This is a genomic window from Wenzhouxiangella sp. XN24 (genome assembly GCF_011064545.1).
GTDB lineage: Bacteria > Pseudomonadota > Gammaproteobacteria > Steroidobacterales > XN24 > XN24.
The window spans coordinates 403,001-515,828 of record NZ_JAAMFG010000034.1; the positions used below are offsets into that span (position 1 = coordinate 403,001).

104 protein-coding genes and 4 tRNA genes (2 of these 108 cut by a window edge) are annotated in these 112,828 nt (G+C 67.4%); 34 read left to right on the forward strand and 74 right to left on the reverse strand.

All coding sequences use genetic code 11. The features are described from left to right. The 3 genes in view from G6032_RS09545 to G6032_RS09555 are tightly spaced (at most 26 nt apart) and all read left to right on the forward strand, a layout consistent with a single transcriptional unit that may run on beyond the window. A protein-coding gene (locus tag G6032_RS09545) for a saccharopine dehydrogenase C-terminal domain-containing protein (protein ID WP_165281899.1) crosses the window boundary here: on the forward strand, positions 1-645 show its 3' portion. It extends 519 nt beyond the left edge of the window; 645 of the gene's 1,164 nt are visible here — the last part of the coding sequence; the start codon falls outside the window, past its left edge; it ends in the stop codon at positions 643-645. Position 646: 1 nt separating this feature from the next. After that, positions 647-2,167, forward strand: a complete 1,521-nt coding sequence (locus G6032_RS09550; RefSeq protein WP_165281900.1) for an aldehyde dehydrogenase family protein — start codon at positions 647-649, stop codon at positions 2,165-2,167. A gap of 26 nt (positions 2,168-2,193) precedes the next feature. After that, a complete protein-coding gene (locus G6032_RS09555; protein ID WP_165281901.1) occupies positions 2,194-2,808 on the forward strand; it encodes a hypothetical protein in 615 nt (204 codons plus the stop codon). 55 nt (positions 2,809-2,863) lie between these two features. Here the strand turns inward: G6032_RS09555 and G6032_RS09560 are convergent, their stop codons facing one another. Beyond that, positions 2,864-3,352, reverse strand: coding sequence for an asparaginase domain-containing protein (locus tag G6032_RS09560; protein WP_165281902.1), 489 nt, complete (start codon positions 3,350-3,352; stop codon positions 2,864-2,866). 99 nt (positions 3,353-3,451) lie between these two features. On the opposite strand from G6032_RS09560, the gene G6032_RS09565 reads away from it, so the two are divergent. After that, positions 3,452-4,936, forward strand: coding sequence for an NfeD family protein (locus G6032_RS09565; RefSeq protein WP_165281903.1), 1,485 nt, complete (start codon positions 3,452-3,454; stop codon positions 4,934-4,936). 10 nt (positions 4,937-4,946) lie between these two features. Further along, on the forward strand, positions 4,947-5,738 hold the full coding sequence (locus G6032_RS09570) for a slipin family protein (RefSeq protein ID WP_206211933.1): 792 nt from the start codon (positions 4,947-4,949) through the stop codon (positions 5,736-5,738). Here G6032_RS09570 and G6032_RS09575 read toward each other — a convergent pair. From G6032_RS09575 to G6032_RS09595, 5 genes are read right to left on the reverse strand one after another with little or no spacing between them, the layout of a single operon-like run. Beyond that, a complete protein-coding gene (locus tag G6032_RS09575; RefSeq protein WP_165281904.1) occupies positions 5,735-6,685 on the reverse strand; it encodes a DegV family protein in 951 nt (316 codons plus the stop codon). The genes G6032_RS09570 and G6032_RS09575 overlap by 4 nt on opposite strands. Before the next feature lie 55 nt (positions 6,686-6,740). Then, complete coding sequence (gene hrpA, locus G6032_RS09580; RefSeq protein ID WP_165281905.1) at positions 6,741-10,556, reverse strand: ATP-dependent RNA helicase HrpA; 3,816 nt, start codon at positions 10,554-10,556, stop codon at positions 6,741-6,743. After that, positions 10,465-11,247, reverse strand: a complete 783-nt coding sequence (gene mazG, locus G6032_RS09585; protein ID WP_165281906.1) for a nucleoside triphosphate pyrophosphohydrolase — start codon at positions 11,245-11,247, stop codon at positions 10,465-10,467. The genes hrpA and mazG overlap by 92 nt, the downstream gene beginning before the upstream one ends. Continuing rightward, a complete protein-coding gene (locus G6032_RS09590; protein ID WP_165281907.1) occupies positions 11,244-11,864 on the reverse strand; it encodes a CoA pyrophosphatase in 621 nt (206 codons plus the stop codon). The genes mazG and G6032_RS09590 overlap by 4 nt, the downstream gene beginning before the upstream one ends. Then, positions 11,861-13,249 (reverse strand): class II fumarate hydratase, encoded by a 1,389-nt coding sequence (locus G6032_RS09595; protein WP_165281908.1) that lies wholly within the window; start codon positions 13,247-13,249, stop codon positions 11,861-11,863. The genes G6032_RS09590 and G6032_RS09595 overlap by 4 nt, the downstream gene beginning before the upstream one ends. A gap of 163 nt (positions 13,250-13,412) precedes the next feature. On the opposite strand from G6032_RS09595, the gene purB reads away from it, so the two are divergent. The 6 genes from purB to G6032_RS09625 all read left to right on the forward strand — a co-directional run bounded on the left by purB (position 13,413) and on the right by G6032_RS09625 (position 21,794). Beyond that, complete coding sequence (gene purB / locus G6032_RS09600; RefSeq protein WP_165281909.1) at positions 13,413-14,780, forward strand: adenylosuccinate lyase; 1,368 nt, start codon at positions 13,413-13,415, stop codon at positions 14,778-14,780. A 22-nt stretch (positions 14,781-14,802) separates the two neighbouring features. After that, positions 14,803-15,750, forward strand: coding sequence for a GNAT family N-acetyltransferase (locus G6032_RS09605; RefSeq protein WP_165281910.1), 948 nt, complete (start codon positions 14,803-14,805; stop codon positions 15,748-15,750). Continuing rightward, positions 15,747-16,868: a tRNA 2-thiouridine(34) synthase MnmA gene (mnmA, locus tag G6032_RS09610; RefSeq protein ID WP_206211934.1), complete on the forward strand. Its 1,122-nt coding sequence runs from the start codon at positions 15,747-15,749 to the stop codon at positions 16,866-16,868. Before G6032_RS09605 ends, mnmA begins: the two co-directional genes overlap by 4 nt. A 79-nt stretch (positions 16,869-16,947) precedes the next feature. After that, positions 16,948-19,701, forward strand: a complete 2,754-nt coding sequence (gene acnA, locus G6032_RS09615; RefSeq protein WP_165281912.1) for an aconitate hydratase AcnA — start codon at positions 16,948-16,950, stop codon at positions 19,699-19,701. A gap of 13 nt (positions 19,702-19,714) precedes the next feature. After that, entirely contained in the window at positions 19,715-20,452 is a 738-nt protein-coding gene (locus tag G6032_RS09620; protein WP_346763789.1) for an NAD-dependent deacylase, read from the forward strand. A gap of 52 nt (positions 20,453-20,504) precedes the next feature. Further along, complete coding sequence (locus G6032_RS09625) at positions 20,505-21,794, forward strand: Nramp family divalent metal transporter (protein WP_240902103.1); 1,290 nt, start codon at positions 20,505-20,507, stop codon at positions 21,792-21,794. A gap of 71 nt (positions 21,795-21,865) precedes the next feature. Here G6032_RS09625 and G6032_RS09630 read toward each other — a convergent pair whose 3' ends face one another. The 4 genes from G6032_RS09630 to G6032_RS09645 are packed head-to-tail and all read right to left on the reverse strand — an operon-like array spanning position 21,866 to position 28,418. Continuing rightward, positions 21,866-23,923 carry an alpha/beta hydrolase gene (locus tag G6032_RS09630; RefSeq protein WP_165281913.1) on the reverse strand — a complete coding sequence of 686 codons (2,058 nt, stop codon included), beginning with the start codon at positions 23,921-23,923 and terminating at the stop codon, positions 21,866-21,868. Between the two features lie 37 nt (positions 23,924-23,960). Continuing rightward, the gene (locus tag G6032_RS09635) at positions 23,961-25,598 is read right to left on the reverse strand and encodes a tetratricopeptide repeat protein (RefSeq protein ID WP_165281914.1); all 1,638 of its coding nucleotides are present in this window, start codon (positions 25,596-25,598) and stop codon (positions 23,961-23,963) included. Positions 25,599-25,656: 58 nt separating this feature from the next. Continuing rightward, positions 25,657-26,403, reverse strand: a complete 747-nt coding sequence (locus tag G6032_RS09640) for a SprT family zinc-dependent metalloprotease (protein ID WP_165281915.1) — start codon at positions 26,401-26,403, stop codon at positions 25,657-25,659. Beyond that, positions 26,400-28,418 (reverse strand): NADPH-dependent 2,4-dienoyl-CoA reductase, encoded by a 2,019-nt coding sequence (locus G6032_RS09645; RefSeq protein ID WP_165281916.1) that lies wholly within the window; start codon positions 28,416-28,418, stop codon positions 26,400-26,402. The genes G6032_RS09640 and G6032_RS09645 overlap by 4 nt, the downstream gene beginning before the upstream one ends. A gap of 122 nt (positions 28,419-28,540) precedes the next feature. Here G6032_RS09645 and G6032_RS09650 point away from each other — a divergent pair, with 122 nt between their 5' ends. The 3 genes from G6032_RS09650 to G6032_RS09660 are packed head-to-tail and all read left to right on the forward strand — an operon-like array spanning position 28,541 to position 32,449. Then, positions 28,541-30,199 (forward strand): wax ester/triacylglycerol synthase family O-acyltransferase, encoded by a 1,659-nt coding sequence (locus G6032_RS09650; RefSeq protein ID WP_165281917.1) that lies wholly within the window; start codon positions 28,541-28,543, stop codon positions 30,197-30,199. After that, positions 30,196-30,978: a TatD family hydrolase gene (locus G6032_RS09655; RefSeq protein ID WP_165281918.1), complete on the forward strand. Its 783-nt coding sequence runs from the start codon at positions 30,196-30,198 to the stop codon at positions 30,976-30,978. Before G6032_RS09650 ends, G6032_RS09655 begins: the two co-directional genes overlap by 4 nt. A gap of 43 nt (positions 30,979-31,021) precedes the next feature. After that, positions 31,022-32,449 (forward strand): M20 family metallopeptidase, encoded by a 1,428-nt coding sequence (locus G6032_RS09660; protein WP_165281919.1) that lies wholly within the window; start codon positions 31,022-31,024, stop codon positions 32,447-32,449. Positions 32,450-32,472: 23 nt separating this feature from the next. Here the strand turns inward: G6032_RS09660 and G6032_RS09665 are convergent, their stop codons facing one another. From G6032_RS09665 to G6032_RS09675, 3 genes are read right to left on the reverse strand one after another with little or no spacing between them, the layout of a single operon-like run. Next, positions 32,473-33,021 carry a nuclease-related domain-containing protein gene (locus G6032_RS09665; RefSeq protein ID WP_165281920.1) on the reverse strand — a complete coding sequence of 183 codons (549 nt, stop codon included), beginning with the start codon at positions 33,019-33,021 and terminating at the stop codon, positions 32,473-32,475. Beyond that, the gene (gene rarD, locus G6032_RS09670; RefSeq protein WP_165281921.1) at positions 33,018-33,926 is read right to left on the reverse strand and encodes an EamA family transporter RarD; all 909 of its coding nucleotides are present in this window, start codon (positions 33,924-33,926) and stop codon (positions 33,018-33,020) included. Before rarD ends, G6032_RS09665 begins: the two co-directional genes overlap by 4 nt. Positions 33,927-33,930: 4 nt before the next feature. Then, a complete protein-coding gene (locus G6032_RS09675; RefSeq protein ID WP_165281922.1) occupies positions 33,931-34,863 on the reverse strand; it encodes a homoserine kinase in 933 nt (310 codons plus the stop codon). A 242-nt stretch (positions 34,864-35,105) separates the two neighbouring features. On the opposite strand from G6032_RS09675, the gene ppk1 reads away from it, so the two are divergent. Then, positions 35,106-37,280, forward strand: coding sequence for a polyphosphate kinase 1 (gene ppk1, locus G6032_RS09680; RefSeq protein WP_165281923.1), 2,175 nt, complete (start codon positions 35,106-35,108; stop codon positions 37,278-37,280). A 39-nt stretch (positions 37,281-37,319) separates the two neighbouring features. Here ppk1 and G6032_RS09685 read toward each other — a convergent pair whose 3' ends face one another. The 12 genes from G6032_RS09685 to G6032_RS09740 form a co-directional block, all read right to left on the reverse strand. After that, positions 37,320-37,775 carry a hypothetical protein gene (locus G6032_RS09685; RefSeq protein ID WP_165281924.1) on the reverse strand — a complete coding sequence of 152 codons (456 nt, stop codon included), beginning with the start codon at positions 37,773-37,775 and terminating at the stop codon, positions 37,320-37,322. 16 nt (positions 37,776-37,791) lie between these two features. Next, a complete protein-coding gene (locus G6032_RS09690; RefSeq protein ID WP_165281925.1) occupies positions 37,792-38,202 on the reverse strand; it encodes a CBS domain-containing protein in 411 nt (136 codons plus the stop codon). Between the two features lie 11 nt (positions 38,203-38,213). Beyond that, positions 38,214-38,399, reverse strand: a complete 186-nt coding sequence (gene nqrM, locus G6032_RS09695; protein ID WP_165281926.1) for a (Na+)-NQR maturation NqrM — start codon at positions 38,397-38,399, stop codon at positions 38,214-38,216. 3 nt (positions 38,400-38,402) lie between these two features. Beyond that, a complete protein-coding gene (gene nqrF, locus G6032_RS09700; protein ID WP_165281927.1) occupies positions 38,403-39,623 on the reverse strand; it encodes an NADH:ubiquinone reductase (Na(+)-transporting) subunit F in 1,221 nt (406 codons plus the stop codon). A 9-nt stretch (positions 39,624-39,632) separates the two neighbouring features. Further along, a complete protein-coding gene (nqrE, locus tag G6032_RS09705; RefSeq protein ID WP_165281928.1) occupies positions 39,633-40,241 on the reverse strand; it encodes an NADH:ubiquinone reductase (Na(+)-transporting) subunit E in 609 nt (202 codons plus the stop codon). Next, entirely contained in the window at positions 40,241-40,900 is a 660-nt protein-coding gene (locus tag G6032_RS09710) for an NADH:ubiquinone reductase (Na(+)-transporting) subunit D (RefSeq protein WP_165281929.1), read from the reverse strand. The genes nqrE and G6032_RS09710 overlap by 1 nt, the downstream gene beginning before the upstream one ends. Then, positions 40,897-41,718, reverse strand: coding sequence for a Na(+)-translocating NADH-quinone reductase subunit C (locus G6032_RS09715; protein WP_165281930.1), 822 nt, complete (start codon positions 41,716-41,718; stop codon positions 40,897-40,899). The genes G6032_RS09710 and G6032_RS09715 overlap by 4 nt, the downstream gene beginning before the upstream one ends. Next, positions 41,711-42,925, reverse strand: coding sequence for an NADH:ubiquinone reductase (Na(+)-transporting) subunit B (locus G6032_RS09720; protein WP_165281931.1), 1,215 nt, complete (start codon positions 42,923-42,925; stop codon positions 41,711-41,713). The genes G6032_RS09715 and G6032_RS09720 overlap by 8 nt, the downstream gene beginning before the upstream one ends. Then, positions 42,925-44,280, reverse strand: a complete 1,356-nt coding sequence (locus G6032_RS09725) for a Na(+)-translocating NADH-quinone reductase subunit A (protein WP_165281932.1) — start codon at positions 44,278-44,280, stop codon at positions 42,925-42,927. The genes G6032_RS09720 and G6032_RS09725 overlap by 1 nt, the downstream gene beginning before the upstream one ends. Positions 44,281-44,422: 142 nt before the next feature. After that, positions 44,423-45,544, reverse strand: a complete 1,122-nt coding sequence (locus G6032_RS09730; protein ID WP_165281933.1) for an osmoprotectant NAGGN system M42 family peptidase — start codon at positions 45,542-45,544, stop codon at positions 44,423-44,425. Beyond that, positions 45,522-47,282, reverse strand: coding sequence for an N-acetylglutaminylglutamine synthetase (gene ngg, locus G6032_RS09735; protein WP_165281934.1), 1,761 nt, complete (start codon positions 47,280-47,282; stop codon positions 45,522-45,524). The genes G6032_RS09730 and ngg overlap by 23 nt, the downstream gene beginning before the upstream one ends. Positions 47,283-47,337: 55 nt before the next feature. Continuing rightward, the gene (locus G6032_RS09740; protein ID WP_165281935.1) at positions 47,338-49,107 is read right to left on the reverse strand and encodes an N-acetylglutaminylglutamine amidotransferase; all 1,770 of its coding nucleotides are present in this window, start codon (positions 49,105-49,107) and stop codon (positions 47,338-47,340) included. Between the two features lie 267 nt (positions 49,108-49,374). Here G6032_RS09740 and G6032_RS09745 point away from each other — a divergent pair, with 267 nt between their 5' ends. Further along, the gene (locus G6032_RS09745; protein ID WP_165281936.1) at positions 49,375-50,247 is read left to right on the forward strand and encodes a crotonase/enoyl-CoA hydratase family protein; all 873 of its coding nucleotides are present in this window, start codon (positions 49,375-49,377) and stop codon (positions 50,245-50,247) included. Here G6032_RS09745 and G6032_RS09750 read toward each other — a convergent pair. The 18 genes from G6032_RS09750 to G6032_RS09835 all read right to left on the reverse strand — a co-directional run bounded on the left by G6032_RS09750 (position 50,225) and on the right by G6032_RS09835 (position 63,567). Then, a complete protein-coding gene (locus tag G6032_RS09750) occupies positions 50,225-51,196 on the reverse strand; it encodes an alpha-L-glutamate ligase-like protein (RefSeq protein WP_346763790.1) in 972 nt (323 codons plus the stop codon). The two genes, G6032_RS09745 and G6032_RS09750, sit on opposite strands and share 23 nt — an antisense overlap. Next, complete coding sequence (locus tag G6032_RS09755) at positions 51,193-52,716, reverse strand: inactive transglutaminase family protein (protein WP_165281937.1); 1,524 nt, start codon at positions 52,714-52,716, stop codon at positions 51,193-51,195. The genes G6032_RS09750 and G6032_RS09755 overlap by 4 nt, the downstream gene beginning before the upstream one ends. Next, entirely contained in the window at positions 52,713-53,234 is a 522-nt protein-coding gene (locus G6032_RS09760) for a RimK/LysX family protein (RefSeq protein ID WP_165281938.1), read from the reverse strand. The genes G6032_RS09755 and G6032_RS09760 overlap by 4 nt, the downstream gene beginning before the upstream one ends. Before the next feature lie 73 nt (positions 53,235-53,307). Continuing rightward, positions 53,308-53,383 (reverse strand) — tRNA-Lys (locus G6032_RS09765). Positions 53,384-53,438: 55 nt separating this feature from the next. Next, positions 53,439-54,134: a 7-cyano-7-deazaguanine synthase QueC gene (gene queC, locus G6032_RS09770; RefSeq protein WP_165281939.1), complete on the reverse strand. Its 696-nt coding sequence runs from the start codon at positions 54,132-54,134 to the stop codon at positions 53,439-53,441. Continuing rightward, positions 54,118-54,792, reverse strand: coding sequence for a 7-carboxy-7-deazaguanine synthase QueE (gene queE, locus G6032_RS09775; protein ID WP_165281940.1), 675 nt, complete (start codon positions 54,790-54,792; stop codon positions 54,118-54,120). The genes queC and queE overlap by 17 nt, the downstream gene beginning before the upstream one ends. A gap of 6 nt (positions 54,793-54,798) precedes the next feature. Continuing rightward, complete coding sequence (gene ybgF, locus G6032_RS09780; protein WP_165281941.1) at positions 54,799-55,587, reverse strand: tol-pal system protein YbgF; 789 nt, start codon at positions 55,585-55,587, stop codon at positions 54,799-54,801. Further along, positions 55,584-56,126, reverse strand: a complete 543-nt coding sequence (gene pal, locus G6032_RS09785; RefSeq protein ID WP_165281942.1) for a peptidoglycan-associated lipoprotein Pal — start codon at positions 56,124-56,126, stop codon at positions 55,584-55,586. The genes ybgF and pal overlap by 4 nt, the downstream gene beginning before the upstream one ends. Before the next feature lie 82 nt (positions 56,127-56,208). After that, a complete protein-coding gene (gene tolB, locus G6032_RS09790; protein ID WP_165281943.1) occupies positions 56,209-57,510 on the reverse strand; it encodes a Tol-Pal system beta propeller repeat protein TolB in 1,302 nt (433 codons plus the stop codon). 8 nt (positions 57,511-57,518) lie between these two features. Beyond that, entirely contained in the window at positions 57,519-58,445 is a 927-nt protein-coding gene (gene tolA, locus G6032_RS09795) for a cell envelope integrity protein TolA (RefSeq protein WP_165281944.1), read from the reverse strand. 2 nt (positions 58,446-58,447) lie between these two features. After that, on the reverse strand, positions 58,448-58,897 hold the full coding sequence (locus G6032_RS09800) for an ExbD/TolR family protein (RefSeq protein ID WP_346763791.1): 450 nt from the start codon (positions 58,895-58,897) through the stop codon (positions 58,448-58,450). Positions 58,898-58,900: 3 nt separating this feature from the next. Further along, positions 58,901-59,587, reverse strand: a complete 687-nt coding sequence (gene tolQ / locus G6032_RS09805) for a protein TolQ (RefSeq protein ID WP_165281945.1) — start codon at positions 59,585-59,587, stop codon at positions 58,901-58,903. A gap of 6 nt (positions 59,588-59,593) precedes the next feature. Then, positions 59,594-60,007 carry a tol-pal system-associated acyl-CoA thioesterase gene (gene ybgC / locus G6032_RS09810; RefSeq protein ID WP_165281946.1) on the reverse strand — a complete coding sequence of 138 codons (414 nt, stop codon included), beginning with the start codon at positions 60,005-60,007 and terminating at the stop codon, positions 59,594-59,596. A gap of 1 nt (position 60,008) precedes the next feature. Beyond that, positions 60,009-61,070: a Holliday junction branch migration DNA helicase RuvB gene (ruvB, locus tag G6032_RS09815; RefSeq protein WP_165281947.1), complete on the reverse strand. Its 1,062-nt coding sequence runs from the start codon at positions 61,068-61,070 to the stop codon at positions 60,009-60,011. A 3-nt stretch (positions 61,071-61,073) separates the two neighbouring features. Beyond that, complete coding sequence (gene ruvA / locus G6032_RS09820; RefSeq protein WP_165281948.1) at positions 61,074-61,664, reverse strand: Holliday junction branch migration protein RuvA; 591 nt, start codon at positions 61,662-61,664, stop codon at positions 61,074-61,076. Next, a complete protein-coding gene (gene ruvC / locus G6032_RS09825; protein WP_346763792.1) occupies positions 61,661-62,176 on the reverse strand; it encodes a crossover junction endodeoxyribonuclease RuvC in 516 nt (171 codons plus the stop codon). Before ruvC ends, ruvA begins: the two co-directional genes overlap by 4 nt. Positions 62,177-62,197: 21 nt before the next feature. Further along, positions 62,198-62,941, reverse strand: coding sequence for a YebC/PmpR family DNA-binding transcriptional regulator (locus tag G6032_RS09830; RefSeq protein WP_165281950.1), 744 nt, complete (start codon positions 62,939-62,941; stop codon positions 62,198-62,200). Positions 62,942-63,009: 68 nt separating this feature from the next. Further along, positions 63,010-63,567, reverse strand: a complete 558-nt coding sequence (locus tag G6032_RS09835; protein WP_165281951.1) for a YfaZ family outer membrane protein — start codon at positions 63,565-63,567, stop codon at positions 63,010-63,012. Positions 63,568-63,642: 75 nt separating this feature from the next. On the opposite strand from G6032_RS09835, the gene G6032_RS09840 reads away from it, so the two are divergent. Continuing rightward, positions 63,643-65,769, forward strand: coding sequence for a bifunctional (p)ppGpp synthetase/guanosine-3',5'-bis(diphosphate) 3'-pyrophosphohydrolase (locus G6032_RS09840; protein ID WP_165281952.1), 2,127 nt, complete (start codon positions 63,643-63,645; stop codon positions 65,767-65,769). Here the strand turns inward: G6032_RS09840 and lpdA are convergent, their stop codons facing one another. Genes lpdA through G6032_RS09855 form a run of 3 tightly spaced genes read right to left on the reverse strand, consistent with a single transcriptional unit; the run spans position 65,770 to position 71,324 of the window. Beyond that, positions 65,770-67,197 carry a dihydrolipoyl dehydrogenase gene (gene lpdA / locus G6032_RS09845; RefSeq protein WP_165281953.1) on the reverse strand — a complete coding sequence of 476 codons (1,428 nt, stop codon included), beginning with the start codon at positions 67,195-67,197 and terminating at the stop codon, positions 65,770-65,772. 18 nt (positions 67,198-67,215) lie between these two features. Then, entirely contained in the window at positions 67,216-68,478 is a 1,263-nt protein-coding gene (gene odhB / locus G6032_RS09850; protein WP_165281954.1) for a 2-oxoglutarate dehydrogenase complex dihydrolipoyllysine-residue succinyltransferase, read from the reverse strand. Further along, positions 68,475-71,324, reverse strand: a complete 2,850-nt coding sequence (locus tag G6032_RS09855) for a 2-oxoglutarate dehydrogenase E1 component (RefSeq protein ID WP_165281955.1) — start codon at positions 71,322-71,324, stop codon at positions 68,475-68,477. Before G6032_RS09855 ends, odhB begins: the two co-directional genes overlap by 4 nt. Before the next feature lie 97 nt (positions 71,325-71,421). On the opposite strand from G6032_RS09855, the gene G6032_RS09860 reads away from it, so the two are divergent. Further along, entirely contained in the window at positions 71,422-72,060 is a 639-nt protein-coding gene (locus tag G6032_RS09860; protein ID WP_165281956.1) for a DUF3108 domain-containing protein, read from the forward strand. A 51-nt stretch (positions 72,061-72,111) separates the two neighbouring features. On the opposite strand, the gene G6032_RS09865 is transcribed toward G6032_RS09860, so the two are convergent. From G6032_RS09865 to G6032_RS09875, 3 genes are all read right to left on the reverse strand, one after another. Then, positions 72,112-72,184, reverse strand: a tRNA-Arg gene (locus tag G6032_RS09865). A 35-nt stretch (positions 72,185-72,219) separates the two neighbouring features. Then, complete coding sequence (locus G6032_RS09870) at positions 72,220-73,257, reverse strand: helix-turn-helix domain-containing protein (RefSeq protein WP_165281957.1); 1,038 nt, start codon at positions 73,255-73,257, stop codon at positions 72,220-72,222. A gap of 137 nt (positions 73,258-73,394) precedes the next feature. Continuing rightward, positions 73,395-73,470, reverse strand: a tRNA-Ala gene (locus G6032_RS09875). 25 nt (positions 73,471-73,495) lie between these two features. Between G6032_RS09875 and G6032_RS09880 the strand changes: the two genes are divergently transcribed. Both G6032_RS09880 and G6032_RS09885 read left to right on the forward strand, forming a co-directional pair. After that, complete coding sequence (locus tag G6032_RS09880; RefSeq protein ID WP_165281958.1) at positions 73,496-73,954, forward strand: GNAT family N-acetyltransferase; 459 nt, start codon at positions 73,496-73,498, stop codon at positions 73,952-73,954. 18 nt (positions 73,955-73,972) lie between these two features. Further along, complete coding sequence (locus G6032_RS09885; protein ID WP_165281959.1) at positions 73,973-74,440, forward strand: peroxiredoxin; 468 nt, start codon at positions 73,973-73,975, stop codon at positions 74,438-74,440. A gap of 11 nt (positions 74,441-74,451) precedes the next feature. On the opposite strand, the gene G6032_RS09890 is transcribed toward G6032_RS09885, so the two are convergent. Then, entirely contained in the window at positions 74,452-74,868 is a 417-nt protein-coding gene (locus G6032_RS09890) for a secondary thiamine-phosphate synthase enzyme YjbQ (protein WP_165281960.1), read from the reverse strand. A gap of 136 nt (positions 74,869-75,004) precedes the next feature. Between G6032_RS09890 and hemG the strand changes: the two genes are divergently transcribed. After that, positions 75,005-75,544 (forward strand): menaquinone-dependent protoporphyrinogen IX dehydrogenase, encoded by a 540-nt coding sequence (gene hemG, locus G6032_RS09895; RefSeq protein WP_165281961.1) that lies wholly within the window; start codon positions 75,005-75,007, stop codon positions 75,542-75,544. On the opposite strand, the gene G6032_RS09900 is transcribed toward hemG, so the two are convergent. Both G6032_RS09900 and G6032_RS09905 read right to left on the reverse strand, forming a co-directional pair. Further along, positions 75,541-76,059: a phosphoglycerate mutase family protein gene (locus G6032_RS09900; RefSeq protein WP_165281962.1), complete on the reverse strand. Its 519-nt coding sequence runs from the start codon at positions 76,057-76,059 to the stop codon at positions 75,541-75,543. The two genes, hemG and G6032_RS09900, sit on opposite strands and share 4 nt — an antisense overlap. A gap of 31 nt (positions 76,060-76,090) precedes the next feature. Then, a complete protein-coding gene (locus tag G6032_RS09905; protein WP_165281963.1) occupies positions 76,091-76,450 on the reverse strand; it encodes a hypothetical protein in 360 nt (119 codons plus the stop codon). 117 nt (positions 76,451-76,567) lie between these two features. Between G6032_RS09905 and G6032_RS09910 the strand changes: the two genes are divergently transcribed. Beyond that, positions 76,568-76,657: transfer RNA gene (locus tag G6032_RS09910), tRNA-Ser, on the forward strand. Positions 76,658-76,881: 224 nt separating this feature from the next. Here G6032_RS09910 and G6032_RS09915 read toward each other — a convergent pair. From G6032_RS09915 to G6032_RS09925, 3 genes are all read right to left on the reverse strand, one after another. After that, the gene (locus tag G6032_RS09915) at positions 76,882-77,202 is read right to left on the reverse strand and encodes a PIN domain-containing protein (RefSeq protein WP_206211937.1); all 321 of its coding nucleotides are present in this window, start codon (positions 77,200-77,202) and stop codon (positions 76,882-76,884) included. A 92-nt stretch (positions 77,203-77,294) separates the two neighbouring features. After that, entirely contained in the window at positions 77,295-77,543 is a 249-nt protein-coding gene (locus tag G6032_RS09920; protein ID WP_165281964.1) for a plasmid stabilization protein, read from the reverse strand. A gap of 46 nt (positions 77,544-77,589) precedes the next feature. Further along, positions 77,590-78,168 (reverse strand): hypothetical protein, encoded by a 579-nt coding sequence (locus tag G6032_RS09925; RefSeq protein ID WP_165281965.1) that lies wholly within the window; start codon positions 78,166-78,168, stop codon positions 77,590-77,592. A 101-nt stretch (positions 78,169-78,269) separates the two neighbouring features. Between G6032_RS09925 and G6032_RS09930 the strand changes: the two genes are divergently transcribed. Both G6032_RS09930 and G6032_RS09935 read left to right on the forward strand, forming a co-directional pair. Continuing rightward, positions 78,270-78,953, forward strand: a complete 684-nt coding sequence (locus tag G6032_RS09930; protein ID WP_165281966.1) for a Bax inhibitor-1/YccA family protein — start codon at positions 78,270-78,272, stop codon at positions 78,951-78,953. Positions 78,954-79,035: 82 nt separating this feature from the next. Beyond that, complete coding sequence (locus G6032_RS09935) at positions 79,036-79,665, forward strand: NUDIX hydrolase (RefSeq protein WP_206211907.1); 630 nt, start codon at positions 79,036-79,038, stop codon at positions 79,663-79,665. Positions 79,666-79,713: 48 nt separating this feature from the next. Here G6032_RS09935 and G6032_RS09940 read toward each other — a convergent pair whose 3' ends face one another. The 12 genes from G6032_RS09940 to ald form a co-directional block, all read right to left on the reverse strand. Further along, a complete protein-coding gene (locus tag G6032_RS09940; RefSeq protein WP_346763793.1) occupies positions 79,714-80,187 on the reverse strand; it encodes a type IV pilin protein in 474 nt (157 codons plus the stop codon). A gap of 23 nt (positions 80,188-80,210) precedes the next feature. Next, positions 80,211-83,747 carry a PilC/PilY family type IV pilus protein gene (locus G6032_RS09945; protein ID WP_165281968.1) on the reverse strand — a complete coding sequence of 1,179 codons (3,537 nt, stop codon included), beginning with the start codon at positions 83,745-83,747 and terminating at the stop codon, positions 80,211-80,213. A 59-nt stretch (positions 83,748-83,806) separates the two neighbouring features. Continuing rightward, positions 83,807-84,307, reverse strand: a complete 501-nt coding sequence (locus tag G6032_RS09950) for a PilX N-terminal domain-containing pilus assembly protein (RefSeq protein ID WP_165281969.1) — start codon at positions 84,305-84,307, stop codon at positions 83,807-83,809. A gap of 12 nt (positions 84,308-84,319) precedes the next feature. Further along, entirely contained in the window at positions 84,320-85,279 is a 960-nt protein-coding gene (locus G6032_RS09955) for a PilW family protein (RefSeq protein ID WP_165282182.1), read from the reverse strand. After that, on the reverse strand, positions 85,279-85,779 hold the full coding sequence (gene pilV, locus G6032_RS09960) for a type IV pilus modification protein PilV (RefSeq protein ID WP_240902104.1): 501 nt from the start codon (positions 85,777-85,779) through the stop codon (positions 85,279-85,281). The genes G6032_RS09955 and pilV overlap by 1 nt, the downstream gene beginning before the upstream one ends. Beyond that, positions 85,776-86,279 (reverse strand): GspH/FimT family pseudopilin, encoded by a 504-nt coding sequence (locus tag G6032_RS09965; protein ID WP_165281970.1) that lies wholly within the window; start codon positions 86,277-86,279, stop codon positions 85,776-85,778. The genes pilV and G6032_RS09965 overlap by 4 nt, the downstream gene beginning before the upstream one ends. 110 nt (positions 86,280-86,389) lie before the next feature. Continuing rightward, positions 86,390-87,658, reverse strand: a complete 1,269-nt coding sequence (serS, locus tag G6032_RS09970) for a serine--tRNA ligase (RefSeq protein ID WP_165281971.1) — start codon at positions 87,656-87,658, stop codon at positions 86,390-86,392. 1 nt (position 87,659) lies between these two features. Beyond that, on the reverse strand, positions 87,660-88,964 hold the full coding sequence (locus tag G6032_RS09975) for a replication-associated recombination protein A (RefSeq protein WP_240902199.1): 1,305 nt from the start codon (positions 88,962-88,964) through the stop codon (positions 87,660-87,662). Between the two features lie 35 nt (positions 88,965-88,999). Continuing rightward, a complete protein-coding gene (locus G6032_RS15705; protein WP_240902105.1) occupies positions 89,000-89,389 on the reverse strand; it encodes a VanZ family protein in 390 nt (129 codons plus the stop codon). 4 nt (positions 89,390-89,393) lie between these two features. After that, complete coding sequence (gene lolA, locus G6032_RS09980; RefSeq protein ID WP_165281973.1) at positions 89,394-90,059, reverse strand: outer membrane lipoprotein chaperone LolA; 666 nt, start codon at positions 90,057-90,059, stop codon at positions 89,394-89,396. Between the two features lie 47 nt (positions 90,060-90,106). Then, positions 90,107-92,407: a DNA translocase FtsK gene (locus G6032_RS09985; RefSeq protein ID WP_165281974.1), complete on the reverse strand. Its 2,301-nt coding sequence runs from the start codon at positions 92,405-92,407 to the stop codon at positions 90,107-90,109. A 53-nt stretch (positions 92,408-92,460) separates the two neighbouring features. Then, complete coding sequence (gene ald / locus G6032_RS09990; RefSeq protein ID WP_165281975.1) at positions 92,461-93,519, reverse strand: alanine dehydrogenase; 1,059 nt, start codon at positions 93,517-93,519, stop codon at positions 92,461-92,463. Positions 93,520-93,622: 103 nt separating this feature from the next. On the opposite strand from ald, the gene trxB reads away from it, so the two are divergent. The 4 genes from trxB (at position 93,623) to infA (ending at position 96,821) form a co-directional block, all read left to right on the forward strand. Beyond that, on the forward strand, positions 93,623-94,615 hold the full coding sequence (gene trxB, locus G6032_RS09995) for a thioredoxin-disulfide reductase (protein ID WP_165281976.1): 993 nt from the start codon (positions 93,623-93,625) through the stop codon (positions 94,613-94,615). An 11-nt stretch (positions 94,616-94,626) separates the two neighbouring features. Next, positions 94,627-95,772 (forward strand): GNAT family N-acetyltransferase, encoded by a 1,146-nt coding sequence (locus tag G6032_RS10000; RefSeq protein ID WP_165281977.1) that lies wholly within the window; start codon positions 94,627-94,629, stop codon positions 95,770-95,772. Beyond that, positions 95,769-96,509, forward strand: a complete 741-nt coding sequence (gene aat / locus G6032_RS10005; RefSeq protein WP_165281978.1) for a leucyl/phenylalanyl-tRNA--protein transferase — start codon at positions 95,769-95,771, stop codon at positions 96,507-96,509. Before G6032_RS10000 ends, aat begins: the two co-directional genes overlap by 4 nt. Positions 96,510-96,602: 93 nt before the next feature. Next, positions 96,603-96,821, forward strand: coding sequence for a translation initiation factor IF-1 (gene infA / locus G6032_RS10010; RefSeq protein WP_165281979.1), 219 nt, complete (start codon positions 96,603-96,605; stop codon positions 96,819-96,821). A gap of 18 nt (positions 96,822-96,839) precedes the next feature. On the opposite strand, the gene clpA is transcribed toward infA, so the two are convergent. Together clpA and clpS are read right to left on the reverse strand one after the other, a co-directional pair. Further along, positions 96,840-99,116 (reverse strand): ATP-dependent Clp protease ATP-binding subunit ClpA, encoded by a 2,277-nt coding sequence (clpA, locus tag G6032_RS10015; protein WP_165281980.1) that lies wholly within the window; start codon positions 99,114-99,116, stop codon positions 96,840-96,842. 3 nt (positions 99,117-99,119) lie between these two features. After that, entirely contained in the window at positions 99,120-99,437 is a 318-nt protein-coding gene (gene clpS, locus G6032_RS10020) for an ATP-dependent Clp protease adapter ClpS (protein WP_165281981.1), read from the reverse strand. A gap of 244 nt (positions 99,438-99,681) precedes the next feature. On the opposite strand from clpS, the gene gspC reads away from it, so the two are divergent. The 5 genes from gspC to G6032_RS10045 all read left to right on the forward strand — a co-directional run bounded on the left by gspC (position 99,682) and on the right by G6032_RS10045 (position 105,866). After that, entirely contained in the window at positions 99,682-100,629 is a 948-nt protein-coding gene (gene gspC / locus G6032_RS10025; protein WP_165281982.1) for a type II secretion system protein GspC, read from the forward strand. Between the two features lie 17 nt (positions 100,630-100,646). After that, positions 100,647-102,716, forward strand: a complete 2,070-nt coding sequence (gene gspD, locus G6032_RS10030) for a type II secretion system secretin GspD (RefSeq protein ID WP_165281983.1) — start codon at positions 100,647-100,649, stop codon at positions 102,714-102,716. Continuing rightward, a complete protein-coding gene (gene gspE, locus G6032_RS10035) occupies positions 102,697-104,244 on the forward strand; it encodes a type II secretion system ATPase GspE (protein WP_165281984.1) in 1,548 nt (515 codons plus the stop codon). Before gspD ends, gspE begins: the two co-directional genes overlap by 20 nt. A gap of 22 nt (positions 104,245-104,266) precedes the next feature. After that, positions 104,267-105,481, forward strand: coding sequence for a type II secretion system inner membrane protein GspF (gene gspF / locus G6032_RS10040; protein WP_165281985.1), 1,215 nt, complete (start codon positions 104,267-104,269; stop codon positions 105,479-105,481). A 154-nt stretch (positions 105,482-105,635) separates the two neighbouring features. Further along, positions 105,636-105,866, forward strand: coding sequence for a hypothetical protein (locus tag G6032_RS10045; RefSeq protein ID WP_165281986.1), 231 nt, complete (start codon positions 105,636-105,638; stop codon positions 105,864-105,866). A gap of 23 nt (positions 105,867-105,889) precedes the next feature. Here the strand turns inward: G6032_RS10045 and G6032_RS10050 are convergent, their stop codons facing one another. The 4 genes from G6032_RS10050 to lexA all read right to left on the reverse strand — a co-directional run bounded on the left by G6032_RS10050 (position 105,890) and on the right by lexA (position 111,913). Continuing rightward, complete coding sequence (locus G6032_RS10050; RefSeq protein WP_165281987.1) at positions 105,890-108,967, reverse strand: error-prone DNA polymerase; 3,078 nt, start codon at positions 108,965-108,967, stop codon at positions 105,890-105,892. Then, on the reverse strand, positions 108,964-110,610 hold the full coding sequence (locus tag G6032_RS10055) for a DNA polymerase Y family protein (RefSeq protein ID WP_165281988.1): 1,647 nt from the start codon (positions 110,608-110,610) through the stop codon (positions 108,964-108,966). The genes G6032_RS10050 and G6032_RS10055 overlap by 4 nt, the downstream gene beginning before the upstream one ends. Further along, entirely contained in the window at positions 110,607-111,230 is a 624-nt protein-coding gene (gene imuA / locus G6032_RS10060; RefSeq protein WP_165281989.1) for a translesion DNA synthesis-associated protein ImuA, read from the reverse strand. Before imuA ends, G6032_RS10055 begins: the two co-directional genes overlap by 4 nt. A gap of 68 nt (positions 111,231-111,298) precedes the next feature. Beyond that, the gene (gene lexA, locus G6032_RS10065) at positions 111,299-111,913 is read right to left on the reverse strand and encodes a transcriptional repressor LexA (protein WP_165281990.1); all 615 of its coding nucleotides are present in this window, start codon (positions 111,911-111,913) and stop codon (positions 111,299-111,301) included. Between the two features lie 251 nt (positions 111,914-112,164). Here lexA and G6032_RS10070 point away from each other — a divergent pair, with 251 nt between their 5' ends. After that, a complete protein-coding gene (locus G6032_RS10070) occupies positions 112,165-112,470 on the forward strand; it encodes an alanine-zipper protein (protein ID WP_165281991.1) in 306 nt (101 codons plus the stop codon). 115 nt (positions 112,471-112,585) lie between these two features. Here G6032_RS10070 and G6032_RS10075 read toward each other — a convergent pair whose 3' ends face one another. Further along, positions 112,586-112,828 carry the 3' portion of a L,D-transpeptidase family protein gene (locus G6032_RS10075; protein WP_206211908.1) on the reverse strand. 705 nt of this gene lie beyond the right edge of the window, so the window shows 243 of its 948 coding nt (coding positions 706-948); its start codon lies beyond the right edge, outside the window; the stop codon is at positions 112,586-112,588.

The window sequence follows — 112,828 nt, forward strand, 5'->3', positions numbered from 1 at the left end:
GACGGGTTGATCAACGAGTACGGCAACATGTGCCAGAGCGTGGAGGATGGCAGCATCATCAATGTGCTGCCGCTGGAAGGGCTGGAGGAAATAGAGATCGACGGCAACGTCTACGAGGCCTTCAATACCTCGGGCGGCCTCGGGTCGCTTGCCGACAGCTGGCACGGCCGCGTGACCGAGATGAACTACAAGACCATGCGCTACCCCGGCCACTGCAACCAGATGCGGCTGCTCATGAACGGCCTCAAGCTCAATCATGATCGCGACACCCTCAAGCGCATCCTCGAGAACGCGGTGCCCCGGACACTGCAGGACGTCGTGATCGTCTATGTTTCGGTCGTCGGGCTGCAGGACGGCGAGTTGCGTGAGGAGAACTACGTCAACAAGGTCTACCCGCAGATCATCGCCGGGCGGCTCTGGTCCGCCATCCAGGTGACGACCGCGGCAGGGGTCTGCGCCGTCGCCGATCTCGTCATCTGTGATCCCGAGTCGCATCGCGGTTTCGTCACGCAGGAGAGCTTTCACCTGAAAGACGTGCTCGACAACCGCTTCGGCCGGTTCTATGCCCATGGCGGCACCAATGAAGTATCGGCGCGAATGATCGCGACCGGGGCCGTGGGCCATCAACGCGCAAAGGGAGCATGAAATGCTGGAAATACTGAAAAGCCTCGGCCTCGGCGAGGAGAATTCGGGCGCCTGGGCGGGTTCCCGCGAGCTGCCCGGAAAGGGCCTGGTCATCAACTCGATGAACCCCGCCACGGGTGAGACCATCGCCCGGGTGCGCACGGCCTCTCCCGATGAGTACGAGGATATCGTCGCGGCAGCACGCGAAGCATTCCACCTGTGGCGGGCGATTCCCGCGCCGCAACGGGGCGAGGCGGTACGACTGTGCGCGGAAGCGCTGCGGCGACACAAGGACGCGCTGGGCAGCCTGGTCAGCCTGGAGATGGGCAAGATCAAGGCCGAAGGCGACGGCGAGGTCCAGGAGATGATCGATGTCGCCGATTTCGCCGTCGGCCAGTCGCGGATGCTCTACGGACGTACCATGCATTCCGAGCGTCCCGGTCATCGGATGTACGAGCAATGGCATCCCCTGGGCGTGGTCGGCATCATCAGCGCCTTCAATTTCCCTGTCGCCGTGTGGAGCTGGAACGCGCTGATCGCGGCGGTGTGCGGCGACGTATGCATCTGGAAGCCGTCCCCGAGCACCCCCCTGTGTGCGATCGCCGTGCAGAAGATCTGCAACGAAGCGCTCGCCGGACAGGGCTTCCCGCCGATCTTCAACCTGTTCGTCGAATCGGACGTCGCCATGGCCGAAACCTTCGTCGACGACGAACGCATCGACCTGGTGTCCTTCACCGGTTCCACTGCAGTAGGCCGCAAGGTCGCGCAACGCGTCGCCGCGCGGCTCGGCAGGTCGCTGCTCGAACTCGGCGGCAACAACGCGATCATCGTCGACGAACGCGCCAACCTGGAGCTCGCCGTGCCGGCGATCGTTTTTGGTGCCGTCGGCACCGCCGGCCAGCGTTGCACCACGACGCGCCGGGTGTTCGTGCACGAGAAGCTGTTCGACGAACTGGCCCATCGGCTGATGCACGCCTACGAACAGGTCCGCATCGGCGACCCGCTGGATCCGAGCACCCTGATGGGCCCGCTGATCAGCGCGGCCGCCGTCTCGCGCTACGAGGCGGCCCTCGAGAGAGTCATCGCCCATGGTGGCCGGGTGCTGACCGGCGGTCACGTCATCGACCGGCCCGGACATTTCGTCCAGCCCACGATCGTCAAGGCCAGCAACGAATGGCCGATCGTGCAGGAGGAAACCTTCGGGCCTATCCTGTACCTCATTCCCTATCACCACCTGGACGAAGCGATTGCGCTGAACAACGGGGTCCGGCAAGGCCTGTCGTCGGCCATCTTCACGGACGACCTGCCGACGGCGGAACGTTTCCTCGGCGCAACCGGGAGCGACTGCGGCATCGCCAACGTGAACATCGGCACCTCCGGCGCAGAGATCGGCGGCGCTTTCGGCGGCGAGAAGGATACGGGCGGCGGGCGCGAGGCCGGCTCGGACTCGTGGAAGGCCTACATGAGACGCCAGACCAACACCATCAACTTCAGCCATGAATTGCCGCTGGCACAGGGAATCCGCTTCGACCTGGAAGGCTGAGTCACGACGCGATACGGAGAACGAACATGCTGAAGAGGATATTTGCCGGCGCACTGCTCGCCGCGCTGCCCATGATCACCCACGCCGGCGATCTGCCCGCCGGGTGGAGTGAACCGACGGTCGCCCACGAGGGAACGCGTGTGATCAAGGCCGGCGGCGAGACGATCGAGACGTATTACCGCTACCGCCCGCCGGGCCTGCATCGCGAGGAAATGAGCCACCAGGGCATGTCGATGGCCATGGTCATCCGACAGGACCGGGGCGTCGTTTACACCTTCCTGCCGAACAACATGTACATGGAAACGAGCATCGACAAGCCCGGGATGATGGGCGAAAGCGACCCCCTCCCCGACGCGGAAAACATTGTCGAGTTCACGGAAATCGGCGCCGAGGAAATCGACGGCTGGCCGACGACCCGCTACCACGTCATCACCGTGGACGAGGGCCAGCGCGCGGAGGGTGATTTCTGGGTCACGGAACACTGGATTCCGATCCGCATGGAGTTCACGAGCAGCGAACGGCCGGGCGAGACCATGAGCATGGAAATCCGGGACCTGCGCATCGGTGAGCAGGACCCGGCATTGTTCGAAGTGCCGCCGGGCGCCACCAAGATGCCGGGCATGGGCGGTTTCGGCGGCTGAGCTGAAGCGGCGGCTTCGCAACGGCAGCTCGCCGGCCGCCGCGCCTGCGGCAAGTTCAGGCCCGTAACGCCTCGAAGCGGTTCAGCTCGCGGTTCTTGCGCACGTTGTCGTGCGCGAAGATTTGCCCGTTCATGGCGATCCAGACGCCTGGCGGGCAGGTCTGCACCGCGGCGACGGCCATGCCGATATTGAACACCGCGTCAGAACTCTGGAAACGCGCCGGGGTCAACGCGCCCGTCAGGACGATGGTTTTTCCCGCCACGGCCGCCAGCGCGGCGGCAGTCTCCACCATGGTGTCCGTGCCGTGGGTCACGACCACACGGGTTTCCGTCCGTGCCGCGATGGCCGTGCGCATCGCGACCCGGTCGGTCGCGTCGATCTCCAGGCTGTCCTTGCGCATCAGCGGAACGACATGGGGGGTGAAGCCCACGCCCGCCTCGCGCAAAATGGTGTCGATCACGGTGTCACCGACTTCGAAGCGGCTCATGGCGTCGAAATAGATCTTGTCGATCGTCCCGCCGGTCGTCACAAAAACGATATCCATCGTGTCTTCACTCGATCCTGTTGGTTCACCGGACGCCAGGGGGGCGCCCGGATGCCCGCGCGACTGGCGCGGGCCCGGGCTGGACGATACCATGAGCCAATGAACACGCTGCGCGCTTTTTTCCTGTGCATCGCCTGCTTTGCGGCGCTCGCCGCCGTGGCCCAGGGCGGTTCGGAGCGAGACACACAAGAGGGTTCCCGCGCGTTGTTGCTGGAGCTGAACGGCCCCATCGGACCGGCGCTCAGCAACTATCTCGTGGACGGGATCGACAACGCCGCCGACGAGGGATTCGACCTCGTGGTCATCGAGATGGATACGCCCGGCGGCCTCGACACCGCCATGCGCGACATCATCAAGTCGATCCTCGGCTCGTCCGTCCCCGTGGTCACCTGGGTCTCCCCGAGCGGCTCCAGGGCCGCCAGCGCGGGGACCTACATTCTCTACGCGAGCCACGTCGCCGCCATGGCGCCCGCAACCAATCTCGGCGCCGCGACGCCGGTGCCCGTCGGTGGCGGCGGCAACCGGCCCTCCCCGCCGGACGATGCGTTCGATCCCGGCGGCGACTCCGCCCCCGCCGACGAAGAACCGGCTGCCGAAGGTGAATCCGCTGCCGACGGGGAAACCGCCGCGGACGAAGACGGAACGCAGGAAAAGGCCGATGGCGATGCCGCCGAACCCGCCCCGAACACGGGAGGTCCGGAAGCCAAGGCGATCAACGATGCGGTGGCTTATATCCGCTCGCTGGCGGAGCAGCGAGGTCGCAACGCCGACTGGGCGGAACGCGCGGTGCGCGAATCCGTCAGTCTCACGGCCGAACGCGCCGTGGAAAAGAACGTGGTCGATCTCATCGCGGTCGATCTTGCGGGGCTCCTCACGGCGATCGACGGGCGCACGGTGACCACTGCCACCGGCGACGTGGAAATTCGCAGTGCCGGTGCCACGGTGGAACGCGTCGGGCCGGACTGGCGCACCCGCCTGCTCGCCGTGATCACGAGTCCTACGGTCGCTTACATGCTGCTGCTGGCCGGAATCTACGGACTGATTTTCGAAGGCTACAACCCGGGCGCCGTGATTCCCGGGGTGGTCGGGGCCGTCTGCCTGCTGCTGGCGCTGTACGCACTGCAGGTGCTGCCCGTGAACTATGCCGGACTCGGCCTGATCGTGCTGGGACTGCTCCTGATGATAGGCGAGGTATTCGTCCCCAGCTTCGGTGCGCTCGGGCTCGGAGGCATCGTCGCCTTCGTCGTCGGCTCGATCATCCTCATGGATACCGACGTGCCCGGCTATGGCATCCCGACCGCCTTGATCGGCTCGATCGCCGCCGTGGGCGGCAGCATCGTGATGGCGATCATCTGGATGGCCATGCGCGCACGGGGTCAGCCCATCGTCAGCGGACGCGACGACTTGATCGGCGCGACGGCCGTGGCGGCCGAGGAATTCACCGGTCGCGGACACGTGCGGGTCCACGGCGAATTGTGGACCGCCGAGACTCGCGGCGTGGTCCGCAGCGGCCAGTCCCTGCGCGTCAATGGAATGCACGGGCTCGTCCTCGAAGTCGAGCCCCTCGAAACGAAGGAGAAATGACATGACCGGTATGATGGGATATTTCAGCACCCTGTTGCTGGGCGCCGTCGTCCTCTTGCTGCTCAGCGCGATCAAGATCCTCAAGGAATACGAGCGCGGCGTCATCTTCCAGCTGGGACGGTTCTACAAGGTCAAGGGGCCAGGCCTGATCATCGTCATCCCGATCATCCAGCAGATCGTCAAGACCGATCTGCGGATCGTCGTCATGGATGTGCCGTCGCAGGACGTCATTTCGCAGGACAACGTGTCGGTGAAAGTCAATGCCGTGGTCTATTTCCGCATCATCGACCCGGAGCGCGCCATCATCCAGGTCGAAAACGTCTACGAGGCCACCAGCCAGCTGGCGCAGACGACGCTGCGCTCGGTGCTCGGCAAGCACGAGCTGGACGAAATGCTCTCGGAACGCGACAAGCTCAATACGGATATCCAGTCGATCCTCGACGAGCACACGGACAACTGGGGCATCAAGGTCACCAACGTCGAGATCAAGCACGTCGACATCGACGAGAGCATGATCCGCGCGATTGCACAGCAGGCCGAGGCCGAGCGTTCCCGGCGCGCCAAGGTCATTCATGCGGAAGGCGAAATGCAGGCGTCGGCGCGGCTCGTCGAAGCCGCGCAGCAGCTGTCTACCCAACCGCAGGCCATGCAGCTGCGCTATCTCCAGACGCTGAGCCACATCGCGAACGAGAAGACCAACACGATCGTGTTCCCGTTGCCCCTGGATCTCATCGGGCCGTTGGTCAAGGCGGTTCCCGGTGCGTTCAAGCCGCCGGAACCTCCGGCGAGCGAGGAGCGCTAGGCCTCGCTGTCCGCCTCGGCTGCGGCCAGCCAGGCCACCGAAAAGGCGCCCGGCCCGAGGCGGACCGCCATGGTCGCGCTCATCACGGAGAGATGCAGCTCCGCACCCAGGCCCAGGGCGCGCGCCTCCAGGGACTGGTAGGCAGGCATTTCGCGAATCACCCGGGGATCCCCGCCGAAGCTCAGTGCCACCGCCCGCGCCCCCGATCCGCGGCCGATCCCGTCCTCGGCTTTTTTGAGGGCCGTGGCGCACGCTGCGTTGAAGCCGCGCGGACGCGCCACGGTGCGATAGCGTCCGGCCTTGAGCTCGATCACGGGCTTCAGATCCGAGACCACCGCGCGAATCCGGTCGAGCCGGCTGATCGCGCTGCGTTCGCCATCCAGGCCGCGGTGGCCGAGAAACCAGGGATCCGCCGCGACGGCCAGGCATACGGTCCGCGACGCCGCCTGCCGCACGGCCCTGCGGATGCTCTCGAACCCGAGTTTTCCCGCCCGCAGCAATTGCATCGCGTGGCACACCAGCACCGCCTCCCCCGCGCAGACTGAACAGCTGTCCAGGACACGCAACGCGAACCCCCCGTCGTGCCGGCCCGCTTCCCGGCGCTCGCGGTAATGTTGCAGGATCGCGTACGATGCCTCGGTCGCGCGCTCGAACAGCTCGCTGAACTCCGCACAGGCGCTGATCACCAGGATGCGCTCGTAGTCGGATACCAGCTCATGCAGGAAGATGTCGCTGATCTCCGCGGCGCCGCACGCGGTCGAGTGGGCGGTCGACGCCCGGTCCGCGATGTGTCGCCGGTACAGCGCCATGGTGCGATCCGGGTCCCGCTCATCCAGCCAGGTCCTGCCGTCGATCTGCAGCACGGACGGCAGGACGCGAATGCCGTTCGACTCCAGGTAGGCATCGGGCAGATCGCACGAAGCACCGACGACGACGCCGATTCTCATGCGGCGGGAAGAGGTTCGTTCATCGGCCGATTGTGGTTGGCGCGGTCCGCGTACGTCAATCGGCGAGAACGACCCCGGCCTGCAGGGACCTCACGGCGAGCCACTGCTTGTCCAGGCGCGCATGGGAGACTCGCCCCGCGACGCCCAGCTGCTGGGCGAAGAGCTGCACGCGGTACTCCTCGACCATCCAGCGATAGTCACGGAAGGCGTCGGCCGCCGCTGCGCTGGACCAGTCCGTCGCGAAACCTTCTTCCAGTCTCTGCCTCGGCAGCGCGAGCTCCAGGACCTGGCGGGCCTCGCCCTTGCCCATGGCGAGGCGCTCGATCCGCAACATGATCGCCTGCAGGTAACGCGGCATGGAACGCAGGCGCTCCGGTGGAGTGACGCGGAAACAGCCGGGAAACATGAGCTGCCGGAGCTGTCGCTCGATATCCGCTGCGGCTTCGCGCGCTCCGGGGCCGGTGAGCCCGGCCGCCAGCGCGCGACGGCAGGACGAGTTCAGGGCCAGGATCTCCGCGGCGAGGCCGAGGAAGCGTTCCCCCTCCGGAACGAGTCGCGAACGGCCTTGTTCGAGCTGCCGTCGAAAGGCGGCCTCATCCCGCGGCACCTCGGCGTCCCCCGCGAGAAACACGCCCGAGAACGCGGCCGCTACGAGGTCTTCAGGCAGGTCGGTGCCGGATGCCAGCTCGCGCCCGAGCAACACCAGGCTGCGATCCCGCCGCGCGGCCTGCAACAAGGCGCGGTGCTGCTGGGGCATCGCCAGCATGAAAAGTCGCAGGACGCCAAGGCGGTGCGCATCCGCGGCGGCTCCCGGCGTGCTGAACAACCGGCAGGAAACGCTGGACCCGTCGTCCTGGATCGCGGCGAAGAGTTGCTGCCGGGTGCGGCCGTGGCGCACTTCCAGCTGTTCCGGCGCCGCGCCGAAACGCCAGTCGCGGAACCCATCCCCCGCCCAGGCATCATCCCGGAGTGTCTCGACCGGACCGCTGCCGGGAGAATGGCGCTCCTTGAGGGCCCGCAGGTCGCGCGACGCCGCGATGGGCTCGCCCGCCTCATCCAGCACCCGGACCCGGAAGCGCAACCAGGGCTCGAGCTCCAGTTCCGCCCAGGTTTCCGGTTCGACTTCGACGCCGGCGGTTTGCCGCAGCGTCTCCGCCAGGGCCGCGCGAAGCCGTCCGACGCCGGGCCGGAGCCGGGCCAGGCATTCCCTCGCATGATCGGGCACGGGCACGATGCGGCGGCGTGCGGCCTTGGGCAGGGCGCGCAGCATCGCGATGACCTTCTCCTCGAGCCACCCCGGGACGAGCCACTCGAGGCGATCTTCGTCGAGCAACGGCAGCAGGTGGCGCGGGACGTCCACGGTCACGCCATCCTCCTCCGCCACCGGATCGAAGTGATAATGCAGCGGCAGCCGGTTGCCGCCGAGCTCGAGGCTGTCGGGATAGGCCTCGACCGCCGGCAGGGGCGCCCCCGTCAGCAGGTCCTCGAGTGACATCTCCAGGAGGTCCGGCCGGTTTTTTTCCGCCTTGCGCCGCCAGCGCTCGAAGGCGGCCATCGAAGAGATCTCCGCCGGCACCCGTGCCGCATAGAACGCCGCCAGTGCCTCGTCGCCGGCGAGCAGCTCCCGGCGGCGCAGCTTCGCCTCGAGCAGGTGCACCTCGTCCACGAGCCGCCGGTTGGCGGCCAGGAAGCGTCCCCGGGTGCGCAGCCGGCCCGCCGCCAGCGCCTCGCGGAGAAAAACTTCGCGCGCCCCGGCCGGATCCACGCGGGCGTAATCGACGCGACGATTGGCCGCGAGCACCAGCCCGAAAAGCGTCACTTGTTCGCGTGCCGCAACGAATCCCCGGTCCGCCTGCCAGTGCGGATCCGACCAGCTGCGCCTGAGCAGGTGGGCCCCTGCCGATTCGATCCATGCCGGTTGCACGGCGGCCGCCATGCGCCCCCAGACACGCCCCGTCTCGACCAGGGCCGCCACCACCACCCACGTCGGCGGGCGACCGGCGAGGGTCGAGTCCGGGAACAACCGGAAACGGAGGTTACGCGGCCCGCGAAACTCGCCGTTCTCATCGAGCCGCCCGATATGAGACAGCATCCCAGCCAGCACCGCGCGGTGGACCGCAGCATAATCCGCTGCGATCTCGTTTTCCTTGAGGCGCATCTCGTGGACGATGCCCACCAGCTGGCGGTGCACGTCCTGCCATTCACGCAAGCGGAGAAAAGAGACGAAATTGTCCCGGCACCAGCGACGTTGCGCGCTGCCGGAATCGTGCTTGCGCCGCGCCTGCCAGTTTTCCCAGAGTTTCACGAGGGAAAGAAAATCCGAGCGCGGGTCCCGGAACGCCGCATGGCGCTCGTCCGCACTGGCGGCCGCCTCGACGGGACGCTCGCGCGGGTCGCGGATCGATAACCCGGAGGCGATGACGAGCATTTCCCGCAGGCAGCCCTGCTCGCCCGCAGCCAGCAGCATCCGCGCGAGGCGCGGATCCACCGGCAGCCGCGCGAGGCGGCGCCCGAGCGAGGTGATCTTGCGCCCCTCGTCCACCGCGCCGAGCTCGCGCAACAGGCGGTAACCGTCATTGATGAAACGGGCATCCGGCGGATCGAGAAACGGGAACTCGGCGATGTCGCCCAGGCCGAGCGTTTCCATCTGCAGGATGACGCTCGCCAGGTTGGTGCGGCGGATCTCGGGATCCGTGTATTCGGGCCGTGCGTCATGCTCCGCTTCCTCGTAGAGCCGGATGCAGATGCCCTCGGCCTCCCGGCCGCACCGCCCGCGACGTTGCCAGGCGCTCGCCTGCGAGATCGGCTCGACCTGGAGCCGCTGGATCTTGGAGCGATAGCTGTAACGACTGATCCGTGCGAGGCCGGAATCCACCACGCAGCGGATGCCCGGCACCGTGAGAGACGTTTCCGCCACGTTGGTGGCCAGAACGAAGCGCCGTCGTCCCGCGGGCTTGAAGACACGGTCCTGCTCGCTGCTGGAGAGGCGCCCGTACAGCGGCAATACCTCCACGCCCGGCGGATGGTGCTTGCGCAACGCCTCGGCGGCTTCGCGAATCTCGCGTTCCCCCGGCAGGAAGACGAGGATGTCTCCCGCTGGCGGCTGGCCCGGCGCGGTCAGTTCGTCCACTGCGGCGAGCACCCCGTCGGCGAGGCGGCCTTCTTCGGGATCGGTCGCCGGCCGGTAACGGACCTCGACGGGATAAGCGGTCCCGGCCACCTCGATGACGGGTGCGCCGCCGAAATGCTCCGCGAAACGCGCCGGCTCGATCGTCGCCGAAGTGATGAGAACCTTGAGGTCGGGACGGCGCGGCAGGATCCGCTTCAGGTAACCGAGCAGAAAATCGATGTTGAGGCTGCGCTCGTGCGCCTCGTCGATGATCAGCGTGTCGTAGCGCGAGAGCAGCGGATCGCTGCGGATCTCCGCGAGCAGGATACCGTCGGTCATCAGTTTCACGCGGCAATCCGGGCCCGTCCGGTCCGCGAAACGCACCTTCCAGCCCACGACCGATGTCCCGGCCGGACCGAGCTCGTCGGCAATCCGCGCCGCCACGGCGCGCGCAGCGATCCGTCGCGGCTGCGTGTGTCCGATCATGCCGTGCCGGCCGCGTCCCGAGGCCAGGCAGATCTTCGGCAGCTGGGTCGTTTTCCCGGAACCTGTCGCACCGCAAACGACCACCACCTGGTGGGCTTCCAGCGCGGCAGCGATCTCCTCGCGAGCCGCTGAAATCGGCAGCGCGGATGGAAACTCGAGGCGCAGCGCCTTGTCGGGGCGTGCCTCAACGCTCAGCTTCGGACTCCTTGGCTGCGCTCCAGAGCCGCTCCAGGGCTTCGCTGTCCACCTCGTCGACGCGCCGCCCGGACGCTGCAAGCGCAGCCTCCATGGCGCGGAAGCGGCGCTCGAACTTCAGGTTCGCGCGGCGCAGGGCCCCTTCGGCGTCTATCTCGAGGTGCCGCGCGAAGTTGACGATGCTGAACAGCAGGTCGCCCAGCTCCTCGTCGATGTGCGCCGGGGAAGATCCGGCGGCGGCGATCTCCAGCTCCGCGGCTTCTTCGGCGATCTTGTCGAGCACGGCCCGGGCATCGGGCCAGTCGAAACCGACTCGCGCCGCGCGGCGGCCCAGTTTCTGGGCCCGCGCGAGCGCGGGCAAGGCGGCGGGAACACCGTCCAGCAATCCCTCGTCCCGCGCGGCGCGTTCCCCGGCCTTGTGAGACTCCCAGGCGGCGGTCTGGGCGGTGGCGTCGGCGATCCGCGCGTCGCCGAAGACGTGCGGATGGCGGCGCCGCATCTTTTCTGCGAGCCCGGCCGCGACACCGTTGAAGTCGAAAGCCGCCTGCTCCTCGGCGAGGCGCGCGTGGAACACGACCTGGAACAACAGGTCGCCCAGCTCCTCGCGCAGCGCCTCGAGATCGCCGCGTTCGATCGCGTCGGCCACTTCGAAGGCTTCCTCGATCGTGTAGGGGGCGATGGTCGCAAACGTCTGGGCCTGGTCCCAGGGACAGCCGTCGCGGGGGTCGCGCAGCCGGCGCATCACTTCGAGCAGGTCCTCCATCGCCTTCATGAACACTCCTCGCGCAGCATGTCGCGGAAATTCACCAGCATGGCCGCCGTCGCGCCCCAGATCCGGTGCCTTCCCCAGGGCAGTTCGTAGTACGGCAGTCGCACCCCCATGAAACGCTTGTGGGCCAGCTGCATGTTGCCGGGCTCCAGGAGCACCTCCAGCGGCACTTCGAAAGCTTCGCTGACTTCCTCCGCATCCACCACCGGGTTGAAGGCGGCCCCGACGAAGCCCACCACCGGCGTCACGGAGAACCCCGTGATCGTGAGGTAGTTCGGCAGGTACCCGGCGACCTCGACGAGCGACGCCGGCAGGCCGATCTCCTCTCGTGACTCGCGCAGTGCCGCTTCCAGGGGTCCGGCGTCCAGCGCATCCATGCGCCCGCCCGGAAAGCTGACCTGGCCGGCATGGTGGCGCAGCCCCGCGGCCCGGACCGTGAACAGGACGGTCAACCCCCCCGGACGCTCCACGATGGGGAGCAATACGGCAGCAGGAACCAGCGTGCGCGGCCGCAACCGCTCCAGCGCACGCGGCAGGTCCCCGGCGATCCCCGGCACCCGGTAGATCTCCGGCGGAGCCGGTCGCGTGCCCGCGAAGCGCCGGGCGATGAGCCCCTTCACTTGCGGATGCCGCCCTCCGTCAGGGACGCGGCGTCCAGAAGGCGCGCGAGTTCCTGTTCGGACAATTCGGTCATCTCCAGCGCGACTTCCCGGATCGGCCGCCCCTGGGCATAGGCTTTTTTCGCCGTGGCCGCACCCAGCTCGTAACCGATCACGGGATTGAGCGCGGTCACGAGGATCGGGTTCCTGTCGAGGGCCGCCTTGATGTGGGCCTCGTTGACCGTGAAGCCCGCGATGGCGCGATCCGCCAGCGCCCGCGCGGCGGCCGCAAGCAGCGCGATGCTGTCCAGCAGTCGGTCGGCGATCACCGGCAGCATCACGTTGAGCTGGAAATTCCCGGACTGCCCGCCGATCGTGATCGTCGCGTCGTTGCCGATCACCTGGGCGGCGACCATCGCCGTCGCCTCCGGGATCACCGGGTTCACCTTGCCCGGCATGATGCTCGATCCGGGCTGCAGCGCCGGCAGCGCGATCTCGCCGATCCCGGCGAGCGGCCCGCTGTTCATCCAGCGCAGGTCGTTGGCGATCTTCATCAGGCTGACAGCCACGGTCTTCAACTGTCCCGAGAGTTCCACCGCGGTGTCCTGGCAGCTGAGACTCTCGAAATAATCACCGCTGGCAGCGAACTCCGTGCCGGTGCGCTTCGCGAGCTGGGCGGCGAATCGTTCGCCGAAAGCCTCGTGCGCATTGATCCCGGTGCCGACCGCCGTGCCGCCCTGCGCCAGGCGCCAGAGGCGCGACCGGGTGCCCCGGAGTCGATCCAGGCCGGCGCGCACCTGGCTCGCCCAGCCGCCGAGCTCCTGGCTCATGCGCACCGGCATGGCGTCCATCAGGTGCGTCCGACCGGTCTTGACGACGTCGTGGCATTCCACCGCTTTCGCCTCGATGACCTGCGCCAGGTGTTCCAGCGCCGGCAGCAGTGCGGCCTCGAGTTCCAGCGCAGCGCTCACGTGGATGGCCGTCGGGATCACATCGTTGCTGCTCTGGCCCATGTTCACGTGGTCGTTGGGGTGCACGGGACGGCCGGCGCGGCGCGTCGCGAGGGTCGCGATCACCTCGTTGGCGTTCATGTTGGTGCTGGTGCCCGACCCTGTCTGGAATACATCGACCGGGAACTGCTCATGGTGCTTCCCGTCCGCCACCTCCTCGGCGGCCGCCCGGATCGCGTCCGCGAGCGTATCCTCCAGCAGCCCCAGTTCATGGTTGGCGCCGGCGGCCGCCCATTTCACCAGGCCGACGGCGCGCACGAAGGCCCTGGGCAGAGGCCGGCCGCTGATCGGGAAGTTCTCGACCGCGCGCTGCGTCTGTGCCCCCCATAACGCGTCCGCGGGCACCCGGAGCTCGCCCATGCTGTCTTTTTCGATGCGATAGTCCTGCGCCGACATGCGCTCTCTCCCTCTGGGCAAGAAATGGCTTTAAGTTCCATTTCTATATACATGTTAAAAAAGCATTAAATAAAGATCATACCGCGCGCGCCAGCGGCCGCTTCAAGCTGCTGATCGCGTTGCGGTATGATGCCGCAATCCTAACACTTCCGGCACCTTATCCATGGATACCTCACCGCTCACGGCCATTTCCCCGGTTGATGGCCGTTACGCCGGGCGGGCCTCCCGGCTCCGTCCCGTGTTCAGTGAATTCGGACTGATCCGATACCGTGTCGCCGTGGAGGCCCGCTGGTTGCTCGCGCTTGCTGACGAGCCGGGCATCGTCGAGCTCGACCCGGTGACCGGCAAACCGCTCGAACTGCTCAAGTCGCTGGCCGCCGGCCTGACGCTCGAACAGGCGGTGCGGGTAAAGTCCATCGAAGGGAAGACCAATCACGACGTCAAGGCCGTCGAATACTTCCTCAAGGAGCAGCTTGCGCCCCTGGATGCAGACGGCCGCCTGCGCGAGTTCTTCCACTTCGCCTGCACCTCTGAAGACATCAACAACCTGGCCTATGCCCTGATGCTGCGGGACGCACGCAACGAGGTCCTGCTGCCGGAACAGAACGGCCTCACCACCCGGCTGGCCCACCTGGCGGAGGAGTACGCCGCCCTCCCGATGCTCTCGCGCACGCACGGGCAGGCAGCGTCGCCGACCACGCTGGGCAAGGAGTTCGCCAATTTCGCGTGGCGGCTGCGGCGGCTGGGGGCGAGCTTCGCGCAGGTGGAGATCCTCGGCAAGCTGAACGGCGCCGTGGGGAACTACAACGCGCATCTCGCGGCGTATCCCGACGTGGACTGGCCCGCCGTGTCGCGACTTTTCGTGGAGTCGCTCGGCCTGGCGTCGAATCCCTACACGACGCAGATCGAGCCGCATGACTGGATCGCCGAGTATTGCCATGCACTGGAGCGTTTCAACACCGCCCTCCTGGACCTCTGTCGCGACCTGTGGGGCTACGTCTCGCTGGGCTATTTCAAGCAGAAGCTGGTGGCCGGGGAAGTCGGCTCCTCCACCATGCCGCACAAGGTCAACCCGATCGATTTCGAGAATGCGGAAGGCAACCTCGGCATCGCCAATGCGCTGCTCGGGCATTTTGCCGCCAAGCTGCCGGTATCGCGCTGGCAGCGCGACCTGACCGATTCCACGGTGCTGCGCAATATCGGCGTCGCGCTCGGCCACTCGCTGATCGCGTATTCGTCGGTGATGAAAGGCCTCGAGCGACTCGAGGCGGATCCGGCGCGACTCGAGCAGGACCTGGAGGCGAACTGGGAGGTGCTGGGAGAAGCCATCCAGACCGCGATGCGTCGTCACGGCCTGGAAAACCCCTACGAGCAGCTCAAGGCGCTGACGCGGGGGCGCCGGGTGACGCCGGAGGAGTTGCGCGCCTTCATCGGCGGCCTCGGCCTGCCCGGCGAGGTGCAGCATCGCCTGCTCGAACTCACGCCCGGGACTTACACCGGGCTCGCCGCCCGGCTCGCACGCGATCTCTGATTCGCCGCGGAGCCGCACGCCCATGGACTACAGCGATTTCAGCGTACGCCTCGCCGACTGGGGCACCGATGAAGAGAATCTGCGCCAGCTCCGCACCACGGTGTTCGTCGAGGAGCAGGCCGTCGCCGAGGACGAGGAATGGGACGGCCTCGATCCCGTTTGCGCCCACGCGGTCGCCACCGCGCCGGACGTCGGCGCCATCGGGACAGGCCGCCTCCATCCGTCGGGCAAGATCGGACGCATGGCGGTGCTGCCGGAATGGCGCGGCTACGGTGTCGGCGCGGCGATCCTGCGCCGGCTGCTCGAAGAGGCCGCGCAGCAGGGGCTCGAGGCGGTCTACCTGCACGCCCAGGTCCAGGTGCTCGGTTTTTATGCGCGCTTCGGCTTCGTGGCTGAAGGCCCGGAATTCGACGAGGCGGGCATCATGCATCGCCTGATGCGCCTTTCCCTACCAGGCGGCGGCACGGGCCTGACAGCGCCCGGGGAACTGACCGGCACCCGGCGCATGCTGAGCGGCAAGCTGGAATTCGCCGATGCGGTCGCCGACGTGGCTGCCCTGGCGGCCCGGTCGCTCGCCATCTTCACGCCGGACCTCGAACACGGCGTCTACGATTCGAAGCGTTTCCTGGAGATCGTGAAACGCCTGGTCCTGTCGCGCAGCCACGCCCGCATCCGGGTCCTGATCAGCGATCCGGGCCGCGTGCAACCGAGCGTCAACCGCTTCCTCTACGTTGGCCGGCGCCTCTCCACCTTCATCGAGTTCCGCCATCTGCCGGACGCTTACCAGGATCGCAGCGACGCCTTCCTGGTCGCGGACGGCATGGCACTGGTCTACCGGCCGAAGACCGACCGCTGGGAAGGCATCGCCGACACTCGAGAGCCGCGCATGGCGCGCCGATACCTCGGACAGTTCGACCAGCTGTGGCAGCTCAGCACGGCGGCGCGCGAACTGGACGAACTGGGACTCTGATGGCCGCGCAGCGCGTCATCGTAGGCCTGTCCGGCGGCGTCGATTCCTCGGTCGCGGCGCTGCGCCTGCTGGAGGCGGGCCATGATGTCGAGGGCCTGTTCATGAGCAACTGGTCCGAGGACGAGGAAGGCTACTGCCAGTCCGCCGAGGATTTCCAGGATGCGCGAGCCGTATGCGAACTGCTGGGCATCCCGCTGCACCACGCGGATTTCTCGCGCGAGTACCGGGACCGCGTGTTCGCGGCATTCCTCTCCGGCTACCGCGCCGGCGTCACGCCGAACCCGGACGTCCTCTGTAACCGGGAAATCAAGTTCGGCAGCTTTCTCGACCATGCCCGACGCCTCGGCGCCGCGCGCATCGCGACCGGCCACTATGCAAGGACCGACGCAGCCGGACGGCTGCTGCGCGCCGTAGACGCGGACAAGGACCAGACCTATTTCCTGCACGCGGTGCCGGCCGAAGCCCTGCGCCACACCGTCTTTCCGCTGGGAGAACTGCACAAGACCGAAGTGCGGGCGCTGGCGAAGCGGGCGGGACTGCCCAACCACGATCGCAAGGACAGCACCGGGATCTGTTTTATCGGCGAACGGCCCTTTGCCGAGTTCCTGGCACGTCACCTGGAGGACGAAGCCGGCGAAATAGAGGACCTGGACGGGAGGGCGCTCGGCCGACACCAGGGACTGACCCGCTATACCCTGGGGCAGCGCCAGGGACTGCGACTCGGCGGCGTCAGCGGCGCCGACGACGCACCCTGGTTCGTGGCCGGCAAGGACGCTGCCCGCAATGTGCTGCTCGTGGTCCAGGGACACGATCATCCCGCCCTGTTCAGCCGGCGGCTCACGGCCGTCGAGCCCCACTGGGTCGCAGGCGTCCCGCCGGCTGTTCCGCTGGAATGCATGGCGCGCTGCCGGCATCGCCAGCCCTTGCAGCCCTGCCGCCTCGAGATCACGGGCGATGGCCCGCTGGTCGTGAACTTCGCAACTCCGCAGCGTGCCCTCACCCCAGGACAGTTCGTCGTCTTTTACAGCGGCGAGAATTGCCTGGGCGGCGCCACGATCGCGACCGTGGACGCGCCGACCGCCGCCGGCCGGCTCCAATCCCGTCCCGTCTCCGCCTGACGGTAATCCGTTATAATTGGGGATTCGAAAGGCCATGCGGACCGTCACGGGGGCCGCCTCAATCCATCCTGGAGGAATCATGAAGGACACGGTGGACGCGCGTTCCGCGCTGAAGGTCAACGGTAAGGATTACCACATCTGGTCACTGGACTCGCTGGGCAAGGACCGGATCGCCAGGCTGCCCTACTCGCTGCGGATCCTGCTGGAAAACCTCCTGCGCCACGAAGACGGCGTGAACGTGACCCGCCAGGATATCGAGGCGCTGCTCGCCTGGGACCCCAAGGCGGAACCGGAGACCGAGATCGCCTTCACCCCCGCGCGGGTCATCCTGCAGGACTTCACCGGCGTCCCGGCCGTGGTCGATCTCGCCGCGATGCGTGACGCCGTCGTCAAGCTGGGCGGCAACGCCGACGCCATCAACCCGCTGTCGCCCGCCGAGCTGGTCATCGATCACTCCGTGCAGGTCGATTCCTTCGGCTCGGCCGACTCGCTGCAGAAGAACAACGAGATCGAATTCGGTCGGAACAAGGAACGCTACAGCTTCCTGCGCTGGGGGCAGAACGCCTTCGACAATTTCAAGGTCGTGCCGCCCAACACGGGCATCGTCCACCAGGTCAACCTCGAGTTCCTCGCCCGGGTCGTGTTCGATGCCGAGAAGAACGGCGAGCTCCAGGCCTACCCCGACACCCTGGTCGGCACGGACTCCCATACCACGATGATCAACGGACTCGGGGTGCTCGGCTGGGGCGTCGGCGGCATCGAGGCCGAGGCGGCCATGCTCGGTCAGCCCGTGACGATGCTCATCCCGCAGGTGATCGGTTTCCGCCTCAAGGGCAGCCTCGCCGAGGGCGCCACCGCGACCGACCTGGTGCTCACGGTGACCGAGATGCTGCGCAAGAAGGGTGTCGTGGGCAAGTTCGTCGAGTTCTTCGGCGACGGGCTTTCCAACCTGCCGCTGGCCGACCGCGCCACGCTCGGCAACATGTCGCCGGAATTCGGCAGCACCTGCGCCATCTTCCCGATCGACGCCGAGACGGTGCGCTACCTCCAATTGTCCGGACGCAGCCCCGAGCGCATCGCGCTGGTGGAGTCCTACGCGAAGGCCCAGGGCCTGTGGCGCGAGGACGGCCAGCCGGAAGCCGAGTACACCGATGTCCTCGAGCTGGACCTGGCGGACGTCAAGCCCAGCATCGCGGGTCCGAAGCGGCCACAGGATCGCATCCTGCTCTCTGATGCCAAGATGGCTTTCCTGAAGCAGCTGCAGCCCATCGAAGCCGCGCGCGCCAACAGCAAGGACGTGGCCGAATCGCGTTTCGAGGGTGAAGGCGGCGATGTCTCCGTGGGCAACCCGGCCTCGGCGGCGGCGCCGGGGCTGGCGAAGGTGAGTCGTGGCGGCGAGGACTTCGTGGTACGTGACGGCGCGGTGCTGATCGCCGCCATCACGAGTTGCACCAACACCTCGAACCCGGCCGTGATGCTGGCCGCCGGCCTGCTCGCGCGTAACGCGGCCGCGAAGGGACTGAAGGTCAAGCCGTGGGTGAAGACCAGCCTGGCCCCGGGGTCGCGGGTGGTCACGGAATACCTGAAAAAAGCCGAGCTGCTCGATGACCTCGAGGCACTCGGATTCAACGTCGTCGGCTATGGCTGCACCACCTGCATCGGCAACTCGGGCCCGCTGCCCGAGGAGATCGCCGACGCAGTGTCCAGGCACGACATCGTCGGCACCTCGGTGCTGTCGGGCAACCGCAACTTCGAGGGCCGCATTCATCCGCTGGTGCGGATGAACTACCTGGCTTCCCCGCCGCTGGTGGTGGCCTACGCGCTGGCCGGCAACCTCGACGTGGACCTGTTGAACGAGCCTCTCGGCGAGGGCCCCGACGGCCCCGTGTACCTGAAAGACGTCTGGCCGTCGGCCCACGAGGTGCAGGACACGATCCTCTCGAGCCTGGACTCGACGATGTTCCAGGGCAGCTACGGCGAGGTCTTCGACGGCGATTCGAACTGGCAGGGCCTCTCGGTGCCCGAAGGCGAAATCTACGACTGGCCGGCCGAATCGACCTATGTGCGCAACCCGCCCTACTTCGAAGGCATGGACATGGCGCCCGCCGCACTCGAGCCCATCGAAGGCGCACGCGCGCTCGCCGTGCTGGGCGATTCCGTCACCACGGATCACATTTCCCCCGCCGGCAGCATCGCGTCCAACAGCCCCGCCGCGAAGTACCTGGTGAGTAAGGGCGTGGACCCGAACGACTTCAACTCCTACGGCTCACGCCGCGGCAACCACGAGGTCATGATGCGCGGCACCTTCGCCAACATCCGGCTGCGCAACCAGCTGGCCGGCGGCGTCGAGGGCGGCTGGACCCGTTACCTTCCGACCGGCGAAATCATGGCCATCTACGACGCCGCCATGCGCTACCAGGAAGACGGCACGCCGCTGGTGATTCTCGCCGGCAAGGAATACGGTTCGGGCTCCTCGCGCGACTGGGCCGCCAAGGGCACGAAGCTGCTCGGGGTCCGGGCGGTGATCGCGGAGAGCTACGAGCGCATCCACCGCTCCAATCTCATCGGCATGGGCGTCCTGCCGCTGCAGTTCAAGGACGGCGACAACGCCGCTTCGCTGGGTCTCGAAGGTACCGAGACCTTCACCATCGACGGCCTGGGCGATGGCAGCGCCCGCGAGGTGACGGTCACCGCGACACGTGAGGGTGCAAAAGACATCGTCTTCACGGCCCGTGTCCGCATCGACACGCCCAAGGAACGCGAGTACTACCAGAACGGCGGCATCCTGCACTTCGTGCTGCGCCAGCTCGCTGCGGCCGACCAGGCGGCCTGAGTACAGGACGCCCGTGGCGTCCGCCGATCTGCCGGCCGGCCTGCTGGATGCGCTCCGCCAGGCCGGCCGCGTCGTGTTCCTCACCGGCGCGGGCGTTTCCGCCGAGAGCGGCGTGCCCACCTTCCGCGACGCCCTGACCGGCCTGTGGGCCCGCTTCCGGCCGGAGGAACTTGCGACGCCCGAAGCCTTTCGTCGCAACCCGCAGCTGGTCTGGGACTGGTACCGGGAACGCCGCCGCCAGGTCGCCGCGGTGGCGCCGAACCCGGCGCATTGTGCGATCGCCACGCTCCAGGCGCGACTCCCCCACACCCTGCTCGTGACCCAGAACGTGGACGGCCTGCACCAGCGCGCGGGCAGCGTCGACGCCGTGGAGTTCCACGGCAATCTCTTCACCAACCGGTGTCGGGGCTGCGGCCATACAGCGCCGCAGGGAGACCCGCAACTGGCGGCGCCGCCGCCCTGCCCGGAGTGCGGCGAACTGATGGGGCCGGGCGTGGTGTGGTTCGGCGAGGCCATCCCCGGCGAGGCCCTGGAGCGGGCCTGGCGTGGCGCGAGCGAGGCGGACATCGTTCTTGCCATTGGCACCTCCGGCCTCGTCACGCCCGCCGCCTCACTGCCCGAAGTGGCGCGCCAGGGTGGCGCGCTGGTCGTGGAGGTCAATCTGCAGCCCACGCCGCTCAGCGCGCAGGCGGATTTCGTCGTCACGGGCCCGGCCGCCCAAAGCCTACCCGCAATCGTGGCGGTCTTGTGAGATAAATCACTTTAATTAATAATTCTATTATGCTGTTTTATATCGGATAAATATGGAACGAGATCGCCCGCATCCGGCGGGCTCCACACTGCGCAAGGCGCTCGGGCCGGGCCTGCTCATGGCCGCCGCGGCGGTGGGCGTATCCCACCTGGTGCAGTCGACCCGGGCCGGTGCGGAGTACGGCCTGCTGCTGCTGCCGGTCGTGCTGCTCGCCTGCCTGCTGAAGTACCCTTTTCTCGAGTTCGGCCCGCGTTACGCGGCGGCCACGAGCGAGAACCTCCTGGTCGGATACCGGCGCCTCGGCAGGTGGGCGCTCTGGCTTTTCGGCCTGGTCACCGTCGGCACCATGTTCATCGTGCTGGCCGTCGTGACGCTCGTGACCGCGGGCCTCGCGGGACTGTTGCTCGGTATCGACGCCTCGCCGCTGCAGATCTCGGTCGGTGTGCTCGCTCTCTGCATCGCGCTGCTGGCGCTCGGCAACTACCGCGGACTCGACCTGGCGATGAAGTTGCTCGTGTGCCTGCTGACGGTATCGACACTGCTGGCGCTGCTCCTCGCCCTCGGCAAGACACCCGACTGGAGCGGCCTCAGTGGCCTCGATCGCCTGCCCGACCTGGGCACGGCCGCGGGCATCGCCTTTTTGCTTGCCCTGGTCGGCTGGATGCCGATCCCTGTCGAGGCGGCTGCCTGGAGTTCGTTGTGGACGCGCGAGCGCGCCGCCCAGACGGGGCATGCGCCGAGCCTCGCCGAGGCCTTGCTGGATTTTCGCCTGGGCTATCTCGGCACGGTCGTGCTGGCCGTCGCCTTCGTCATGCTCGGCGCCCTGCTCATGCACGCCAGCGGCCTGCAGTTCGCCGACTCTGCGGTCGGCTTCTCCGGCCAGCTGGTGGAGTTGTACGCGAGCGGCCTCGGCGACTGGAGCCGGCCCCTGATCACCATCGCGGCCCTGAGCACGATGTTCAGCACCACCCTCGCCGTCGCCGACGCCTACCCGCGCGTGCTAGCGGCCATCGTGGACGCGGGCCGAGGCGGCGACAGCCGCACTGCAAGTGCTGCAGGCGGGCGACTGGGGTACCTGTGCTCGCTGGGGCTCGTCAGCGCAGGCGCCCTGCTGGTGCTCATGTTCGCGGGCGAAGGATTCACCCGCCTCATCGACTTCGCCACCACGCTGTCATTCGTGGCCGCGCCGCTGATCGCATGGATCACCCTGCGCGCAGTCACGGCGTCACACGTGCCGCCGGAGGCGCGGCCGGGACCTGCACTGCTCACGCTGGCATGGCTCGGCCTGGGGTCCGGCGCGCTGTTCTCGCTGGCGTGGATCGGATGGCGACTGGCGACGTGACGGAAGGCAGGCAAGCTCCCGGCCTCAGTCGAACAGACGGGGGGACGCCCCGTTGTTCTGAGCGCCTGCCCCTAAAGCGGCGCCAGGTCCCAGGCGAAGGCGAACGCGGCCAGCGACAGTGCGGCAACACCGGTCAGCGTTGCGCCGGCCAGCGTGCCGATACGTAACCCGGGCCCGGCTGAACGCGCCCGCCACACCTGGACGATGGCCAGCAGGCCGAGCAACCCGGCCACCACGCTCAGCCAGGACGCCATGGCCGCGAGCGGGGCGAGCCCCGCGAGCAGCGCAAACTTCGAAATCTCGCTGGCCTGGTAGCCGGCCCAACCCATCAGTGCGGCGAACCCGAGCCCGCTCAGCGCTGCGAACCAGGCGAACCAACGCGCGCCGAAGGCCTGCACGACCCGATCGTGAGCCGGCGTCCGGTCGATCGCGCGGCCGAGCCAACTCAGCGGGTAGGCGAAAAACGCGACCAGGAGCACGAGCAGCGAGGCACCCGCCCAGGCCCCGGGACCGGCCAGCGTCTTCGGCTCGTCAGCCGCCATGATGCCCGCAGTACGAATCGCGCGGGTCTCGAAAAGATCGAGATAGTCCGGTCGTTCCACGCCTTGCTCGAGACAGGAGGCGTCGAGCCCGGCGGGATCAGGGTTATCGAAAAAGGCGGTCAGTACGCCGCCGGCGCACGCGCTCATCGAGCGGGTCGGGCCATGCCCGGCATAGGGGACTTCGATATAGCGGCCGTTGGAAAACCCGGGCGCGATGACGAGCGCCATCGCGGGCGGGGTCACCGGGTCCCAGCCGCCGTTGACGATCAGCGCGGGAAGGCCGGACACGACGAGTGCATAGGCCTCTCGATTGCGCGGACCCAGGCCTTCTTCCTCGCAGACCTGGGCCTGGTAGGCGGCCCCTTCCGGCGTGAACACCAGGTCCCGGAAGCGCGGGTTTTCTTCCAGGTCGCTGGCCGCCACCCGGGCTGCCGCCGCGTAGTAGCCGTCATTGCACCGGATCGCGTTCGCCATGCCCTCGGACATTGGAACGCCCGCCGTCACGCCGCCGGCGCCGCCCGCGGCGAGCAGGTCGAAAACGGTCATGTCGCGTGTCTCGACCGCGGTGATGAGCGTATCCATGACGGCGGGAATGGCTGGATGCTCGTCCTGCTCGTACATCATGACAAAAGGCGCGAAAGCGAGGATCTCGCCGCCGAAGCGAACCTTTCCTTCGGGAAACAGCTCGAGCTGATCAGTCTCCACGATCACGGGGTCGGCCTTGGCCCGCTCGAGCGCCGCGTCGAAACGCGCTTCCAGGTCGTCGCAGGCCGATGCGCCGTCGCAAGTGGAAACGATGTTCTCCAGCACGAGGTTGGCCCAGCGGCCGATCCGCATGAGATCACCGAGATCGTTCGGCACGATGGCGTCGAGCACGATGGCGCGCACGCCTTCGGGATCCTCGCGCAGCAGCATCTGGCCCAGGTGTGAGCCGTAGGAAATACCCCAGACGTTCCACTGTTCCAGGCCCAGCGCCTCGCGCAGCGCCCGCACGTCACGGGCGTTCTCGATGGTGTTGTAGCCGGACAGGTCGATACCCGCCGCCGCCGCGGCCCGGAAGCAGGCCCGCATGCGTTCGCCCGTCTCGACCTCGGCCTCGTAAAGGCTCTCGGTCCACAGCGCCGCGCGGTTCGTGTCGCTGAAATGGGGACAGAAATCTCCACTCGCGCCGATGCCGCGCTGTTCGAGAATGTAGAGATCGCGATACTTGACCAGCTCATGCTCGCGCAGTCGCGCCACGTAGGGCCCCACGCCGACGCCGGGGCCGCCGGTGAGATAGATCACCGGGTCGTCGCGAATTTCCTTGTCCGCACCCGCTGCCGCGTTCGCGGCCTTTTCCGCGTCCAGGTCGTCTCCCGCGTCCGGGTCCCCGGTCGCCGCAATCCTGACGAAGTGAATCCGGATCAGGCGACTGTCCGGATCGGAGCGATTTTCCGGCACGGTGATGAAACCGCATTCGATTTCACCGGGTTCGTAATCGATCTCGCCACGGAACGGACAGACGAGGTCGACCGGCCCGGGCAGGTCGCGCCAGGCAAGCGGTTCGGCGGGGTCCTGCGCGAAAGCCGCGGAAGCGGCCAGGGCCATGATGATACTGACCACTATTGCGCGCAATGTCAGTGGGCTAGTGGATCTGCGCCATCATGGCGATGAAGCGAGTGTCCTCGCGCAGCGAGTCGAGGTCGGGGTCGGTCTCCAGCCAGGCCTTGTCGCCCCAGCCGTTCCGGACGGCGCGCTCCAGGAGTTCCATGGCGCGCTCGGTATCCCCTTTCATGGCATAGAAACACGCCACGTTGTAAAGCACGACCGGCTCCTCCTGGTCGCGCCCGAGGGCGCGCTCGGCAAGCTCCTGCGCCTTGGCGAATTCGCCTACGTTGGCGAACTGGTTGGCGCCGACATAAAGCGCCCGGGTGTCGTGAGGATTCATGTCCAGGTGTCGCTGGATCTGTTCCAGCGAGGCCAACCGGGCCTTCATCTCGTCGTGCTTGCGGCCGAGGGAGGCATAGCTCTGGGCGATGAAGATCGGCGCCTGGTAGTCGGCCGGGTTCACTTCCATGGCCTTCTTGTACATCTCGATGGCTTTCTCGAACTCGCCCTTGGACGACCAGGCGAGCCCGAAGTAGTAGTACGGCTCCCACAGGTTCGGATTGAGCTCGATCGCCCGGCTGAATTCGCGCTCCGCCGCCTCGTAGTCGTCGCTGATGAACATGGCCAGGCCGTGCGAGGCGCGCGCTTCCGCGGAGTCCGGATCCAGCGCGACGGCTTTCTCGCTCGCCTCCACCGCCTTGCGCACGTTCTCCTGCGTCGCCTCGGCGTAGCGGTACAAGTGGGAATACGCATCGCCGATGCCGGCATAGGCCAGCGCGTACTTGTCGTCGAGCAGGATCGCCTGCTCGAACATCTGCACCGCGCACTCGTAGTCCCGGCGCGTCATGGTGTACATGTAGCTGCGCCCGCGAAGGTAATAGTCGTAGGCCTTGGCGTCCGAGGTCGAGACCACCTGGATCGCGCGCCTTTCTTTCGGCGTCAACGTCATCTGCAGCGCATCGACGATACTCTGGGCGATGTCGTCCTCGATCTGGAAGACGTCTTTCAGTTCGCGATCGTAGGTCTCCGACCAGAGGTGCGAATCGGTGGCCGCATCGATGAGCTGCGCCGTGATGCGGACGCGGTCGCCGGCGCGGCGGACACTGCCTTCGAGCACCGTGCTGACACCGAGCGTCGCCGCCACTTCGGGAATCCCCACGGACTTACCCTTGAAAATGAACGAGGAGGTGCGCGAGGCGACCCGCAATTGCGGCAGCTTCACCAGCAGGTTGAGGATCTCCTCGGCGATGCCGTCGCTGAAATACTCGTTCTCCGCGCTGCCGCTCATGTTCATGAACGGCAGCACCGCAATCGACTTTCTCGCGTCCTCAGGGCGGGCGGCCGGCGGTGGCTTCGCCACGGGTGCGGCGGCAACCGCGGATGAAGGGGGTTCGGCGGGTTCTGCAGCGCTCTTCGGCGGCGTGCGGTGCACCCCGCCGGGCCCCAGGTCGAATGCCCAGGCCAGCGAAACGGCGAGCAGGAAACCGAGCACCACCAGGGCGGTCACGAGCGTGACGGACCAGTCCGGGAGATTGAGGTTGGGAAGGACGGTCGACGCGACCTCGATGACCACCCAGCCGCCGATCGCATAGAGGACGATGACCCTGATGACGCGCCGACGTTTCAGCTCCGCAAACAGCTCGCCCACGCCCGATCTTTCGACACCGTCACTCATCGCTCACGCCTCCCGCGCGCAGCACAAAAGGCATCATACATAGTTTGCCGGCAATGAGTTACAGCGGATCGTGGTTCAGCCAGGGCGGAACGCGCCGCCATGCGTCACGCAATTCGCGTTCCGCGGTCTCGAAGTCCGGCGCCAGGCGTGCCACGAGCCGCCAGAATGCCGGGCCGTGATTCAGGTGGCGGGTGTGCGCCAGCTCGTGCACCAGCACATGACGAACCAGCGCCGGGTCCAGGAACAGCAGCGCGCAGTTCAGGCTGATGTCGTGGTTTGCCGAGCAGCTGCCCCAGCGCGAGCGCTGCCTGCGCACGGTGATATTGCGATAGCTCAGGCCGGTCTCCCGTGCCACGTCGGCGAGCCACGCGGCGAGGACCAGCCGGCCCCGTTGTTGCACCCAGCGACGCAGCGCCTGGACGCGCCAGCAGGGATCGGCCGGACCGCTCAGCCGGATGCATCCGCCGCCGGCATCGGCGGTCGATCGCAGCCTCCTGGCGCCATCACGATACGTCACTTGCCAGAGCTCGCCCACCGCGGGCAGCCGGATCTCGGCGGGCGGCTCCACGCCGCCCGCTTCGGTCGAGACACCCAGCTCCCGGCGGGCCCGTTCGATCCACGCTTGCTGTTCGGTGACGAAGCGGCGGATGCTGCGCTCGGCGATGCGTTGCGGCGCCACCACCTCGACCAGGCCGTGCGGATAGACGCGTAGCGAAAGCCGCCGGGCCCGCGCGCTCCTGCGCACGACCACCGCGGCCTGTGCACCGAACAAGGCCAGCTGGCCGGGGGCCGCCGCCGCGCTCAAAGGGCCGCCGCGAGCCGTGTCGCCTGGTCGATGGCGCGCTTGGCGTCGAGCTCGGCCGCTTCCAGCGCACCGCCCACCACGTCGGCGGGCACGCCACGGGACTCGAGGTCCGCCGCGAGCACGCGCAGCGATTCCTGGCCTGCACAGACCACGATGTTGTCTACCTCGAGGAGGCGTTCCTCGTCCCCGATGCGCACGCGCAAGCCCGCCGGTTCCACGCCCAGGTAGGTGACGCCCGGGACCATGTGGACCCCGCGGCGCTGCAGGCCGAGCCGATGTGCCCAGCCGGTCGTCTTCCCGAGCCCGCGGCCCGGCTTGCCCTGCTTGCGTTGCAGCAGCCAGATCTCCCGTCCGGTGCCGTCGGGGCGCGGCTCGACACCTTCCACGCCGGCGCGCACCGCAGGATCGATGCCCCATTCCGAGTTGTATTCCGCCACCGGTTCGTCGCCGTCATGCGGATGCGACAGGAAAGTCGCGACATCGAAGCCGATGCCGCCGGCCCCGATGATGGCGACGCGCCGGCCCACCTCGCGCCGGCCCAGCAGCACGTCGATGTACGACAACACCTGGGGCCCGTCGATGCCGGGAATCGGTGGCGTCCGCGGCACGACCCCGGTGGCCACGATCACGCGATCGAAGCCGCGTTCGGCCAGCGCATCCGCCGTCACGGCCTCGCCGAGCCGCACCTCGACACCGGTCACCTCGAGGCGCCGGCGAAAATACCTGAGAGTCTCGGAGAACTCCGCCTTGCCGGGGATGCGGCGCGCCATCTGGAACTGCCCGCCGATCTCCTCCGCCGCTTCGAACAGCGTCACGACGTGGCCGCGCTCGGCGGCCGTGGTCGCGGCCGCAAGGCCGGCCGGACCGGCGCCGACGACGGCGACCTTGAGCGGGCGCTCGGCGGGTCGGATCACGAGTTCGGTCTCGTGGCAGGCGCGGGGGTTGACCAGGCAACTGGAGCGCTTGCCGGCAAAGGTGTGATCGAGACAGGCCTGGTTGCAGGCGATACAGGTGTTGATCTCGTCGGCGCGGCCCTCCGCGGCCTTGCGGACGAACTCGGCATCCGCGAGGAAGGGGCGCGCCATGCTCACCATGTCGGCCTCGCCGCGCGCGAGGATCCCCTCCGCCACCTCCGGCGTGTTGATACGGTTGGTGGCGATCACGGGTACGGGCAGCGCCGCGCGCAGCCGCGCCGTGACCCAGGAGAACGCCCCGCGCGGCACGAGGGTGGCGATGGTGGGGATGCGCGCTTCGTGCCAGCCGATCCCCGTGTTCACCAGCGTCGCACCTGCCGCGGCAACGGCCTGGCCGAGCTTCACGACCTCCTCCCAGTCGCTCCCGCCGTCCACGAGGTCGAGGGCGGAGAGCCGGTAGATGATGATGAAGTCGGGCCCGACGGCTTCGCGCACCCGGCGGACGATCTCGATGGGGAAGCGGCAGCGGCGCTCGAAGTCTCCGCCCCAGGCGTCGTCGCGCCGGTTGGTGCGGGCCGCGATGAACTCGTTGATGAGGTAACCTTCGGAGCCCATGATCTCGACGCCGTCGTAACCGGCCTCGCGCGCCAGCGCCGCGCTGCGCGCGAACGCGCGGATCTGCGCCTCGACGCCGCGCGCACTGAGGCCGCGGGGCTTGAACGGCGAAATCGGCGACTTGAGCGGGGACGGTGCGACGGCCAGCGGATGGTAGGCATAACGCCCCGCATGCAGGATCTGCATGCAGACGCGCCCGCCCGCCGCATGCACGGCCTCCGTCACGAGGCGGTGGCGCGGCACCTCGCGACGCGCGGAAAGCTTGCCGGCGAACGGCGCCACCCAGCCCGCAATGTTCGGCGCGATGCCACCGGTCACGATCAGGCCGGCTCCGCCGGCCGCGCGCTCCGCCAGGTACGCCGCCAGTTTCGGGTAGTTCGCGGCCCGATCCTCGAGGCCCGTGTGCATCGACCCCATCAGCACCCGGTTGGGCAAGGTGACGAAGCCGAGGTCGAGCGGCGCCAGCAACTGCGGATAATGCGTCATGATCGATTCCATCAATGGGGCCGCGGGGACTATAACCGCCGCGCAGCCGCGGGCCAACGTGCAATGCTATCCAAGCCGGGGAACGCTTGTTGTACCATTTGGGCCAGCCTCGGAGCCCCCAGATGACTCGCATATCCATCACCGACTACGCTTTCCTGTTGACCGAGACGGCCGACAGCCCGCGCCACGTGGGTTCGCTGCAGATATTCCGTCCGCCCGAGGGCTACGCCGGGGACTTCGTCGGGGACCTGATCGAGACGCTGCGTCGGCACAAGGTCGGCAAGCCGTTCAACCAGCGGCTCAAGGTATCGCTTACCGGCATGGCGCAGTGGGTCCCGGACCGGAACTTCGACCTCGACTACCATGTGCGCCGTTCCGCCCTTCCCGCGCCGGGAAGCCGCCGGCAGCTCGCCGACCTGGCATCCCGGCTGCATGCCTTCATGCTCGATCGCGAGCATCCGCTCTGGGAACTCCATTTCGTGGAGGGCCTGGACGACGGCTGTTTCGCGATCTACACGAAAATCCACCATGCCTATTGCGATGGTGCGACGCTGGTGCGGCTCGCCAACGCTTCGCTCAGCGAGGACCCGAACGATCCGGAGGTCCGTGCTTTCTGGCAGATGACAGGTGGTGCCGGGGAGCATCCGGAACGCGATATACGTGCTGCACTCAGCGGCATCGGGGGCGGCGTCAAGGCTGCGCTGGTGATGAGCAAGGAATTGTCCGGCATCGCCGGGAAGATGGCGCTGGACCGGCTCGGCATGCGCAAATCGGCGCTCGAGGTGCCGTTCACGGCGCCGCGCACCGCCCTCAACGGCCACATCACCCGGGCGCGTCGCATCGCCGGCGGCAGCCTGGAGATCGAGCGGCTGAAGGCGGCGGCCCGCCTGACCGGCACCACGCTGAACGACGTCATCGTCACCTTGTGCGACATCTCGCTGCGGCGCTACCTGGCGCGCTATGCCGAGCTGCCGCGCAGCCCGCTCGTGGCCCAGCTCCCGGTCAACCTGCGTCGCCAGGGCGAAAACAGCTCGACCAACATCCTCGGCATCATCCCGGTGCGCCTCGCCGGCGTAAGCCGCAATCCGCTCAAGCGCCTGCGCGAGGTACACCGGTCCACCACCGAGATGAAAGATGCGCTGTTCGCCCTGTCGCGCGAAACGGTGATGGCCTATACGCTGCTGATCCAGGGCGCCGCCGTGGTCGGCGACATCCTGCACGTATCCGGCCTCATGCCGCCGGCGGGCAACATCCTGATCTCCAATCTCCCCGGCTCGCCGGTCAAGCTCTACCTGCGCGGCGCGCGGCTCGAGGAAATTTTCCCCATCTCCACGATCCCCCCGGACATGGTGATGAACATCACGGTGTTCAGCTACGCGGGCAAGATGTTCTTCGGCATGATCGCGGGCTACGAAGCCATGCCTCACCTGCCCGAGATGCGCACCTACATGTACGAGGCGCTGGAGGCGCTGGAACATGAGATCGAGGCGCTGCTGGAGGGCTCGCCCGCAGACGACGCGGCGGCCGCGGCGGGTCCGGCCGGCGCGATCGCCGGCAAGGGGCAGCCTGGTTCCACGACTGCTGCGCCAACGCCCCGCCGCAGCCCGGCCCGCAGGAAGACGCGCAGCAAGACACCGGCACGCAAGCCGCCGGCCGCGAAGAAACCGGCCGCGCGCACTGCGCCGCCTGCACAGAAATCACCGGCCCGGGCCATGCCGGCGGCGAAAAAGCCTGCAAAACGCAAGGCCGCCGCCAAGAAAAAGCCTTCGCCTGCGCAATGACGCTGGTCGATATCGGGGTCAACCTCGCCCACGACAGCTTCGACGGCGACCGCGACGCGGTGATCGGCCGGGCCCGGGAAGCCGGCGTGGCCCGCATGATCATCACCGGCAGCTCGCTGGCGTCCAGCGCTGCCGCGCTGCGCCTGGCGAGGCAGGATCCGGGACTGTTCGCGACCATTGGCGTTCATCCGCATCATGCGACCGAGCTTGGCGAGCACGAGGTACACGAACTCGAAGCGCTGCTCGCCGATGAAAAAGCGGTCGCGGTCGGCGAGTGCGGACTGGATTTCTTTCGCGACTTCTCGCCGCGCGACCGGCAGGAAGCGGCATTCCGCCTGCAGCTGGAACTCGCCATGCGCACGGGATTGCCGGTGTTTCTCCACCAGCGCGACGCGCACGAACGATTCGTCGCCCTGCTCGACGAGTGCGGGACGCGCCTGCCGGCCGGCGTCGCGCACTGTTTCACCGGCGGTCCGGCCGAGCTGGAGGATTACCTCGAACGCGGCCTCTACATCGGTGTGACCGGCTGGGTCTGCGACGAGCGCCGCGGCGACGCCCTGCGCGCCGCCGTCCGCCATTTGCCGCTCGACCGGGTGATGATCGAGACCGATGCCCCCTATCTCTTGCCGCGCGACCTGCAGCCCCGTCCGCGCACGCGCCGCAACGAACCGGTCCACCTGCCTCATGTGCTGCAGGTTCTCGCCGGGCTGATGGACGTGTCCCCGCAGGAACTCGCCGCCGCCAGCACGCGCAACGCGGAGGCCTTGTTCGGTCTCTAGTACAATGCAGCGAAACGACACGAACGGCCAAGGGAGCCCCTCCATGGACCACGCCAGGATCATCGCTTTGACGGACCAGATCTGGGACGAGACCATCGTGCCGACGCTCTGCGATTACGTCCGTATTCCCAACAAGTCGCCCAACTTCGATCCGGACTGGGAAAAACACGGCTACATGGACGAGGCGGCCGAACTGCTGGCCGAGTGGTGCCGGCAGCAGCCGATCGCCGGCATGTCCGTGGAGATCGTGCGTCTCGAGGGCCGCACCCCCGTGCTCTTCATCGAGGTGGCGGGACAGAACGACGACACCGTCCTGTTGTACGGCCACCTCGACAAGCAACCGGAGTTCGACGGCTGGAGCGACGGGCTGTCGCCGTGGGAGCCCGTGATCCGCGACGGCAAGCTCTATGGCCGCGGCGGCGCCGACGACGGCTATGCCGTGTTCGGCTCCTTGACCGCCATTCGCGCATTGCAGGACCAGGGCATCCCGCATGCCCGGTGCGTGATCCTGATTGAGGGCTGCGAAGAGAGCGGGAGCTTCGACCTGCCGCACTACATAGATCATCTCGAGGACCGGATCGGCACGCCGAGCCTGGTGGTATGCCTCGATGCGGAATGCGGCAACTACGACCAGCTCTGGTGCACGACGTCCCTGCGAGGCAACCTGGTCGGCACGCTCAAGGCGTCCGTGCTCACCGAGGGCGTGCATTCGGGCGGTGCGAGCGGCATCGTGCCCTCGAGCTTCCGCGTCATGCGCCTGCTGCTGGACCGCATCGAGGATCCGGCCACGGGGAGCAGTCCGCTGGCCGAACTGACCGGGGAGATCCCGTCCGCGCGACACGAACAGGCCGTCGCCGCAGCCGCCGTGCTGGGCGAAGGGGTCCATCGCCGTTTCCCCTGGGCCGGAAACACGCGCCCGGTGGCGACCGACCCGGTGGAACTGCTGCTGAACAACACCTGGCGGCCGACGCTGTCGGTCACGGGCGCGGACGGCCTGCCCGCCAGCGGATCCGCCGGCAACACGCTGCGGCCGTGGACGGCGCTCAAGCTGTCTTTCCGTCTCCCGCCGACGGTCGACCCCGAGGCGGCCGCCAGCGCGGTGAAGCGCACGCTGGAGACCGATCCGCCGCTCGGCGCAGAGGTCGAATTCGAGGTGGATTCCGCCATGGGCGGCTGGAACGCGCCGCCCGTGGCGCCCTGGCTCGCCGATTCCATGCAACGCGCTTCGCAGGCGTTTTTCGGCAAGCCTGCGCTGTACATGGGCACCGGCGGCAGCATTCCCTTCATGGGCATGCTCGGCGAGAAATTCCCCGGCGTACAGTTCCTCGTCACGGGCGTGCTCGGACCCAACTCGAATGCGCATGGCCCCAACGAGTTTTTGCACATCGCCAAGGGCAAGCGGGTCACGGCCTGTGTCGCCCAGGTGCTCGCGGATCATTTCGAACGGGAGAAGGTCGCGGTCGCCGCCTGAGGCTTGCCGGTCCTCGCATCACCTCAGAGTGCGCGGACCGAGGACTTGAGCGTGTCCCAGGCGCCCGCCATCTTCTGCGGCGGCCGGCCGGTGCAGGCCGGGAACTCCGCGAGCAGGTCGTCCTGCAGCAGGACGCCGGGCGGGCGTGAACCGGCAATTTCCACGGCGCCCACCAGCAACACGCGCCCGGAAACCGGAACCGTCGGCACGATCGCATGCACGGCGTGACGCCTCGCTCTCAGGCCGGGCATGGGATTCTCGATCACTTTGCGATGCACGCCATCGAGTACGGTCCAGCGATCCAGCTGTTCGCCCCAGAACAGGGTGCCCGCGGCCCGTCGTACCTCCAGCACCAGGATGCCCCGCTGCGTCAGCAGGGCGAGATCGACGTGGATCTCGCCGTCCACCTCGTCCGGCACGACCACGTCGCGGAGCTGTTCCCAGGCAATCTTGCGCAGCAGGCGATCGAGGCGATGGCGGCGACGACGCACGAGCAACACGGCGGCCGCCAGCGCGAACAACAGGCAGGCCGCGCCGAGGCCGAGCAGCCACGACGCGGACGTCGGGTTCACGACCCTTCGCTCGCCGCAGCAAGGCGCCGCAATTTACGCCGCATCGCCACGCTGTCGATCGTAAACACCGTCAGTGCACTCCAGATCAATACGAACGTGATGGCCCATGCGGGCGTGAAAGCCTCGCCATAGACCAGCGTCGCCAGCAGAAAGGTCAAGGTCGGGCCAAGGTACTGAAAAAAGCCGATCGTGATCAAGGGCAGGCGCCGCGCCGCTTCCGCGAACCACAGCAGGGGCAGCAAGGTCACGGGCCCGGCCAGCACGAGCAGCAGCGAGGTCCGCAGGTCCAGGCCGAAAGAAGAGGTTCCCTGGAGGACGAACCAGGCGAGTGCGAGTACCGCGAGCGGCGCGACGAGCAGCGTCTCGACGAACAGGCCGGCCATGGGATGCAGTCCGAGGCGCTTGCGGATCAGCCCGTAGAAGCCGAAGCTGAACGCCAGCGTGAGCGAGATCCAGGGCAGCCCGCCCAGTTCGAAGGCCAGGCTCGCGGTGCCGAGGGTCGCGAGCGCCACGGCCAGGGCTCGCCCGCGCCCGAGGCGCTCGCCGAGAAACAACATGCCGAGCAGGACGTTCACCAGCGGATTGATGTAATAACCCAGGCTGGTCGACATCACCTGGTCGTTGACCACCGCGTAGATGTAGACCAGCCAGTTGGTGCTGACCAGCGCCGCGGTAAGCGCCAGTTTGCCCAATGTCGCCGGGCTCGCCACGGCCGACCTCACCGCCGGCCAGGCCCTTACCAGGCTCACGAACACGGCGCCGAACACGACACTCCAGACGATCCGGTGCGCCAGCACTTCGACCGGTGGAACATGCGGCAGGAGCTTGTAATAGATCGGGGTCAGGCCCCAGAAGCCAAAGGCCGCGAACGCGTAGAGCACGCCCGCCCGTCGCTCATCGGGCACCGGCTCAGTCTCCGGGGACGAGGTGCGCGCCGGGCGCGTCCGGGCTGGAGACCCACGTCTCGCTCGCGACGCCCCGCGTGCGGAAACTCTGCTCGAAAGCCGCGGCGACCGCCGCCGACTGCGCCGTCCGGGTCCAGGCGAACACCGAAGGCCCGCTACCGGAGAGCGAGCCACCGAGTGCGCCGGCCGCACGCGCCGCCGTGAGCGCCTGGGCCGCGCCGGGCACGAGTTCCGCCCGCTGCGGCCAGATGATCTCGTCCTGCAGGCAACGGACCACCTGGTCGAGATCGTCGCGCAGGCAGCCGGCGACGAAGCCGGCCAGCCAGGCGGACTGGCGCACCCAGGCCGCCAGGGGTACCTCGGGCGCCAGGATGCGCCGGGCGTCGCGGGTGCGCACCTCCAGCGCCGGGTGACACAGCACGCAGGTGATCCCCGCCGGCACGGGCAGACGGGTGCATCGGGGCGGCATCCCGGGTTCGGTCATGACCAGGCCCCCGAGCAGCGAAGCCGCGGCATTGTCGGGGTGGGCCGAACCACTGGCTGCGTTCTCGCCTTCCATCGCGTACTGCAGCAGAAGGGATGGGTCCAGACCCAGTTCCCACAGGGCGTCGGCCGCCACCACGGCAGCGACGGCCGAAGCCGCAGACCCGCCCATGCCGGAGCCCAGGGGAATGCCCTTGTGAAGTGTCACGTCGATGCCGTCGGTCACGCCGTGATCCGCTGCCATCCGCAACAACGGCCGGGTCGCGGAATTGGCTTCCGGAGCGCGCGGCAGGTCGGTGACCAGGCCTCCCACGCCGACCAGCCGGATGCCGGGGGCGCTGCGTCTTTCGAGCCGGACCGAATCGCCCACGCCGGCGATCGCGTGCCCGAGGACGTCGAAGCCGACGCCGACATTGCCGACCGATGCGGGCGCAAATGCGGTGACGCTATCCATCGCGATTCCCGGACCATGACGAGTGGGGCGACGCTCGGTGCGCGCTCCGCGGGGCCTGAAAAAAAGAACCCGCCACGAAGGCGGGATCAAGTCGCGGCAACTTATTCGTTATTGGTCTACAGCCGCCTGCGATTTCCGGCCAGATTACCCCCCTTTACGGGGGAATGCAATCGGCCGGCGCTCCCTCTCAACTTTTGGCGCCGAGTCCGGCAAGATGGGGCCATAAGCGAGGAACGAATCCCATGGCCCAGACCGCAGAATCCACCCCTTCCCCTGCCTCCGAGGCCTCGGGAAAAATCGATCTCACCGCGCCCGAGTGGTACCTGAACCGGGAGCTCACGTGGCTGGCGTTCAACCGCCGGGTGCTGAACGAGGCCGAGGATGAACGCACCCCGCTGCTCGAGCGCGTGAAGTTTCTCGCCATCGTGAGCTCCAACCTCGACGAGTTTTTCATGAAACGCGTCGGAGGTCTCAAGCAGCAGCTGGGTGCAGGGGTCCAGGAGTTGTCCGTGGACGGCCGGAGCCCGGAGCAGCAACTCCGGGAATGCGAGGCGGAAGTCCGCGCCATCAAGGAGCGCAAGGACGACCTGTTCCCGCAACTGCACGCGTTGCTCAATGCGGCCGACATTCACCTGAGCCGTTATGCGGAGCTCGACAAAACGGCGCAGGCGACCTTGCGCGAATGGTACCTGGAAAACATTTATCCGCTGCTGACACCCATCGGCATGGATCCCGCCCATCCGTTCCCGTTCATTTCCAACCTTTCGCTCAACCTGCTGGTCACGGTCAACCAGCCCGACGGCGCCCGGGGACCCCGCCTGGTGCGCATCAAGGTCCCGGTGGGTGGTGGCATCCCGCGTTTCATCCGGATCGGCGAAAGCGCGCACTTCGTCCCGCTAGAGGACATCATCGCGTACAACCTCGACAAGCTGCTGCCGGAACTCGAGATCCAGCGCTGGGACCTCTTCCGGGTCACGCGGAACGCCATCGTCGAACGCTACGAGGAACAGGCCAACGACCTGCTCCAGGTCATCGAGGCGGAACTGCGCGACCGCAAGTTCGCGCCCACCGTCCGGCTGGAGGTGAGCGACGGCATGCCCCCCGTGCACCGCGGCATGCTCGCGGCCGAACTCGGTCTCGACGAGGCCACCGACGTATTCGAGGTCGATGGCCTGATGCAGCGTCGCGACCTCATGGAACTGCTCGCGCTGGACCGCCCGGATCTCAAGGATCCGCCCCATCATCCCATCGAGCACCCCAAGCTCATGGACGCGCCGAATATCTTTCACCTGATCCGCAACAGCGGGCCGATCCTCCTGCAGCACCCCTACGAGTCATTCGCCACCTCCGTGGAACGTTTTCTACGGGAAGCCAGCCAGGATCCCAAGGTGCTTGCGATCAAGATGACGCTCTACCGCACGGCGCGCAAATCGAAGATCATCGAATACCTGATCGATGCGGCGGAGAACGGCAAGCAGGTGGCCGTCGCCGTGGAACTCAAGGCACGATTCGACGAAGAGGCGAATGTGCGCTGGGCCAATTCGCTGGAAGAAGCCGGCATCCATGTCTCCTACGGCGTCATCGGCCTCAAGACGCATGCCAAGGCGATCTTCGTCCTGCGCAGGGATTATGACGGCTTGCGGCGCTACGCCCACCTCGGCACCGGGAATTACCATGCCGGCACGGCGCGCCTCTACAGCGATCTCGGGCTGCTGACCAGCGACCCGGTGCTGGGCGAGGACCTGACGGAGCTGTTCAATTTCCTCACGACCGGCTACGTCGCCAACCGGCGTTACACCAAGCTGCTCCCCGCGCCGACCAACCTCAAGCGCGCGTTACTGGAAAAGATCGCGCGCGAAATCGCGCTGCACAGCCCGGAGAACCCGGGCCTGATCCGCTTCAAGACCAATGCGCTCGAGGATTCCGAGATCGCCCGGGCGTTGTACCGCGCGTCCATGGCGGGCGTCCAGGTGGAACTGATCGTGCGCGACAGCTGCAGGCTGCGCGCCGGAGTCCCCGGCTTGTCGGAGAACATCCGCATCATCAGCATCGTCGGCCGCTTCCTGGAGCATGCGCGTATCTACTATTTTCGCAACGGCGGCGACGAAGAGTATTTCATCGGTTCCGCGGACTGCATGAAGCGCAACCTCGAGGCGCGCGTGGAGACCATCGTCCCCGTCGAGGACCCGGAATGCCAGGGCATGCTGCGCGAGATTCTCGATATCCAGCTGCGGGATCGGCGCAGCGCCTGGGACATGCAACCGGACGGGCAGTACGTGCAACGCCAGCCGGGCGAAGGCGACGATCCGCGCAGCGCGCACGAGATCCTGATCGAGCGGGCGCAGAAGCGCGTCCGCGCTTCCGGCCGGAAAAAACTGCATGGACGGGACAAGCGCCGCGGCCGCCTGCTGAGTTGACGATCGGGGCGCTCTTGCCGGGGCGGCAGCCGCGCCGGCCTAGAAGTCCATCAGCATGTTGCCGTTGCGAGCAAGCTTGTGTTTTTCGTTCTCGGTGCGCTCCCGCAGGCTTTCGAACAGCGTCTTCTGCTCGGGCGTGCCGCTCTTCGCAGCCAGCCGCGCGTAAAGCTGTTCGAACCACTCGGCGATCTCCAGGCCGAGTTCCAGCAGGTCGTCCGGCGGCGCCGCGGCATCCAGTCCGTCCCTGAGGCGCGCACGCACCTTGCTGTCGTCGATCGTGAACGGATCCCATTCCTTCAGCGCGGGATCGTCGGAATCGTGGGCAAAGCTGCGCACGGCTTCCGCGAGCCTGATCTCGCGGCCGGCCATGTAGTCCAGCAACAGTCGCGAGCGCCGCTGCGCCACTTCTTCGCCGAGCTTGGCATAGGCATGGGCGATGTCCTCGTGAAAACGTTCCACGAAATGCAGCACCTCGCCGGTCTGGTCGAATCTCATCGCTGCCCTCCCGCAGTCACTCGGACTGCCCCGCCATATCCTGGAACGCCCTGAGAACATCCCGCAGGCTGATATTGCCGACGACGCGGTTGTGTTTCATGACCGGCACGCCGCGGTTGTAGAAATGGCCATCCCGCTGCAACAGACGCGCGATGTCCATGATGCTGTCGTCGATGTCGGCCACCTCGAATTCCGTCGCCATGAAGTCGCGGACCACGCCGCCGCGTGAGCCGTAGTAGCCGGCCTGCATGGCCGGCTCCAGGCAATCTTTCTCCGCGATGACGCCGACGAGATTGCCCAGTCGATCCACCACCGGACCACCGGAAATCCCTTTCTCGATCATCAACGCGACGGCCTCCAGCACATCCATGTCCGGGAAAAAGCGGGTGAGGTTGCTGGACATGTAGTCGCGCACGAGCACGCCCATGGTGATATTCCTCAGTTCGCCGCGCGACGCCGCGCGCAGGGACGACGGCAGGCGCCGCCACAATCGGAGTCCACTCCGGCCACGCGATTCAACCCGCCGCAACTGCCTTCGATCCGGGGGCGGCCGCACATGACGCCGATCGCCATCGCGCCGATGGCCGTCGCGAAGATGAGAAAAGAGAGTACGAACACGGCCATCGATCAGCCTCCGAAGTCATCGAGCAGAATGTTTTCCTTCTCCACCCCGAGGTCCGACAACATCTTCAGCACCGCCTGGGTCATCATCGGCGGACCGCAGATGTAGTACTCGATATCCTCCGGCGCGGGATGATCGCGCAGGTAATTCTCGTGCAGCACCTCGTGGATGAACCCGACATCCCCCTGCCACTCGTCCTCGGGCAAGGGATCCGACAACGCGATGTGCCAGCTGAAGTTCTCGTGCCTGGCCGCGAGTGCTTCGAATTCCTCGTGGTAGAACATCTCCCGCTTGCTGCGTGCCCCGTACCAGAAACTCATCTTTCGTTCGCTGTCGAGCCGCTTGAGCTGGTCGAAGATGTGCGCCCGCATGGGCGCCATCCCCGCGCCACCGCCGATGAACACCATCTCGGCCTTCGTGTGCTTGGCAAAGAACTCCCCGTAGGGTCCGGAGATGGTCACCGTATCACCCGGCTCGAGGCCGAAGATATACGAGGACATGATCCCCGGCGGCACGCCCGTCATGCGGGGCGGCGGTGTCGCGACGCGCACGTTCAGCATCACGATCCCTTTTTCGTCCGGAAAGTTGGCCATCGAGTACGCCCGCATCACCGGCTCTTCCACCTCCGACTCGAGGTCGAACAGGTTGAAACGCTCCCAGTCCTCGCGGAACTGTCCCGGGATGTCGAAATCCGCGTACTTGATGTGATGCGGCGGGCATTCGATCTGGATATAGCCTCCGGCACGGAAATTCAGCTCTTCGCCGGCGGGCAGTTCCAGCACCAGTTCCTTGATGAAGGTCGCCACGCTGCGGTTCGAGCGCACGCGGCACTGCCAGCGCTTGATGCCGAACACCTCGCGCGGCACCTCGATGCGCATGTCCTGCTTGACGACGACCTGGCAGGACAAGCGCTCGCCGGCCGACGCTTCCCGCTTGTTGATATGCGAGGTCTCGGTCGGCAGGATCACGCCGCCGCCTTCCTGGACGCGCACCTTGCATTGCCCGCAGGTGCCCCCGCCACCGCAGGCCGAGGCGACGAAAAGCTTGGCGTCGGCGAGCGCGGAGAGCAGCTTGGTGCCGACGGGCGCCGCGATCGTCTTCTCATCGTTGATGAAGATGTTCACCTGTCCGCTGGCCACGAGGCGCGAACGCGCCGCGAGGATGATGAACACCAGCGACATGACGATCAGGGTGAACAGGAATACGCCGAGTCCGATTTCCAGCATGGCCCCGCCCTACACCTGGATCCCGGAGAATGCCATGAAGGCCATCGCCATCAGGCCGGTGGAAATGAACGTGATCCCGAGGCCTTGCAGCCCGTCCGGCACATCGCTGTATTTCAGCTTCTCCCGGATCCCCGCCAGCGCGACGATCGCCAGCGCCCAGCCCACGCCGCTGCCGATCCCGTAGGTCACGCTCTGGGCAAAATCGTAGTTCCGCTCCACCATGAAGAGGCTGCCGCCGAGAATGGCGCAGTTGACGGTGATCAGCGGCAGGAAGATGCCCAATGCCGAATACAGGGCGGGGAAGAAGCGGTCGAGCGTCATCTCGAGGATCTGCACCATGGCGGCGATCACCCCGATGTAGGTGATCAGGCCGAGAAAGGACAGGTCCACCTGGGGCAAGCCCGCCCAGTCGAGCGCGCCGGGACGCAGGATGAACTGGTAGATCAGGCTGTTGGCCGGCACGGTGATGGCCTGCACCACCACCACGGCGAGGCCCAGCCCGATGGCGGTCTCCACTTTCTTCGATACCGCCAGGAAAGTGCACATGCCGAGGAAAAACGCGAGCGCCAGGTTCTCGATGAAGACCGCTCGCAGGAAAAGGCCGATGAGTCCTTCCATCACAGCGCCTCCGTGCGGTGCACGACATGGATCTGGTATTCGGGTTTCTCCACCTGTGCCGGCTTCCAGGTCCGGATCGCCCAGATCATGAGCCCGATGATGAAGAACGCGGAGGGCGCGAGCAGCATGAGCCCGTTGGGCAGGTACCAGCCCCCCTCGCTGGCGAGGGGGAGGATCTCGATGCCGAACAGCTTCCCGGAACCGAACAGTTCGCGGAAGAACGCCACCACCAGCAACACCAGCGCATAGCCGATGCCGTGCCCGATGCCGTCGAGCACGCTGGGGCCGACCGGGTTGCTGGAGGCGAATGCCTCGGCGCGTCCGAGCACGATGCAGTTGGTGATGATCAGGCCGACGAACACGGACAGCTGCCGGCTGATGTCGTAAGCGAAGGCCTTGAGAAACTGGTCGACGAGAATCACGAGCGAGGCGATGATCGTCATCTGGATGATGATGCGGATGTTGCCCGGCATGTGATTGCGAATCATGCTGATGGCCGCACTCGAGGCGGCGATGACGAAAATGAGCGCCAGGCCCATGATCAACGACGGAATCATCTGGGTCGTCACGGCCAGTGCCGAGCACACCCCCAGGATCTGCAGGGTGATGGGGTTGCGGTCGATGACCGGTTCGAGAAGTATCTTGCCCGTCGTGTTCATGCGCCCTCCTCCTGCAGCCGGACGAGAAACGGCTTGAAGCCGTCCTCGCCGAGCCAGTACTTGACCATGTTGCTGACGCCGTCGGCGGTCAGCGTCGCGCCGGAAATCCCGTCGATCGCCCAGTCCGCCCATTCGTCGCCCGGACCGACGCTGCCGCGGACCACCTGGAGCCGCACGTCGCCTTCCGGCCCGTAGACCCGCTTGCCGACCCAGCGCTCGAGCCAGCGGGGATTCTCGATCTCGCCGCCGAGTCCCGGGGTTTCCGCATGCTGGTAGAACGTCAGGCCGAGCACTTCCTGGCCGTCACCGGACAAGGCCAAAAATCCGTACATGGTCGACCACAACCCGTAGCCGTGCACCGGCAAGATGACTTTTTCCACTTCACCGCCGGATTCCACCAGGTACACCGGCGCATACTTCGGCTTCCGCCCGATCCCCGCGATGTCGTTCCAAGGCTCGATCGCGCGGCTGAGATCGGGATCGCGCGACGCGATCCGCTGGTCGTAAGTGGACGGATCGAAGGCCTCGCTGAACTCCCCGGTGTCGAGTTCGACCAGCCGGGGTTCGACGCCCGCGAACAGTTCCTCGATCGAGCGTTCCGGCTCCATCAGCCCCGCCACTTCCAGGATCCGCGCCTTGCGCGCCAGCTCCACGTTGCGCATCTGCAGTGGTTTCAGCAGCACCGCGGAGGACGACACGAGCACCGAGCACACCAGCGAAAGAGTCACCGTGACCAGCAGCATCTTGGCGATGCTGTCGTTCGGCAGCGCCGCGAGGCGGCCGAACAGGCCGGTCGGATTCCGGTTTTGCTCAGACATAGTGGCGCGCCCTCTTGCGCACGTTGGCCCGCACGACGAAATAGTCGATCAGGGGGGCAAACACGTTCGCCAGCAGGATCGCCAGCATGATCCCCTCGGGAAACGCGGGATTCACCACGCGGATCAACGCCGTGAGGATCCCTATCAATGCACCATAGATGTATTTTCCCCTGGACGTCATGGAGGCGCTCACCGGGTCGGTCGCCATGAACACGAGGCCGAAAGCGAAGCCCCCGGCCAGGGCATGCCACTGCCAGGGGAGGTGCAGGTAGGGATTGCTGTCCGGTCCCGCGACGACATTGAACAGCAGCACCGTGGCGACGAGTCCGGCGAAAACGCCGAGCATGATGCGCCACGACGCGACGCGCGTGTACAGCAGGAAGACCGCACCGATGACGCAGGCGAAAGCCGACTCCGCGCCGATCGTGCCGGGCAGAAAACCCATCCAGAGGTCCGACAACGTGTATCCCGCCGCCTGGATGGCCTCTAGCCCGCCCTGGGGCGCGAGAGCCAGCGGCGTGGCGCCGGTGAACCCGTCCACCGTCACCCAGACATCGTTGCCCGAGTTCTGCGCCGGGTAGGCGAAATACAGGAAGGCCCGGCCGGTCAGGGCGGGGTTGAGGAAATTCTTTCCGGTGCCGCCGAAAATTTCCTTGCCGATGACGACCGCGAAACTGATCCCGAGCGCCACCTGCCACAGCGGAATCGTCGGCGGGAGGATCAGCGTGTAGAGCATCGAGGTGACCAGGAAGCCTTCGTTGACCTCGTGGTTGCGGGTCACCGCGAACACCACTTCCCAGAACCCGCCGGCGACCAGCGTCACGATGTACACGGGCAGGAAATACAGGAAGCCGTGCCAGAAACAGTCGAGGAGGCTGTCCGGGTCGTAGCCGATGCCGGCAGTCGCGAGCACGGCACCCCGCCAGCCGTCTGCCCCGGCGATGCCCATCTCGGCCATGGCCAGGTTGGCCTGCAGGCCGATGTTGTACATGCCGAACAGCGCGCAAGGCAGCACCGCGATCACGACGTAGGTCATGACACGCTTGAGGTCGATCGCATCGCGCACGTGCGGCGCGCTGCGCGTCACGTCGGCGGGCGTGTACAGAAACGTGTCCAGCATCTCGTAGAACGCGCCGAACTTCTCGAAGCGCCCGCCGCGCGTGAACATGGGCTCGATGCGGTCCAGGAACTTGCGCAAGCCCTTCATCAGCCTTCCTTTTCGATCTGTTCGAGGCGAGTGCGCAGCACGGGGCCGTAGTCGTACTTGCCCGGGCACACGAAGGTGCACAGGGCGAGATCCTCCTCGTCGAGCTCGAGGGCCCCCAGTCGCTGGGCTTCGTCCGTGTCGCCGACGACCAGCGCACGCAGCAGTTGTGTCGGCAGGATCTCCAGCGGCATCACGCGCTCATAGGAACCGATGGGCACCATGGCCCGCGGGCTGCCGTTCTGGCTGGTATTCAGGGCGAATCGCCGTGCGGCGGAGCTGAAACTGGACAGGAAGGCACGCGTCACGGAGACCTTTTCGCCGCCGGGCCGCAACCAGCCGATGAACTCTCGCTGCCGGCCTTCGGCGATGACCGTCACCTGCTGGTGGTAACGGCCGAGATAGCCGGCCCAGCCGGTGGCGCGATAACCGGACCACACCGAGCCCGACAACACGCGGCACTCGATACCCTCCTCGATCTCGCCCTGCACCAGCGGCTCGATGTGCGCGCCAAGCCGCGTCCGCAACAGGCGCGGCCGTTTCACTGCCGGGCCGCCGAGCGACACGACGCGGCTCGGGTCCAGCCGGCCGGTGGTGAACAACCGCCCGACGGCAATCACGTCCTGGTAACCGAGATGCCAGACGCTGCGCTCGGCGCTCACCGGGTAGAGGAAATGGATATGGGTGCCGACCAGGCCGGCCGGATGCGGCCCGGTGAATTCCGCGACCTGGATCCCGGGCATGTTCCCGGGCACCGGGATCTCGCTGCCCGCGGCGGTGCAGACGAAGGTCTGCCCGGTCGTGAGGCGCGACAACACGCTCACGCCGTTGACGAAATCCTCCCGTGACTCGCCGATCACGACCGCCGGATCGGGCGCCAGCGGGTTCGTGTCGGTCGCCGTGATGAACAGCGCGTGGGGGGTCGTCGCGGGATCCGGCACCTTGCTCCAGGGTCGGGTGCGCAAGGCGCACCACAGCCCGGAACGGGTCAGGTTGCCGATCACGAGGTCGCGGTCCAGGCCGGCCAGCTCGTCCGGATCCCAGCGGTCGAAGACCTCCTCGTCCTCGCCCTCCAGCCTGATGATCACCGACTGCAGGACACGCCGCGCCCCGCGCAACACGGTCGTCACGACACCTGAGCCCGGCGAGGTCACCGTCACGCCCTCGCGGCGCCGGTCACTGAACAGCGGTTGCCCGAGCCGGACGCGATCGCCTTCCTGAACGTGCATGGAGGGGCGCAGGTCGAGGTAATCGCGTCCGAGCACCGCCACGGCTGCAGTCGGACGCGCCGGCTCGATGACTTGCTGCGGAACGCCCTCGAGAGGAAGGTCGTAACCACGACGGATTCTGGTCGGCATGCGGGGCCTGTTCAGCTGTGGTGACCGGCACCGGACATGCGAACCCGATGCCCAAATAAGCTTTACAGGCGAGTATAACCGACCGACGTTTCGATGTGGCACCGGGGCGGACCCGGGCCGGGCGGCCCGGCGCGATTCCGGCTCAGTTATCGCCCACGGGCAGGTGCGTAAAGCCTTCCGGAGAGCCGAGCCCGAGCCGGTCCCGGCGCACGGCGGGGGGACTTTGCACATACAGCGCAAGCAGGTCGCCGAGCGCCTGCAGCGCACGCAGGTGGCAACGCTCGTAGCCATGGGTCGCATCGGTGCCGAAACACACCAGCGCAGTGCGGATGTCGTTGCCCGCCTCGATGGCGGACGCGCTGTCGCAGCGGTAATGGCGGAACACGTCGCGCTGGTGCCGGATGCCGTAGTCGTTGCACAGGTCGAGCAGCTTGTGTGTCAGGTGATAGTCGAAAGGTCCGGCCGAATCCTTCATGCATATCGTGACCCCGAACTCGTCACCGGCCTGCACCGGCGCGACGGGGCCGGTATCCACCGTGACCATCTCGGCCACGTCGCCATGCAACACGGCCGAGGCGCCGGAGCCGACCTCCTCGCTGATGGTGAACAGCAGGTGGCAATCCACCGGCAAGGGCGTCTTGCTCTCGACGAGGGCCTTGGCGACGGCCAGCACCGTAGCGACGCCGCCCTTGTCGTCGAGGTGGCGCGAGTTGATGAAGCCCGATTCGGTGATCTCCGGCTGGGCGTCGACCGCGACGAAATCACCCCGATTGAGACCGAGGCGCAACAGGTCGGCGCGGGTGAAGCATTCCTCGTCGAGCCGCAACTCCACCGAATCCCAGCTGACCGGCAGGCTGTCGATCTCGAGGTCGTAGGCATGGCCCGAGGCCTTCACCGGCAGAATGGTTCCCCGGTACGTGCGTTCGTCGGTGTACACGGTGACCCGTGCGCCTTCGGCGAAGCGGCTCGACCAGGTGCCGATCGGCAGCAGCTCGAGCCGCCCGTTGTCCTTGAGGCCGGCGGTGATGGCGCCGATGGTGTCCAGGTGCGTGACGATCGCCCGGTCGGGACTGCCCTGCGCACCCTTGAGATCGGCGCGGATCGCGCCGCGCCGCGTGATCTCGGTGGGAATGCCCAGCGCCTCCAGGCGCCGCAGCGTACAGCGCACGGCCTCGTCCGTGAATCCCGCCGGGCTGGGGATCCGCAGCAGCTCCATGAGCACTTCCTGGAGATAATCGAGATCAATCGACAGTGGCGTCATCATTCACCTGCACGGTCTGGGGAAAGAGGAAATCCACGAACCGCTCGGCCGTGGGTTGCGGTTCATGGTTTGCGAGCCCGGGGCGTTCGTTGGCCTCGATGATCACATACTCGTCGCCGGCCGGGTCGGGCACCAGCAGGTCGAGCCCGACCACAGGGATGCTGAGCGCCCGCGCGGCACGCTCTGCGACGGCGCGCAGCGCGGGCGAGAGCGCGTCGGTGACGTCGTGGAGCGTGCCGCCGGTATGCAGGTTCGCGGTGTCGCGCACCTGCAGGGTCTCACCGAGCGGCAGGACGTCCTCGAGCGCATGGCCCTGGCGCACGATGCACCGGGTGGTCTCCCCGTCCAGCGGGATCCTGCTCTCGCCGCCGGTGGCCGCCGCACGCCGGCGGCTCTGTTTCTCGATCAGGGTGCGGATATCGTGCTGGCCGTCGCCGGTGATCTCGGCGGGCCGCCGCAGCGCCGCAGCGACCACCTCGTAATCGATGAGCACGATGCGCAGGTCCTCGCCCTCGGCGAAGGCCTCGAGAATCACTTGCGATCCGGTCCGGGCCGCGGCCTCGATGGCGGCGACCATGTCCGCGGGCTCCGTGATATCGACGGCCACGGCGTTGCCCTGCTCCCCGCGCGCCGGCTTGACCACGATGCGGCCGTGCTCGCGCAGGAAGGCCTCGTCTGCATCGGCCTCGCCGGCCATCCGTTGCGCCGGCACCTCCAGCCCCACCGCAGCCAGCACCTTGCGAGTGATGCGCTTGTCGTCACAGCGACTCATGGCGATGGCGCTCGTCAACTCGGTGAGCGACTCCCGGCAGATGATGCTGCGGCCGCCCAGCGTCAACGCGAAATACCCCTCCTCGGCATCCACGAGTTCGACCCCGATGCCCCGGCGCCGCGCCTCGTCGACGAGGATCCGCGCATAGGGGTTGAGCGCGTCATAGGTTTCCGGACCGACGAACAACGGCTCGTTGATCGCGTTCTTGCGCTTCATGGAAAACACCGGGACACGCTCAAAGCCCATCTTCTCGTAGAGCCGGATCACCGCCTCGTTGTCATGCATGACCGACAGGTCCATGAAGGCCCGTCCACGCGCGGAGTAATGATCGGCCACCAGGGCGACCAGGGCACGGCCGATGCCCGGCTGGGCCGCCTGCGGATCGACGGCCAGGCACCACATGCTGGAACCTTTCTCCGGATCGCCGAAGGCGTGGACGTGATCGACACCGGTCACCGTCCCGATGATGTGGCCGCTCTCCTCGTCCTCCGCAACGAAAAAAGACAGGGTCCGGGACTTGCGGCGCGCCATGATGAAATCCGGGTCGGGCGGCACCATCCGGCGGCTGTTCAACAGGTTGTAGATGGCTTCCGCATCCTTCCGGTCCCGCAGGCGGCGCACGCGGAATCCGCGCGGCTGCACGCGCGCCGAGAGATACTTGTGGAACCACAGCCGATAGGTGTGGGAGGGATCGAGAAACAGTTCCTGCGGCGCCATCGCCAGCACCACGTGCGGATCGCGCAGGTACAGGCCGATATCGCGCCGGCCCGGCTCCTCTTCCAGCAGGGTGCGGGCCAGTTCGGCGTTGTCGCCGAAAGTGTGCGCGAAGACCAGCCGGCCCCAGCCGCAATCCACGACGGCATTCGGCTTGAGCGGCATTCCCTTGTGGCGCGGATCGTCCTCCCCGAAACCGCGCAACGTGGCCGACCCCTTGCGTTCGAGGCGGTGACGCGATCTGTCGGAAGTCATGTTCTTCCCCCCGGGGACGGTGTCCCGCTGGTGGTCGGCTGTGCGCCAGGTCCCGTCACAGGCCGTGTGTCTGCATCCAGAGTTCGAATACCGCGATCTGCCATAGCTTAGAGCCGCGTAACGGCGTGAGATGCTGTTCCGGCTCGGACAGCAGTTTTTCCACGTAGTCGCGTCGGAACACGCCGCGCTCGCGCGCCGGACGGCTCGACAGCGCATCGCGGACCATCTCCAGGCTCTCGCCACGCAGGTATTTCAGCGCCGGCACGGGAAAATAGCCTTTCGGCCGATCGATCACGCCGTCCGGGATCACGCGCCGGGCCGCCTCCTTCAGCACGCCCTTGCCCTCCTGGGCGAGCTTCAGTCGCGCCGGGCATCGCGCCGCGAGTTCGACCACCTCGTGATCGAGAAACGGCGTGCGCGCCTCGAGCCCCCAGGCCATCGTCATGTTGTCCACGCGTTTCACCGGATCATCCACGAGCATGACCGTGGTATCGAGATGCAGCGCCTTGTCCACGGGCGCCTCGGCTTGCGTGTCGGCGAAGCGGGCTGCCACGAAGGCCCGGCTATGGTCATCGCCAACCAGCCCGGGCTCGATCGCCTCCGCGAAGCCGGCGTGGTCGCGATCGAAGAACACCCGCGCGTAGTCCGCCACCGGGTCGGTGCTGTCCAGCAGGGGCGGATACCAGTGGTAACCGCCGAAAACTTCGTCTGCCCCCTGCCCGCTCTGCACCACCTTGACGTGCTTGGAGACTTCGCGAGACAGCAGGTAGAAGCCGATGTTGTCGTGGCTCACCATCGGTTCGGACATCGCGGAGAAGCAGCCCGGGAGATGCTGGAGAAGCGTGGCGGAATCGATGAACACCTGGTGGTGCTCGGTACCGAACGTCCGCGCGACCAGGTCCGAGTAACGGAACTCGTTGCCTTCCTCCTTGCCGACGTCCTCGAAACCGACCGTGAAGGTATTCAGGTGCGGCACGCCCTCGCGCGCGAGCAGCCCCGTGATGAGGCTGGAGTCGAGCCCGCCGGAGAGCAGCACGCCCACCGGGACGTCGCCCGTCAGGCGCCGCCGCACCGCGACGCGCATCGATTCGAGCACGGCATCCTCCCATTCGCGATCCGTCTGCGGATCCCCCTCCCGCGGGCCGAACTGCAGCGACCAGAAAGCCTGCTCGCGGATCCGTCCGTCCGCCTCGATGCGCATCCAGTGTCCCGGCGGAACCTTGCGCACCGCAGACAACAACGTGTGCGGGGCCGGGACCACCGAATGAAAACTCATGTAGTGATGCAAGGCCGCGGGATCGACTGCATGGCTCGACAAGCCGTCGCGAACCAGCGCCGGCAGCGTGGAGGCGAAGCGGAAAGCCCCGCCGTCGAGGGTGTAATACAACGGCTTGATGCCCAGCCGATCGCGCGCCAGGAACAGCCGGCCCGACTCGTGCTCGCGAATGCAGAACGCGAACATGCCCATGAAATCGTCGAGACAGCGTTCGCCCCAGGCATGGTAGGCCTTGAGGATCACTTCGGTGTCGCTGCGGGAATAGAAACGGTAGCCCAGTTCGCCGAGGCGCCTGCGCAACTCGTCGTGGTTGTAGATGCAGCCATTGAAAACGATGGTCAGGCCGAGTTCCTGGTCGCGCATCGGCTGCGCGCCGCGCTCGGACAGGTCCACGATCGCCAGGCGACGATGGCCGAGCGCAACGGGACCCTGCGACACCAGTCCGTCGTCGTCCGGTCCGCGCGCGCTCATCAGGTCGAGCATCCGTTGCACGCGACCGATATCGGCCCCGGCCCCGTCGAAGCGCATTTCGCCGGCAATGCCACACATCAGAAACAGCTCCTCAGGGCTTCGGCTCTCGGCCACGCCCCGTCCAAAGAATGGGTCAGAATCGAATCGTTCGCCTGCTCAATCGGCCACTTGCCCTGGCGGGCAAATCCACGCGACCCCGGGAGGATCGCAACGACCGGCGGGCGGTCTGGTCCGGCACGCATCATCGGCTTGGGTGCCGCGCGGGCGACGGTCTCCAGCGAGTGTTTTTTACCGCCCACACCCTAACATGTAGACTGTATCCTTTCAAATCAAGGGCTTCCACGCATGCCACCTGACGCATCCACATCGGGCCCGGAGACCGTGTCGGCCAGCCGGAGAGGCGCCGTCACCCTGATCACGCTGGATCGGCCGGACGCGAGGAATGCCGTCGATCCGGCGACGGCCTTCGCGCTCTATCGCGCGATCGTAGCTTTCGAAGCGGATGACGAGGCGGCGGTCGCCGTCCTGGCGGGCGCCGGCGGCAGCTTCTGCGCCGGTTTCGACCTGAAGACGCTCTCCCGGGGCGAGGCCGCGGACTGGCTGGCGCAACTGCATTTCGGCGAGACCGGACAGCCGCCGCTCGGTCCCATGGGTCCGACACGCCTGCGCCTCGGCAAGCCGGTCATCGCGGCGATCGCGGGTGCAGCGGTCGCGGGTGGCATGGAACTCGCACTGTGGTGCGATATGCGCGTGATGGAACGGGATGCCTGGATGGGGGTCTTGTGTCGTCGCTGGGGCGTGCCGCTGATCGACGGCGGCACGGTGCGCCTGCCGCGGCTCGTCGGGCAGGGCCGTGCCCTCGACCTGGTCCTCACCGGGCGCCGAATCGAAGCCGCCGAGTGCCATGCCATCGGCCTGTGCGACAGGGTCGTGGCACCCGGGGACGCGGTGGATGCAGCCATGGCGCTGGCCGCGGAACTCGCCGCTCTGCCGCAGGCCTGCCTGCGCGGCGATCGTGCGGCCGCCCGCTTCGGTGCGTTCAGCGACGAGGAAGCCGCCCTGCGCGCCGAGTTCCAGGCCGGTCTCGATGTCCTGCGCGCAGACGGCTTGCGCGGTGCGGCGGCCTTCGCCGCCGGCGCGGGCCGTCACGGTGCCCCGGGCGATGACGCCGATGGTGCCGGCGGCGGCGCGGCAGTCAGGCCGCGTGATCCGCCCTGAAACCCCGGCGCGCCATGTCACGCGCCAGCGCCACTCGCTCGAGCGGTGTATGCGCACGCTCCCCGAGAGGATCGAAGGCCTCGGTACGCCGCCGCAGGCCGTCCCCGTTGGCGATCTGCACGTTCAGGCCCGGACGCGCGTTGAGCTCCAGCAGCAGCGGGCCGCGTTCCGCATCCAGCACGATATCCACGCCGAGATAGCCGAGGCCCGCCAGCTCATAGCAACGCGCGGCCATGTGCAGCGCTTCTTTCCAGTGGGGAATCGTCCGGCCCGAGATCCTCGCGCCGGTGTCGGGATGCTCGTCGAGCACGATATTGCCGGGGGCCACGGCGGGCAGGGTCAAGCCGGTGGCGATATCGATCCCGGCACCCATCGCGCCCTGGTGAAGATTGGCTTTACCGTCGGACTGGCGGGTCGGCAGCCGCACCATCGACATGATCGGAAAACCGCGGTAGACGATGATCCGGAGGTCGGGGACCCCCTGGAAACTGACCTCGTCGAACACCGGGTCGAAGCGCACCCGGTATTCCACCATCACCTGGTCGGGCAACCCCCCGAGACTGAACTGGCCGCTCAGGGCGTTGGTGATGTGGTGTTCCATGTCCGCCTCGTCGAGCAGCCGTCCGCCCGCGGTGCGGTAGCGGCCCTTGCGCTGCTCCATGATCACCAGGATGCCGTCACCCTGGCTGCCGTGCGCCGGTTTCACGACAAAGCCGGGCTTGCCGGCGATCATGCCGGCGAGATCCCGGATTTCGTGCGGCGTCGAAAGCTGGCCATAGAGTTCCGGCACCGGGACGCCATGCAGGATCGCCCGCTCCTTGGTCAGCAGCTTGTTGTCCACGATCGGGAAATTGCGGCGCGGATTGAGCGGCATGATGTAATCCGCATTGCGCCGATTGATGCCCATCACCCCGGCCGCCTGCAAGGCGCGCCAGCGTCGCCGGATCACTTGCCGCCTCCGGCGAGCGCGCGGAACCGCAGCAGTTCGGTGAGGCGGTAGCCGGTGTAGCGCCCGAGCAGCAGGATCGCGGCGAGCACCACCAGCAGCGTCTCCGGAAACACCAGCAGGAAGTATCGGACGGCGGGCATGATCATGACGAGGTAGATCACGGCGGCCGCGACCAGCGTGCCGATCCCTTCCTTGATGGCTTCGGCCGGGCCGCGCTCCTCCCAGAGGATCGACATGCGCTCGATGGTCATCGCGATGATCACCATCGGGAACAGGGCGACCGACAGTCCCACCTCGATGCCGAGGCGGTGCGTCACGATGCTGACCAGCGCCATCAACAACACGACGACGGTCAGCACGGCCGCGAGGCGCGGCACGAGAAGCAGCCGCAGCCGCTCGAGATAGAAGCGGATCGACAGGCCCGCCGCGACGATCAGCACGAACAGCACGATCCCGTTCAGCAACTGTGTCTCGCGAAACGCCATCGCGACGAGCACCGGCATGAAAGTACCGAAGGTGCTGATTCCGACCACGTTGCGCAACAGCACCACGAGGAAGGCGCCGAGCGGCACCAGCAGGAGAATGGAATAGAGCGACTGCGTCTGGAGCGGCAGGTTCAGCAACGAGAAATCGACGATCCGCGGATGATCCCGCTGGGCGCGGAACTCGGCGACACGCAAAGCGTCTTCGATCGTGTAACGCATCGAGAAACTGACCCGCGGCGAGCGGGCCCCTTCGACCTCGAGCACCCGCTCCCCGCTCCAGGACCACACCAGCGTGTTGGCCGGCAATCCGCGCCGGCCCTCGCGCGGATCGAAATAGAGCCATTCGCTGCCGTTGTGGACCATGATCCAGAATTCGAGCTCGGCATCGCGACGGTCGTCAGCGAGGCGCAGCGCCTGGATCACCTGCGCGGGAATGCGCGCCGAATGCAGAATCTTGATGACCAGGTCGGCCTGCGCCGCGGGATCGGGCCGCGCCCCGGTGAACAGGCGCACCGCACCTTCCGTCCCCTGTGCGACGCGGATGGCACCGGCCGCGAACGTGGCGATATCGGCAGACTCCTGGCGCACGCGGGTCACCAGCTCGTCGAGGGCCGATGCCTCGGGTTCCTCGAGTCGCGGTACCGGCGGAAACCCCGGCACCGGCCGTTCCGGCTGGTGGGTCCGGTCCCGGAACAAGGTCACGCGATAGTAGAGCGCCTGTTCGCCTCGCGCCCGGCGCAGGGACCAGACAGCGCGACGGGACTCCCCTTCTCCCTCGAGCGCCAGGCCGTAACCGCGCGAGATGAATTGCTCGTCGAAAATGCGAAAGCCCGGGGGCTCGGACGGCAGACCGAAGCTCGCCTTCACCGGCCCGGCGGTGCTCCGGCTGAAGGCGACGCGCGCCTCCACGGTCCAGGTGTCCGCGTCGCGATCCGCGCTGAGGGGAAAGCCGAGCACCTGCCATTTGAAGACGAAGAAACCCGTGCCGATCACGCTCAGGACCAGCACGAGGATCAACAGGTGCCTCAGTCTCACTCAGCGAGCTCCGCGAGATCACACTTCGGCCTGCTGGTGAACGTCAGGTCCGGATCGACGATCACTGCACTCCGCATGGCGCTGCGGCCGATCAGCAGTGGATAGATCAGCTGCTTGCGGGAGGTGAGGTTGACTTCCACCTCACGGACCAGGTGTCCCAGGCAGAGCCGCATCCTCACGACCGGCCTGCGGACGGGCGGGCCCTCGTGCTGCCGGATGCGGACGTTGCGCACCAGCGGGCGCTCCAGGGTGACGTACTCGTCGGTCGCGGGATCGCGGACGTCGAAGCGGACATAGCGCGCATCGCCGCGCCGGAAACGGACGATATTGTGCGCATCGAGCGAACTGGTCAGCGCGCCGGTATCCAGACGCGCCTTGAGGCTGAGCCCCTCCGCGGAGATCACGACCCGCTCGACATAGCCGAAAATCGTCTTGCCGGGATCGCGTGCGCCCGCCTGCGATGCGCCGGCGAGCACGAACACGAGAAGCAAAGACACCTGTACCAGGCTTCGTCTCAAGCGCTTGCCTCCTGGGAATGCGCGCCGCGTTCGACGCATTGCAGGAAAGTATAGACGCGCGGATCAGCAGGGATGGTGGGCCGCCTGGGACTCGAACCCAGAACCATCGGATTAAAAGTCCGGTGCTCTACCAATTGAGCTAACGGCCCCCTGTTTCACCCCGCCGGCGGGTTTCCGTGGGCGCGACAGTTTAGCTGATGCGGGCTAGTCGCGGTATCGCGTCGGATCCGGCACGCCCGCGGCGACGAATCCCGCCTGCCGCAGGCGACACGAGTCGCATACGCCGCAGGCCCGCCCGTCGGCGTCGGCCTGGTAGCAGGACACCGTGAGGCCGTAGTCCACGCCCAGCGCGATCCCGCGCCGGATGATATCCGCCTTGGTGGCCTCGAGCAGGGGCGCGTGGATCTCCAGCGGCGCGCCTTCGACCGCCCGGCGCGTCGCAAGCCCGGCGAGGCGCCGGAAGGCGGCGATGAACTCGGGCCGGCAGTCCGGGTAACCGGAGTAATCGACGGCATTGACGCCGATGAAGAGGTGGCCGGCGTCCAGGACCTCGGCGACCCCCATGCCGAGGGCGAGAAACACCGTATTGCGCGCCGGCACATAGGTGGACGGAATCCCGGTGGTCGGCGTTTCAGGGACCGCCATGCGCGCATCCGTCAGGCTGGAGCCCCCGATCGCGCCGAGGTCGATGGCGACGACCCGATGGGAGCGCGCGCCCAGTGCCGCGGCGATGCGTGCCGCCGCCTCCAGTTCGGTCTCGTGGCGCTGTCCGTAGCGAAAGCTCAGCGTGTGGCATTCGTAGCCTGCCGCGAGCGCCTGGGCCAGCACGGTCGTCGAATCCAGCCCGCCCGAGAGCAGCACGACCGCGCGCCGGTCATGGTCTTCAGCGTCCCGGTACATCGCCCCACAGCACCTTGTGCAACTGCAGCTGGAAGCGCACCCCCAGCCCGTCCGCCAGGATCCAGTCCGCCAGCTCGCCCGCCGGCAACTGGCCCCAGGACGGTGAAAAGAGGACCTCGCAACGCGCACCGAGTTCGTGGCGCCGGACGAACTCCCGCGACCACTCGTAGTCCCCTCGATCACAGATCACGAACTTCGCGCAGTCGCGGGACCGCAGATGCGCCAGGTTGTCCGGCAGGTTGCGTGCCACCTCCCCGGATCCCGGGGTCTTGACGTCCATGACCCGTTGCGCGCGCGGGTCGAGCACGGAGATATCGAGTGCGCCGCTCGTCTCCACGGAGACCTGCAGCCCGGCATCACACAGGCGGGTCACCAGTGCGGTGCACCCTCGCTGCGCCAGCGGTTCACCGCCGGTCACGCAGGCATGCCGCGTGCCGTGGGCTTCGACCTCGGCGGCGATGGAGGCGATGGAGCGCCGCTCGCCGCCGTGGAATGCGTAGGCCGTGTCGCAATAGCCGCAACGCAACGGGCAGCCCGTCAGCCGCACGAAAACGGTCGGCCAGCCCACGCTGCTCGCTTCGCCCTGGAGCGAACAGAATATTTCTGTGATGCGCAGCGACTGCTCAGCCGGATCCGCATCGCGGGCAACGCTGGCCATGGCTCGCTAGCGGCGCTCCGCGCCCATCCTTTCCAGTCGCTGGGTCGCCAGGCGGGCCGCGGTCGACTCCGGGTAACGCTCGACGACCGCCGTGAGCGTGGCGCGCGCATCGGCCCAGCGCTCCAGTTCGTACTCGCAGAAGCCCGCCTTCAGCAGCGCGTCCGGTGCCTTGCGCGAGTCCGGATACTGCTCGAGCATGAGACGGAAGGTCTCGAGGGCCGTCTCGAACTCCCGATTGACGTAGTGCGTCTCGGCGAGCCAGTAGCGCGCGTTATCGGCCAGCTCACTGTCCGGAGAGTCGATGAGGAACTGCCTGAAGCCCGCCTCGGCCTGTTCGTAGCGTCCCTGGCGCAAGAGCTCCAGGGAGGCCTGGTAAGACGACTGCACGGGCTCGGCGGTCGACGGCAGGGTGCCCGTGGAAGGCACGGTCTCGCCGACCGGTGCCAGCCCGGGCGCCGTGTCGCCGCTCCGGGTGCGGCGCTCGAGCGACTGCAGGCGCTGGTCGAGGTCCAGGTACTGGTCGCGCTGGCGAGTGACGCCGCTCTCGGCCTCGTACTGCAGTGCCTCGGTCTGGCCGCGCAGCTCACGCACCTCGTCGCGCAGCACCGCAAGCTCATTGGCGATCCGCAGCAGGCTTTCATTGCGCACGACGCGCTCGATGGAAGCGACGCGACTGTCCAGCTCGTCGAGCTTGATCAGCACGGGATCTTCTTCCGGCGGCACGGCGCAACCGGCCACCCCGAGCCCCATGACGAGGAAGAGCGCGCCACGGGTGAATCTCTGCGGAATATTCATCGCAGGTAAACGATTTCCACGCGGCGGTTCATCGCCCACGCTTCATCATCGCTGCCGGACATGGCGGGCTGCTCCTCGCCATAGCTGACCGTTATGATCTGGTCGCCGCGCACGCCCTGGAGCATCAGCGCCTGGCGCACGGACTGGGAGCGACGCTCGCCGAGCCCGATGTTGTATTCACGCGACCCCCGCTCGTCGGTGTGCCCCTCGAGCCGCACCACCTGGGCCGAATCGTTCACCAGCCGGTCGGCATGTGCGGCGATGGTGTCGCTGTACTCCGGACGGATCGAAGAGGAATCGAAGTCGAAGTAGATCACGCTCTGGTCGATCACGGCCTCGGGCGCATCGATGGCGCCGAACTCCCCGTCCAGTGGGCGCCCGTCGCCGAACAACTCGTCCTCCGTGAGCGGCTGGGTGACGAATTCCTCATCCGTCGGTTCGACCACGCCGGCGGCCTCTTCGTCCGGCTTGGTCTGGCGCGCGCACCCGGCGAACAGCGCCGCGGCGACGATCAGGATGGCTAGTTTTTGCATGGGCATGTCGTGATTTTCCTCGTCGGTTCGGTCCGGCGCCCTCGCCGGCCCGGGATTCGGGTGCTGAAGACTATGTTAACCCTTCGATTCATCGCGCGTAAGGCGACCAGACCGGCTCGCGGACGTCACCTTCGGTACCCGCGATGCGTTGGCGCACCCGGCCGTCGCTGGACACGGCGGCCAATACGCCCCGGCCGCCCTCGCGGGTGGCGAAAATGATCATGCTGCCGTTCGGGGCGAAACTCGGCGACTCGTCCTGCTCCCCGTCGGTGAGCACACGCAACCCGCCACGCCGCAAGTCCATGATGGCGATCCGGTAGTTATCACGCACGCGATGGACCATGGCCAGCTGCTCGCCGTCCGGAGACACCCGCGGACGGGCGTTGTAATTCCCTTCGAAGGTGACGCGGCGCGGGCTGGAACCGTCCAGCGTCACGCGATAGACCTGCGGGCCGCCGGCGCGGTCGGACGTGAAATAGAGGCTGCGGCCGTCGGGCGACCAGGCCGGCTCGGTGTCGATGGCAGGATGCCGGGTCAGCCGGTCCAGTTTGCGGCCCGAGAGCGTGAGCACGTGGATGTCGAGATTGCCATCCACCCCGCCGAGCACGAGCGCCAGGCGGGTGCCGTCCGGCGACCAGGCCGGCGCGCCGTTGATTCCGGGTGCCGAGGAAACGGCCACCCGGCGTCCGGTCGCCAGCTCCTGGACGAAAATCCGCGACACGCCGGTCTCGAAGGACACATAGGCGATCCGCCGCCCGTCGGGCGACCAGGTCGGCGACATGATCGGCCGGGCCGACTCGGCGATCACGCCGGCCCGGGCGCCGTCCGCATCCGACAACCATAAGCGGTAAAGAGACTTCTCATCGGCCCGGTCGACGGTGACATAGGCGATGCGTGTCGAGAATATCCCCGGGACGCCGGTGAGCTTCTCGAAGATCATGTCCGCGATCCGGTGCGCCGCACCGCGCAGGTTGTCGGCCGAGACCGGCAGGTTGTACGCCATCAGCGACTGGCCACGAAACACGTCGAACACGTGGAACTCGATCTCGTAGCGCCCCGCGGCGCCCGGCTTCACCCGACCGATCACCACGATGTCCGTATCCAGGAGACGCCAGTCCTCGAGCCGGACCTCCTCGGGCCGGGTCGGGCGCGACACCATGTCGCGCCGCTCCATGGGCTCGAAGCGCCCGCTGAACGCCAGGTCGGCCTCGATGACCCCCGCGACGTCGATGGCGGGGGCGCCGTCGCCTTCGTAGGCGAACGGCACGATCGTGATGGGCACCGCCTCGCTCACGCCGCGGGTGATCTCGATGCGCAGCTCGGCGTGGCTCGCGACGGCGGCCAGCAGCAGCACGAGGCCGGCGAGTCTTGCGGTGATCGTATGGCTCATGGGCAGGTTCAATCCTCGGGTTTGAAGTCAAAGACAATGGTACGTTCGAAAAGTGCCGGGTCGGGCGGGCGCGGCAGCGGCGAGGCGCGTTCGACTGCGGCGACGATGGAGCGGCGCACCGCCTCGTCGCCATTACAGCGCACGATCTCCGTGTTCACCACCTGCATGCCCGGGATCAGCTGCACCCGCACCTCGCAATCGAGGCCGGGCCGTGCCGACGGCGGACGGTTCCAGTTGCGCGCCACCTGGTCCTGGATGGCGCCGAGCCACAGGGCGTACTCGGACGACTGCTGCAGGGCCATGCGCCGTTGCTCCGCCTCGATCTGCGCCGCAAGCTCCTGCTGGCGCTGCGCCTGGATCCGCGCCTCCTCGGCCTTGCGAGCCGCTTCGGCACGCGCGGCCTCCTCCGCCTTGCGCCGGGCTTCCGCCTCGGCCTTGGCCCGCGCCTCCGCCTCCGCCCGGGCGCGCGCCTCCGCTTCCTTGCGGGCCTGCTCCGCCTTGCGGGCCGCTTCCGCCTGCCGGGCTTCCTCCGCGCGCTTCGCTTCCGCCGCGCGTTCGGCCGCGGCAGCCGCTTCCCGTTCGCGCGCCTCTCTTTCGGCCGCCGCTTTTGCCTCGGCCGCCTGCTGTTCGCGCTGGCGCTGGATCTGTGCCTGTCGCTCCCGTTCGGCCTCGGCTGCCCGGCGCGCCTCTTCCTGGCGTTGCCGTTCGGCCTCCTCCCGGCGGCGTTGTTCCGCCGCGAGCGCCTCGTCGCGGCGCTGCTCGGCGGCGCGCAGGTCCGCCTCGCTGACGGCCACCGCCTGCACGGGCGGACGCGCCACGGGTTCCACCGGCCGTTCCGCCTGTGGCAGGCCGACGACCAGCGCCGCGATCAGTGCCGCGTGCATGAGCGCCGCAGCCAGCAGGCCCAGCGCATGTTCCCGGGCGAACTCCAGCACCGCTAGCGCCCGCCCGGAGCCGTCAGCTCCTCCGGGTCGGTGACCATGCCGATCTGCCCCGCCCCCGCATCCTGCAGGACGCGCATCGCCGCCGCCACGTCACCGTAGCTGGCCCGCGCATCGGCGCGCACCATCACGGGGCGGTCCGGGTTGCGACTCAACAAGGCTGCGGCGCGTTCCACCGCCACGCCCGAATCGACAGGTGTCTCGGGCTCGACGAGATTCAGGTACAGGCGGCCGTCCCGATCGACGGAGAGCACAAGGGCCTCGGATTCGATGTACCGGTCGGGATCCATGGGTTCCGCGCCGACCTTCGGCAGTTCGACCTCGATGCCCTGGGTCAGCAACGGCGCAGTGACCATGAAGATGATCAGCAGCACCAGCATCACGTCGATATAGGGCACGACGTTGATCTCGCCCATCAAGCGGCGCTTCTGACGCCCCGCCGGCACGGCTCAGCTCTCCACGGCACGGCGCGCGTGCCGCTGCAGGATGGTCGAGAACTCCTCGACGAAAGTGTCGTAGCGGCTCTCGATGCGCCCGACGGTGTCCGCATAGCGATTGTAGGCGATGACCGCCGGGATGGCGGCGAACAGCCCCATCGCGGTGGCGATCAGCGCCTCGGCGATGCCGGGCGCCACCATCGCGAGCGTGGCCTGCTGCACGTTCCCCAGCGCGATGAAGGAATTCATGATGCCCCAGACCGTGCCGAACAGCCCGACGTAGGGGCTGGTCGAGCCGACCGTAGCCAGCATCGCGAGGTTCTGTTCGAGCCGGTCGGCCTCGCGCATCTGGGAGACCAGCATCGCGCGGCGGGAGCCCTCGACGATCTGGCTCGCCTGCAGGTCGTCCTGCTTGCGCAGGCGGCTGAATTCCCGGAAGCCCGCCTCGAAGATGCCGGACATGCCGAGCTTGCCTTCCGGCTTTCCGGCGAGCCGCTTGTACAGACCGTTCAGGTCGCCGCCCGACCAGAATTCCTTCTCGAAATTCTCGGCATTGGCGCGCGCCTGGCGCAGCACCCGGCGCTTCTGGATGATCACGGCCCACGAGGCCACCGACGCCAGCAGCAACAGCAGCATGACCAGCTGGACGACGAGACTCGCGTCCAGTACCAGTCGGGCGATCGACATTTCATTCTGCATGCAGGTTCACTCCGGGAATAGATGCGCGGGCAGCGGCCTGGGTCGCATGCTGTCCGCATCGAGACATGCTGCAGTGACCCGGGCGCTGCACAACAGTTCCCCGTCGGGGCCCCCGCGATGGATCGCCTGGCGAAACACCATGCTGGCTCGCCGCAGTGTTTCGAGCTCGACGGTGACGACGAGCGCGTCTTCGAAACGGGCCGGCCTGTGGTAGCGGATCTCGACCGCCGTGATGGCGAACAGAAGGCGCTGCGACTCGAGCAACTGCACCTGCGAGACCCCGAGGTGGCGCAGCCACTCGCTACGCGCCCGCTCGAGGAACTTCAGGTAGTTGGCATAGTAGACCACGCCGCCGAGGTCCGTGTCCTCGTAGTAGACGCGCACGGGCCATTCGAAGCGCGCGGTCACGGTCGGGCCCATGTCAACTCGAACCGTCGTCGCCCTGCTGGAACAGCGAGAGCGTTTCCGGGTCGAGGACGCGGGCCGGCGCCGGCAGGCCGAAATGCAGGTACGCATGTCGCGTCGCCATGCGGCCGCGCGCGGTGCGCATCATCAGGCCCTGCTGGATCAGGAAGGGCTCGAGCACGTCCTCGATCGTGCCGCGCTCCTCGCCGATGGCGGCGGCCAGGCTGTCCACGCCGACGGGACCCCCGTCGAATTTCTCCATGATCGTCAACAGGAGGCGGCGGTCCATGACGTCGAAGCCGCGCGGGTCCACGTCCAGCATGTCCATCGCCGCGGTCGCCACGCCCGCGTCGATCTGCCCGTTGCCTTCGACCTGGGCGAAATCACGCACGCGGCGCAGCAGGCGGTTCGCGATGCGCGGCGTGCCGCGGGAGCGGCGGGCGATCTCGTGGCTGCCCTGCGGATCGATCTCCACGTCGAGGATGCCCGCGGAGCGGGTCACGATCCGCCCCAGCTCCGCGTCGTCGTAGAACTCCAGGCGCTGCACGATGCCGAAGCGATCCCGCAGCGGGGAGGTCAGCAACCCGGCGCGCGTGGTAGCGCCCACCAGGGTGAACGGCGGCAGGTCGATCTTGATCGAGCGCGCGCCGGGCCCCTCGCCGATGATGATGTCCAGCTGGAAATCCTCCATCGCGGGATAGAGGATTTCCTCCACCACCGGGCTGAGCCGATGGATCTCGTCGACGAACAGCACGTCGCGCGGCTCGAGGTTGGACAGGATGGCGGCCAGGTCGCCGGGGCGCTCCAGCACCGGGCCCGAGGTATGCCGGAGGCTGACGCCCAGCTCGTTGGCGACGATATGGGCCAGGGTAGTCTTGCCGAGCCCCGGCGGACCGAATATCAGCACGTGGTCCAGCGCCTCCTCGCGCTGGCGTGCTGCCTTGATGAAGATTTCCATCTGCCGCCGGACGGAAGCCTGGCCGACGTAGTCTTCCAGCAGGCGCGGCCGGATCGCCCGGTCCAGCGCCTCGTCCTCGGCGCCGGCGGCGGCTGTCACCACGCGGTCATGTTCGATCATGGTTCACCTCGCCGCCGCCTGCAGGGCCGCCCGGATCAGTCCCTCGGTGCTTTGTGCCGGATCGGCCACGAGCTTCAGGAGACGCTGGGCCTCCTGCGGACGATACCCCAGCGCCACCAGTGCGCCGAATGCCTCGTCGCTCGCGGATCCTTCGACGCCCGCCGGCATCGACTGGACGAGCGCCGAGCCCGCCTGTTCCAGGCGGTCACGCATCTCGACGATCAGCCGGTCGGCGGTCTTGCGCCCGACGCCGGGGATCCGCGTGAGCGAGGCGGCATCGGCCCCTTCCACGCAGCGCACGAACGCTTCCACGCTGATCCCGGAAAGGATGGCCAGCGCGATGCGTGCGCCGACGCCGCTGACCTTGATGAGACTGCGAAACAGTTGCCGCTCGGCCTCGCTGGCAAACCCGTACAGCACATGCGCGTCCTCGCGCACCAGCAGGTGGGTCAGGATTCGCACGGGCTGGCCCGTTTCCGGCAGCTGGTAGAACGTGGACATCGGCGCCTCGAGTTCGTAACCCACGCCACCGACGTCCACCAGCAGCTGCGGCGGATGGCGCGCGACCAGCGTACCGTTCAGAAACCCGATCATCCCGTTCCCCCGGCGAGCGCGGCCCGCAACGCCCGGCCCTTGCGCAATTGAGCATGACAGATCGCCACGGCCAGGGCGTCCGCGGCATCGGCAGCCAACGGGCCGCGGACCGCCAGCAGCTTGCGCACCATGTGCGCCACCTGCACCTTCTCTGCGGCGCCGCTGCCGGTCACGGCCAGCTTGACCTCCCGCGCGGCATACTCGTGCACCGGCGTCGGCCGCAGGAAGGTCCCGCAGAGCGCGGCCGCGCGGGCCTGTCCCAGCTTCAGCGCACTGTCCGCGTTGCGATGCATGAACACCCGTTCCACGGAAATCTCGTCCGGCTGGTACTGATCCACCAGCCGCGTCGCTCCTTCGAAGATGATCCGCAGGCGATCCGCCATCTCCCCGCCACGGGTGCGTATGCAGCCGCTCGCCAGGTAGCGCATCGCCCGGCCCTCCACGACAATGACGCCGAAGCCCGTGACCTGCGAGCCGGGATCGATGCCGAGGATGGTCAGGGCGCCCGTCACCATCCGCTGCCCGGCCGGGCCTCAGGCTCCCACCAGCACATCGTCGGACAGTTCGGCGTTGCTGTACACGTCCTGCACGTCGTCGAGATCCTCGAGCATTTCCAGGAGCTTCAGCACCTGGTCGGCTTCCTCGCCGTCCACCGCCACGCCCGTCGCGGCCCGCATCGTGACCTCGGCCTCTTCCGGGGCCAGGCCGGCCTGGTCGAGCGCCTCGCGCACCGCCTCGAAGTCCGCCGGCGCGGTGATCACGTCCAGCGAGCCGTCTTCGTTCGGCACGATGTCCTCTGCGCCGGCCTCGAGCGCCACGTTCATCAATTGCTCTTCACTCGTCCCGGACGGGTAACTGAGCACCCCGCAATGCTGGAACAGGTAGGCCACGCTGCCGTCCGCACCGAGGTTTCCGCCGCACTTCGTGAAGGCGTGGCGCACCTCGCCGACGGTGCGATTGCGATTGTCGGTGAGGCATTCGACCAGCACCGCGACGCCGCCGGGCGCATAGCCTTCGTAGCGGACTTCCTGGTAATCGTCGCCGTCGGTCTCTCCGCTGCCCCGCTTCCAGGCCCGGTCGATGGTGTCTTTCGGCACACTGGCCGCTTTCGCCTTGTCGATCGCGAGCCGGAGGCGCGGATTCATCGCCGGATCGGCGTCGCCGGCGCGCGCCGCGCTGGTGATCTCCCTGATCAGCTTGGTGAAGATCTTGCCGCGTTTCTTGTCCTGGGCGCCCTTGCGATGCTTGATGTTCGCCCACTTGCTATGGCCTGCCATGAGGTCCCCGCAGGATGTCTAAAGCGATCGATTCTAGCGCCGGCGCGGAAATACCGTCCATGCGCGCCTCAGAAACGCAGCCGCAATCCGACATGCAGTCCCGTGTCCATGGTCAAGCGCGGCCCCACCTCGAAATCCGCCTTGATCCCGCGGACGCCCACGTAAACCTCGCCGTTGCGCAACACGCTGTAGCCGGCCCAGGCAGTGTATTCCCAGTAGGTCGTGACATCACCGAAAGACAACACATCGGGCGCATAATAGGCGCTGCCGCCGACGGAGAAGCGGTTGTATTCCGGGAAGGTGTAAGTGACGAAGCCGCCGATCGGGAGCGCGGCGCCGCTGTCATTCGAGCCGATGTCGGCATCGATCGCCAGCAACCGGCCGCCGAGACCCGCACGCAATGGCTCGCGACCGCCGGTCGCCGCCCCGGTAACATGCAGGCCAGCGCCGAGGACGTTGCCCTTGTCCTGGTGATGGAACCAGGAAGCGTCCACGACGAGGTTGTTCGACAGGTCGAAATCCGCGGTGATCCGGGCCGCCTTGTTGTTGACGTTGAGGTCGATCCCGTTGGCCAGGGCCAGCGGCGAAATCGAGAACAGCACCATGAACCACAGGCATCGCGTCATCACTGGACCTCCAAATAACATTAAGAAATTACTGCTAGGCTCGGTATTATATATGGAATTCTGGAAGTTTACTTAGTGGAACAGCTTCCCGACAGCGGGTCCGGCACAGCCGGGATCCTTGCGCAAGCCAGCGCCGAAGCCGAGGCGCTTGCGCATGAAGGACACGAGGCCTCCGCCCGACGCGGCCTCGCGATCGCCGCGCTGCTGGAAGAGATCCGCGCGGAACCCGAGATCCGTGCCGCCGCGATACTTTACCCGTTGGTGGAGGCGGGAGCGATCACGCCGGATGCCGTCGAAAAGCGCTTCGACGCCATCATGCGGCGAAGGGTCGAGGAAATACAGCGTCTCGGCTCTTTCGGCCTGCCGGAGAACTGGCACCCGGGCAATGCCTTGCCGCCGCCCCAGGCCGAGACCCTGCGCAAGATGCTGCTCGCGATCGTCGCCGACGTGCGCCTCGTGCTGGTGCGCCTCGCCGACCAGCTGCATCGGCTGCAGTCCGCGCGCGACGCCGGGGCCGAGCAACGGGAACGCGTGGCGACGGAAACCCGCGAGATCTTCGCACCGCTCGCCAACCGGCTGGGCATCTGGCATTTCAAATGGCAGATGGAAGACCTGGCGTTCCGGCACCTGGAACCGGAGACTTACCGCGGCATCGCGCTGTACCTGAAGGAAACGCGCGAGGACCGGGAAGAACGGATCGAGGAAGTCCTGCGGCTGCTGCGCGAGGAGCTGGCCAGGACGGGGATCAACGGCGACATCGAGGGGCGACCCAAGCACATCTACAGCATCTGGAAAAAGATGCGCCGCAAACACGTCGGCATCGAGCAGGTGTTCGACATCAGCGCGGTGCGCGTGCTGGTCGACACCGTGCCGGAGTGCTACGCGGTGCTCGGACACGTCCACAGCCTCTGGCCCTACATCTCCGGCGAGTTCGACGATTACATCGCCAACCCCAAGGGCAATTTCTACCGCTCGCTGCACACCGCGGTCATGGGTCCCGGCAACGAGCCCCTCGAGATCCAGATTCGCACCCGGGAGATGCACGAGCATGCGGAACTCGGCGTCGCGGCGCACTGGCGCTACAAGGAAGGGGGTCGCGGCGATCCCGCCTTCGAACAGAAGATCAACTGGCTGCGCCAGCTCATCGCGCCCGGGGAGGACACCGAGACCGACCGGGACCTGCTCGACCAGCTGCGCACCGAGATCTTCGAGGACCGCGTCTATGCATTCACGCCGGCCGGCGACGTCGTCGATCTTCCGGCCGGGGCGACGCCGCTGGACTTCGCCTACCAGGTGCACACCAACATCGGGCATCACTGCCGCGGCGCCCGGGTCAACGGGCGAATCGTCCAGCTCACCCATGTGCTGAAGAACGGCGACAAGGTGGAGATCCTCACGGCGAAAAACGCGCACCCGAGTCGGGACTGGATCGCTCCGCAGGCGGGTTATCTCGTTTCGCCGCGCAGCCGCAGCAAGGTCCGGTCCTGGTTTCGCCAGCAGGACCAGGAGCAGAACCGCCGCTCCGGCAAGCAGGCGCTGGAGAAGGAGCTGGCGCGACTGGGACTCGAGGTGGATCTCGAACCGGTGGCAAAACGCTTCGGGCTCGGCGGCCAGGAACAGCTGTGGCTGGCCGTCGGCGCCGGCGACCTGACCATGCCGGCGGTGATCGCCGCCTGCGAGCGGGAGAATCCCTCACCGTTGCCGACGGTCACCGAGGAGGTCCAGGTCAAGGCGCGCAGGCCGACCTATACGGAGGCGGCGGTGTCGATCTCCGGCGTCGGCGACCTGATGACCAACTTCGCCCGTTGCTGCCGTCCCCTTCCGCCGGAACCGATCGCCGGCTACATCACGCAGGGCCGCGGGGTGTCCATTCACCGGGCCAACTGCAAGAACTTCATGCGGCTCCAGGCGCAGCATCCCGAGCGCATCATGGAAGTCGCATGGGGCGGCAAGGCGCACGCCAGCTATCCGGTCCAGATCGTCGTCGAAGCGTGGGACCGGACCGGCCTGATCCGGGATATTTCCGCCACGCTCGCGGACGAGAAGATCGACATCAACTCGATGACGTCCCGCATCGAGCGCGTGACCCATGTCGCGACCGTGGACATCACGGTGGGCATCGACAGCCTCGAGCATCTCAGCCGCCTGATGAACCGCATCGGGCGGCTGCCCAACATCACTTCGGTGCGGCGCAAGGCCTGACTACTTGTTGATGCCGTGAATCGCCTTGCCGTCGGCGGCGAGGGCCGCCTCGTGGATCGCTTCGGAGAGGGTCGGATGCGCGTGCACCGTGCGCTGGATATCCTCGATGCTCGCCTGGAATTCCATGGCGACCACGAGCTCCCCGATCAGCTCGCCGGCCATCGGCCCGATGACGTGCGCGCCGATGATCGAGTCGTCCCGCCGGTTCGCGACCAGCTTCACCATGCCCGCGGCCTGCTCCAGCGCCTTGGCCCGCCCGTTGGGCGCGAAGGGGAAGGTGCCGACCTTGTAGTCGATGCCCGCTTCCTTGGCCTGGGCCTCGGTCTTGCCGACCCAGGCGATCTCGGGCGCCGTGTAGATGACCGAAGGGATCACCTCGTAATTGACTTCGGCAATCTTGCCGGCGATCAGGTCGGCCACCATCACGCCCTCCTCGGTGGCCTTGTGCGCCAGCATCGGCCCCCGCACGAGGTCTCCGACCGCCCACACGTTCTTCACCCCCGTGCGGCACTCGTGGTCCACCTTGACGAAACCGCGCTCGTCGATCTCGACGCCCGTCCCCTCGCCGAGCAGCCCCTCCGAGCTGGGCCGGCGCCCCACGCAGACGATCAGCTTGTCGAATGTGAGCTCCTGGACCTCGCCCTTTTCCTCGAACCTGACGGTCACCCCGTCCTTGCCGGCGCTGGCGCCCTGCACCTTGGCGCCGAGCCGGATGTCCAGTCCCTGCCTCTTGAACTGTCGTTGCGCTTCGCGCGCGATCTGCGCGTCCGCCATCCACAGGAAGCTGTCCATGGCTTCGAGAATGGTGACCTCGGCGCCGAGACGTTTCCAGACGCTGCCGAGCTCCAGCCCGATCACGCCGGCGCCGATCACGCCGAGCCTGGCCGGCACCGCGTCGAATTCCAGCGCCCGCCAGGAGTCCACGATCTGCTTCTCGTCGAAGGGCGCGCTCTTGAGCTCGATCGGCCGGGAACCCGCCGCGAGCACCACGTGGGTCGCCGTGAGGGTCTGCGCATTCCCGTCGGGATCCGTGAACTCGACCTGGCCGTCGCCGAGGTACCGGCCGCGACCCTGCATGCCGGTGACCTTGTTCGCCTTGAACAGCTGGCCGATGCCGCCGGTGAGCTGCTTGACGATCCCCGCCTTGCGCTGCTGCATCTGTCCCAGGTCGAGCTCGACGCCCGCGGCGCGGATGCCATGCACCTCGAACTCGTGTTGCGCCCGGTGGAACAGCTCGGATGACTCCAGCAGCGCCTTAGAGGGAATGCAGCCCGCGTTGAGGCAGGTGCCGCCGAAGGCGCGGCTGCCGTCGTAGTTCTGCCAGTCGTCGATGCAGGCGGTACGCAGTCCATGCTGCGCAGCACGGATCGCCGCGGGATAGCCCCCGGGGCCACCGCCGATCACGATCACGTCGAAACTTTCGCTCATCTTGTTACCCGGTATGTGTTACAGCTGGATCAGCAGGCGGGCCGGATCCTCGAGACTTTCCTTGACGCTGACCAGGAACTGCACGGCCTCGCGGCCGTCGATGATCCTGTGGTCATAGGTCAGGGCGATGTACATCATCGGCCGCACACGGATCTCGCCGTCCACCACCATGGCGCGGTCCTGGATCTTGTGCATGCCGAGGATCGCACTCTGCGGCGGGTTGATGATCGGGGTGGACATCAGCGAGCCGAACACCCCCCCGTTGGTGATCGTGAACGTGCCGCCCGTCAGGTCGTCCACGCCGATCTTCCCGTCGCGGGCCCGCGCGGCGTACTCGCCGATGTTGCGCTCGATGTCGGCGAAGCTCATGACGTCCGCATCCCTCAGGACCGGGACCATGAGGCCGCGATCCGTCGAGACCGCGACCCCGATGTCGTAGTAGTCGTGGTAGATGAGGTCACTGCCTTCCACGGACGCGTTGACGACCGGGAACTTGCGCAGGGCCTCGATGGCCGCCTTGACGAAGAAACTCATGAAGCCGATGCGCACGCCGTGCTTCTTCTCGAAGCTGTCGCGATAGCGCTTGCGAATGTCCATCACCGCGCCGAGGTCCACCTCGTTGAAAGAAGTGAGCATGGCGGCCGTGGCCTGGGCCTCGACGAGCCGCTCCGCGATCCGGGTCCGCATCCGGGTCATGGGAATGCGCCGCTCTTCGCGGGCGCCGCGGGCCGCAGCACCCGGCTTCGACGGAGCGGCGGCGGCCTCGCCCGCGCCGGGCTTGCCGGCCGGCCGCTCCAGGAAATCCATGACATCCGCCTTGGTGATCCGGCCGTCGCGCCCGCTGCCCCGGATGTCGGCGGGATCGAGCCCGTGCTCGTCCACGAGCCGGCGGACCGACGGGCTGAGCCGGCCCGCGGCCTTGCCCGGCGTCTCCTCGCCCTCGTCGCCTTCCTCCTCGTCGGTCGCAGCCCCGGCCGCGTCATCGGCGCTCGCGGCGCCCGCGGCCGCCGCCGGCGCCGCGGTTTCCGCCTTGCCGCCGGCCTCGCCTTCCTCGAGGATCGCGAGAATCTCGCCGGCAGTCACGGTGGTCCCGTCCGAGATGCGGATTTCCTTGAGGACTCCGTCGGCCGGCGCGGGCACCTCGAGGACGACCTTGTCGGTCTCCAGGTCCGCGAGGTTTTCATCGCGGCTGACCCGGTCGCCGGGCGACTTGTGCCATGCGACCAGCGTCGCGTCCGCGACCGATTCCGGCAGCTGCGGCACCTTCACTTCCATGCTCATGCTTTTTTCCTGGTAGCTTTCTTAGAATTCGAACGACGGCCGGCGGTCTTCGTGCCGGCCAAAGCGGCGTCCACGAGCGCTTCCTGCTGCTGATTGTGCAACTGATAGTAGCCGGCGGCCGGCGCGGCTGCGCCCTTCCGTCCCGCGTAGAACAGCTGGTGCCCGTTGTGCAGCGGTTCCTGCAGGCGATGCCGCACCTGGTACCAGGCGCCCTGGTTCTGGGGCTCCTCCTGGCACCAGACGACGTCGCGCAGCGCCGGATACTCTTCGATCAGCGCGGCATAGCGCCGGATCGGGAAGGGATAAAGCTGCTCGATGCGCACGATGGCGACATCGTCGAGCTCGCGTTTGCGGCGCTCCTCGAGCAGGTTGAAGTACACCTTGCCGCTGCACAGGACGAGGCGGTTCACCTTGGCCGGATCGATGGCGTCGATTTCCGGCACGATGCGCAGGAAGCGACCCTCCGACAGCGCCTCGAGCGGCGAGACGGAGAGCTTGTGGCGCAACAGGCTCTTGGGCGTCATGACCACGGTCGGCTTGCGGAAGTTGCGGACCATCTGGCGACGTATGAGGTGGAACATCTGCGCCGGCGTCGAGGGCACGACAACCGACATGTTGTGCTCGGCGCACAGCTGCAGGAAACGCTCCAGTCGCGCGGAGGAATGCTCGGGACCCTGGCCCTCGTACCCATGCGGCAGGAACAGCATCAGCCCGCAGTAGCGACCCCACTTCGTCTCGCCGGAGCTGATGAACTGGTCGATCACCACCTGTGCGCCATTCACGAAGTCGCCGAACTGCGCTTCCCAGATGACCAGGGTGTCGGGGTTGGTCGTGGCATAACCGTACTCGAAGCCGAGCACCGCCTCTTCCGAGAGCAGCGAGTCGGTGATCATGAAGCGGCGCTGGTCGGCCGAGACATGACTCAACGGCACGTAGGGTTCCCGGCCGTGCTGGTCGTGCAACACCGCATGGCGATGGAAGAACGTGCCGCGGCCGCTGTCCTGGCCCGTCAGGCGGATGTCGAAACCCTCCGTCAGCAGGCTGGCATACGCCATCGTCTCGGCGAATCCCCAGTCCATCGGGATCTCGCCGTTCGCCATGCGCCGCCGGTCGGTCATGATGCGCTCGACACGCGGATGAAGCGTGTGCTCGGGAGGCAAGGTGACGATCGCCTCGGCGTACTGCGCAACCTGCTCCGCGCTGATCCGGGTGCGCACGGGCTGGCTGAAGTTCACTTCGTCGAATCGCGTCCAGTCCACGGTGAACTTGTTGCCGACGAAGCCCAGCGAGCTGGACACGACCCGTCCTTCGTCGAGGCCCTGGCGGTAGGCGTCGACCATGGCCTGGGCTTCGTCCGCGCTCACCACCCCGGCTGCGGCCAGGCGCTCGACGTAGATCTGCCGCACCGTCGGATGGTTGCGCACCACGGCATACATGCCGGGCTGCGTGGCGGCCGGCTCATCGGCCTCGTTGTGTCCGTGGCGCCGGTAGCACACCAGGTCGATGACCACGTCCTTGCGGAAGCGCTGGCGATAATCGAAAGCAAGCCGTCCGATCAGGGCAACGGCGTCCGGGTCGTCGCCGTTCACGTGGAAAATCGGTGCTTCGATCATCTTCGCCACGTCGCTGCAATGCGGCGTGGAGCGGGCATCCTTCGGATGGCTCGTGGTGAACCCGATCTGGTTGTTGCAGATGACGTGCACCGTCCCGCCCGCCGCGAAGCCGCGCGCCTGCGACATCTGCAGGGTCTCCATGACCACGCCCTGGCCCGCGAAAGCCGCGTCGCCGTGGATGAGGATCGGGAGGACCGTCGAGCCGTCGGTATCCTCGCGACGGTCCTGGCGAGCGCGCACCGAGCCGACTACGACGGGATTGACGATCTCGAGATGCGACGGGTTGAACGCCAGGGCGACATGCATGTGGCCGCCGGGCGTCTTGATGTCGGACGAGAAACCGAGATGGTATTTCACGTCGCCCGAGCGGCGCTGCACCTGGGGATCGTAGACACCCTCGAATTCAGAGAACAGCTCTTTCGGCGGCTTGCCGAGCACGTTGACGAGCACGTTCAGCCGCCCGCGATGCGCCATGCCGATGACGACCTCTTCCATGCCCTGGGCGCCGGCCTGCTGGATGATGTCGCCCACCAGCGGGATCATGCTCTCGCCCCCTTCGAGCGAAAACCGCTTCTGGCCCACGTAGCGCGTGTGCAGGTAGCGTTCGATACCCTCGGCGCCTGTCAGGCGCTCGAGGACATGGCGCCGCTCGGCGGCATCCAGCGTGCCGCCCGCGGCCGCCTCGAAGCGCCGCTGCAGCCACAGGCGCTCCTCGGTGTCCGTGATGTGGCCGAGCTCCGCGGCGATCGTCCCTCGGTACACCTGCTCGAGGCGCGCCCGGATCTCGCGGAACTTCAGCCGGTCGGCGCCGCCGAAGCCCGCCGTGGCGAACACGGTCTCGTCGTCCGCCGGACCGAGTCCGTGGAAAGCCGGATCGAGTTCGGGCAAGGGCTGGGGGCCGATGAGCCCGAGCGGATCCAGCCGGGCCAGCCGATGACCCCGCAGGCGGTAGGCCTCGATCAGCCGCAGCACCGCCGCCTGCTTGTCGAGGATACCCTCCGGCAAGCCGCCGCCGACTGCCCGGGGCTGCAAGGCCCGCGCTGCGAATTCCTGTTCCACCGGACCGCGCGGGACGTCGCCGCCGCCGTTCGCGATCCCGTCGAACCATTGCCGCAGGGCCGGCTCGACGGCCTCCGGGTCCTCGAGATACTGCTCGTAGAGCCCTTCGACATAAGAAGCGTTGCCGCCGAAGAACGGGCTGCTCGCGTAGCGGTCCTGCAGTGATTTGCTCATTGAGGGGCTTGGGCCTTGAAATGGATGAGCCTGGAGACGCATTCTAAGCGAAGCGCCCGGTGGTTGGAACGCAAGGCCCGGCGCGGAGGCCCGATCGATGCGATTTCTGCTCGTGCTGCTGTCACTGGCGCTGGCTGCCGGCACATTTCCGGCCGCGTCCATGGACCTCCGCCCCGAGGAACATGGGCTGCGATACACCGGCCGTGAGGGCGGCACCCCGGTCAGCGTGGAGATCACGCTGCGCGAACGAAGAGATGGCGCCCTCGACTATGTGCACTGGGTCACCCCCACGGGCTGGAGAGGCTGGTTTGGCGAGCCGACGGTGACCCGCGTGCGCTACCGCTACGAGGAAGAACGCCTCGAACTCTCGGGTTTCGTCGAGGACGACGTGCTGCGATCGCCGGACATCGCGCCCGCCGAGATGGCGCCCGGAACGCTGGACAGCCTGGGCATCCGGCTGCGGGCCCGCGGCGATATCGCGCGGGGCACCGAAAAGGCGACATACGACGTGTGGCACGAAGGCCGGCTGGAACAATGGGTCCTGCAGGTCGCCGGGCCGGAACGCGTGACCACGCCTGACGGAACCTACGACGCGCTGCGCTTCCGCCTCGGCACGGAGAGCAAATGGATCGAGGGCTGGTCGGTGCCTCTGCTGCTGTTCCATTTCGCCCGGATCGAGCGCTGGGAAGACGGGCGCAAGGTCGCTGAGCTGGCGCTGGAGGACAAGGAACTCTAGCCAGCCGCTGCGGGAGTCGGCGGCTGGATGCGGAGAGAAGGCAGCCTGGTGCGCCCCGGGCAGGATTCGAACCTGCGACCTACCGCTTAGGAGGCGGTCGCTCTATCCCCTGAGCTACCGGGGCCGGGGGCCTGCATTGTGCCATCGGGGCGGACTTGCTCACAAACGCGCATCGCCATGCGACTCCCGGGATTCCGCGGCCTCACTCCGCAGTCGGGCCCGATACGCCGCCGGCCCGATTCCTTCGCGACGCAGGAACAGGCGGCGCAGGTTTTCCGGGTTGCCCAGTCCGACCACCGACGCGATGCGCTGCAGGCTGAGGTCGGCGTCGGCCAGCAGGCTGCGTGCGGCCTCGTAGCGGGCGCGTTCGACGAACTTCTTCGGCGTGACGCCGAACTCCTCGACGAAGCAGCGGCTGAAATGCCGGGTGCTCATCCCCATGCGCGCGGCCAGTGCCTCGATCGACAAATCCTCGTCCAGGTGCTGGACCAGCCAGGTGGCCAGGCTGCGGAACCGACCATCGGCACAGCCCGCCCCGGCGGCAAGCAGGACACTGATCTGCGGCGGCGCTGCCGGTCGTTTCAGGTACATGACGAGTTGCTCGGCGACCTCGTTCGCCAGCTTGCGGCCCCAGTCCTCTTCCACCATGGCCAGCGCCATGTCCATTCCCGCCGTCACGCCGGCCGAGGTCCACAACTCTCCGTCCCGCACGTACACGGCGTCGGGGTCGATCCGGGCCGTCGGGGCCAGGGCCGTCAGTTCCCGCAGAAACGCCCAGTGCGTGGTCACGGACCGTCTCTCCAACAACCCCGCCCGCGCCAGCAACAATGCACCGCTGCACACGGAACCGAAACGACGCGCGAGCGACATGCCCCGCGGCAACCAGTCCAGCAGGTCGCGCTCCCGGAGCGCATCCCGCACGCCGGCCCCGCCGGCCACGAGCAGGGTGTCGACGGTACCGAGCGTCTCCCAGGGGCGCGCGCCGATGAACGCCAGGCCCGACGAACTGGTGAGGGGTCCGTCATGCCGGGCCAGCAGCAGCGTCTCGTAGGCCGGCGCGACCACCAGGCCGTGGCGCTGCAGGAGTCGCGACGCGCAGGAAAACACCTCGAGCGGACCGGCGACATCGAGCACCTGCACGCCGTCGAAGCCGAGCATGGCGATGCGCCGGGAATGGGAAGGGGCTGGTTCCTGCATGGCACGTCCGTCCGCTGACACATCACGGAGTTTGCCACAGGGTGCGCCCTGTCCATCGTCCGGGCGACGGAGGATAATGACGCAAGGTCGCCGCGTCGGGCCGAACCGAAGGCGACCGGAAGAGCGCGAGGTGGGGATGGTGGAGCCGATCGGAATCGAACCGACGACCTCCTGGGTGCGATCCAGGCGCTCTCCCAACTGAGCTACGGCCCCCACGACAAGCAGGGAATTGTATTGCATGGAACTCGTCATCCGCAACGCCGAAGACACCGACTGGGCGACTATCGCCGAGTTCAATCGCGCCCTGGCCGCGGAGACCGAAGACAAGGCGCTCGACTGGGAGACGCTTGCCGGCGGGGTGCGCAAGGTGCTCGCAGACGACGGCAAGGGACGCTATTTCGTAGCCGAAACGGGCGGACGCATCGTCGGCATGACCATGGTCACCTACGAATGGAGCGACTGGCGCGACGGCTGGATCTGGTGGATCCAGAGCGTCTACGTGAGTCCCGACTCCCGCGGCTGCGGCGCGTTCGGGCGGCTCTACCGTCACGTCCTGGCGAACGCCCGCGAGGCCGGCGTCGGCACGGTCAGGCTCTATGTCCTCGGCAGCAACACCCGGGCGCGCGCCATCTATGAGAAGCTCGGCATGCACGAGACGGGCTATGCCGTGCTCGAGACCGCCACCGCCACGGACTGAACGCCACCGGAGAAAGCGATGCTCACACCCGGCGAACGCGCCCCCGATTTCACCCTCCCCGACCAGGACGGCCAGCCGGTCACGCTCAGCCAGTTGCTGGCCGAAGGCCCGCTCGTGCTCTATTTCTACCCGGCGGATTTCACGCCCGGGTGTACGAAGGAAGCCTGCACCATCCGCGACATGCACGACGAGATCGCCTCGGCCGGCATGCGGGTGGTGGGCATTGCCCCGCAGGACGCGGCGAGCCACGCCCGCTTCAGGGAGAAGCACGCCCTGCCCTTCACGCTGTTGTCCGACGCCGACAAGCGCGCGATCCGTGCTTACGGCGTGGACGGGCCGCTCGGCGTCGGCGTGCGCCGCGCGACATTCCTGATCGGCGCCGACGGAGAAATCCTGGACGCCGTCAGAGCCGACCTGCGCATCGGGCGTCACGAGGCTTTCATCCGTGAGGCCATTGCTGCGGGGCCCGCGGGCGGCTGCGACTGACGCGGCCGGTCTCAGTCGCCGATGACCGTCACCGTGAGGCGCCGGCGATGCGGCGCGTGGCGATGTTCCCAGACATAAATGCCCTGCCAGGTGCCCAGTCCGAGGCGGCCCGCCGTCACGGGAATCGACAGGCTCGTCGCGGTCAACATGGTGCGCACGTGGGCCGGCATGTCGTCCGGACCCTCGTCGTCGTGTTCGAAGGCCGGGTCGCCGTCGGGTGCCAGGCGTGACAGGACGCGCTCCAGGTCGCGCCGAACGGCCGGATCGGCGTTCTCGGTGATCAGCAGCGACGCGCTGGTATGATGAATGAACACGTGCAAAAGGCCGGTCGCGACGCCCGAGGAACGCAGGCAGGCGGCGACCTCAGCGGTCACTTCGACAGTGCCGCGGCCTTGGGTGGCGATCTCTAGACTGGACTGGTAAGCCAAGACCTGCTCCTACACGTGCAGATGATGGTGTTGATTCTAGCCCGCCGCGAGAATCACTTGGGAAAACCCGCATGGCGACCCTCCGACGGAGCGTGCACGATGCGCTGACAAGGAACGAATGCATGGAGATTGCGCGATGAAATCCGTACTGCTGCTCTACATGAGCCAGGGCGGCCACACGGCCCGTATCTGTCGCAGGATCTGCGAGAGCATCGCGGCCAGCGGCGGCCGCGGCGAAATGATGGATATCACGGAAGCGACGCGCGAAGGGGTCTCGTGGGACGACTACGACGTGCTGGTGCTCGGCGCACCGGTGTTCTACGGCACCTACGACAAGTCCGTGTTCGAATTCATCACCGCCTACCGGGACAAGCTGGAAACGAAACCCAACGCCTTCTTCAACGTGTCCGTGGTTGCGCGCACGCCCGAAAAGTCCACGGTCGAGGGCAACCGCTACATGCAGAAATTCCTCGAGCTCTCGCCCTGGAAGCCGGGCGACCTCAAGGTGTTCGCCGGCAAGGTGGATTATCCGTCATGGGGCTGGCTGGACACGCTGGCGATCCAGATGATCATGAAATACACCAAGGGCCCGACCGATCGCACGGCCGTGATCGACTTCACCGACTGGGATGACGTCTCGGCTTACGGCCGGCACCTGCTGACGCTGGCCGGTTAGTAGCGCAGGGTCAGCAGGCGCGTGCCGCGCAGCCGTGAATAGCTGATCACCCACAGGCCCGAATAATCCTCGGCTTCCACGACGCCGATCTTCACGCCCAGCCTGTCGGCGACAGCTGGCACGGTGTTGCTGTGCCCGACCACGAGGACGACCTCCCCCCGATGCCGCCACTTCAGGCGCCGAACCAGCCGGGAGATTTCGTCGGCCGGGATCTCCCTGGGCTCCACGCCCGCGGCCCGGGCCACGGGCATTGCCGTCTCCCGGGTCCGGCGTGCCTCGCTGACATAGATGGCATCGATGCCCGTGCGCTCCAGCATCTCGGCCAGGCGAGCGGCGTGTGCCTGCCCCTGCGCCGTCAGGCCGGGATCATCGGGTGCAGACACGTGTTCCGCATGGCGCACGAGAACCACCGTGGTCGTGCCCCACGAAGCGAAGAGCCAGGCGAGCAAGACCACCAGCCCGAGACCGGAAACGATCGCCATGGCCAGCGGCGTGTAAAGCGGCCTTCGACGCAATCCGCGATGGTCTTTCTTCAGCTTGGCGTCCTCAATGACCGTCCTGTCCGTCGCGCTGGGTATTTCGCTCGCGTTCCCGCTCTGCCACGACAGAGTACTCGCCTTCGATGACATCCTCGCGACGCCGTGACGCCTCTCCCGGTCCGGCGCCCGCCTTGCCCTGCCTCTGCCTGATGGCTTTCTCGATCTGGCGCTTGGCCCACCAGATGCGCGCGGCCAGCACCGCCGTGCCGACCAGGAAGAACCCCAGGGCAGCGAGAAAAAACACGGCGCCGAGGAATGCGGCTGCCACCAGCGCGGCCACGGCCGCGATGCTGAACAGGATCCGCGCCACGATGCCCCGCGGGGAACCGGGACCCGGACCGCCTATCTGGATTCGATACTGTTGCATGTCTCTAGTGTAACCAATCGTGCCGAACGCGCAGGACATTCCGCAGAGCGCGCCGGTCGGCGGCTTGCGAACCTTGCAGTTCCGGCCGCCCCTGCCGACAATGCCCCGGACCGGCGCGGAGAGGTGGCAGAGCGGTTGAATGCACCGGTCTTGAAAACCGGCAACGGGGCGACCCGTTCGGGGGTTCGAATCCCCCCCTCTCCGCCATCACTATCAAGCAGGGCCGTACCGGGGGGGGATTTGAACCCCCGAAGAGATAATCTCAGGTTCGAAGCCGCAGGCGGCGGCCCGCAGGGCCGACTCATCCCCCCGCTCTCCGCCATCACTATCAAGCAGGGCCGTGCCGGGGGGGGGATTTGAACCCCCGAACAAGAAAACCTGGCCGGATCAAGCAACAGCAGGCAACACGGGGGCTCACGAGCCCCGACTTGTCATGATTGCCACGGGTCGATCACCTTGATACCGCATCCCGCGAAATCGGCCACGTTCCGGGTCGCTACACCGGCCCCCATCGACCTTGCAATCGCAGCGATTTGTGCGTCGAATTGAGAAATGGGTCGACCCGACTGGCGGCGCGCTACCGCGATTTCAGCATAAGTAGGCGCCGCGAGACTGCTGAACGGGAGAATTCTCCCGGCGAAGTCCTCTTCGAACATGGCCTCGGCCGCGGCTTCGATAGCATCTCTACGACTTCGGGGAAGCAGCAGCACGCCGTGCAAAATCTCCGCCTGCGTCACGGTCGTGATAAACAGATTAGCGGCCGACTATGTCGCCACCCAATTCGTGACCCTGGCCTCCGGCGCTGCCCTCATCAACTCCGACGGGACGGTGGTATGCGGGACAATCACGGGTTCGGCTGCGGTGGTTCTCGCACCAGTTCACGCACCGGAAATTCCAGGTCAACGCCGCCCAGCGCCGCAAAACGATCGTGTACCGCTGCAGCCAAATTGCGTGGCAATGTCGGCTCTGCATCCAGCGCTTCTCGCAGGATATTCCGCGCCTCCTCCTCCATCGATCGCCGCCGATGAGCGGCCCGGACTCGGAGTCGTTCTTTCGTCTCATCATCAAGATTGCGAATCGTGATGCTCGCCATGGCCACCTCCGCCATCCCGGGTGGATCAGGCCCTCGCCCGGGGTTCTCAGTCCTCCCACCCCCAGGGCGCAGGCGGCGCCTCCACTTCCCGGCTGAGATCGAAATCTACCTGGAACACGCGAGGCGTCCCCAGCCGCCACAGCCCGTAGGTGAACTTGTCACCCGGAAACACCCGCATCACCCACACGTTCGAGAACGCCGGCTCGATCATCCGGCGGGTCGGTTCATGCGCCGGGAAATATTGCTCGTTCGCCCGCCCCGCGTTGGTCGAGCTGCCGCCGTACATCGTGACCTCGTCCGGCGAGCCGTCCTCGTGCCGGTGATCGTGTTCGAGCCGGATCCGGTCGCCGACCCGCGTCAGCACCCACGTCCGGGAAAGGTCTCCGCCGACCACGAAGGGGATGCGGATCTGCGTGTCCGAACACTCGCGCACATGCATGACCAGCGCCTGGTCCGCGAAGCTGTCCTCGCCCTCCGGTTCCAGGACCAGTTCACCGGCGAACGCCTTGCCGCACAGGCTGGACAGGTTTGCCCAGTACTCGTCTGCCGGCCCGGCATGGCTCGCGGCCGGCGCCAACTGGAGGCCGGCGCCCAACAACAACAGAGGCATCAAAGTCAGGCGCATCGCGTTCTCCCGAATTACTGTCAAATGGAACTTAGTTCCAAACCGTCGGTCATGATACGCTGGAGTTTCTTTGAATCCCCAGCTTTGGAGGTCGATCGTCCATGCAACCAGTCCGTTCAGCCTATCCCGGCGTCGCCGGCACCGTCCATGCGGGTGTCGAGGACACCAGCAAGGTTCTGAAGAACACCTACCTGCTGCTGGCCGCCACGCTGTGGTTCAGCGCTGCCGCAGCCGGGGTCGCGATGGTCACCGGCATGCCGCCGCTCAATCCCTTCATCGTCCTGGCGGGCTACTTCGGCCTGTTGTTCGCGACCATGAAAACCCGCAACAGCGCCATGGGCCTGTTGTTCGTGTTCGCCCTCACGGGGTTCATGGGCCTCACCCTCGGGCCGATCATCAGCCTGTACCTGACCATGCTGCCCAATGGCAACGAGGTGGTGATGACCGCCCTGGGCACCACGGGCGCGGTGTTCGTCGGGCTGTCCGCCTACGCCATCAAGAGCAAGCGGGACTTCAGCTTCATGGGAGGCTTCCTCCTCGTGGGCATTCTCGGCGCCTTCATCCTCGGCATCGTCGCGCTGCTGTTCAACATGCCGACGCTCTCCCTGGCCGTGTCCGGGATGTTCGTGCTGGCCATGGGCGGACTGATCCTCTACCAGACCAGCGAGATCGTGCGCGGCGGCGAGACGAACTACATCATGGCCACGGTCACGTTGTACGTGAGCATCTACAACCTGTTCACGAGCCTGCTGCACCTGCTCGGGGTATTCGGCGGCGACGAGTAAGCGCTCCCGTTTACGGCATAATGACGGGCGGCGGACGCACTGCGTGTCCGCCGCCTTTTTTTGTCCTGGAGATGGGTCTGCCATGCACGGCTTTAAACGCAAGGAACTCAAGCACGCGCCCGCTGCGCGGCCCGACGGGTCTCCGCTGGCCGAGACGCCGTGGCGCCGCGACACGCGTCTCGAACGTTTCGCGAACCCGTTCTTCTGCATCTTCGAGGACCAGGCCTGGAATCGTCGCGCCGACCGGCATTTCGACTACGGCATCGTGTCGTTTCGCAACCGCGCGGTGGGCATCCTGCCGCTCGAACCTGACGGCCGGGTCTGGCTGGTGGGACAACACCGCTATGCGACCGGCGAGTTCTCCTGGGAACTGCCGATGGGCGGCGTGCCGCCGGAAATGACGCTGCTGGATGGCGCGAAGAAGGAACTCAAGGAAGAAACGGGACTGTCCGCGGATTACTGGGAACCGCTATTGCCGCTGGTGCACCTGTCGAACTCCGTGACAGACGAAGCGGGGGCGGTGTTCCTCGCGCGTGACCTGCACGAAGGCGCCATGGCGCCCGAAGCCAGCGAGGAGTTGTGGGTCATCACCACGCCGCTGGAGGACGCCGTCGCCGCCGCGCTCGACGGCCGGATCACCGACTCGTTGACCGTAGCAGGGCTGCTGGCGATGGCGGCGCGAACGCGCGATGCCTCCGCGGCAGGCGGCTGACACCCGACCCAGTCGCCGCCCGGCGCCTGCAGAGCGTCGCCTCGTACCTCAACGCCGCCAGCAGTCGTTCCCAAGCGTACCTTCCGCGGTCTGCACCCCGGCCTGCGTGAGCGTGAACGACGTGCAGCGCGCGTCCGATGCCTGCGGGCTGCCGGCCGCAGGGGTCGCGACCAGGGTGAACTGGTTGGCCGCGGGGAAGTTGGCGGCGATGTCGTAATGGCCTTCCGGCGAGGTCGCCGGAACGTTACATGCCGCATTGTTATAGGCATTGAACTGCGTGAAGCAGCGTTCCAGCTGCTGCGCCACGTTCAACAGGCCGCTGGTGGCGTCGGCACGCCGCGCCTGGCGGACCTGCTCGGTGTAGGCGGGATAGGCGATCGTTGCGAGGATGCCGATGATCACCACCACGATCATCACCTCGATGAGCGTGAAGCCGAGTTCCGGCCTGGATCGCGGGTGGGGCACGGCGACGCCGCCACCGGCCCGCGACTCAGCCGCAGACGATTCGAATGACTTGGACACGTCGCTCCTCCACTGCCGCTGTATCATCGCAGCTGCTGCCATGACTGGCGTCCGCCGAGGCCTTCCTCGCCGAGACCCTTGATGAATTCGCCCTCACCCGTGTAGAGGAACTCCGGCGGATCGCCCGAACTGTCCGCAGGTGTCAGCACGGTCGGGCGCTCGCCCTGGCCCCACTCGACACCTGACACGGGTCCGTCGGTCGTCATGTCGTCGCCGTCGTAGAGCCCGTCACGATTCAGATCGAAGACGCTGAAGTCGGTGCGCCCGCCGGTGATCAGGTCCACGTCGATCAGGAAGCCGCGCCGGCCGGAACCACAGGGGTTCTCGTCGGGGATCAGCGTGCTGAAACGCACCCGCCGCTGCAGCGGGCCGGTCGGGAACGTGGCATCGGTGATGACGCGCTCGCCGGCCTCCTGGTCGAGATCCAGCCGCCAGCCCTTGTGGACCAGCGGATCGATCGGGTTTTCGGAGACCACCCGGACATTCACCACCTCGCCGCCGAAGGTCTCGACGGACTGGGAATCGATGGTCTGCTCCAGGAGCTGCGTGCGGGTGACGCCCGAGACGCCGCTGACGGTATCGAGCACGCCGTACAGGCTCTGCACCTGGGTCATGCCCTGGTCCGTCGTCCGGAAATAGCTCCCCGTACCGAAAGACACGACGACCTCGGCGCTGTTGGCCGGATTGAGGGCCACCACCGGGCTCGTCGTGATCGGCTGGCGGATCCCGCCGGCGTCTGTCGCCGTGAAGATCGACGTGACACTCGTGGCCCAGGTGGACGGCTCGCCGGAGACGTCGAAACGCCAGAGGTTGCCCTCGAGATCACCCGCGTAGATCCGGTTGGCGACGAGATTGCTCGCCGGCCAGTCCGTGACCGCGGGGGCCGCGAGGCCATTGGGCCCGGCATGCGGCGTGTCGATCACCTGGATCAGGCTGCCAGTCTCCAGGTTGACGATGAACAACATCGCGCGATCGCTGGCCCCGTTGTAGCCGTTACCGAACACCGCGGCGAGGGTGCCGTCTTTCATCCTGACGATCGCCGGCGGACCGACGTTCTCGCCGAGCTCGGGGTGCGTGAACTCCCACATGATGTCGCCCGCGTCGAAGCTTCCCGGCTCCGTCACGTCGAGCGCAAACACCGTCCGCCCCCCGGCCCCCATCCCGCCGACGAGCACGGTCTGGTCGATGCCGTAGATCGACAGGTCGGCGACCGTCACCGTGCCATCGACGTAGTAGCGGTGGGTGTAATTGGGGTCCGTCAGACGTACGAGCGGCGAGAAATCGTTGCCGGGTTCCGGCGCGAGGAGCTCGCTGGGCACGTAGGCGAACAACTCGTCTCCTGTTTCCGCATCGAACGCGTGCAGCATCCCGTCGTTGGCGCCGACGTAAAGCACACCGGCCTCGAATTTCGGGTTCGAATTGACGATATCACCCAGCAACCTCGGCGAGCCGGAGTTTGAGCGATCGCGGAACGTCGTGGATTCCTTGCCGCGCAGCCAGTCCACGCGGGCACTGCCGAGCCCGTCGTTGACGTTGCCCGTGTCGTGGCTCAAGGCGTCCTGCTGAGTCGCGCTGAGATTAGAGAAGAGGAAGGGCACCCCTTCGCCCGTCGAATCCTTCACGGTGACGATATTGCGTGCGGCGTGTCCCTTGAGCACCAGCCGTTCCTCAGCGTCCCAGGCGAACCCGCCGAGCGTGCCGTCGTCCTTGACGTTGCGCGCGTCGAGCCGTCCCGACCAGTCGCCGCTGCGGAAACCGGCCGTGTACAGCAACGTGTCCGTCTGCAGCACTGCGGAGCTGGTGGCCGCAGAGGTCGCGCTCGTGTCGAGACGCGCGCCGATCGCCGCAAGAATCTCCGCAAAGCGCACCCCGAGCTGGGCCGGGACGTTGACGTCCAGCATCACGCCGCGACCGTTCAACGTGGCGTGCCACAGGTCGTCCACGTTGGTGGGATTGCGCTGCGGGAAACTGGTGGGCCAGGTCGGCGGATTCGCGTAGGGATCTTCCGTGGCCGCCTCGTCGATCCTGAACACCGTGCCCGGCGCACCGAGCGTCACGGCATACAGGTTGACATGCAGGTCCGGGTTGCAGTCCAGCGAGGGATGCGGATCGTCGCCGCTGCAGGCCGCCGCCAGGGGCACCTCTCCCGTCGGCAGGTCGGGCCGCGGGTTGTCGAGGTACAGGGCCGCCGCGATGTCGGCCATGGTGTTCGACACCCCGTCCGCGAATGGCGAGCCCATGATGCCGTCGCGATTGCCGACGCCCGGGTTCCACGGATTCGAATAACCGTCGGTGAAGAGTACGCCGAAATTCAGCTGGCAGGACTCGAGGATGGGGGCGCTGGTACCGGTGCGCGCGAACTGGCCGCGCATGTGGTTCACCGCCTGCTTGTTCGGGGTGCCGCCGGTGCCGAGATAGTCGAAATAGACCTCGTTGAAAAACGCGTCCCGCTCGCTTCCGACCGACAGGTCACGCATCGGCACGTTAATCCGGTTGTTGATCCGGTATGAGCCGACGCGAAAAGCATTCAAGTCCTGGAAAGCCACGCCGATGGCGCCGCGCGAGGCCAGGTGGCGCTTGCGGTAGTAGGTGAACCAGTTGGCAAAGTTCTGGATGGCCGCATCGTAGGCCTCCGGCGTCACGAAGTGGTGGGGCCGGATTTCATAACGCACCAGCGGCGTGCCGTCCGGTCCCTGACCATCGATGACGACATCGGCGCCGCCCGGCATGCGGGCCGGATCGTAGCCGTAACCCGCGGGCAACGGCGTTGACTCGGGCAGGAAAAAAGTGGCGGGGAAATAGCTGATCGGCAGGCCGATGCCGCCGCTGTCATCGTCCCCAGCCGCAATCGTCTCGTCCGCAGGCGTGGGCACCCAGTCGACTCCATTCCACATCACCGTGCCGGCCGGGATCACCATGCCGTCGAAACCGCGGAATACATGATTGTTGGCTCGCTCACGGCGATCGACCGTCAGGTTGAACCTTGCGGTGCCACGGACCGGGTCGGTCTGCGCGTTGGTCGGATCCTGGTTCGCGAAGGTGTAGCTGCCGAGATCGGGCCACGGATCATACGTCGTGGCCGGATCGAAATAGGAGAAGTTGTATTCGGGGGAACGGACATAGGCGAACTGGCCAATCGGCGGCACGGCGTAATGGTCATTGTTATTGTCGGCGTACTGACGCCGCCCGTCGGTGATTCCAGTGCCGTTGGGGAACAGGTAGGTGAACTTTTTCCAGGTCCGGTTGGCGCCACCGCCGATATTGAAATTAATGACCCCGGCTTCCACTGCGTCGCTCTGGTTACGACCCGTGAAGGACTCGTCGCCGGTATGCCACCAGGCCGCACCGTCGTTGGCGCGCATCAGGATCTCGCCGTCCATCGAACCCGAGTCATCGACCGCCAGCAACAGCGCCGGCGGCACCGGCGGCAGCACGAACAACGGCGAGTCGGCTACGGGTACCGCGTGGGCCGAGCTGAAAGTGAGCAACGAGAACATGAAGGCCGCGCCGAAATGCTGCGCGCGTCGTTTCATTGAACGGATCGGGTTCGACAGACTCATCACGATACTCCTCGGCATCGGCAGCGCGCCGGGACCAGGCTCGACTCGGCCGGGACGCATCATTGCGGCGGCTCGAAGGTGGATTGCAGCACGACGATCGCGCCGTCACTGCCGCCCGCGCCCCGCGCGGTCACGGGATAGATGCGGCGGAAATCCGGTGGCAGCTGGATCCCCACGCGTCGCAGGCTCGGCGGCCCCACATAGAACTCGGGTTCCGACGCTAGCTGGCCGTCCAGTCCCGCGACGGTCCCGGTCGGCAGCCCCCCGGTAGCGACGGTGCCATCCCACGCAAGCGGATCCGGCAACAGCGTATTGCCATCGGCGATGACCTGGTTGCCGAGCGTCAACAGCCATGTTTCGCCGGCGCGCAGCGCCGCCTCCGCCGACTGGAACGCCATGTTCCGGTCACGCAGGTTGCCCGCCATGCGTTCCTGCATGTTGCTGCCCTGCATGGCCGAGACGCCGAGCAGCGTCATCAGCAGCAGGAAAATGAGTGCGATCGCCAACGCGGAGCCGCGCTGGCTGCGCCGGGTCGCGAAAACTTGGCTGTTGCATGTCATCGATCTTGATCCTCAGGGAAGCCGGTTGCGGAGCCCGACGGTGGTCGTCAGCACCTGCCGATAGCGGTTGTCGCCCACCGCCACGGCCACACCACGGAAGTTGACCGGCTGCGGACCGCCCGTCACGTTGTCCTCGTTGCTGACCAGCAGCAGGCTGATCCGCAGGCTGCGCACCAGGTTCCAGTCGGCCACCGCCGCAGCATCGACGTAGGCGTCCGGCGCGCCGTTGTTGTCGAGATCCACGCCATAGCGGATCCACAGGTCCTCGACGCCGTCGACCAGTTCCTGGTCCAGCACGGCGGCCCCGAATTCGCGGCGCCAGAGCGCCGGGTCGCCACTGGCGCCAGCACGGATGTAATAGGACACCTCGCGGAAACGGCTGACGACCGTTCCCTCGAGATAGGCCTTGGTGAGCGGTGCATGCGGCGTCAACGCAGGCCCCGCACCGACGCCATTGACGCGGAACAGGTCGACGTTATTGCAATCGGCGATGCCCACGATGTCGTTCAGCGCAAGGCCGTCGGGATTCGCATCCAGGCTGACCACGTCGGCGGCGCTGCCCATGTCCACGGCGACCCGTGTCGCATTTGGCGAGAGCATCCGCAACGTCAGAACATCGGTGCCTGCGACCGCGCCGAGGGCCGGGCCGGCCGCCGGCACGTCATTGATGTAATTGTCTACGGAATAGGCGACGGCCACCGGTGCGATCACGCGCGGCGTCACGCTGATCAGGCTGGTGCAACCCGCGTAGCCCGCGATCCGCGCGTCGCGGCTGATCACCTCGATGGCATAGCGGCCGTTTTCCTGCACGCGCGCCAGCGCATCCTGGAAACGATAGGTCTGCTGCGTGCCGACGAAGATCTGGATCACCCCGGCGATGAGGATCAGGCTGACCACCAGTGCGACCAGGATCTCCACCAGCGTCAGGCCGCCCTGGCGGCGCGTCGTACCAAAGGGGTTCATCGCCATCATCACAGCTGCGTCTCGAAGCGGAAGCCCATGAGGTTTAGCCCGTCCGCGGTGCATTCGGCCGGGGCGCCCGCGACGCCCTCGCCGCGCGTATCGTCCCAGCACACCACGACGGTCAGGTTGCGTCCGGCGACGAGGACTTCTCCCGTGCCCGACGGCAGGCTGTCCTGCAGCGCCGTACGCCATTCATTCAGGTCGGTCTCCGGCAGCGTGCCGGCCGCCGGGATCGCCGCGCCTGCAGTGATGTTGTAGGCGCCGGCCACCAAGGCGGCTTCCCGGTTGGCGCGCACCCGGTCCGCCATGTCATAAGCCAGGTTGGTCGCCTGGGAACGCAGGTACGCGCTGTTGTTGAACTGCAGCGAAACACCCTGCAGGCTGGCGAGCCCGATCAGGCCGATTGACAGCACGAGCACGGCGACCAGCACCTCGATCATGGTGAAGCCGCCCTGCCGCCTGGCGCCGCGGCAGGCCATCGCAGAGAAAGATCCGCGTCCGTCGTTCATAGGCAATCCACTCTCGTCACGAGGGCGCGACCCGCCATGTTGACGGCCACATCGCGTCCCTGGTCTTCGCCGCAGTTCGGCATCCGGTGTTGGAAACCCCCTGCCGCCATCACGTCACCCAGGGGCTGGAACCTTACGTTCGCGGGGCCGGTCAGGGTCGCGTTGCCCGCCAGCCCGCGCCAGGCCCGGATCGGCGCTCCGTCCACCACGGGTGCGCCCGCCCCGCCCGAGTCGAGGAACACGATCCAGCCATCTTCCCATTGCGTGCCGCCGGTGCAGCTCGCCTGGTCGGTCGATGGGCACATCGAAACTCGCGCGCCACGCTTGACCGCCTCGCTGCGCGCCAGGTTCAGCGCGGTGACGAGTTCGTTCGACTGGGTCGCGGCGCGATTGTTGAGCACGATATCGCGAAAGCCGGGTACGCCCAGCGACAATATGATCGCCGCCAGCAACAGCGTGATCATCAGTTCGATCAGGGTAAATCCGCGGACTCGTTTCATGAGCGTGATCCTAGGGAAGCCCGCAAGCGAGTTCACGGGATTTCCGACGAGTGGCACATATCCGGGGACAACCGGTGGTTTTCGGCACTTGAACCCGGCCAAAAATGCGCTCAGGCGGGGCCGATGACCTCGGCGCCGCCCATCCACGGGCGCAACGCCTCGGGCACCGTGACCGAGCCGTCCGCCTGCTGGTAGTTCTCAAGGATCGCCACCAGCGCCCGCCCCGCGGCCACGCCCGAACCGTTCAGGGTGTGCAGCAACTCCGGCTTGCCGGTCTCCGGATTCCGCCACCGCGCCAACATGCGCCGCGCCTGGTAGTCGCCGCAGTTGGAGCACGAGGAGATCTCCCGGTAGTTCTGCTGTCCGGGCAGCCAGACCTCGAGGTCGTAAGTCTTCACCGCCGCCTGTCCTGTGTCGCCGCTGCACAGCAGGACCACCCGGTAAGGCAGCCCGAGGCGCTGCAGGACCTGCTCGGCGTGGCCGGTCAGTTCCTCGAGCGCCGCCATCGAGTCCGCCGGGCGGGTCGCCTGCACCAGCTCCACTTTCTCGAACTGGTGCTGGCGGATCATGCCCCGCGTGTCCTTGCCATAGCTGCCCGCCTCCGAGCGGAAGCACGGCGTGTGCCCGGTCATGCGCAGCGGCAGCGCGTCGGCAGGCAGGATCTCGTCGCGCACCAGGTTGGTCACCGGCACTTCGGCGGTCGGAATCAGGTAGAACTCCTGCTCCCCCTCGAGAGCGAACAGGTCGGCGCGAAACTTGGGCAACTGCCCGGTGCCGAGCAGGCTCTGCGCGTTGACGATGTAGGGGGCGTAGATCTCGGTGTAGCCGTGCTCGCGCGTGTGCAGATCCAGCATGAACTGGATCAGGGCGCGGTGCAGGCGCGCCAGCGCGCCGCGCATCACGACGAAGCGCGCGCCGGAGATCTTCGCCGCGGCTTCGAAATCGAGCAGTCCCAGGTCCACGTGATCGCGCGGCGTGAACTCGAACTCGCGCGGCGTGCCCCAGCGGCGCACCTCGACGTTGGCCGACTCGTCGGCGCCGTCGGGCACGCTCGGATCCAGCAGGTTCGGCATGTCGAGGAGCGCAGCGTCGAGCTTTTCCTGGATGACGGCGAGGCCTTCCTCGGCCGCCTTGAGCCGCTCCCCGAGGTCCGCGACCTCCGCCAGCAACGGCGCCACATCCTCGCCCGCGCCCTTGGCCCGGCCGATCGCCTTCGAACGCATGTTGCGCTCGTTGCGCAACTCGTCGGTGCGCACCTGCAGGGCCTTGCGTTCCGCTTCCAGCGCGGCGAAAACCGTGGTGTCCAGGCGGTAGCCACGCCGCAGCAGGGCGGCGGCCGTGCCCTCGAGGTCGTTCCTCAGCAATTTCGGGTCGAGCATGTCAGTCCTTGTCGTTGTCGGCGTCGCCGGGCCGGCGCCGGGTCGTGGCGGGCCGCGCCCTGAGTTCGGCCAGCTTCTCGCCGATCCGGAGCTCGAGCCCCCTTGGCGGCGGATCATAATACCGACGCGGCGTCATTTCTTCGGGGAAGTAGTCCTCGCCCGCCGCGTAACCGTCCGTCTCGTCATGAGCGTAACGATATTCGCGGCCGTAACCGAGCCCCTTCATGAGCCGCGTCGGCGCGTTGCGCAGGTGCAGCGGCACGGGCAGGGAGCCCAGCTTCACCGCATCCGCCTGCGCCGCACCGAAGGCCCGGTACACCGCGTTGCTCTTGGGCGCGCACGCCAGGTACGCCACGGCCTGCGCCAGCGCCAGCTCGCCCTCGGGGCTGCCGAGCCGGTCGTAGGCGTTCCAGGCATCGAGCGCCAGCGCCAGGCCGCGTGGATCCGCATTGCCGATATCCTCGCTGGCCATCCGCAGGATGCGCCGCGCCAGGTAGGCAGGATCGCAGCCGCCGTCCAGCATGCGCGCGAGCCAGTACAGCGCGGCATCGGGATCGGTGCCGCGCACCGCCTTGTGCAGCGCCGAGATCTGGTCGTAGAACGCCTCGCCGCGCTTGTCGAAGCGCCGATGCCCGCCGCTGACCAGCCCGGCGAAAGTCGCCTCGTCGAGGTGCCGTACCCCGTCCGGCCCGGCCTCCGCCAGGTCGGCGGCCAGCTCGAGCAGGTTCAGGGCGCGCCGCGCGTCCCCGTCGGCGGCGTCCGCCAGCGCCTCCAGTTGCTCGCGCGGCAATGCCGGCGCACGGCCGCCGAGGCCCCGCTCGGGATCGGCCAGCGCCTGTTGCATGATCTCCAGCAGCGCGTCGCGGGACAGCGCCTTCAGCACGTAGACGCGCGCCCGGGACAACAGGGCGCTGTTCAGCTCGAAACTCGGATTCTCGGTCGTGGCGCCGATGAAGGTCAGCGTGCCGTCCTCCACCCACGGCAGGAACGCATCCTGCTGCGCCTTGTTGAAGCGATGCACCTCGTCGAGAAACAGGACGGTTCCGCGGCCCTCGGCGCGGACGGCTTGGGCGCGCTCGACCGCGGCCCTGACATCTTTCACGCCGGCGAGCACCGCGGACAGCGCGATGAACTCCGCGTCGTACTTGCCGGCGATGAGGCGTGCGAGCGTCGTCTTGCCGCTGCCCGGGGGACCCCAGAGGACCATGGAGTGCAGGCCGGCGCCGGACACCGCCCGGGCCAGCGGCGCTCCGGCATCGACCAGGTGCCCCTGCCCGGCGAAGGCCTCCAGCGTGCGGGGCCGCATCCGATCGGCGAGCGGGCGGGGATCCGTCCCGTCGGTCACGCGCCCTGCCCGTCGAACCCGAGCCGCCGTTCCACGTGGCGGCACCAGTTGCCCGGGATCGCCAGCGCCGCCAGGGTGCCCGCGGCCACGCCGCCCGCGTTGGCGGCCATGTCCAGCCATTCGCTCGCCCTCGAGGCGACCAGCAGGCCCTGCGCGAGCTCGATGGCGGCCCCGAGGAGCAGCAGGCCAAGGACGAAACGCGGCCATTTCCTGCGCCCCGAAGCACCAACAAAAACAAAGGCCAGCGCCGCGTAAGCGAGAAAGTGCATGAGCTTGTCGGAGACCTGCGCTGCGGCCGCGGGCACGGACGGGACGAGACTCCCGACGGCCACGGTGAGTAACATCAGCCAGCCGAGCGCCAGCCAGAGGGGGCGATAACGCGGCAACGTCTCAGAATCCATCGTCGCGGATGACATCGGCTCCGGGCGGCGGCGTGAACACGAACAGCGCCGGATCGAGCGGGCCGTTCACCACCACGTCGCTGAAGCGGATCACCGTGGTCTGGCCCAGCGCATCGAGCAGTTCCATCGTCGCCAGCGTCCCGTCGGCGAAGCCGACGCGCACGCCGCCGAAATCCGCGCCCTCGGAGCGCGGGGCGAGCTCCACCCAGTCGAACCCGTCCTCCTGGTAGGCCGCACCGATCCGGAAGGAGTCCTCCAGCTCGCCCGTGCCCGACAGGAGCATCGCGGGCGTCGCCGACAGCCCGTCGTCGAGCCGCCGCACCGTCACCTGTTCGAGATCCGGATCGAACAGCCACAGGTGCTCGCCGTCCGCGACCACCAGTTGCGGCGCCGGGCGGGTGTAGTCCCAACGGAATCGCTCCGGCCGGTGCAGGTAGAAGCGCCCTTCGCTAACCTGGCTCCGCCCGCTGTCCGCCTCGAGCAGCACCTGGCTGAAGCCCGCTTCGAACGTGACGGTGTTCGCGAGAAAAGCACGCAACTGGGCGGGCGCCGTCCCCTCGGCCGGATCGTCCGCCTGCTGCGCGTGGGCGCTCGGGCCGGGACCCGTTAGCGCGGCCCAGGCCAGCAGGGCGATCGCGATCAATGTGCGTTGCATAAAGGACACTCCGGGTTGGACAGCCGAGCGGAAGGGAAAATTCCCGCTCAGTCGCGCGGTGGCGGCGGCGCCAGCACTTCGCGGCTGCCGTTCGACTGCAGGGGACCGACCAGGCCGGCCTCCTCCATGGTCTCGACGAGGCGGGCCGCGCGGTTGTAACCGATCTTGAGGCGACGCTGCACGCCGGAGATCGAGGCCTTGCGGGTCTCGGTGACGATACGCACCGCCTCGTCGTACAAGGCGTCCTCTTCGCCGTCCTCTCCGCCGCCGCCGCCGGCCTGTGCCGACAGGCCCGGGATCGGCTGTGACGGCCCCTCCAGGACCTCGTCGAGGTAGACGGGCGCGCCGGCCGCCTTGAGATGCTTGACCACCCGGTGCACCTCGGCGTCCGAGACGAACGCGCCGTGCACGCGCTGCGGCACGCCCGTGCCCGGGGGGAGGAACAACATGTCGCCGTGCCCGAGCAGGCTCTCCGCACCCATCTGGTCGAGGATGGTCCGCGAATCCACTTTCGCCGAGACCTGGAAGGCGATGCGTGACGGGATATTGGCCTTGATCAGCCCGGTGATCACGTCGACCGACGGCCGCTGGGTGGCGAGGATCAGATGGATCCCCGAGGCCCGGGCCTTCTGCGCGAGGCGGGCGATCAGTTCCTCGACCTTCTTCCCCACCACCATCATCATGTCGGCCAGCTCGTCGACCACGACCACGATGTAAGGCAGCGGCTCGAGGAACGGCGCCTCCGCGCCTTCGATGTGCTCCTCGGGCTTGAAGAAGGGATCGCGAAGCCGCTCGCCGCGCTGTTCGGCCTCTTTCAGCTTGCGGTTGAAGCCGCCGATGTTGCGCACGCCGAGCGCGGCCATCAGCCGGTAGCGCCGCTCCATCTCCGCCACGCACCAGCGCAGGGCATTGGCGGCCTCCTTCATGTCGGTCACGACCGGCGCCAGCAGGTGGGGGATGCCCTCGTACACCGACAGCTCGAGCATCTTGGGATCGACCATGATCACGCGCACCTGGTCCGGCGGCGCCTTGTACAGCAGCGACAGCACCATCGCGTTGATCGCGACGGACTTGCCCGAGCCGGTCGTGCCGGCGATCAGCAGGTGGGGCATGCGCGCCAGGTCCGCGACGATCGGCAGGCCGCCGATATCCTTGCCGAGCGCGAGCGCCAGCGGCGACTTCATCTCGTCGTAGGCGCGCGAGGCGAGGATCTCCCCCAGCGTCACCAGCTCGCGCGACTCGTTCGGAATCTCGAGCCCGACGGTCGGCTTGCCGGGAATCACCTCCACCACCCGCACGGCGATGGCGGACAACGCCCTCGCCAGGTCCTTGGCGAGGTTGCTGATCTGGCTGACCTTGACGCCCGGCGCGGGCGACAGCTCGAAGCGGGTCACGACGGGACCGGGATGCACGGCCACGACCTCGACCTCGACGCCGAAGTCGCGCAGCTTCAGTTCGACGAGGCGCGACATGGCCTCGAGCGCATCATCGGAATAGCCGCCGACCTTGGGGGCGGCATCGTCGAGCAGCCCCAGCGGGGGAATCTCGCCGGGCGTGGGCGTACCGAACAGGGGCGCCTGGCGCTCCTTCTCGACACGTTCGCTGCGCTCGACCGGCGGGATCACCGGCTCGATGCGGGGCGGCGCCTTGCGCACCACGCTCTGCTTGCGCCGCTCCACCGATTCCTGCCGCGCCTGCGCCGCCTTGCGGCCGGCGATGCCGTCGCGCACGGTCTCCACGGCGCGCTGGACCGTACCGACGGCCGCGAGCGTGAGCCGCCCGACGCGGTCCATCACCGCGAGCCAGGAGACGCCGAGGAACAACGACACGCCGGCCAGCCAGAGCGCCAGCAGCAGCAGGGTCGCCCCGAGGAAGCTCAGCACGGACTGCAGGCCGAAGCCCGTAAGCTGGCCCACGATGCCGCCGGCGGTCTCCGGCAGCCCCTGGCCGGCGAAATGCAGGCTCGCGAGGCCGCAGCTCGTCGCCAGCATGACGAAAAAGCCCGCGATCCGCAGCCCGAAGACGCGCCCCGGCGGCGCCGCGTTCTCGGTCCGGGTACGCAACGCCAGCCAGCCGGTCGCCGCCAGCAGCACCGGGAAAAGGTAGGCCGCATGGCCGAACAGCACGTAGAGAAAACTGGAGATCCACGCCCCGACCGGGCCCGCGGCATTGTTCACGTCGCCGCCCGCGCCGGTGGAGGCGAAGCCCGCATCGCCGGGGTCATAACTGGCGAGCGCCCACAGCAGGATGAGCGCCAGCGCCCAGCCGATCCACAGCACGCCCTCCCGGACCGCCCGGCCGACGGGCAGCCCGGTGATGCGCGGCTTGCTCTCGCTCGCCTTAGCCAATTAAAGAATCCACGCGAAGTTAGAATCCCAAGTCAATGTTTTAAATGCCAAAGCTACTTCAATAACGCAGGATGTACAACCTGCCCGCCGGCAACATTGACGCCCTTTTTCAGCGACGGGACCTCCTCCCAGTCACCCGCCGCGAGGCGCATCGCATAGGGCGCGATCGCCGCCGACAAGGCCTGCGACGAGGTCCGCGGCACGGCGCCCGGCATGTTGGTGACCGTGAAATGCACCACGCCGTGCGTGACGTATGTGGGATCGGTCCAGGTCGTCGGCCGCGTGGTTTCGATGCAGCCGCCCTGGTCCACCGAGATATCGGCGACCACGCTGCCGGGCTGCATGGCCCGGACCATCTCTTCAGTGACGACGTGCGGCGCGCGCTCGCCGGTGACCAGCACCGAGCCGATCACGACGTCGGCGTCGGCCACCGCCTGGGCCACGTCGGCGGAGTGCGGATACAAGCCCGTGACGTTGGGACCGATCGCGCGGGCGGCGACGAGCTTGTCGCGGTCCATGTCGAACACGATGACTTCCGCGCCGAGCCCGGCGGCGATGATCGCGGCGTTACTCCCCGCCACGCCCCCGCCGAGGATCACGGCCTTGCCGCGTTTCGCCGCCGGGACGCCGCCGAGCAGGATGCCCTTGCCGCCCTGGGGCTGGTGCAGCAACTGGGTCGCCACCTGCATCGACAGGCGTCCGGCGATATCGCTCATCGGCGCCAGCAGCGGCAGCCGGCCGCGCTCGTCCTCGACGGTCTCGAACGCCACGGCGGTGCAGCCGATTTCGCACAGCCGGCGGGTCAGCTCCGGCAGGGCCGCGAGGTGCAGGTAGCAGAACAACAGGTGCTCCGCGCGGAGGTGCGCGAGGTCGCCCTCGACCGGCTCCTTGACCTTGACGATCATTTCTCCCCGGCCGTAAACCGCCGCCGCGTCCGCGACGATCTCGGCGCCCACCGCGACGAAGGCCTCGTCCGGATAGCCGCTCTTCGCGCCGGCGGAAGTCTCGATGAAAACTTCGTGGCCGGCCCGCACCAGTTCGGCGCAGGCGGACGGGATGAGGCCTACCCGGCCCTCGAGGGCCTTGATCTCGCGGGGGACGCCGATACGCATGATGACTCCTGGGGGAAAGTGCCGACCCGACCGCTCCGTCGCGCTTTGCCGGAGCCAGCCGCTTCTCATAACATAGGGGAAACACTAATCGGCGGAATTATACATGAGCGACCCCAAGCACTGCCGCGTGCTGATCCTTGGTTCCGGTCCCGCGGGCTACAGTGCCGCGGTCTACGCTGCACGTGCCAATCTCAAGCCGGTCCTCGTCACCGGCGTCGAGCAGGGCGGCCAGTTGATGACCACCACCGACGTCGACAACTGGCCCGGAGACGACGTCGGCGTGCAGGGCCCGGAGCTGATGGAGCGGATGCGCCGTCATGCCGAGCGCTTCGACACCGAGATCATTCTCGACCATGTCCACGCCGTCGATCTGGGGCGCCGCCCCTTTCTTCTGGAAGGCGGCAGCGGCAGCTACACCTGCGATGCGCTGATCATCGCCACGGGCGCCACCGCGCTTTATCTCGGCCTGCCTTCGGAGGAGCAGTACAAGGGACGCGGCGTATCCGCCTGCGCGACCTGCGACGGCTTTTTTTACCGCGGCCAGCCCGTCGCGGTGATCGGCGGCGGCAACACGGCTGTCGAGGAAGCGCTCTACCTGTCCAACATCGCCTCGCACGTGACCCTGGTTCACCGGCGGGACGCGCTGCGGGCGGAAAAAATCATGCAGCAAAAACTTTTTGCGAAAGCCGCGCCCAACGGCAACGTGACGATCGTCTGGAACCATGTGGTGGACGAAGTGCTCGGTGACGACAGCGGCCTCACGGGCGTCCGGTTGCGCAGCACTGCGCAGGCCGGAGAAACCCGCGACCTCGAGGTCACCGGCATGTTCGTCGCCATCGGCCACACGCCCAACACCGGGATGTTCGCCGGACAGCTGGACATGGAACAGGGTTACATCAAGGTCACGGGCGGCAGCCACGGCAACGCCACCGCGACCAGCGTGCCGGGCGTGTTCGCCGCCGGCGACGTGTCCGACCCGGTCTACCGCCAGGCCATCACCTCGGCCGGTTCGGGCTGCATGGCCGCGCTGGATGCCGAACGGTGGCTGGAATCGGCCGCCGAGGTCACGGAGACGCGCGCCGCCGCCGCTGTCTGAGGTCGCTGAGCATGACCGTGCGAGTACTGTCTTCGCTGGCGGAGATCCCGCGGTCCTCGTGGGACGGGCTCGCGCGCGGCGGCAACCCCTTCCTGGAATGGGCTTACCTGGAAGGACTGGAACGCAGCGGCGCCGCCTGCGAGGCCAGCGGCTGGCTGCCGAGACACCTGGTCATCGAGGACGCCGGGCAAGTACTCGCGGCCCTGCCGCTTTACCTGAAAGCGCACTCCTGGGGCGAATTCGTCTTCGACTTCGCCTGGGCCGACGCCTACCGCCAGGCGGGCGTGCCCTATTACCCCAAGCTGGTCGCCGCCGTGCCGTTCACCCCGGTGCCGGGTGCACGGGTCCTCGCCGTTCCCGGCATGGACCTGGCGACTGCCGGGGCGACGCTGCTCGGCGCCGCGCGGGAACTGGCCGAGCATGCTGAAGCGTCCTCGCTCCACATGCTGTTGCCGGAGCAGGACCAGCTGCCGCTCCTGCACGCGGCCGGCCTCAGCCTGCGCCAGGATTGCCAGTTCCACTGGTTCGACGAGGGCTACGGGGATTTCGAGGGATTCCTCGGCGCCCTGACGGCCGAGAAACGTAAGAAATTCCGTCGTGAGCGGCGCCGCGTCGCCGAACAGGGCATCCGCTTCGAATGGTTGTCGGGCGACGAAATCGGCGATGCGCTGTTCCACGAGCTCTACCGTTTCTATGCCTCCAGCTTCCTGCGCCGAGGGATGGAGCCGTATTTTCCGCCGGCGTTCTGGGCCGGGATCTTCGCCGACATGCCCGAGTCCGTCCGGGTCGTGGTGGCGCGCCGCGGGACCGAGCCGGTGGCTGCCGCGATCTTCTTCGTCGGCGGCGGCGTCCTGTACGGCCGCTACTGGGGCTGCGACGACGATTACCACAGCCTGCATTTCGAAACCTGCTTCTACCAGGGCATCGAACTCGCGCTCGCCGAGGGCTGCCATCGCTTCGAGCCGGGCGCCCAGGGTGAGCACAAGCTGCGTCGCGGCTTCCGTCCCGTACCGACCTGGTCCGGCCACTGGCTCGCCCATCCCGGTTTTTCCCGTGCCATCGACGCCTGGCTGACCCGCGAGCGAGCGCACAGCAGGGCCTATATCGAAGCCGCCAGGCAGCACCTCCCCTTCCGCCGCGATCCTGCCGTCCAATGACCCAGGGAATGCGCTGGCTCGGACCTCCCGGAAGTGAAATCCGCTTTCCGGATCCGGCGTCGGCACTGTCATGGCCCAACGGCCTGCTTGCGGCCGGCGGCGACCTTGCACCCGCCCGCCTCCTCGCCGCCTACCGCCTGGGGATTTTTCCCTGGTACGAGACCGGGCAGCCGATCCTCTGGTGGTGTCCCGACCCGCGTGCGGTGATTCTCCCCGGCGAGCTCCACATTTCACGGCGCTTGAAGCGCTTCCTGGCCCGGGAGCCGTTCGAGGCCTCGTTCGATCGCGCATTCGACGAGGTCGTCGCCGGCTGCGCCCGCACCATGGAACCGGATGTCGGGACCTGGATCACGCCCGAGATGATTGCCGCCTATCGCGAGCTGCATCGGCTCGGGCATGCGCATTCGGTCGAGATCTGGGCCGAGGAGCAGCTGGTCGGCGGGCTCTACGGGGTCGCGGTGGGCCGGGCGTTCTTCGCCGAGTCGATGTTCAGCCGCAAGGCGAACGCGTCCAAGGCCGCGATGGTCTTTTTGGTCGGGGAGTTGCGCAGCCGCGGCTTCCGGGTCATGGATTGCCAGCTGCCGTCCAGGCATCTCGCCACGATGGGCGCGCGCGAAATACCCCGCGACGAGTTCCTCGCGCTGCTGGCCGCGAACGTCGATGAAGGCCCTGCACAAGGCGCAAGCTGGTCGCCGGAGCGACGGGCGGTATCGGCGGAGCCGTCCTCGGAAAGCTAGCGCCGCCACGCCCGAATGTCGGCCGTCATTGAAAAGACCCGGGGCTTTCTGCACAATGCGCGCGGTCTAAGGCACCGGAGTATCCGCCCCACGATGGCGAAGGAAGATGCAATTCAGATGGAAGGCAAGGTCGTAGAGACCCTGCCCAACACCACGTTCAGGGTGGAACTGGACAACGGGCACATTGTGACGGCCCATATCTCGGGAAAAATGCGCAAGCATTACATCCGCATTCTCACCGGCGACAAGGTCACGGTGGAGCTCACCCCTTACGACCTCTCGAAAGGTCGCATCGTCTACCGCGGCCGCTGACGCCGCGCTTCCGCTGTTTCAGTCCTGGGCCACCGGCTCCGGCGTCTCCAGCGGCTCCGTATCGAGCACCAGCCGATCGGCCTCGGCATCCAGGCGCACGCGGATGTGTCCGCCCGAGATCAGCGTACCGAACAGCAACTCCTCGGCGAGGGGCCGCTTGATGTGCTCCTGGATGATCCGCGCCATGGGGCGTGCGCCCATCTTCGGGTCATAGCCTTTCGCCGCAATCCACTCCCGCGCCTCTTCATCGAGCTCGAGCGTGACGAGCCGGTCCTGCAGCTGGGCCTCCAGTTCGACCACCAGCTTGTCCACCACGCGGCTGATGGTCTTCGGATCCAGCGTGCTGAACTCGATGATGCCGTCGAGGCGATTGCGGAATTCGGGTGAGAACAGCTTGCGGATCGCTTCCATGCCGTCTGTCGCATGGTCCTGTTCCGTGAAGCCGATGCTGCTGCGGTTCATTTCCTGCGCGCCCGCGTTGGTGGTCAGCACGATGATCACGTTGCGGAAATCGGCCTTGCGCCCGTTGTTGTCGGTCAGCGTGCCATGGTCCATGACCTGCAGCAGCAGGTTGAACACCTCGGGGTGGGCTTTCTCGATCTCGTCGAGCAGCAGCACGCAGTGCGGGGTCTTGGCGACCGCCTCGGTGAGCAGCCCGCCCTGGTCGAAGCCGACGTAGCCCGGCGGCGCCCCGATGAGGCGCGAGACGGTGTGCCGCTCCATGTACTCCGACATGTCGAAACGCACCAGCTCGATCCCCAGCGCCATGGCCAGCTGGCGGGTGACCTCCGTCTTGCCGACCCCGGTCGGACCCGCGAACAGGAAGCTGCCGACCGGCTTGTTCTCGTCACGCAATCCGGAGCGGGCCATCTTGATCGCCGACGAGAGCGTCTCGACCGCCGAATCCTGCCCGTAGATCACGAGCTTGAGATTGCGTTCGAGGTTCTTGAGCAGGTCCTTGTCCGAAGCCGACACGCTCTTCGGCGGAATCCGCGCCATCTTCGCCACGATGTTCTCGATCAGCTCCACTTCGACCACGGCATTGGCCGGATCGGGTGACTGCAGCCGCAGGCTGGCCCCGGCCTCGTCAATGACGTCGATGGCCTTGTCCGGCAGCTGCCGGTCGTTGATATGGCGCGCAGACAGGTCGGCCGCGGCCTGGATCGCCTCCTCCGCGTACTTGATGCCGTGGTGATCCTCGAAGCGCGACTGCAGGCCCTTGAGGATCTGCACCGTCTCCTGGACGCTGGGTTCCAGCACGTCGATCTTCTGGAAACGCCGCGCGAGCGCGTGGTCCTTCTCGAAAATCCCGCGGTATTCCTGGTAGGTCGTGGAACCGATGCAGCGCAGCTGCCCGTTGGCGAGCACCGGCTTGATCAGGTTCGAGGCGTCCATGACGCCGCCCGAGGCCGCGCCGGCGCCGATCACGGTATGGATCTCGTCGATGAACAGGATCCCGCCGGGATTCTTGCGCAACGCGCCGAGCACCGCCTTGAGGCGTTTCTCGAAATCGCCGCGGTACTTGGTGCCCGCCACCAGGGTGCCCATGTCGAGCGCATAGATCGTGCAGTCGTTCAGCACGTCGGGCACGCGGCCCTCGACGATCATCAGCGCCAGCCCCTCGGCCAGCGCCGTCTTGCCGACCCCGGCTTCCCCGACATAGAGCGGGTTGTTCTTGCGGCGCCGGCAGAGAATCTCCACCGTGCGCTCGATTTCGAGCTCCCGCCCGATCAACGGATCGATCTTGCCGTCCGCCGCCAGCGCGTTCAGGTTGGTGGCGTACTTCTCGAGCGGGTCGCCGTCGACGTCTTTCTCGGGCTCATTGCCCTCGCCGGCCTCCGGTTTCTCGGCCGCCTCTTCCCCGGCCCGCGTGAGGCCATGGGAAATGTAGTTGACGACGTCGAGCCGGGAGACGTCCTGCAGCCCCAGCAGATACACGGCGTGCGACTGTTTCTCGCCGAAAATGGCCACCAGCACGTTCGACGCCGTCACTTCCTTGCGGCCGCTCGACTGCACGTGGAATACGGCCCGCTGCAGTACCCGCTGGAAGCCCAGGGTCGGCTGCACGTCCTGCTCGTCGTCGTCCCCCAGGCGGGGGGTCGTCTCGTCGATGAATTCGGTGAGCTCCCGCTGCAGGGTCGTCAGGTTGGCCCCGCAAGCCTTGAGGATGTCGACCGCCGCCGGGACATCCAGCAGGGCGAGCAACAGGTGCTCCACGGTCATGAATTCGTGCCGCTGGTCCCGGGCCCGACGAAAAGCCTCATTGAGACAGAATTCCAGTTCGCTGCTTAACATTGATCAGGCCTCTTCCATAGTGCACATCAGCGGGTGCTGATGCTGGCGGGCGTACTCGGTCACCTGGACGACGCGCGTCTCCGCGATATCGTAAGGGAAAACCCCGCAGACGCCCCGTCCGCGGGTATGGACCTCGAGCATGACGCGCGTCGCCCGGGTCCGATCGAGGCCGAAAAACCTCTCCAGGACCTCGACGACGAACTCCATCGGCGTGAAGTCGTCATTCAACATGACCACGCGGAACAAGGGCGGCCGCTTTACCTGCGGCCGCGCATCCTCCAGGGCCATGCCCTGGTCTTGTTTCTCGTGTGGATCGGACATATTCGCTCGTTTCTTACCGGTCTCGATGGGCGTCTTCGTACACCACGTGGCAACAGCTTCATTTATAGGGACGACGATGCCCCCTGACAACCCCTTGACTTCGCCGTCACGCCCCTGGAGTCCCGCAGATCAGGCGCAACGCCGCGGATTGCTTGAGACTGTCTCCGTGCACCGCGTATTATCAAGCGTTCGCCCGGCCGAACTGTCGCGCCGGCCGCCTCGCAACACCAGCAGACGGAGTACCGTGGCCGCCGTCCTGAGCCGCATCAACCAGTGGACCCGCATGCCGCCTGCCCAGCTCTGGGCCGACGCCTCGCGAGTGCTGCCGCCATGGGTCTGCCTGTTGCTGGTCGTGGTGATCGGCTGGCAGCTGGCCCGCATCGGGTGGCTGCTCGTGCCTTCCGCGGAGCCCGATGGCCTGCCGCCTGTCCAGGCGGGCGTCCGCACGACCACCGAAACGAGCCGGAGCAGCGTCAGCGTCGACCGGATCGTCGATGCGCAACTGTTCGGGGAGGCGACGGCCGACGCGCCGGTAGCCGTGGTCGAACAGGAAGACGCCCCCGATACCCAGTTGAGCCTCGAGCTGAAAGGCACGGTCGCCGCCAGTGATGCCGACCGCGCACTCGCCATCATCTCGGAGCGTGGCGGCGCGGAGCGGGTTTACTTCGTGGGCGACGCCATCCCCGGCGGCGCCTCTCTGCACGCCGTCTACCCGGATCGCGTGCTGTTGCGACGTGCGGGGCGCCTGGAAGCGTTGCGACTGCCCAGGAGCGAGGAAGCCGTCGCCACGCGACCCGCGGCGCGCGCGGCGCCCGCACCGGTGCGCACGCCCGCGCCCCGGGCTGCGACCGTGCAGGAAGTGGTGCAACAGGGCGCGGCCGCCCTGACCGAGATCATCCGCCCGCAACCGGTCTTCAAGGACGGTCGCCAGCAGGGTTACCGGGTCTACCCCGGCCGGCAGCGCCAGCAGTTCGCGCAGCTCGGACTGCGCCCCGGCGACCTGGTGACCCAGATCAACGGCATGGCACTCGACGACCCGGCCCGCGGCATGGAAATATTCCGCAGCCTGGCCGATGCGACCTCGGTCACGGTGACGGTCGATCGCAACGGCGAAATCGAAATGCTGACACTGGACACCGCTGCCTTGCAGGAAGGCCTGCAGGGCGGCGCGAACGAGAACCCCACAGAATGAGCCCACGGCGGATTGCCATGATGATTCTTGATCGACGCCCGACCGGGGCTCCGGGGCGCTTCACGGCGCTGTTCCTCGCCCTGCTCCTTACGCTGGCGACACCCGCGGCGCTCGCCCAGCAGCCGACCATCACGCCGAATTACAAGGATGCGGACCTGCGCCAGATCATCGAGGCCGTGAGCGCGATCACCGGGCGTAACTTCATCATCGACCCGCGGGTCCGGGCCCAGGTGACGATGCTGTCGGCGGAACCGATGAGTCCCGAGGCTTTTTACGCGACCTTCCTGTCCATTCTCGAGGTCCATGGATACATCGCGGTGCCGGCAGGCGATCTCGTCAAGATCCTGCCCGATGCGAATGCACGACAGGTTCCGGGCGTAGACCTGCCGCGAGCCCAGCCCGGCAGCCCGGACGAGATCGTCACCCAGGTGGTCACGATCAAGAACATCGGCGCCGCCCAGCTGGTGCCGATCCTGCGGCCGTTGATTCCGCAGTACGGCCACCTGGCGGCCCACCAGGCCTCGAACATGCTCATCATCTCGGATCGTGCGGCCAACGTGAACCGGCTGCTGCGGATCATCCAGCGCATCGACACCGGCGCCGACGCGGACATCGAGGTGATCCCCCTGCAACATGCTTCCGCCGGAGACGTCGTCCGCGTCGTATCGGCACTGCGCGAGGCGAGCATGGGCGGCGAGACGACCAAGCCCATCGGGCTGGTGGCGGACGATCGCACCAACAGCGTCCTGATCAGCGGCGACGAGCTCGCCCGGCTGCGGCTGCGCGCCCTCATCTCGCACCTGGATACACCGCTGGAAGAAGGCGGCAACACGCAGGTCGTTTATCTCCACTACGCGGATGCCGAGGATCTCGCCCAGCGACTGGGCGAACAGGCCACGGCCGATTCGAACCTCGGCGCCGCCGGCGGCGCCCCGCAGCAGGGCGGCGGCGCGGTTCGCCGCGAGGACGGCGTGTTGATCTGGGCCGACCCCGGCACCAACGCGCTCGTCATCACGGCCCCGTCCGAGGTCATGCGCAGCCTGAAAATGGTCATCGACAAGCTCGACATCCGCCGCGCGCAGGTGCTGGTCGAGGCGATCGTCGCCGAGGTCTCCTACAACCGCGCCGCCGAACTCGGCGTCACGTGGGCGCTGGACGGCAGCAACGACAACAACATCATCGGCCTGACGAAACTCGGCTCCGGCGGCAACATCAGCGACATCGCCGGCGCCGCGCTCTCCGGCGATTCCGGCCTCGCCCAGGCCATCGGTGGCCTGCCGCAGGGCATCCTGCTGGGCGGCGGACGGATCAACAGCAGCTCCGGCACCAACTGGGGCGTGGTGCTGCGCGCCCTGCTCAGCGACTCCGACACGAACGTGCTGTCCACGCCGTCGATCACGACCATGGACAACGAGGAAGCCGAGATCAAGGTCGGGCAGGAAGTGCCGTTCCTGACGGGCCAGTTCACGAACACCGGCGCATCCCAGGGCTCGGTCAATCCCTTCCAGACCATCGAACGAAAAGACGTCGGGCTCACGCTGCGGGTGACGCCGCAGATCAACGACGGCGACGCCGTGGTCATGACGGTGGCGCTCGAAACTTCGAACCTGAGTCGCAGCGGCGCCGGCGGCGCGGTGGATCTCATCACCAACCAGCGCAGCATCAACCAGAAAGTGCTCATCGAGAACGGCGAGATCCTGGTGCTCGGCGGACTCGTCTCCGACGACCTGATCCAGTCCGAGCAGAAGGTACCGCTGCTCGGCGACCTGCCGATCCTGGGCCACCTGTTCCGTTCCCAGAGCGCGACGACCGAGAAGCGCACCTTGATGGTGTTCCTGCGCCCGGTCATCCTGCGCGACGGCCCGCAGGCCGCCATGGAAACGAATGCCAAGTATCGCCAGATGCAGGACGCCCAGAGCGGCGCGGCGGAGCGCGGCAGCCAGTTCCTCAACCGCAACGTGCCGAGCCCCGAGATCCCCGATTTCGAATCGCTCAAGCCCGCTTCGGAAGGCTACGTGCCGCCACCGCCCGACGACGAAATAGAAGACTCCGCACCGGTGAAGGATTATGGCGACCGAGACGACTGACCTGCAGGCCGGCCTCGGCGACGCAGCCGAACCGCCCGCCCCCCGCACGCGCGGCGGACGCGGCCGGCTGTTGCCTTTCGCCTTTGCCAAGCGCCACGGCATCCTCATCACCGAGCTGACCGACGAGCGCGGCCATGCGGTGTGCCGGCCGGACATCAAGCCGCTCAGCCTGGCCGAGGCGCGGCGTTTCGCGCGCGTACCCATCGACGTGCGCGAGGTGCCGGAAGAGGAATTCGACCAGCTCCTGCAACGTGCCTACGAGAGCGGCTCGAACGCGGCGATGCAGATGGCCGAGGGCCTGGAAAGCGACCAGGACCTGTCGCGCGTGGCGCAGGACCTGCCGGAACCTTCGGACCTGCTCGAGAGCGAGGACGACGCGCCGATCATCCGCCTGATCAATGCCATCCTCACGCAAGCGGTGAAGGAAAGCGCCTCGGACATCCATATCGAGCCTTTCGAGAACCGCCTGGTGGTGCGTTTCCGCATCGACGGCGTATTGCGCGAGGTGGTGCAGTCCCGGCGCGCAGTGGCGCCGCTCGTGGTGTCGCGCATCAAGGTCATGTCGCGGCTCGACATCGCCGAGAAGCGCGTGCCGCAGGACGGGCGTATTTCCCTGAAGATCGCCGGGCGCGCCGTGGACGTACGCGTCTCGACCATTCCCTCCGGCCACGGCGAACGGGTGGTGATGCGGCTGCTGGACAAGCAGGCGGGCAAGCTGGATCTTTCGAGCCTCGGCATGGACCCGGACACGGAAGCGATGATGGATCGCCTGATCCATCGACCCCACGGGATCCTGCTCGTCACCGGCCCGACCGGTTCGGGCAAGACCACGACGCTCTACGCCGGCCTGGAACGCATCAACCAGACCAGCCGCAACATCATGACGGTCGAGGACCCGATCGAGTACTACATTGACGGCATCGGCCAGACCCAGGTGAACACCAAGGTCGGCATGACGTTCGCGCGCGGCCTGCGAGCCATCCTCCGCCAGGACCCCGACGTGGTGATGGTCGGCGAGATCCGCGATCTCGAAACGGCCGAGATCGCCGTGCAGGCCAGTCTCACGGGGCACCTCGTGCTCTCCACCCTGCATACGAACACGGCGGTAGGTGCCGTGGCGCGGCTGCGCGACATGGGCGTCGAACCGTTCCTGCTCGCCTCCAGCCTGCTCGGCGTCATCGCCCAGCGCCTCGTGCGAACCCTGTGCAAGGATTGCCGGCAGCCGGGACCCCCCAGTGAAAGCGAGCGGCGCATCCTCGGCCTCGACGCTGATTCGGAAGCACGCGTCTACCACCCCGTCGGCTGCGCGACCTGCAATGGCAGCGGCTATCGCGGGCGCAGCGGCATCTATGAACTCATCCCGGTGGATGAGCGCATGCAGGCGATGATTCACCAGGGGGAAAGCGAACAGGCGCTGGAGCACTATGCCCGCACGCTCAGCCAGGGAATCCGCGACGACGGCGTGCGCAAGGTGCTCGACGGCACGACGACCCTCGAGGAAGTCGTCCGTGTCACGCGCGATGACTGACGCGCGACAGCGGACCTGAGCGATGGGGGCCTTCGAATACACGGCGGTGGATCGCGGCGGGCGCCAGCACAAGGGCGTGCTGGAGGGCGACACGGCGCGCCAGGTCCGCCAGCTGCTGCGCGAACGCGGCATGCTGCCGATGTCCATCAACGAGGTCATGGAGCGGGAACGGCGCAGCGGCGGGAGTTTCAGCCTGCGGCGCGGCATGAACGCCGCCGATCTCGCGCTCGTCACCCGGCAGCTGGCCACGCTGCTGCGGTCCGGGATGCCGCTCGAGGAAACCCTCCTCGCGGTCGGCCAGCAGAGCGAGAAGCCGCGCCTCAAGAGCATCCTGCTGGGCGTCCGCTCGCGGGTCATGGAGGGCCACACCCTCGCCGCAGGGCTCGCGGAGTTCCCGCAGGCCTTCCCCGAGATCTACCGCGCCACGGTGGCGGCGGGCGAACAGTCGGGCCATCTGGACCCGGTGCTGGAGCGGCTGGCCGACTACACGGAGGGGCGCCAGCAGCTGCGCCAGCGCGTCTCGCATGCGCTCATCTACCCGGTGATCCTGAGCGTGATGGCCGTGATGATCGTCAGCGGACTGCTGGTCTACGTGGTGCCCAAGGTCGTCGGTGTGTTCGAGAACACCGGCCAGGCGCTGCCGACTTTCACGCGCATGCTGATCGCCAGCAGCGACTTCCTCCGCGAGTACGGTTTCGTGGTGCTCATCGTGCTGGGCCTGGCGGCGTTCGTCTTCAGGCGCATGTTGCGGCAACTGGCTTTTCGCCGCCGCTGGCACCGCCTTCTGTTGCGCATGCCGCTGGTCGGCCGGCTGACGCGCGGCGTCAACACCGCGCGCTTCACGCGCACGCTCAGCATCCTCGCCGGCAGCGGCGTCCCGGTGCTCGAGGCCCTGCGGATCGCCGGCGACGTCGTGACGAACGTGCCGATGCGGGAAGCCATCCACGAGGCGGCCGTGCGGGTGCGCGAAGGCGCGCCCCTGGGACGCTCGCTGGGCGCCAGCCGCCTGTTCCCGCCGATGACCATGCACCTGATTTCCAGCGGCGAGGCGAGCGGCGAACTGGAAGTGATGCTGGAACGCGCAGCGGCCAACCAGGAAAGGGAAGTGGACGGCCTGGTCGGCGCCATGCTGTCGATCCTGGAACCGGCGCTGATCCTGCTGATGGGCGCCCTGGTGCTGGCGATCGTGATCGCCATCCTGCTGCCGATCTTCCAGCTGAACCAGCTCGTTTCCTGAGCGCGGACCCCGGTCCCCGGCCGTCACATCCGGGCGGCGCGGGCAGCGTCGTTGCAAGATTTCTGCACTAAGCTATTGCCACTGAAAGCGGCTCGCGGTATATGTCGCGCCACGAATCCTCCGGGATGATGTTGCCAACACCCGATCAAGTGTTATGAGCGATCCGGAAACCGAAAACACCAGTGACGACGACATCGAGGAATCCTTCGATGATCGCGAGGGCGAGATGGAAGAAGAGGAGTTCGACGGTCTCCTTGGCGACCTCCCCGCGGGCGCTGCAAACCGGAAGGCGAGCGACACCGCCAGGCGCCGGGTGGAGGAATACATGGAAATGAAGCGCGCCGCCCGCGAGCTCGCCGATCTCGACAGTTTCGACTTCGACTGAGCCTCGACTTCCGACAGACCCTGCTAGTGGAAATCGCGCGAGCGGACGTCGAGCCCGCCGAGCAGTGCACTGCGATCGGCCATCCGCTCGGCCACCAGGTGCACGACCTCGCCTTCCCGCTGGACCCGCCCGGCCACCTCCAGCAGACGTGAGCCGAGCAGCGGCCGCCGCCAGGTCTCGGCCACGTTCCGCCAGACGACCACGTTCACCTGCCCCGTCTCGTCCTCGAGGGTGACGAACATGACGCCTTTCGCGCTGCCCGGCCGCTGGCGGTTGATGACGATGCCGGTGCAGGCGGTCCATGCGCCATGCGGCGCCGAGTTCAATTCTTCGGCGCTGACCAGCCCGTCCTCCGTGAACCGGCGCCTGAGCAGCGCGAGCGGATGACGCCCCAGGGTCAGGCCCATGCTCCGGTAGTCGGCCACGATATTCCGCCCCTCCCCCGGCGCGCGTAACAACGGCACGCCCTCGGGAGCGCTCGCCTCCTCGAGCAGCGGCAGGGGTTGTTCCACCCCCGCCACGGCCCAGCCGGCGCGGTGCCGGTGGCCGGCGAGCCGCGCCAGTGCGCCGGCGCGCGCCAGCGCCCCCAGGTCGCTGCGGTCCAGGCGAGCGCGGCGCGCGAGGTCGTCCACGCTCGCGAAGGGCCTGTCGGCCCGCGCCGCCACCAGGCGTTCGGCGCCGGCCGCCGACAACTCCGCCACCAGGCGCAGCCCCAGTCGCGCGGCAGCGTCGCCCGTGGCGGCCTTCTCCAGCGTGCAGTCCCGGTCGCTGGCGAGGACATCCACCGGGCGTACTTCCACACCGTGACGGCGCGCGTCCTGGACCAGCTGCGCGGGCGCGTAGAAACCCATCGGCTGGCTGTTGATCAGCGCGCACAGGAACGCCGCCGGTTCATGGCGCTTGAGCCACGCGGACACGTAGACCAGCAAGGCGAAGCTGGCGGAATGCGATTCCGGGAAACCGTACTCCCCGAAGCCGAGGATCTGGTTGAAGATCCGGCGCGCGAATTCCTCGGCGTAGCCGCGCCGCCGCATCCCCTCGATGAGTCGTTCCTCGAACGGCCCCAGGCCACCCTTGCGCCGCCAGGCCGCCATGGCCCGGCGCAGCTGGTCGGCCTCGCCCGCGCTGAAACCGGCGGCGACGATGGCGAGCTGCATGACCTGCTCCTGGAAGATCGGCACCCCCAACGTCCGCTCCAGGACTTCGCGCACCTCTTCGCTCGGATAACTGACCGGCTCCTGGCCGTTCCGCCGTCGCAGGTAGGGATGCACCATGTCGCCCTGGATGGGTCCCGGACGGATGATCGCCACCTCGATGACCAGGTCGTAGAAACAGCGCGGGCGCATGCGCGGCAGCATCGCCATCTGGGCGCGCGACTCGATCTGGAATACGCCCATGGTGTCCGCCGCCGAGATCATGTCGTACACGGCCGGGTCCTCCGCCGGCACCGTCGCCAGCGTCCAGCGAACACCCCGGAAGCGCTCGACCAGCTCGAAGCTGCGCCGGATCGCACTCAACATGCCGAGGCCGAGCACGTCCACCTTGATCATGCCCACGGCATCGAGGTCGTCCTTGTCCCACTGGATCACGGTGCGCTCCGGCATCGCCGCGTTCTCCACCGGCACCAGCCGGTCGAGTTCTTCATCGGCGATCACGAAGCCGCCGACATGCTGCGACAGGTGCCGGGGAAAACCGACCAGCCCCCTGGCCAGTTCCAGCAGCCGCGCGATCACGGGATTGTCCGGATCGAAGCCTGCTTCGCGGATGCGGTCGGCGGGAATCTCCTTGCCGTCCCACCAGTGCATCGACTTGGTCAGCGTGTCGAGTTGCAGTGGCGCAAGGCCCAGCGCCCGGCCGGCATCGCGCAAAGCGCTGCGCGGCCGGTAGCGGATCACCGTGGCGGCCAGCGCGGCGCGGCGGCGCCCGTACTTGGCGTAGATGTACTGGATGACTTCCTCGCGGCGCTCGTGCTCGAAGTCCACGTCGATGTCCGGCGGCTCGTTGCGCTCCTTCGAGATGAAACGTTCGAAAAGCACCGACATGCGTGCCGGGTCGACCTCGGTGATGCCGAGACAGAAGCAGACGGCCGAGTTCGCCGCCGAGCCGCGCCCCTGGCAGAGAATGCCCAGGCTGCGCGCATGGCGGACGATGTCGTGCACGGTGAGGAAATAGGCCTCGTAACCGAGTTCGCCGATCAGGCCGAGTTCGCGCCGGACGGTCTGTTCGACCTTGGCGGGCGTCCCCCCGGGCCAGCGCCGCCGCATGCCCTCCGCCGTCAGGCGCGCCAGCCAGGAGGACGGCGTCTCGCCGGACGGCACCAGCTCGGCCGGATAGCGCCAGTCGAGCTCGTCGAGCGTGAAGTTGCAGCGTGCGGCGATCTCCACCGCGGCCTCGAGCAGCGGCGCCGGATAAAGTGCGCCGAGCCGCGCGCGGCTGCGCAAGTGGCGTTCGCCGTTCGGCAGCAGGCGGGTGCCCAGCCGATGCAGGGGGGTGTTCAGGCGAATGGCGCTCAGCGTGTCCTGCAGGCGGCGGCGCTCGCGCACGTGCATGTGGACATCGCCACAGGCGACACGCGGCAGGCCGACGGCCTCGCCGAGCGCCTCGAGCGCGGCGAGGCGTGCGGCATCGTCGCCGCCGAAGAACAACTCGACCGCCAGCCAGGCGCGTCCCGAGAAACAGTCGGCCACCCAGCGACCATCGGCCTCGCGGGATCGCTCATCCGGCACCCACAGCGCCAGGCAGCCGGGCGCCCCATCGCCCAGGTCCGCCCGCGACAGGCGGTAGGCACCCTTGGACGCCGCCCGGCGGCCTCGCGTGATCAGGCGACAGAGTTGTCCGTAACCGTTCCGGTCGGCCGCCAGCAACACGAGCCGCAAACCGTCGGCGAGGTGGAATTCGCTGCCGATGATGAGCTTCAGGCCGGTTTCCCGTGCGGCTTCCCAGGCCCGCACCACGCCGGCCACCGAGCATTCGTCCGTCAGGGCGAGCGCGTCGTAGCCGAGTTCCGTCGCGCGATGCACGAGTTCCGCCGGGTGCGAGGCGCCCCGGAGGAAGGTGAAATTGGAGATGCAGTGCAACTCCGCGTAGGCCGGGCTTTTCATCCGAAGATGCCGTGCAGGTACCACGCCGGGCCGGCGGCCGGACTGGCGGTCGGACTGGCGGTCGGACCGGGGCTACAGGTGCCGGGCAATTCACGAAAAATCCACAGCCGCGCACCCGCGGGCGTGCGGGCGATCCAGTAGTCCCGCGCAACCTCCCGTCCGTCCCACCAACCGCTCTCGACCCGTTCCGGGCCGCTCTCGATCCGCAACGCGCCGTCGCAGCGGGGCCGACCACCAGGACTCGGCAAGCGTCGTGGCGATTCCAGCAACCAGCCGGGGCGCGAACCGGACGCCGGCACCGGAACCGGCTGGTATCGTGCACCGGGTTCGGCGATACGCCAGGCCTGCTCGGGCCGATGTTCGTCGAGCGGACACAGCCCGTTCACGGCCTCCCGGCCGAGCCGCGCACGCAGCCGCTCCACCAGTCGCAGACCCGCCGTCGCGTCCGGTCCGCTGCCGAACAGCCCGGCGTTCGCCGGCACGAGGGATTCGCCCGGCTCCGCCTCGAGAGCAACGCTGATGACCGGCGCAGGCAGCGCCAGGCGCTCGAGCCTGGCGGCGAACAAGGCATCGAAATGCGCCGCCTCGAGCCCGGGCGCAGCCAGTTCCAGGGTCAGCCTGGTGGCGGGACGACGCAGGTGCACCAGCTCGATGTCCAGCCGGCTGACCGCCCGCTGGCGGGCGCGCAGAAAACCCTCGAGTTCCGCGAACAAGCCCTGCAAGGCGCGGGCCAGGTGCGTCGTATGGCTCGTCTCCATCGCCATCTCGCGGCTGCCGCGGTACCGGGCGGGCGCGCGGAAAGCGCTGCGTGGATCCGCCAGGCGACCGAGCGCCCGGTCGAGATCGGCGAGCGGGCCCCGACCGAGGCGCCGTGCAAACCCGTCCCGGGGCAGCCGCAGGCAATCCTCGAGCCGCTCGATTCCAAGCCCGCGCAGTGTCGTGAGTGTCGCGTCCGGCCAGCCGGTGACCACCGGCCGCAGGCGGCCGATGCGGCCGGCCAGTGCCGCCGGCTCCAGCACGGCTTCCGTCTCGCCGGCGCGCGCCAGCCACAGCGCAGCCAGCGGGGTGGGCGCCACCGCGTCACGACCGGCATGCCCGGTGTTTTGCAACGCCGCCCGGACCTGCCGACGCAACGGCTCCACGCCGCCGAACAGGCGCAGGCTGCCGCGCACTTCGAGCAACAAGGCGGCCGGCGGCTCGATGCTGACCATCGAGGTGAATGCGCCTGCCCAGGCCGCGAGACGCGCCAGGGCGCTGCGCTCGGCCGCCTCGTCGCGTTCCAGCACGACCAGTCCGGGACACAGCGCCAGCGCCGCATTGAGCGGCAGGCCGGGAGACACGCCGCTCTCCGCGGCCGCCGCGCTGGCCTGCACGACACGGCCGCTCCGATCCACGATCACCCGCGCATCGCCCGTCTCTTCACCGCCGCTGCGCACCTCCAGCGGCAATCTCGGCAGGCCCAGGCAGAGCCACAGCGGCGTGCCAGGGGGGCGCGCCGCATCCCGCCGTGGCGCATGCTCCGACGCTTGTCCCTGCTCCAGGCGTGGCGTCCGCTCCGGCCCGGGTCCCTGCCGCCGCCCGGGCGCCGGGGACACCGACGGCCCGGCGGCCGCCGGGCGGGGATACGCCGCCGACCGCTTCATCTTCCGTGCAGGGCTGTGACGGGCAATGCGCGGGCAGCGCCACCGCGGTGCTTGCGCAGGTGCAGGCAAGGCCCCCCGGGGCCGCTGTCCAGGCTGAGCCGCAACGCGGCCGGCGACGGCGCGGCGAGTGCCGCCGGGGGACGAAACAGGATCACGGGCGTCTGCCGGTGTTCCGCAGCGAGCTGCAAGCGACGCAGGGCGCGTCCGTCCGCGCGGCCCACCCAGGACAGCACCACCCGGCAACTGCCGGACTGCAGCGCCTGCTCGGTGGCCCACAGGGCTTCGGTGTCATCCCGGGCATGCACCAGCAGCATGCGCGCGAGATCGATGCCCGCCGCGGCAAAAGCCGGTGCATAAGGCAGGTACGGCGGAGCGATCCAGGCAAACCAGCCCGCGGCCTCGTCCTGTGACAAACGCTGCAGCAAGGGCATGAACAAGGCCAGTTCGCCACTGCCCCAATGCGCCACGGCGACCTCCGTCAGCCTGGCGGGCCAGCCGCCGCCGGGCAACAAGGCATCGAGCTCCGGATGGCCGCTCGCCAATACCGGCCAGTGCGGCTGGTGGCGCCCGGCCCGCCAGAGTCGTGGATCGTCCAGCAGGGTATGCAGGGATTCATTCATTGACAGCGCTTCCGCACGGCACGACGCCGGCCCTGCCCCCTGTCCCCTGTCCCATCCTTCGCCGGGCCTCAGGCGCGCCGCATGACGCCGACGACCACGCCCTCGATGATGATGGCCTGTTGCTCCATGTCGACCCGGATCGGCTCGAAGTCGACGTTCTCGGGCATCAGCCACACGATCTTGCCTTCCTGCCGATAGCGCTTCACGGTGACCTCGTCGTCGAGCCTCGCGACCACGATCTGCCGGCTGCGCACTTCCGGCGTGCGGTGCACCGCCACCAGGTCGCCATCGAGGATGCCTGCGTCTCTCATGCTCATGCCCTGGACCTGCAGCAGGTAATGGGGACGCGGATGGAACAGCGCCGGATCGACCTGGTAGTGGCCCTCGATATGTTCCTCGGCAAGGATCGGACGGCCGGCGGCGACGCGCCCGACCAGGGGCAGGCTGCTGCTGTCCTGCACCTGCGCGGCGTCCTTGAGGCGGATACCCCGGGAGGCGCCCGGCACCAGCTCGATGACCCCTTTGCGCGCCAGGGCGCGCAGGTGTTCCTCGGCCGCGTTTGCAGAACGGAAACCCAGCGAGGCCGCGATCTCCGCCCGGGTGGGCGGCATCCCGGCCTCCTCGATGTGTCCGCGCACGAGGTCGAGAACCTGGCGTTGCCGAGCGGTGAGTTTGCCTTGCATAGCCGGAATATCCTGTGGGAATGAACAGTAACTGAGATTATATACAGCCCCGGTCACAGAGCAAGCTTCTTCTGCACCCCCACCCGGGCCAGAGCCGGCGCCGGGCGGGGCGTTGCTTGACATCCCCTGCCCCTCTGCTTGAATAAGCCGTAGACGTTCTGTAACTTACGCAGGCGATTATGTAATCGGCAGAATGATTCCGCCGACGCAGCATGCGAAAAACCACCGTGATCACCAGGGGATTGCAATCAATGAAGAAGAACTTCCTTTACGCCGGCGTTGCCGTCGTTGCACTTGGCGTGATGAGCGGCTGTGCCGTGACGCAGCAGGATCTCGACGCCGTGCGTGCCACGGCTGAGCAGGCCTTGAACGAGGCGCGCGCCGCCAAGACCACCGCTGATGCCGCCAATGCCAGCGCGGAAGAAGCCAAGCGCGTTGCCACCAATGCCCAGAACACCGCTAACCGCGCCGCCCAGGCCGCCAGCGAGGCGCAGGCCTCGGCTGCTGCCAACACGGACCGGATCGAGCGGATGTTCGAGCGTTCGATGTCGAAGTAAGGACACCCGTCCTGGCAAAAAGGCCGCAGCTTGCTGCGGCCTTTTTCTTTTGGGCGGTCCGATTTCTTTTGGGCGGTCCGACGGCGGCTGTGCAACCACCGACTTCTCCCGTTCGCTAGGGCTGGAACGCCACCGTCGTCGCACGCAGCGGCACGGCCGTCGGCACGCCCGTCGCGGCGGCGAAAATCGCATCTGCGCGCGGCCAGTCGATCTCGAGTCCGTGGAGCCGCGCCGCATCCCTGAGCAGCGTGGTGAAGCGCATCCGCAACTGCGATTCGCTTTCCTCCTCGAGCGGCGGATGAACCTCGACATACAACACGTCGGCCGCCCAGCCGACCTTGATCGGCTCGCTGATGAT

What these genes read in the sequence shown, in the direction of transcription:
- G6032_RS09550 (WP_165281900.1), top strand. Translation starts at nt 647, where the DNA reads ATGCTGGAAATACTGAAAAGCCTCGGCCTCGGCGAGGAGAATTCGGGC.
- G6032_RS09555 (WP_165281901.1), top strand. Translation starts at nt 2,194, where the DNA reads ATGCTGAAGAGGATATTTGCCGGCGCACTGCTCGCCGCGCTGCCCATG.
- G6032_RS09560 (WP_165281902.1), bottom strand. Translation starts at nt 3,352, where the DNA reads ATGGATATCGTTTTTGTGACGACCGGCGGGACGATCGACAAGATCTAT.
- G6032_RS09565 (WP_165281903.1), top strand. Translation starts at nt 3,452, where the DNA reads ATGAACACGCTGCGCGCTTTTTTCCTGTGCATCGCCTGCTTTGCGGCG.
- G6032_RS09570 (WP_206211933.1), top strand. Translation starts at nt 4,947, where the DNA reads ATGATGGGATATTTCAGCACCCTGTTGCTGGGCGCCGTCGTCCTCTTG.
- G6032_RS09575 (WP_165281904.1), bottom strand. Translation starts at nt 6,685, where the DNA reads ATGAGAATCGGCGTCGTCGTCGGTGCTTCGTGCGATCTGCCCGATGCC.
- mazG (WP_165281906.1), bottom strand. Translation starts at nt 11,247, where the DNA reads ATGAAGGCGATGGAGGACCTGCTCGAAGTGATGCGCCGGCTGCGCGAC.
- G6032_RS09595 (WP_165281908.1), bottom strand. Translation starts at nt 13,249, where the DNA reads ATGTCGGCGCAGGACTATCGCATCGAAAAAGACAGCATGGGCGAGCTC.
- purB (WP_165281909.1), top strand. Translation starts at nt 13,413, where the DNA reads ATGGATACCTCACCGCTCACGGCCATTTCCCCGGTTGATGGCCGTTAC.
- G6032_RS09605 (WP_165281910.1), top strand. Translation starts at nt 14,803, where the DNA reads ATGGACTACAGCGATTTCAGCGTACGCCTCGCCGACTGGGGCACCGAT.
- acnA (WP_165281912.1), top strand. Translation starts at nt 16,948, where the DNA reads ATGAAGGACACGGTGGACGCGCGTTCCGCGCTGAAGGTCAACGGTAAG.
- G6032_RS09625 (WP_240902103.1), top strand. Translation starts at nt 20,505, where the DNA reads ATGGAACGAGATCGCCCGCATCCGGCGGGCTCCACACTGCGCAAGGCG.
- G6032_RS09630 (WP_165281913.1), bottom strand. Translation starts at nt 23,923, where the DNA reads ATGGCCCTGGCCGCTTCCGCGGCTTTCGCGCAGGACCCCGCCGAACCG.
- G6032_RS09635 (WP_165281914.1), bottom strand. Translation starts at nt 25,598, where the DNA reads ATGAGTGACGGTGTCGAAAGATCGGGCGTGGGCGAGCTGTTTGCGGAG.
- G6032_RS09645 (WP_165281916.1), bottom strand. Translation starts at nt 28,418, where the DNA reads ATGACGCATTATCCGCAGTTGCTGGCGCCGCTCGACCTCGGCTTCGTC.
- G6032_RS09650 (WP_165281917.1), top strand. Translation starts at nt 28,541, where the DNA reads ATGACTCGCATATCCATCACCGACTACGCTTTCCTGTTGACCGAGACG.
- G6032_RS09655 (WP_165281918.1), top strand. Translation starts at nt 30,196, where the DNA reads ATGACGCTGGTCGATATCGGGGTCAACCTCGCCCACGACAGCTTCGAC.
- G6032_RS09660 (WP_165281919.1), top strand. Translation starts at nt 31,022, where the DNA reads ATGGACCACGCCAGGATCATCGCTTTGACGGACCAGATCTGGGACGAG.
- G6032_RS09675 (WP_165281922.1), bottom strand. Translation starts at nt 34,863, where the DNA reads ATGGATAGCGTCACCGCATTTGCGCCCGCATCGGTCGGCAATGTCGGC.
- ppk1 (WP_165281923.1), top strand. Translation starts at nt 35,106, where the DNA reads ATGGCCCAGACCGCAGAATCCACCCCTTCCCCTGCCTCCGAGGCCTCG.
- G6032_RS09685 (WP_165281924.1), bottom strand. Translation starts at nt 37,775, where the DNA reads ATGAGATTCGACCAGACCGGCGAGGTGCTGCATTTCGTGGAACGTTTT.
- G6032_RS09690 (WP_165281925.1), bottom strand. Translation starts at nt 38,202, where the DNA reads ATGGGCGTGCTCGTGCGCGACTACATGTCCAGCAACCTCACCCGCTTT.
- nqrM (WP_165281926.1), bottom strand. Translation starts at nt 38,399, where the DNA reads ATGGCCGTGTTCGTACTCTCTTTTCTCATCTTCGCGACGGCCATCGGC.
- nqrF (WP_165281927.1), bottom strand. Translation starts at nt 39,623, where the DNA reads ATGCTGGAAATCGGACTCGGCGTATTCCTGTTCACCCTGATCGTCATG.
- nqrE (WP_165281928.1), bottom strand. Translation starts at nt 40,241, where the DNA reads ATGGAAGGACTCATCGGCCTTTTCCTGCGAGCGGTCTTCATCGAGAAC.
- G6032_RS09710 (WP_165281929.1), bottom strand. Translation starts at nt 40,900, where the DNA reads ATGAACACGACGGGCAAGATACTTCTCGAACCGGTCATCGACCGCAAC.
- G6032_RS09715 (WP_165281930.1), bottom strand. Translation starts at nt 41,718, where the DNA reads ATGTCTGAGCAAAACCGGAATCCGACCGGCCTGTTCGGCCGCCTCGCG.
- G6032_RS09720 (WP_165281931.1), bottom strand. Translation starts at nt 42,925, where the DNA reads ATGAAGGGCTTGCGCAAGTTCCTGGACCGCATCGAGCCCATGTTCACG.
- G6032_RS09725 (WP_165281932.1), bottom strand. Translation starts at nt 44,280, where the DNA reads ATGCCGACCAGAATCCGTCGTGGTTACGACCTTCCTCTCGAGGGCGTT.
- G6032_RS09730 (WP_165281933.1), bottom strand. Translation starts at nt 45,544, where the DNA reads ATGATGACGCCACTGTCGATTGATCTCGATTATCTCCAGGAAGTGCTC.
- ngg (WP_165281934.1), bottom strand. Translation starts at nt 47,282, where the DNA reads ATGACTTCCGACAGATCGCGTCACCGCCTCGAACGCAAGGGGTCGGCC.
- G6032_RS09740 (WP_165281935.1), bottom strand. Translation starts at nt 49,107, where the DNA reads ATGTGTGGCATTGCCGGCGAAATGCGCTTCGACGGGGCCGGGGCCGAT.
- G6032_RS09745 (WP_165281936.1), top strand. Translation starts at nt 49,375, where the DNA reads ATGCCACCTGACGCATCCACATCGGGCCCGGAGACCGTGTCGGCCAGC.
- queC (WP_165281939.1), bottom strand. Translation starts at nt 54,134, where the DNA reads ATGTACCGGGACGCTGAAGACCATGACCGGCGCGCGGTCGTGCTGCTC.
- queE (WP_165281940.1), bottom strand. Translation starts at nt 54,792, where the DNA reads ATGGCCAGCGTTGCCCGCGATGCGGATCCGGCTGAGCAGTCGCTGCGC.
- ybgF (WP_165281941.1), bottom strand. Translation starts at nt 55,587, where the DNA reads ATGAATATTCCGCAGAGATTCACCCGTGGCGCGCTCTTCCTCGTCATG.
- pal (WP_165281942.1), bottom strand. Translation starts at nt 56,126, where the DNA reads ATGCCCATGCAAAAACTAGCCATCCTGATCGTCGCCGCGGCGCTGTTC.
- tolB (WP_165281943.1), bottom strand. Translation starts at nt 57,510, where the DNA reads ATGAGCCATACGATCACCGCAAGACTCGCCGGCCTCGTGCTGCTGCTG.
- tolQ (WP_165281945.1), bottom strand. Translation starts at nt 59,587, where the DNA reads ATGCAGAATGAAATGTCGATCGCCCGACTGGTACTGGACGCGAGTCTC.
- ybgC (WP_165281946.1), bottom strand. Translation starts at nt 60,007, where the DNA reads ATGGGCCCGACCGTGACCGCGCGCTTCGAATGGCCCGTGCGCGTCTAC.
- ruvB (WP_165281947.1), bottom strand. Translation starts at nt 61,070, where the DNA reads ATGATCGAACATGACCGCGTGGTGACAGCCGCCGCCGGCGCCGAGGAC.
- ruvA (WP_165281948.1), bottom strand. Translation starts at nt 61,664, where the DNA reads ATGATCGGGTTTCTGAACGGTACGCTGGTCGCGCGCCATCCGCCGCAG.
- G6032_RS09830 (WP_165281950.1), bottom strand. Translation starts at nt 62,941, where the DNA reads ATGGCAGGCCATAGCAAGTGGGCGAACATCAAGCATCGCAAGGGCGCC.
- G6032_RS09835 (WP_165281951.1), bottom strand. Translation starts at nt 63,567, where the DNA reads ATGACGCGATGCCTGTGGTTCATGGTGCTGTTCTCGATTTCGCCGCTG.
- lpdA (WP_165281953.1), bottom strand. Translation starts at nt 67,197, where the DNA reads ATGAGCGAAAGTTTCGACGTGATCGTGATCGGCGGTGGCCCCGGGGGC.
- odhB (WP_165281954.1), bottom strand. Translation starts at nt 68,478, where the DNA reads ATGAGCATGGAAGTGAAGGTGCCGCAGCTGCCGGAATCGGTCGCGGAC.
- G6032_RS09855 (WP_165281955.1), bottom strand. Translation starts at nt 71,324, where the DNA reads ATGAGCAAATCACTGCAGGACCGCTACGCGAGCAGCCCGTTCTTCGGC.
- G6032_RS09860 (WP_165281956.1), top strand. Translation starts at nt 71,422, where the DNA reads ATGCGATTTCTGCTCGTGCTGCTGTCACTGGCGCTGGCTGCCGGCACA.
- G6032_RS09870 (WP_165281957.1), bottom strand. Translation starts at nt 73,257, where the DNA reads ATGCAGGAACCAGCCCCTTCCCATTCCCGGCGCATCGCCATGCTCGGC.
- G6032_RS09880 (WP_165281958.1), top strand. Translation starts at nt 73,496, where the DNA reads ATGGAACTCGTCATCCGCAACGCCGAAGACACCGACTGGGCGACTATC.
- G6032_RS09885 (WP_165281959.1), top strand. Translation starts at nt 73,973, where the DNA reads ATGCTCACACCCGGCGAACGCGCCCCCGATTTCACCCTCCCCGACCAG.
- hemG (WP_165281961.1), top strand. Translation starts at nt 75,005, where the DNA reads ATGAAATCCGTACTGCTGCTCTACATGAGCCAGGGCGGCCACACGGCC.
- G6032_RS09905 (WP_165281963.1), bottom strand. Translation starts at nt 76,450, where the DNA reads ATGCAACAGTATCGAATCCAGATAGGCGGTCCGGGTCCCGGTTCCCCG.
- G6032_RS09920 (WP_165281964.1), bottom strand. Translation starts at nt 77,543, where the DNA reads ATGGCGAGCATCACGATTCGCAATCTTGATGATGAGACGAAAGAACGA.
- G6032_RS09925 (WP_165281965.1), bottom strand. Translation starts at nt 78,168, where the DNA reads ATGCGCCTGACTTTGATGCCTCTGTTGTTGTTGGGCGCCGGCCTCCAG.
- G6032_RS09930 (WP_165281966.1), top strand. Translation starts at nt 78,270, where the DNA reads ATGCAACCAGTCCGTTCAGCCTATCCCGGCGTCGCCGGCACCGTCCAT.
- G6032_RS09935 (WP_206211907.1), top strand. Translation starts at nt 79,036, where the DNA reads ATGCACGGCTTTAAACGCAAGGAACTCAAGCACGCGCCCGCTGCGCGG.
- G6032_RS09945 (WP_165281968.1), bottom strand. Translation starts at nt 83,747, where the DNA reads ATGAGTCTGTCGAACCCGATCCGTTCAATGAAACGACGCGCGCAGCAT.
- G6032_RS09950 (WP_165281969.1), bottom strand. Translation starts at nt 84,307, where the DNA reads ATGACATGCAACAGCCAAGTTTTCGCGACCCGGCGCAGCCAGCGCGGC.
- G6032_RS09955 (WP_165282182.1), bottom strand. Translation starts at nt 85,279, where the DNA reads ATGATGGCGATGAACCCCTTTGGTACGACGCGCCGCCAGGGCGGCCTG.
- pilV (WP_240902104.1), bottom strand. Translation starts at nt 85,779, where the DNA reads ATGAACGACGGACGCGGATCTTTCTCTGCGATGGCCTGCCGCGGCGCC.
- G6032_RS09965 (WP_165281970.1), bottom strand. Translation starts at nt 86,279, where the DNA reads ATGAAACGAGTCCGCGGATTTACCCTGATCGAACTGATGATCACGCTG.
- serS (WP_165281971.1), bottom strand. Translation starts at nt 87,658, where the DNA reads ATGCTCGACCCGAAATTGCTGAGGAACGACCTCGAGGGCACGGCCGCC.
- G6032_RS09975 (WP_240902199.1), bottom strand. Translation starts at nt 88,964, where the DNA reads ATGCGGCCCCGCACGCTGGAGGCCTTCGCCGGGCAGGGGCACCTGGTC.
- lolA (WP_165281973.1), bottom strand. Translation starts at nt 90,059, where the DNA reads ATGCAACGCACATTGATCGCGATCGCCCTGCTGGCCTGGGCCGCGCTA.
- ald (WP_165281975.1), bottom strand. Translation starts at nt 93,519, where the DNA reads ATGCGTATCGGCGTCCCCCGCGAGATCAAGGCCCTCGAGGGCCGGGTA.
- trxB (WP_165281976.1), top strand. Translation starts at nt 93,623, where the DNA reads ATGAGCGACCCCAAGCACTGCCGCGTGCTGATCCTTGGTTCCGGTCCC.
- G6032_RS10000 (WP_165281977.1), top strand. Translation starts at nt 94,627, where the DNA reads ATGACCGTGCGAGTACTGTCTTCGCTGGCGGAGATCCCGCGGTCCTCG.
- aat (WP_165281978.1), top strand. Translation starts at nt 95,769, where the DNA reads ATGACCCAGGGAATGCGCTGGCTCGGACCTCCCGGAAGTGAAATCCGC.
- infA (WP_165281979.1), top strand. Translation starts at nt 96,603, where the DNA reads ATGGCGAAGGAAGATGCAATTCAGATGGAAGGCAAGGTCGTAGAGACC.
- clpA (WP_165281980.1), bottom strand. Translation starts at nt 99,116, where the DNA reads ATGTTAAGCAGCGAACTGGAATTCTGTCTCAATGAGGCTTTTCGTCGG.
- clpS (WP_165281981.1), bottom strand. Translation starts at nt 99,437, where the DNA reads ATGTCCGATCCACACGAGAAACAAGACCAGGGCATGGCCCTGGAGGAT.
- gspD (WP_165281983.1), top strand. Translation starts at nt 100,647, where the DNA reads ATGATGATTCTTGATCGACGCCCGACCGGGGCTCCGGGGCGCTTCACG.
- gspE (WP_165281984.1), top strand. Translation starts at nt 102,697, where the DNA reads ATGGCGACCGAGACGACTGACCTGCAGGCCGGCCTCGGCGACGCAGCC.
- gspF (WP_165281985.1), top strand. Translation starts at nt 104,267, where the DNA reads ATGGGGGCCTTCGAATACACGGCGGTGGATCGCGGCGGGCGCCAGCAC.
- G6032_RS10045 (WP_165281986.1), top strand. Translation starts at nt 105,636, where the DNA reads ATGAGCGATCCGGAAACCGAAAACACCAGTGACGACGACATCGAGGAA.
- G6032_RS10050 (WP_165281987.1), bottom strand. Translation starts at nt 108,967, where the DNA reads ATGAAAAGCCCGGCCTACGCGGAGTTGCACTGCATCTCCAATTTCACC.
- G6032_RS10055 (WP_165281988.1), bottom strand. Translation starts at nt 110,610, where the DNA reads ATGAAGCGGTCGGCGGCGTATCCCCGCCCGGCGGCCGCCGGGCCGTCG.
- imuA (WP_165281989.1), bottom strand. Translation starts at nt 111,230, where the DNA reads ATGAATGAATCCCTGCATACCCTGCTGGACGATCCACGACTCTGGCGG.
- lexA (WP_165281990.1), bottom strand. Translation starts at nt 111,913, where the DNA reads ATGCAAGGCAAACTCACCGCTCGGCAACGCCAGGTTCTCGACCTCGTG.
- G6032_RS10070 (WP_165281991.1), top strand. Translation starts at nt 112,165, where the DNA reads ATGAAGAAGAACTTCCTTTACGCCGGCGTTGCCGTCGTTGCACTTGGC.